Genomic DNA, 113089 nt, shown 5'->3' on the forward strand with positions numbered 1-113089 from the left:
CCGCGCAGCCGAACAGCGCCGCCTCGTGCAGCGGCAGATCGGCATCGACCTTCACCAGCGACCGGCGCGCAACGACCGCATGGCTGGCAAAGGCCGAACAGCCGAGATGATGATGTACCGCGCCTGCCGCCGCATCCATGGCCGGATCGTGCAGCCGCACCGCGCCGGAGAGCAGGGTTCCCGCCCCGTTCGCCGCCGCGCCCGGCTCGCACAGCGCCGGCCGCCCCTCGGCGCAGGGCAGACAATGGCCGCAGCTGGGCATGAAGACCATGACGACATGGTTGCCCACCGCAAGATCGCCGACATCCGCGCCCAGCGCCTCGACCACGCCGGCCGCCTCGTGCCCCAGCGCCATCGGTACCGGGCGCGGCCGGCTGCCGTCGATCACCGACAGGTCCGAATGGCACAGGCCCGCCGCGGCGATCCGCACCAGCACCTCGCCCTGGCCCGGCGGGTCGAGTTCCAGCGTCTCGATCGCCAGCGGCCGGCTCTCGGCATAGGGTCGCGGCGCGCCGCGCCGGCGCAGAACGGCAGCCTCGATCTTCATGCCCGGTCGATCCTCTTCCTCGTCCGCCCCATGGTGGAGCGCCGCGATCGGCGCGACAACCCGCCTGCGCGGCGCAGCCGATGGTTGACGCGCGCGCGCCGTGCGCCTTCGATCGCGCCATGACCGACGAGACGACGCGCGCGCCGCTGCATCCCCGTACCGCCTATCGCTGGTGGCAACCGATCGTCACGCGGTGGAGCGACAACGACGCCTATGGCCATGTCAACAACGCGATCTACTATCATTGGTTCGACACGGCGGTGAATGCATGGCTGATCGCACAGGGCCTGCTCGACGTCGAGCGCGGCGATCCGATCGGCCTGGTGGTGGAGACGCGCTGCCGCTACGCCCGGCCGCTCGCCTATCCCGAGCCCGTCGAGATCGGCCTCGCAGTCGAACGGCTCGGCCGGTCGAGCGTCACCTACCGGCTCGGCGCCTTCGCGACGGGCGAGGCGGATCCCGCCGCCCAGGCCCTCTTCACCCATGTCTATGTCGACCGCCCCACGCGTCGCCCGGTGCCGTTGCCGGACGCCTGGCGCGAGCGGCTGGAGACGCTCCAGACCGGCTTGTAAATAGAAGCGTTTCCGGACACGATGGTGCTGGCGGCACGACGCCGCGAAGGGGTGATCCGGCCATGCTAGCCACCGTCCTCGCTCTGGCGCTCCAGGCTGCGCCGTCGGCCCCCGCCCCGCGGGGACTGGCGGGCGACTGGACGGTCGATCTGTCGACCCGGCCGGGCCAGCCCTATACGCAGCCGATGCAGCTGACGCTCCAGCCGGACGGTACGGTCACCGGCTCGTTCTACCAGAGCACGATCGAGAAGGGGCGCTGGAAGACGGACCGTGGCCGGACCTGCGCCAGCTTCCGGACGTCGGACGGCAAGGGACCCTATCACACATCCGTCTGTCTCCGCGGCGACCGCGCCGAAGGACAGACCTGGGCCGAAGCCCGGAACTTCCTGTTCAACTGGTTCGCCGAGCGGGCCAGGTAGAAGCGGAAGGCGCCCCTCCTACCCCGACCGCCGCGACGACAGTCGCAGCAGCCGGCCGCCGCTGCCATCCTCCAGCAGCCACAGCGCGCCGTCGGGGCCGGTCAGGACGAAGCGGGTGCGCGCGTCCATGTCCCAGCGGGCGATCTCGCGCGGATGGTCGCCGTCGAAGCCCAGCTGGACGAGCGTGCTCGATCCCAGCCCGCCGACAAAGGCGGTTCCGCGCCACTCCGGGAACATCGCGCCCTTGTAGAAGGTGAAGCCGGCCGGCGCGATGACCGGGTTCCAGTAGAGTTCGGGCTGCCGGAACTCGGGCCGGGTGGCGGGCCTGGGGATCGGCTTGCCGTCGTAATTGTCGCCATAGGAAACGAGCGGCCAGCCATAGTTCGCACCGGCTTCGATCAGGTTCAGCTCGTCGCCGCCCTTGGGACCCATCTCGGTCTCCCAGAGCCGCCCCTGGTCGTCGAAGGCGAGGCCGTAGGGATTGCGCAATCCGCTGACCCAGGTCTCTGCCGGGGTCAGGTTCGGCCCGGGCATAGCGACCGTCCGCACCTTCGCGCCCGCCGCCGCCTGCGTGTCCTCGGGCGGATCGATCAAGCCGATCCGCGTCGCGCCCTGCCGGCCTGCGCCCGGATTGCCCGGCGCCGGCGCCCCGTCGAGCGTCAGCCGCAGGATCTTGCCGAGCGCCTGATCGGGATCCTGCGCCGGGGTGAAGCGCTGCCGCTCGCCGACCGTCAGGAACAGGAAGCGTTGATCGGGCGAGAACGCGATATAGCCGCCGAACTGCCCGCCCGCCCCGCGGGGAAGCTGCCGCCAGAGGACCTCGACACCGGTCAGTGCGGCGGTATCTCCCCGGTCGACCAGCGTCGCCCGCGCGAGCGCGAGGCCGTCGCCTCCCTCGCCCGGCTCGGCATAGGTCAGATAGATGCGATGGTCCTGCGCGAAATGCGGCGAGGCGATCACGAACAGCAGGCCGCCCTGCCCTTCATAATGGACCCTCGGCACGCCGCTGACCGGTATCTTGCGGCCGGCCTTGGTGACGATCCACAAGGCGCCGGGCTTCTCCGTGACCAGCATCCGGTCGTCGGCTATGAAGGTCAGCGCCCAGGGGTCCTCGAAGCTGGCGATCGCTTCGGTGCGGAAGGGCTTCGTCGCCATCGGCCGGGCCGAGCCATAGTTTACGGGCTCGGCAGGTTCGGCCGCCGATCGCGCCGGCTGCTGCGTCCGGCCGCACCCCGCCAGCAGGGCGGCTCCGGCCATGAGCAGCGCGAGGCGACGATGACGGGGGCGGTGGCGCATGCGATGGGTCCTGGCGGCGAAGGGTCAAGTGGGGAACGCCATCGATCCGCTCTGCGGATCAAGCGTTTCCACCCGGGCGCTCATATCCTCGCAGGCCTGTCCCGTCGACGCTAAGGACCCGATTTACCATCCGAAATGTTTCGGCCTCCATGGATGGCGACAGGCGGAGCGGACATTGAGCCAGGTTGATGCAGCCGGGCGTGCAGGCGACGCCGGCGAGGGCCAGAGCGTTGGCACGCCGGCGGAGGGGAGCATGGACGTCGGCGCGCGGGAGCCGATCGGATCGCCGGGCATGCATCATTGGCAGGAGGCGACCGTCACCGAGCCCGGGCTCGACGAACGCGGCAACGTCTTCTTCGCCGCGATCGGGATGACGCGCATGCCGATGGTGATCACCGATCCGCATCAGGACGACAATCCCATCGTCTTCGCCAACAACGCCTTTCTCGACCTCACGCTCTACGAGAAGGAAGAGGTGCTGGGCCGCAACTGCCGGTTTCTCCAGGGCGCGCAGACCGATCGCGACCAGGTCGCGAAGCTGCGCGCGACGATCGAGCGGGAGGAGTCGATCGCCCTCGAGTTGCTCAACTACAAGCGCGACGGCACGCCCTTCTGGAACGCGGTGTTCATCGGTCCCATCCATGACGCATCCGGCAAGCTGCTCTACTTCTTCGCCAGCCAGATCGACGTCACCCGCCGTCGCGAAAGCGAGAGGACGTTGCTGCAGACCCAGAAGATGGAAGCCGTCGGCCAGCTGACGGCGGGGCTGGCGCACGACTTCAACAACCTGCTCCAGGTCGTGAACGGCAATCTCGAGCTCGCCGCCGCCCGCGTCGAGGACGACCGCATGCGCCGCTATATCGAGAGCGCACGCACGGCCGCCGAAAAGGGCGCCAAGCTGACCGGACAACTGCTCGCCTTCGCCCGCAAGACGCGGCTCGATCCGCGCCCCGTCGACATCAACGCCACCATCACCAGCTTCTGCGACGTGCTCGAAAGCTCGCTCGGCAAGCAGGCCGAGCTCCAGTTGACGTTGCGTCGCGGCCTGCCCCGGGCCATCCTCGATCCCGAGCAGTTCGAAATGGCGGTGCTCAACATCGCCATCAACGCCCGCGACGCGATGCCGAACGGCGGCCTGATCGAGATCGTCACGAGCAAGCTTTCGCTCGACGGGGACGCGCCGGCCCGTTCGCTTTCCCCGGGCGACTATGTGGTGGTGGAGATACGCGACGAGGGACAGGGCATGCCGCCGCACGTCGCGGAGCGCGCGACGGAGCCCTTCTTCACGACCAAGGGCACCGGCAAGGGCACGGGGCTCGGCCTCGCCATGGCCTCCGGCTTCGTCCAGCAGTCGCGCGGGCGGCTCGAGATCGACAGCAAGCCCGGCCGGGGCACGACGATCCGGATGCTCTTCCCCTCCGCGGTCGGCGAGCAGCCCGACCGGCCCCAACCCCTCCACCACAGTGCCCCCGCCCCGTCGGGCGACAATAGGTCCGGCGCTCATATCCTCGTGGTCGAGGACAGCAGCGAGGTGCTCGCGCTCGCACGCGAGATACTGGAAGGCGTCGGCTACCGGGTGTCGACCGCGGAGACCGGCGAGGCCGCGCTCGCGCTGTTCGAGACCCTGCCGGCCGGCACGGTCGACCTGCTCTTCACCGACCTGATCATGCCGGGCGGGATCAACGGCATCGTGCTGGCCGCCGAGATCGCGCGGCGCGCGCCCGACCTGCCCGTCCTGATGACGACGGGGTATAACGAGGAACTCGTGGCGGAAGGGCCGACGCGCGCCGGGCTCGACGTCCTGGGCAAGCCCTATCGGCGAAGCGACCTGCTCGACCGCGTACGGCAGGCGCTCAACCGCCGCGGCAGCACCGTCGGCGAGACCGGTCGCACCCCGACCTGACCAGGCCCGGCTGCCATCGGGCGGCCCGCCGCCCGGACCACGTCCGCGCCACGATCAGGGGTGCGGCTTGGCCACGGCACCGGCGGGGTCGATCAAGCCGGCGACGAAGGCGCATTTGACGACGTCGGCCAGGTTGGTGACCCCCAGCTTCTCCATCATGGTCGCGCGATGCGCCTCGACGGTGCGCGGGCTCAGGTCCAGGCGATGCGCGATCACCTTGTTCGGCAGGCCTTCAACCATGCCCAGCAGCACCTCACGCTCCCGCGGCGAGAGGCGCGCGATCCGTTCCAGCGCGTCCGCTTCGCGCCGCTGCGCTTCCTCGGCATTCCTCAGATGGTGGAAGCCGCTCCTCAGCGCCGCGGACAGCTCCGGCCAGCCGACCGGCTTTTCCAGGAAGTTCAGGGCACCGGCCTGCATCGCCGCGACCGCGGCCGACACATTGCCCTCGCCGGTCAGGACGATGACCTGATGGACGGTGCGGGCCTGCACCATGCGGCGCAGGACATCGAGCCCGTTGGCGCCCGGCAGGTGAAGGTCGAGGATCACGCAACCCGGCTTGCCGCGCGGGGCGTAGGCCAGCCAGGCCTCGCCGCTCGGAAAGGAGCGCGTATGCCAGTCGCCCCGCGTCTCGATCAGATCCTCGAGCGAATAGCGCAGGTCGTCGTCGTCATCGACGATATAGACCCATCCGGCGTCAGACATGCTCCTGTTCCCGATGTTCCGGAAGCGCGAAACTGAACTGCGCACCGCCGAGCGCGCCGCGTCGATATTTCAGCTCGGACCCGTGCGCCTCGACGATGCGACGGCTGATGGACAGGCCGACGCCCAATCCCTCGTCGGACTTCGCGGTCGAGAATCGGGAGAACAGCAGGGGCTCCAAAGTGTCGGGCACTCCGGGCCCGTTATCCTCGACGCTGAACAGCAGGTCGCCGCCACGCCGCTCGACCAGCACGGACAGCAGGCATTCCGTTTGGCCGGAGCGATTAAGGGCTTCGATGGCATTGCGCATCAGATTGACGAGCACCTGCTGGATCTGGATCCGATCGGCGAAGACCCTGGCATGGCCTCCCGGCAGACGGACCTGGAGCTGGATGCCGCGCTGCCTCGCAAGGGTGGAAAGGAGCGAGATCGCCTCGCCGACGATCCGGTCGATGGGCTCGGGGGCCGGATCCCCCTCTCCGCGCTGCACGAAGGCACGCAGGCGCTTCACGATCTCGCCGGTCCGCAACGCCTGCTGGCTGGCATTGTCGACGCTCTTGCGAACGCTTTCGGCCGCCTTGCCTGCAAGGGACTCAAGATGGAATTCGGCGACCGACAGGTGGTTGACCATGGCGGCCAGCGGCTGGTTGAGTTCATGCGCCAGGGCGAGGCTCAGCTCTCCCATCGCGCTGACCCGCGAGGCGTGGACCAGATCGTGCTGGAGCGTCTGAAGCTTGGCCTCGGTCTCGAACCGCGCCGTCTGGTCGCGGACGAAGGCGGTGGTCAGTCGCTCTCCGTCCACCGTCGCCTCGCCCATCCACACCTCCGCGGGAAAGGCGCTGCCGTCGCTGCGCATGGCATAGACGTGGCGGGACAGACCCAGCATGTGTGGCATGCCCGACCGCAACAGGCCGACCAGCCCTTCGCGCGCGGCGTCTTCCGGGGCGTGCTCCGGTGCGAGGATGTCGACCGGCGCGCCGAGGGCCTGCTCGCTCGTCAGGCCGAACATTTGCTCCGCCGTGGCGCTGAACGCCTGGATGGCGCCGCCGTCGTCGACCACGATCATCGCGCTCGGCACCGTCCGCAGCGTCGCCGCCAGCTCGGCGTGGTTGCGCGTTTCGTTCGTGCGATCCGCGACCGCCGCGATGACGCGAGCCGGCTTCGTCGACAAGCGGCACAGCGAGATGAGCAGGTGACACTTTTGGCCGGCCGCCGTTCGACGGAGCGCGGTCAGCATGGTCCGCTCCGGTCCTCCGCCCGACAGGATTAGCCGGATCTCGACCCTGTCCAGCGACAGGCTTTCCAGCCCGAGCTGTCGCAGGCCCCGCAACGGCACGGCGTGTCCCGCAAGCTCCGGACGATCGAAGATCTGCGCGGCGCGCGCGTCGAAGCGGACGGTCCGGCTGCTTCCGTCCCATTCGACGAAGCCGGCCGCGCTCAGGGCGCAGGCGGCCGCTGCCGCCGCCTGCCAGCGATCCCGCCCTCCCGACTCATCGTTCACTGCGTCATCGACCCCACTATCGGAGCATGGCCGCCCGCTTGGTAGAATTACTCACTCAAAGCGCTGCTTAGTCAAGAGCTTAGAGGAAAACCGGCGGTCGGGCACCGGCCCCGCCTAGGTAGAATCACGATGATCAAAGGCTTGTTAACCGGACGGCGTGCGGATCGCCCCGGTGCAAGGAGCCACCCGGATGCCGTCTACTCGAACCAACGCTGTCGTGCGCACCATGGGGGTGATCGACCGCGACGCCGTCGCGCTGCTGATCCCCGAACTGCGCGAAGCGGTCGCCGCCGGGGCGGTGCGCGTGGACGGCGCGGCCATCGAGCAGATCGGACAGGCCGGGCTCCAGCTGTTGCTGAGTGCCCGTCGATCGGCGGATGCCGTCGCCGCCGCCTTCGAGATCGTCGCGCCCTCGCGGTCGCTGTGCCGGGCCGCCATGATCGCGGGCCTGTCTGAGGCGCTGTCCCTCCCGGACGCCGACTGAGGCCGCGCGCGATGACCGGGGACGAAATCCAGCAGATCTTCTTTCAGGAATGCGACGAGGGCCTGTCCGCCGCCGAGGCCGGGCTGCTCCTCTGCCAGGCCGGCGCGCAGGACGAGGAGACGATCAACACCATCTTCCGCGCCGTCCATTCCATCAAGGGCGGGGCCGGCGCCTTCGGCTTCGCGGCGCTCCAGTCCTTCACCCACCATTTCGAGACCGTCCTCGACCGTGTCCGTTCGGACGAGCTCGCGCTCACGCCGGCGGTGCTGGCGACGCTGCTCGCGGCGTTCGATACGCTGGCGGACCATGTCACGGCCATTCGCGGGCAGGACGCGGCGCCCGACGACGCGGCGATCCTCGCCCGGCTCCAGTCGCTCGCCCGCGCTCGGGACGCATCGCCGGCGGACACGGCCGCGCCCATCCCCCCTGCGCCGGCGACGATGCCGGATGCGGGCTTCGACCTCGATGCGCTGCTCGCAGGCCTGAACGCCGCCGCTCTGCCTGGACGGCCGCCTTGGCGCGTCATCGTGCGGCCGGAAGCGGCGGCGCTGGCCGGCGGGTCGGAGCCCCTGCTGCTGCTGCGGGAACTCAAGGCGATCGGCGGCCGCATCGTCGACGTCGACACCGGCGCCGTTCCCGATCTCGACCGGTTCGACGCCGACGGGGCCTATCTCGCCTGGACCTTCGAGGTGCCGGGCGCCGCGGAAAAGGCCGCCATCGCCGAGATCTTCGACTTCATCGCCGACGACTGCGCCGTGTCGATCACGGCTGCCGACGAGGATATGGACGGGGTCTGCCCGTCCGACGCCGACACCGCCGACGCCGTGTCCGGTGCGGCGGCCCTGCCTGCGCCGGCCCTGGACGAGGTCGCCGCAGCCGCCGTCGAGACCGTGCCCCCCGCCCCGCCGACGGGCCTCGTCGCCGAGCGGCGCGGGGCCGAACGCCGCGCGCAGGATGCGCAGACGATCCGGGTCGACCTCGACAAGCTCGATCGTCTCGTCAACCTCGTCGGCGAGCTCGTCATCACCCAGTCGATGCTGTCCCAGCGACTGCTGATGCGGGGCCTCGGCAGCATCGACGAGCTGGGCGATCTCGACCATCTGACCCGCGAACTGCAGGACAGCGCCATGTCGATCCGGGCGCAGCCCGTGCGATGGGTGTTCAGCCGCGTTCCCCGCATCGTCCGCGAGCTGGAGGCGAGCACCGGCAAGCGGGTCCGCCTTGAGGTCGAGGGCGAGGCGACCGAACTCGACAAGACCGTCATCGAGCGGATCGGCGAGCCGCTGACCCACCTGATCCGGAACGCGGTCGATCATGGCATCGAGGATCCTGCGCGGCGCATCGCCGCGGGCAAGCCGGCCGAGGGACGGCTGCGGCTCTCCGCCGAGCATCGCGGCGGGCGGATCCTGATCATCGTCAGCGACGATGGGGCCGGCATCGATCGGACCCGCGTCCTCGCCAAGGCCGTCGAGAAGGGCATCGTGGCGCCGGATGCGCGCCTGTCCGACGAGGAGATCGACCACCTGATCTTCGCGCCCGGCTTCTCGACCGCGCAGCAGGTCTCGAACATCTCGGGACGCGGCGTCGGCATGGACGTGGTGAAGCAGAACGTCCTGGCGCTCGGCGGCCGGATCTCGATCCAGTCGGTGCCGGGACGGGGCTCCACCTTCACCCTGGCCCTGCCGCTGACCCTCGCGATCCTCGACGGGATGATCGTCTCGGTCGCGGACCAGACCTACATCATCCCGCTGACGCACATCGTGGAAAGCCTGCGGCCCGCGGCGGGTGCGGTGAAGAGCATGGGCAACGGCCAACATGTGCTGAACGTGCGGGGCACCTATCTTCCCGTCCTCGCCGTCGCCGAGCAGCTGGCGATCGGCGCATCCAGTCCCGATCCCTCCAGCGCGGTGCTGATCGTGGTCGAGACGGAGGTCCACGGCCAGGCCGTGCTGATGGTGGATGCGATCAACGATCAGCGGCAGGTCGTCATCAAGAGCCTGGAGACCCATTACCGCCAGATCGACGGCGTGGCGGGAGCGACCATCCTGGGCGATGGCCGCGTCGCGCTGATCCTCGATGTCGAGAGCCTCGTCGCGCACCGCGCCGCGGGCGCCGATCGGATCGCCGCGTGACCGCGATGCTCGCCACCGGGCCGGTCGAGGGCTCCCCGCGCGACCTGCGGTCGATCGCCGCCCTGGTCCATGCGCATGCCGGCATCGTCCTTCCCGATGCCAAGTCGACCCTCGTCTTCTCGCGCCTGAGCGGTCCGTTCCGGCGCTCGGGCCTGCCCCGCTTCGCCGACTATGTCGCGCGGCTGGAGACCGACGAGGCCGCCCGCCGCGAGGCGATCGAGGCGCTCACCACCAACCATACCGGCCTCTTCCGCGAAGCCCATCATTTCGACCACGTCGCGGCGGACCTCCGCCCTGCGCTGATGGCGAAGCTGCGCGCCGGCGGCCGCGTGCGCCTCTGGTCGGCAGGCTCGTCCTCCGGCGAGGAGGTCCATTCGCTCGCCGTCACCGTGCTTGGCGGCGATCCCGCCGAAGGCCGGCTGATCGCCGGCAGCGACATCGCGCTGCTCGCCACCGACATCAACACCAAGGTGCTGGCGGTGGGCGAGGCCGGCACCTATGCCGCGGCCGGCATCGACGCCATTCCCGCGCCGCTGCGGATCTGGACCGAGGCGCAGGGCGACGAGCTCCGCTTCCGCGCGGAGGTGCGGCGGCTGATCCGCTTCCGCCAGCTCAACCTGCTCGCCGCCTGGCCGATCCGGACCGGCTTCGATGCGATCTTCTGCCGCAACACGATGATCTATTTCGACGAGCCGACCAAGGCGCGTCTGATCGCGCGGCTCTGCGACCAGCTGCTGCCCGGCGGCTATCTCTATATCGGCCATTCCGAACGGGTCACCGGCCCCGCCACTGCGATGCTGGAGCCGATCGGCCAGACCATCTACCGCAAGAGGCCGGCATGACGGTCCGCACCCTGATCGTCGACGATTCCGCGACGATGCGGGCGCTGATCAGCGCGCTGCTGCGCCGCGATCCGGCGATCGAGATCGTCGGCGTCGCAGCCTCGGCCGAGGCCGCCCGCACCCTGATCCGGGAAACCGATCCGGACGTGATCACTCTCGACGTCGAGATGCCGGGGATGGACGGGCTCAGCTTCCTCGAGAAGATCATGCGGCTGCGCCCGACCCCCGTCGTCATGGTATCGGGGCGGACCCGGGCGGGCGCCGAGGCGACCCTGCGTGCGCTCGAGCTCGGCGCGGTCGGCTGCTATGCCAAGCCGCGCGGCCGGGCCGACGACCTGCTCCTCGCCGATGACGGCCAGCTCGCCGCCATGGTCCACGAGGCCGCCGCGGCGAAAGGCCGCCTGCACGGCGCCCGCACCGCCAGCCCGCACGCGCCGCGGCCCGGAGCATTCGCCTGGAACGGCAAGCTGTTGGCGATCGCCGCCTCGACGGGCGGGGTCGAGACGCTCGGCCTGTTGCTGGACGGGTTCCCCGCCCTCTGCCCGCCTACCCTGATCGTCCAGCACATGCCGGAAAGCTTCACGCGGCTGTTCGCCGCGCGTCTCGACGCGCGGGTCGCGCCGCGGGTGGTCGAGGCCGAGGACGGCCAGTCGATCGAGCCGGGCACCGTCTATATTGCGCCCGGCGGCCACCGCCACATGATCGCGCGGGCCGGCAGCGCGCCCTATATCCGGCTGGTGCCGGGCGACCCCGTCAGCGGACATCGTCCGTCGGGCGACGTCCTCTTCCGCTCCGTGGCGCAGGGCTGGAAGGCCGAGGCCGTCGGGCTCATCCTGACGGGCATGGGCGCGGACGGGGCGCGCGGCCTGCTGGAGATGCGCCGGGCCGGGGCGGCGACGCTCGGCCAGAGCCAGGCCAGCGCCCTCATCTACGGCATGCCCCGCGCCGCGCACGAATTGGGCGCGGTCGGCGAGCAGCTTGCGGTCGAAGCCGTTCCGGCCAGGGTCATGCAGCTGTGCGGACGCTGACCGCAGCCGCCGACGACGCCCGGCCGCGGCGTCTCACCATCGTCCAGGGCGAGGCGGTGGCGTCGGCCGATCGCGCGCTGACGCTGACGACGATCCTCGGCAGCTGCGTCGCCTGCTGCCTCTATGACGGCGGTGCCGGCATCGGCGGCATGAACCATTTCCTGCTCGGCGACCCGCCCCCCGGCGTCACGCCCGGCTCGGCGGACGCCGAGCGCTACGGCCTTTTCGCGATGGAGAAGCTGGTCAACGAGATGCTGAAGCTCGGCGCCTCGCGCTTCGGGCTGCGCGCGCATCTCTACGGGGGCGGCAACCTCCACCGCGGCATGCGCGCGATCGGCGACGAGAACAGCCGCTTCGCCCGGCGCTTCCTGGCGCAGGACGGCATCGCGCTGGTCCGCGAGGACCTGGGCGGATTCGCCGCACGCCGGGTGGACTTCCAGCCCGGCCTCGGCCGCGCCCGTTCGCGCCGGGTGTCCGATGCGCCGTTCGCCGACGCCATGCCCGCCGCCATCCCCGCCCATACGGGCGAGGTCGAACTCTTTTGAGCATAAGGAACCCAAGCGTGACCAGTATTTTGGCCGTCGACGATTCGCCTAGCATGCGCATGCTGCTGCGAAGCGCGCTCGTGTCGCAGGGCTTCGTCGTCAGCGAGGCGGAGGACGGCGTGGCGGCGCTCGCATGGCTGGAGAACAACGCACCGACGCTGCTGATCACCGACATCAACATGCCGCGCCTCGACGGCTTCGGCCTGATCGAGGCGGTGCGCGCGCAGCCGCGGTTCCGCGACATGCCGATTCTGGTGCTGAGCACCGAAAGCAGCGCCGAGAAGAAGGCGATCGCCCGCCGGGCCGGCGCCACGGGCTGGATCGTCAAGCCGTTCGACACCGAAAAGCTCGCGGCCGCCGTGCGCCGCGTCACCCACTGAGCCGGGACCACCGCATTATGCTGCGCCAACTCATCACCTTCCAGATCGGCGAACAATATCTGGGCGTCGACATCATGGCGATCCGCGAGATCCGCGCCTGGACGCCGACCACCCTGCTGCCGCACAGCCCGGCCTTTCTGCGCGGCGTCGTGAACCTGCGGGGCACCGTGCTGCCGGTCATCGACCTGAGCGCGCGCCTCGGCTGGGGTCTGGCCGAGCCGACCCAGCGCCACGTCATCATCGTGGTCCAGATCGCGTCGCAGCTGAACGGCCTCATCGTCGATGCGGTCAACGACATCGTGTCGATCGACGGCGCCAGCCTCCAGCCGCCGCCCGAGCTCGGGGCCGACGCGTCGATCCGCTTCCTGGAAGGCCTGGTGCCGGTCGAGGACCGGATGGTGATGATCCTCAGCCTCGACCGGCTCGCCGCCGAAATGGCGTCCGCGCCCCTCCCCGAAGCCGCCTGAGCCCGCCCTAGGAGATATCGGCATGGCCGACATTCGCGTTCTTGTCGTCGACGATTCCACCACCATGCGGGCGCTGTTCTGCGGCATGTTCGACAATGCCAAGGGCATCCAGGTCCTGGATCATGCCGCCAGCGCCGCCGAGGCGCGCGAGGTGATGAGGCGGGCCCGGCCCGACGTCGTCACGCTCGACATCGAGATGCCCGGCATGAACGGCCTCGACTTCCTCGAGGAGATCATGCGCGAGCGGCCGCTCCCGGTGATCATGCTCTCCACCCTGACCCAGAAGGGCGCGGCGTCGTCGATCAGGGCCATGGAACTGGGCGCCTTCGACTGCTTCCCCAAGCCGACTATCGCCACCCGCGACGAGTTCGAGCGGATCACGCCCAAGCTGGTGGCGCTGGTCAAGGCGGCGGCGAGCGGCAAGACCACCGCCGCCAGGAAGAAGGTGGGCCAGGCCGCCGAGGACGGCTTCCGCCCCAACGGACGGGTCGTGGCGCTCAGCGCCTCGTCCGGCGGGGTCGCCGCGCTGATGCAGATCGTGCCGGCCTTTCCGGCGGCATGCCCGCCGACCATCATCACCATCCCGCTCGAACCCGGCATGGGCGATTCCCTCATCGGCCGGCTCGACGCCGCCGCCCGCCCCCGCATCCGCCCCGCGAGCGACGGGCAGAGGCTGGAGCCCGGCAACGTCTACATCGCGGCGGACCAGAGCGTCCACGTCATCGTCGACGGCGCGGCCGCCGCCGAGATCAAGACGACGCCGGCGGATCCGGTCAATGGCGCCCGCCCCTCCGCGAGCCTGTTGTTCGCTACTCTCGCCAAGACCGCGGGCGCGTCCGTCGTCGCCGGCGTCCTGACTGGCACCGGCACCGACGGCTGCGCCGGGCTGCAGGCGCTGAAGCTGGCCGGCGCCACCACCTTCGCCCAGTCCATCGATACCGCAGCGGCGGGCGAGGCGCCTGCCGCCGCCCTGGCGACGGGTGCGGCCCAGCGGCCGGTGCCGCTGGGCGAGATCGCGAAGTTCGTCCTCGACCAGTGCAGGGACGTCGCGCATGCGGCCTGATCTGCGCCACCTGCTCGACGGCGTCGCCGCCGTGCTCGAGGCCGCCCGCGACGATTTGGAGCGCCTTGCGGGGACGCTGTGCGCGGATGCCGACATCGCCCTGCGCCACATGGCCGCGTTGCAGACCCTCGACCGCGTCGGGCAGTGCCAGGCCGAAGTCGCCTCGATGCTGCGGGCCGAGGATCCGACCGCCGCGGCGGACGCGATCGGCGTCGAAGGGCTGCGCGCCCGGCTGATCGCACGCGGGCGCTGCTGAAATGATCGCCCTTCCCCCGCCGCCCCGCGCCGGTCCGCAGACCCTGCCCGGACCCGGTGGCGGATCGTCGCCGTGACCGTCCCCCTGCCCGCCCATTCCGCAGAATTGAGTTTTGGAGAACGTCCATGAAGTGGTTTCGAGAAGTCGCCCCGATCCGCCAGAAGCTCCTGATATCCTTCGGCCTCTATACCGTGCTGCTGGCCGGGCTGACCGGCCTTGCCTGGTGGAGCTTCGCCCTTTCTGCCGGCGCGCCGCCGGTGCTGGCAGAGAGCCTCGAGTTCCTGTTCTTCGCCAGCCTCGGCGTCACGGCCTTCTCGGTCGTCGCGGGCTTCGTCATGCGCAAGGCGATCGCGGACCCCTATGTCGCGACCGTGCTCAACATGGAGGCGCTGGCAGCCGGCGACATCGATCGCCCGATCGAGCGCGCCGAATACCGGGATTGCGTCGGCCGGCTCGCCCGCGCCATGTCGAAGTTCCGCGAGGATGCCGTCGCGCGGCGCGAGGCCGAGCGCAAGGCGGCGGACGCGCAGACCCAGAAGGCGATGGTCCACACGCTGGGGACCGGCCTCCAGATGCTGAGCGAGGGCAATCTGACCTTCCGCATCGAACAGGCCTTCCCGGCCGAGTTCGAGCAGCTGCGGCTGAACTTCAACGCCGCGATGGAAGAGATGCAGGACCTGCTGGGCTCCGTGTCGCATACCGCAGGCGGCATCCGCACCGGCTCCGCCGAGATCAGCCAGGCGTCGGACGACCTGTCGCGACGGACCGAACAGCAGGCCGCCTCGCTCGAGGAGACGGCCGCATCGGTGGATCAGGTGACCGAGGCGGTCCGCCAGATCGCGAAGAGCGCGGTGCACGTCAACGAGACTGTCAGCAACGCGCATGCCAATGCGACGAAGGGCGGGAAGATCGTCGAGGAAGCGGTCGGCGCGATGGCCGATATCGAGCGATCGGCGCAGGAGATCGCCCAGATCATCAACGTGATCGACGGCATCGCCTTCCAGACGAACCTGCTGGCGCTCAACGCCGGTGTCGAAGCGGCACGGGCCGGCGACGCGGGCAAGGGCTTCGCCGTGGTCGCGAACGAGGTGCGGGCGCTCGCCCAGCGCTCCGCAGACGCCGCCAAGGACATCAAGGGCCTGATCGAGCGCTCGACCAAGCAGGTCGGCAACGGCGTGCAGCTCGTCGGCGAGAGCGGGCAGGCGCTCGGCCGCATCGTCGAGCAGGTCGCCGAGGTTTCGGCGCTGATCACCCAGATCACCGGCTCGACCGAGGCCCAGGCCAATAACCTGCAGCAGGTGAATTCGGCCGTCAGCCAGATGGACAAGATGACCCAGCAGAATGCGTCGATGGTCGAGCAGTCGACCGCAGCCGCACGGGGCCTGGCCAACGAGGCCGACCATCTGACCGGACTGGTCTCGCGCTTCTCGCTCGGCCAGGGCCCGAAGCCGGTGGCCAGCGCGGCCCGACCGGCACCCCGGCCGCGCAATCCGGCGCCGCAGCGGGCGGCGATCCCGGCCGTCCACGGCAACCTCGCCCTGGTGGCGGAAGCGTTCGACCAGGACTGGGCCGAATTCTGATGGATGTGCAGGGCGGGCTACGGCTCGCCCTGCACAGCCGGTCGCCTGACGCCGGCACATGTTGATGGGGGAAGAATGTTACAGCATCTTCGGGCGCTGCACGTCGAAATCTTGAGGCGGCTCGACCAGCTCGACCGGCTGACGCAGCAGGCCGAACCGCCGATAGCCGAATTGCCGGCCGCGCGCCTCGCCCTGAGCCGTGCGAGCCGCGCGCGAACCCTGTTCATCGAGCAGAACCTTCCCGAGATCATCGGGTCCGCACCGCCATCGCGGCTGGTGCGTATTCGGGCCCTCCAGCACGACACCGCCCTGCAGATGGATCGCTCCGCCAACCATGTCAGCACCTGGAGCTTGCAGGCGATCGCAAGCGACTGGCCGGCCTATCGCCGGGCCTCTGCCGAGATCAGGGACGCCATGCGGCTGCGGATCAAGGAAGAGGCGGCGCTGCTCTATCCCATATTGTCGGCGCTGCCGCTGCAACGGTTGACCGGCTGACGTGCCGGCCGGCCGATCGGTCGCCGGACGGGCGCCAGCCGCACGGCGCGGCGCTCACTCCGCCGCCAGGACCGCTTCCACCGCCTCGACCGTGATCCCGAAAGCCGCCGCCAGTCCCGTATGCGAGGCACCGCGACGCGCGAGTATACGGATCCGGTCGTGATCGACCGTCGTCGCATAGTGGCGCGTGTCGCGCTGCTCGCGCACCACGTCCTTGCGGCCAGACGTGCGGATGCGGCGCGCAGCGGCGGAATGGGGGTCGCGCTCGGCCGCCGCGCGCTGTGCATCGCGGCGCTCCGTCCGCGCCGCCTCGCGGGCCTGCGCCGCCGCCTCGCGGGCTGCCGCGCGCTGGTCGAGCCGCGTAGCGATCGCGCCGGCGCGCGCCTCCGTTCGCGCCGACCGCGCTTCGGCGCGCTGCTCCGCGCGATCGGCCGCGCCGAGGTTGCTGCGCACTCGAAAGGCGTCGCCGCCCACCCCCCAGCTCTTGTCGACCATATGCGCCTCCCTCGTTCCGCCCGCCTCGATACCGACCCATCCCACCCGAAGGGCCGTGGTCCCGGTAAGGCCCGGAGCCGTTCGATGATAGCCCGAGGGCGAAGCCGCCTTTAGACCATGATCCATCCAGACCGAATCGGACGTCATCCCAGCGAAAGCTGGGATCTCTTGATCATGGCACAAGGCAAGAGCCGCAGAAGGCCCCATCCTGCGCTGGGGCGACGATGCTCGCCATGTGGATCAAGCTCCCGGCTCCGGCCGGCGCCGGGGTGTCGGTTCGAATTAGGAGCGTCCACCCCAGATCCCGGCGCATCAAGCGGCAAGGTCGCGGCGGACGCTACTCGCGCAGGTCAGGAAAGGCATAGGCGGACGGTTCGTCCTTGGCGGTGCCTCGCGCGAACACCGCCACGTCGCCCGGCATCACCTCCTGGCGCGCCCAGCGGTCCCAGCCGATATGGATGAAGTCGGGCACGCCGAAGATGCGGATGGCACGGCCATATTCGTCGCCGCGAAAGCCGATGAAGTGCAGCGCCATCCGTCGTGGTTCAGCGTGCGCCTTCGCGCCGGGCGCCCGTGATCATCCGGCGCGCGATGGTGCGCACCGCCTCGTCGTCCTTGTCCGGGCCGTCGGCCGGGTCGCCGAGATGGTCCAGGCTGTCCTCCAGCATGTCGAGCAGGCCGGGATGCCGCGCCTCGACATATTCGATCAGCTTGAACAGCAGATGTTCGGTGGCGATCTCGCGGCGACGGGTCTGGACATCTGGGTCGGTCATCTCGGCGCTTTCTCCTGAGGGTTAGAAACCGGCAAACGCATCGCGCGGGCGATAGGACCTCGGATCATGTAGACTACACTTGTAATCGTGTTCCCGACGTGTATTGTTACGCTATAACAGCTTCGGGATAAGACGATGATGATGGGGGGAATATTGGCGGTGCTGGCGCAGTTGGCCGGGCCGCCGCCAGCGACGGACTCTGCTCCGCCCCCCGCCGCCGATCCCGCCGCGACGCGCAGCGACCGGGCCGCGCCCTCCGCCGAGCCGACCGACACCGTCACCGCGCCGGCCGGCGATGCGATCGCGACGCCGACCCAGCCCGCCGCCAATGCCGCGACCCCGGGCGCGACCGGTGCGAGCGACGGGCGGCTCGTCTACGATACCGCCTTCTTCCGCACCTTCTCTCCCGCCAGCGCGCTGGAGATCGTGCAGAGGACGCCGGGTTTCCAGCTCGATATCGGCGATCAGGAGGTGCGCGGCTTCGGCCAGGCCGCGGGCAACGTCGTGATCAACGGCCAGCGGCCCTCGTCCAAGTCGGACACGATCAACACGATCCTCCAGCGGATCCCCGCCAACCGGGTGCTTCGCGTCGAAGTCGGGCGCGGCGATCTGTTCGGGGCCGAGTTCGCCGGGCGACCGCAGGTGCTCAACCTCGTCCTGACCCAGGGCGGCGGGATCGCTGGCACGGTCGAGGGGACGGTGATGCGCGACTATACCGGGCGCCTCTACCCGGCGGGCAGCGCGTCCACGCTGATCCGGCGGGGCAGCTCGAGCCTCAATCTGGCGCTGGGCGTCACCAACGACCGCTCGACCGAGGAGGGGTTCGACCGGGTGGTCACCCTGCCCGCGCGAGTGGAGACGGAATATCGCCGCAAGATCAACCGGATCGAAGAGCCGACCGGCTATGTCTCGGGCGCCTACGAATATAATGGCGGGGCCAATCGCACCGCGCATCTGAACGGCCGCCTCTCGCTCGACCGCACCATCCTGACGCAGAGCAACGCCGTTACGCCCGCAAGCGGGCCGGAGCGTAACGACCGGCTGACCCAGCGGTACAAGCTGACCGGCTTCGAGCTGGGCGGCGACTATACCGTGCCCTTTCTCGACGGTGGTTTGAAGCTGATCGGCCTGGCGACCCGCAAGGATCGCGACGACCGCGACCGCTCGCTGCTCCGGATCGACAGCGCGGTGATCGGCGGCTTCTCGCAGTCGGTCGTGGCGGCGCGCGACGAGACGGTCGTCCGCGTCATCTGGAACCGCAGCGACCTGAAGGGCTGGAGCGTCGAAACCGGGGTCGAGGGTGCGCTCAACATACTCGACAGCGACGTGAACCTGTTCGACCTGGACGGGGGCGTGCCGCAGCGGATCGACCTGCCGGTCGACCAGGCGAAGGTGAAGGAATATCGCGGCGAGCTCTTCGTCAATCTGGGTCGCCCGCTGTCGAAGACGCTGCGCCTCGACCTCGGCGCGACCTATGAGGCGTCGGACCTGCGCGTGACGGGGGATGCCCGGGCCCAGCGCGTGCTGACCTTCCTCAAGCCGCGCGCGACGCTCGACTGGCGGCCGGGCGGCAAATGGCATGCGCAGGCCTCGATCAAGCGCACCGTCGCGCAACTCCAGTTCGAGGACTTCATCAGCATCGCCGAGCTGACCAACGAGCGGGTCAATGGCGGCAACGCCAATCTGCAGCCGCAACGCGCCTGGGAGCTGCTGACCTTCGTCGAGCGGCCGATCCTGGGCGACGGGCTGGTGCGGCTGGAGGCGGGATACAACCGCATCGCGCTGGTGCAGGACCGGGTGCCGACCCCCGAAGGGTTCGACGCCCCGGGCAATCTGGGCAATGGCGACGTCTATGTGCTGCGCGGACGGATCGACGCGCCGCTAACCCGGCTGGGCGTGAAGGGCGGGCGCGCGACCGTCTATCTCTCCTATATCGGCACGCGGGTGGAGGATCCCTATACCGGCCGGGACCGACCCTTCTCCGGCACCTCGCCGCTGGTCGCCACCGCCAGCTTCCGCCAGGACCGCGCCAAGTTCGCCTGGGGCATCGACCTGGAGGCGGTGATGCCGACCCGCTACTACCGGCTCAACGAGGTCGACGAGCCGTTCTCGCGCGCGCCCTATGCCAAGATCTTCGCCGAATATCGTCCGACGACCAAGTCGACGATCGCGGTGGGGCTGGACAATGCGACGGGGGTCCCCGCCTTTCGCCGGCGCACCTTCTACCAGCCCGACCGACGGACGCCCCTGCCCTTTCTCGAGGAATTCCGGCAGCGCAACCGGCACATCCTGCCCTATATCACGGTCAAGCATCAGTTCGGCTGAACCGTCCGGTCACGTCGCGGACGCTACGGAATCGGTGCTACGGCCTGTGTCGAAACGGGATCGGGAGCGCCCCGATTATACCGTCACACCCGTTTGCGATCTGATAGGGGTTGCCGCCGTAAGGGTGGCGAGACCGGACGGCATCGTCGCCCGCCACTATAGGGGGGAACCCAATGCGCATTACTCTGCTCGCTTCGGCGTGCCTGATCGGGTCGCTGCTGGCGACCGGCGCCCAGGCCGCGTCCTATGTCACCGGCAGCGGTTCGGTCTCGCTCGACCGTACCGACGATTTCAGCTGGACCGCCAAGCTGGCGGCCACCGCCGGCAGCGGTACGGACGGCACGACCGGGACGATCACGTACAACTTCCTGTCGGCAAACAGCGCCGGCACGGTGTGGAACTTCTCCTACTCGGTCGACAATACCTCCGTCGCACCGAGCGCGAAGTCGGAACTGGCGTCGTTCGGATTCAACAGCTCGGTCGCGATCGCCAGCGCGGCGGCGACGGGGACCTTCAAGGCCGGGATCGACACCGGCAACTTCAACGGTCTCGGCAGCGCGGATGTGTGCCTCTATGCGGGATCGAACTGCAACGGCGGCGCAAGCAACGGCATCACCTCGGCGGCGAGCCCCGCCACCGGCACCTTCTCGCTGACGCTGAAGAGCGGCGCGAACGTGCTGATCCTGGGCGATTTCGTCGGCCGCTGGCAGTCGACCGGCGCCTCGGGCAACGGTTCGGCATCGGGCCGCGGCACGGTGGTGACCGCGGTGCCGGAACCGGCAAGCTGGGCGATGATGCTGATCGGCTTCGGTCTGGTCGGCGGTGCCGCGCGCTATCGTCGGCGCAGCCACCGGGTGGCGTTCGGCTGACACGCCTGCCCGCGTGACCGACGGGGCGTCGGGGCCGATGGCTCCGGCGCCCCTTTTCGTTGTCCGACCGTGACCTGCCGCTGATTCGCGCCGCCAGCAGCATCATTCGTCGAGCATGCCGGCCAGGCTTTGATCCACGGGAGCCGAAACGATCGTCATCCCGGTGAAGGCGAGCCCTTTGCACAAGCGCCGTCATTCTCGCAAGGGTCACCCGTCATGCCGGACCTGTTCCGGCATCCACCGCGCGGCAATCGCACACGCTGTTGTTCTTGCGGATCGGTGGATCCCGGAACACGTCCGGAATGACGAGTGGAGGGGGTTGACGTTGCGGCCGTCGCAGAGGTCCCGTGTGGGGATGACGGGAAATAGGCTTCCACGCATGGTACGCGTAGGCTGGGATCTGCCGCTCATCGCCTGAGGCCCAGAGCTTTCGCTGGAGCGACGATACAGGATGGCTGGATCGGACCTCGGCGACGGTGGCCGCCTTGGAACGGCCTTCGAGGGATCAACCTGGAATGTTCCACGTGGAACATTCGTGCAACGCGGGAGGAACTGATGCTCTCTCCTGCAGCGGCGTCGATGCTTGATCGCCCGCAAACATCTTGTGCATCATCCTCTTGCCGATATGAAGCTTTCCGTGCGATACGGCCTGCCATAAGCTTCAATCGACAGCAGGGGCGCTTTCATGAATTCAGTCGTCAGCCAGATCGGCGATTTGGCCGATGCCGGCGAGCGCATGATCGAGCGTCTGCGGCGCAAGGCCTTTCTGCCCGATAGCCGCAAGGGGCTCAACGTGCGGATCGGAATCGCCGAGGCGGCGGCGCTGCTCGGCTGTTCGACCAACCGCATCCGCATGGCCGAGGAGGACGGGCGGCTCCCCCCTGCCCCCGCATCGGAGACGGGGCGGCGGCTCGGCTACACGGTGGAGGAGCTGCTCCACATGCGCGAGGTGCTGGGCGCCTCGCCGCGCCGCGCGCCGCTCGACGTCCCCGCGATCATCGCGGTGCAGAACTTCAAGGGCGGCGTGGGCAAGTCCACCGTCACCACGCATCTGGCGCACTATCTCGCCGTGCAGGGGTATCGCGTGCTGGTGGTCGATTGCGACAGCCAGGCGACGACCACGACGCTGTTCGGATTCAATCCGCATTTCAACATCAAGCGCGACGAGACGCTGTACCCCTATCTGTCGATCGATCCGACCCAGGCGGACCTGCTCTATGCGGTCAAACGGACGCCCTGGCCCAATGTCGATCTGATCCCCTCGAACCTCGAGCTGTTCGACGTCGAATATGAGCTGGCAGCGGCGGGCAGCGATGGCGGCTCGGTGCTGGCGGCGCGGTTCCGCAAGCTGAAGCGCGGCCTGTCGGACCTGGCCCGCGACTATGACATCGTACTGCTCGACCCGCCGCCCGCGCTGGGCACGATCAGCCTGGCGGTGATGCAGGCGGCCAATGCGCTGCTGGTGCCGCTCGCGGCGACCACGCCCGATTTCTGTTCCACCGTCCAGTTCCTGTCGATGATGGATCAGGTGCTCCACCAGCTGACCGGTGCGGGGATCGAGGTCGACTATCAGTTCGTGCGGCTGATCTGCTCGAAGTTCGACGGCAACGATCCCAGCCACGCGATGGTGCGCGCGATCATGGAGATGAGCTTCGGCGCGGCGCTGCTGCCCGTCCCCATCCTCGAATCGGCCGAGATCAGCCATGCGGCGATGCGGATGATGACGATCTACGAGCTGGAGAAGCCGATCGGCACCCCCAAGACGCACAAGCGCTGCCGCGCCAACCTCGACGAGGCGCTCCGCCAGGTCGAGCAGCTGGTGACCCAGGGCTGGGGGCGGGTGCAGCCGCTGAGCGAGGAAGAGGTGATCCATGCCGCGGCGTGACGGAGTATGGCCCCCTTTGCTGACCAAGCGTCGGGGAGCGCGCCGACAGCCCTTGCGGCTCTCCGCGTCATCGTTCTTGATATGTTCCATGCAGGAGCTGTCGCATGGCGCGTAAGCAATCCGAATATCTGTCTGCCCTGCTGGCCGACGAGGGCGAGGCGGCCGTAGCGCCGATGCGGGAGGCGCCGCCGGAGCGCGCCCGGGCGACGACCCTGCTGGGCCGCGAATCTGCCCTGGCGCGGGTCGCCAGCGGCGAGGTACGGCAGGTCACACAGCTGTTGCTCGACCCGGCGCGGGTTCGAATCTGGCCGGGCAATGCCCGGTCCTATGCGCATCTGACCGAAGACAATTGTCGAGAGCTGATCGACTCGATCATCGCCGAGGGCGGCCAGAAGGTGCCCGCCGTGGTTCGCCGCGTCGAGGGCGACCCGGACTTCGATTATGAGGTGATCGCCGGTACGCGTCGGCATTGGTCGATCAGCTGGCTGCGCGTGCACAGCTACCCCGATCTGCACTTCGTGGCGCAGGTCGCGCAGCTCGACGACGAGGCGGCGTTCCGGCTCGCCGATCTGGAGAATCGCGCCCGCGCCGATGTGTCCGATCTGGAGCGGGCGCGCAATTATCTGGATGCGCTGAAGGCGCATTACGGCAACCACCAGACGCGCATGGCCGAGCGGTTGAAGCTGTCCAAGGGCTGGCTGTCGAAGATGCTCAAGGTGGCGACCCTGCCCGACCCGGTGGTCGCGGCCTTCGCCTCGCCCTTCGATGTCCAGCTCAAGCCCGGCTATGCGCTGGCGCAGGCGCTCGACGATCGCACGGCCAAGCCCGCGATCCTCGCCGAGGCGCAGGTGCTGGCGGCGATGCAGGCCGAGGCGCGAGAGCGCGGCGCACCGACGATGCCGGCGGCGGACGTGATGCGTCGCTTGCTCGCCGCGCCGAAGACCCAGAGCGAGCCGGTCCAGCCGATCGTTCTGACCACGCCTTATGGTCGCGAGATGCTGACGGTCCAGTTGGTCAACCGGCAGGGCGTGACCCTGCGCCTCCATGCCGGCGCAGGGCTCGGCATCGACGACTATATCGTCGCGGTGCGCAACGCGCTCGAGATGCTCGAACAACAGAACCGGGGCATCCAACGGTGAGCGGGGCCGACGTTTCCCCGGGGAAACCGGCCTCCCCTTCCCCGCCGCTGGCCGACCTGGACGACGCTGTTTCCCCGGGGAAACGTGCCGACCGACCCGCCCACCCGGTGCGCGGCCGGCGCGAGGCCGCGTCCGATCAGTTCGAGCTGTTCCTCCCCTATCTGGCCGATCTGCCGCTGCGCGACCAGCGCGAGATGATGGAGCGTCCCTTCTTCAGCCTCGCCAAGTCCAAGCGGGTCAAGCCGATCGATTATCGCTCGCCCGACGGCAAGCTGTGGGTCCATGTCTCGGCCAATCCCGACTATGGTATGGCGACGATCTGGGACGCCGATATCCTGATCTATTGCGCCTCGATGCTGGCCGACATGGCCCGGCGCGGGATCAACGACGTGCCGCGCAAGCTGCACCTCATGCCCTATGACCTGCTCCGCGCGATCGGCCGCCAGCCGACCGGGCGTGCCTATGAGCTTCTGGGGCAGGCGCTCGACCGGCTCGTCGCGACCACGGTCAAGACCAACATCCGTGCCGATGCCGGCGCGCCCTCCCCTGCCCGCGGTCGCCGCGAGGCGACGTTCAGCTGGCTCGACGGCTGGACCCAGCTGGTGGACGAGAAGACCGAGCGGTCACGCGGCATGACGATCGAACTGTCGAACTGGTTCTATGACGGGGTCATGATGACCGGCGGGGTCCTGTCGATCGACCGGGCCTATTTCGACATCTCCGGCGGACGCGAGCGCTGGCTCTACAAGGTCGCCCGCAAACATGCCGGTGGCGCGGGCGAGGCCGGGTTCGCGATCTCGATGCCGACGCTGTTCGAGAAATCGGGCGCGGAGGGCCAGTATCGCCGCTTCAAGTTCGAGATCGCCAAGATCGCCGAGCGCGACGAGCTGCCCGGCTATGCGCTGACGCTCGAACAGGCCGAGGGGAAGCGCGAACCGATGCTGCGGATGCGCCGCCGGGCCGAGCACGAGATGAAGACGGGTGCGAAGCCCGGCGAGGTGCCGTCCGGCGCGACCGCCTCGCTCCCGGCGAGCGAGGCCCCTGCCCCACCGGTCGACGGCGCAGCCGCGAGCGAAGCGGCCGCATTGATCCGGCGCAGCGTGAAGGGTCTGGCCGGACGGGCGCAGTTCGGCGAGGTGACGGACGCGACGCTTGCGCTGCTGCGGGCGGAATGTCCCGGCTGGGACTATCAGACCCTCCACGCCGAGTTCCGCGCCTGGATCGACGCGGATCCGGCCCGGACCCCCGCCAGCTATCAGAATGCCTTTATCGGCTATGTTCGTCGGTTCGACGCCAAGAACCGCCACACGCTGCGCTAGGACGCCAGCCGGGCAAGGCCGTCCGCCCTCCCCCGCTGATCCTTGCATCCCGGCGGGGCTTTTCCACCGACCTGATATGGCCGTTGATATGGCAAGGATCGCTTTCGCGGGTCCCCGCGCGAGGCAGGTCTGCCGCTATCGCAGCCGTCGCGCAGAAGATGTTGCCGCTCGGGTGCAGCGAGCCAAGAGTGACGAGAAAGGCGGCAGGCGGGGTGACCATGCGGCCGGATCCCTCTCGGTCCGGGCAAGTCGGAATGAACCAACGCCCAAGCCCCCTGCCACCCGTTCCCGAAGTATCGGGCCACTCCGGCTTCGCACGGCCCGGGTTTCCTTGCGCCCTTCCGAGGATGTCGGGATTGAACGTCGCCCGTCGCATGCCTCTGCAAACTGATTCAATCTGCCCCGAAAATCTCAGCCGTGACCGGACCATCGGCACATCGGGAACGCGATACGGTACTTCGGGAACGGCCATTCGACATTTCGGGAACGGCAGTGTCGATCCTTCGGGAACGCTTCCACGATATTCCGGGAACATACCCCCGATCGCGAATCGCGCGAATCTGCCGCGTCCGCAGCCATCGCGGACCGCTTAACCGCTTAACTTTTCTATAAACCGTCTAACCGGCGCGGGGATTTTTGATTTCTTGTTCTTGGAGAAGAAGAGCGGCGCAGCTTCAGCGCGACGCCAACCACCGTTGTAGGCGCGGGCGGACCAATAGGAACGCAAGATAGCCGCGTTCGAGCATGGCGAGGCACCAGGGGTTCCGCGCCAGAAGACCCAAAGGACGCAGCAGCGGGATTGCGCGCCACATGGCTGCGAAGGCGGCCGCGCCGGACAACAACTGTCCGTCCTCCATCGCATGGAAGCGTGCGAGGATCGCCTGCCGGTCGAGCGGACAGCTGGAGTGGGGATCGGTCGCGTCGACGAAGCGGATCGCGCCACGCCGGTCGAGCCGCCGCATCAACGCGATCTCGCGCGCGCAGAGCGGGCAGCCGCCGTCATGCCAGACGGTGATGCGGGGATGGGGAGTGGCCGGCATGGTCGGAGAGCGCGTGATGGGGGAGGGGGGTTCCTCTTAGCTTCGGAACGCCTGGAGGTCGATGGTTCGGCCGACGCGCCGCCCGGGCCCGGACCGGAGCGGCGCGCGTGGGACGGGAAGGGCAGGGCCCTTGCTCCGTCCGCCTCCTCACACCTGCGCGAGGCCTCCATCGACGAAGATTTCGCCACCGGTCATGTAGCTGCTGTCGTCCGAGGCCAGGAAGGCCGCGGCGGCAGCGACTTCGGCGGGATCGCCGAGGCGACCGAGCGGGGTCGAGCTGCCGAGCGCTTCGAACGCCTCGGCGCCGACCACCTTGAGCGCGAGGTCGGTGCGGGTCGGCCCGGGCGAGAGCACGTTGACGCGAATGCCCGTGCCGCGCAGATCCTGCGCCCAGCTGCGGGCGAAGTTGCGGACGGCCGCCTTGGTCGCACTGTAGATGCTGAACTGCGGCGTCCCCATCTCGCCGGTGGTGGAACCGGTCAGGATGATCGATCCGCCGGCGCTCATCAGCGGCAGGCCCTTCTGCACGGTGAAGACGAGCCCCTTCACATTGACGTCGAAGGTCGCCTGATAGTCTTCGGGCGTGATCGTGCCGAGCGCGGCGAACGCGCCGGTCCCGGCATTGGCCATGACGATGTCGGCGCGGCCATGCCCGTCGCGCACCGCGGCATAGAGCCGGTCGAGATCGTCAAGGTCGCTGACCGAGCCGGCAACCGCACGGGCGTGGTCGCCCAGTTCCTGCACCGCCGCGTCGAGGGCCGCCTGGCGTCGCCCGAACAGATAGACGAAGGCACCCTCCGCCACGAACCGCCGCGCCGAGGCAAGTCCGATGCCGCTGCCGCCGCCGGTGATAATCGCGACCTTGTTCTTCAACCTGTCCATTGTCTTCGCTCCTGTATCGTTGAGGAGCGCGCTAGCTGGCGCGGCACAAACCTGTGGACAAGTATGCACCTTTTGGTAAGTACCCTATATGACCCGTCCGCCAGCTTCGCTCGACACCGATGCCGCGCCGGTCCCGACCGGCTTCAGCTGCGGGCTCGACGCGACCTTGCGGATCATCGCGGGCAAGTGGAAGCCGTTGATCGTCTACTTCCTGGCGCAGGGACCCAACCGCTACGGCGCCCTGCGCCGCGCGGTGTGGGGCGTCAGCGACAAGATGCTGATCCAGCATCTGAAGGAGCTGGAGGCGGACGGCATCGTGCGACGGACCGACCATCACGAGGTGCCGCCCCGCGTCGACTACAGCCTCACCCCGCTCGGCCATAGTCTGGCGGCTGCGCTGGCGCCGCTCTGCGTCTGGGGCTCCGAGAACATGGCAACGGTGGCGCAGGTGCTCGCTGAGCGGGAAGACTGGCCGAAGCCGCGCCAAGCGACCGCAGACGGCGCCTGAGCGCCGAAACCGCATATGGTGAGGGTGGAGTAGCGGAGAGGACCTTTTTCGCCTCCAGCGGCCGTTATCGGCGCCGTGAAGGCGGGGATGGGCACGCGAGTTCCGATAAAGTTTCGCGACGCCGGCTGCCGAACGCCGAGGGGCTGTCGCCTCCGTGTCGCTCAAGCTATGGATCGGTTGCGATGACCGGGCGGGAACCGGCAGGGGAGGGGACGGCATGAGGGCAAGGTTCGGCGCGCTCGCGCTGGTCGCGGCGACGATCGGCTCCGCAGTATCGGCGCAGCAGGCTCCGGTGTCGGTGACAATCGACGCGGCCGCGAGCGGTCCGCGCATCGATCGCAACATCTTCGGCCAGTTCGCGGAGAATCTCGGCACCGGCATCTATGGCGGCGTGTGGGTGGGGGAGGGGTCGCCGATCCCGAACGTACGCGGCATCCGGACCGACGTGACCTCGGCGCTCCGGGCGCTGAAGATCCCCAGCGTCCGCTGGCCGGGCGGCTGCTTCGCCGACGAATATCACTGGCGCGACGGCATCGGCCCGAGCCGGCAGCGTGCGGTCACCGTGAATGGCAGCTGGGGCAATGCGCTGGAGAAGAACGACTTCGGCACCGACGAGTTCTTCGACTTTCTCGATCAGATCGGCTCCGACGCCTATATCTCGATCAACATGGGTTCGGGCAGCGTCAAGGAGGCGGCCGACTGGCTGGCCTATATGACCGCCGATCCCGGCACCACCGCGGGAGCCGAGCGCGCCGCGAACGGCCATCCCAAACCCTATCGCGTCCGTTTCCTGGGGCTCGGCAACGAGAGCTGGAGCTGCGGCGGCGCCTATCGCCCCGACTATTATGTCGACGAGATGAAACGCTATGCCCGCTTCGTCCGCAACCTGAACCTCGAACAGCAGGGCACGGACAATCCTGCCGGCGGATCGGTCGCCGGCAGCGCCCCGATGCAGCGGATCGCGGTAGGTCCGGGCACGCCGGACACCGACTATACCGAAGCGGTGATGAAGGCGTGGAAGGCGCATGACTGGAGCTGGAGCATCGAGGGCCTGTCGATGCACAACTACACATGGGTCCGCTGGCCGCCCGCCTATGCCAGTACCGGGTTCGGCGAGCGCGAATATGCGACGCTGATCCAGGACACGCTGAAGATGGAGGACATGATCCGCATCCACTCGGCGGTGATGGACAAGTACGATCCCGACAAGAAGGTCCCGCTGGTGATCGACGAATGGGGCGTCTGGCTCGCCAAGCTGCCGGGCAGCCGCGACGGCTTCCTGCACCAGCAGAACTCGATCCGGGACGCGATCATCGCGTCGATCAACCTCAACATGTTCGCCCGCCATGCGGACCGCGTGCGGATGACGGCGATCGCGCAGATGGTGAACGTGCTGCAGGCGATGATCCTGACCGATGGGCCGAAGATGGTGCTGACGCCCACCTATCACCTGTTCAGGATGTACGTGCCCTTCCAGGATGCGACGCGGCTGCCCATCGCCTTCGATGCCGGGACCTATCGCTTCGGCACGGTGGCGATCCCGCGGGTCGACGCGATCGCAGCGCGGGCGCAGGATGGCAAGCTGTGGGTGGCATTGACCAATGTCGATCCCGGCACGCCGGTGCGGATCGACGCGCGGATCGACGGCCTTGCGGCGCGGACGGTGACGGGGACGGTGCTGACGGCCGATCGCGTGGATGCGATCAACAGCTACGACAGGCCCGATGCGGTCATGCCACGGCCGATCGCGGCCTCGGTGAGGGGCGGGCGCATCGCGGTGACGCTGCCGCCCAAATCGGTGGCGGTGCTGTCGGTCAGTCCCTGATCGGGGCTAGGGCAGGGGGGCGGGAGCGGGCAGGCGGCGCGACCGATCTGCCGCGCCGCCCCCTCTAATCCTTACTTCTCGCCGTTGTCCTTGACGCCGACGACCGGCACCGAGATCGATTCCTTCTCGGTCTTCACCTTCGGCACCGCGACCTGGGTCTCCTTGGTGCCGACGACGACCGCCTTCGAGTCGAGATCGACCTTGGGAAGCGAGCCGCCCTTGGCGCTGACGTCGACATCGGGGAGCGATCCGCCCTTCACATCGGCCTTCCAGAAGCCGGTGGCGAAGAGGAAGGCGACGATCAGCGCGACGATGATGACCACGGCGGCGAGCACCTTGCCCGATCCGCCCCGGCGCACGACGACGCGATCGGGCTCGTTCCTGTATTCGACCATGTTCATCCTCCTCCTAAACCCTGGTTGGTTGCCCCGACAGCGTCGCCCGGGAGTTCGCGGCGACGCTGTCGGTGCTACGCAAGCGGCCTACATCGCCGCATCTCGTGACAGCCCGTCATTCTCCGGCCACTGGGGCGGCAGGACACGGGCCATGCTGATCTCGCCATCGTCCGGCGGCGCGGGCCGATCGAACGACGGCCCGAGGCGATAGACGCCGGGGATGTCGCGCGTGGCATCCAGGCCGGCAAAGGCGCCGAGGCCGGCGGACAGGGCGACGCCGGTCGCCACTGCCGTCAGCCTCACCGCCGATACTGCCCGATATGCGCCCGTGCGATCCATGCAGCGGAGACGCCGCGCCGCACGCCATCGTTCCGGCTGAGCAACAAGGTTACCGATTTGTATCCTTTTCGGGTAAGGCTTTGGCGGCGATTGGCGGCATCCAGGGCGATCGCGCGGTGGGGAGAGACGAGCATCGTCGAGCAGGCCGGAAGCGTAGCCCGATCGCGCTGGCGACAGAGCGCCGCGCTGCGCGTCGCGGTGCTGACTGCGGGGCTGTTGTTCGCGGCGATGCTGCTGCTGGGCGGCTCGGCGGTGCTGGCGGTCTATGCCGGCATGGTCCACCGCCTCGACAGCTCGATCATCCGGGCCGCCGACGATCTGATGGCCCTGCGCGCGCGACGGGGGCCCGCCGCGCTAGTCGAAGCGATCCGTCAGCGGGAGCATGTCGCATCCGACAGTCTGGACGTCGCGCTCTATGATCGCGCCGGCCGGTTGCTCGCCGGCCGGCCCGGCATCGTGCCGCCGCCCGAGGGGTGGCACGACATGGTCTTCCCCGATCCCGTCGAGGGTGGCGACCCGACGCGGGTGCTGGTGACGCCGACCGAGGCGGGCGGGCGGCTGATGATCGCCGGCAACCGGCGGCCGCTGCTGGTCGCGCGGTCGGTGATCGGCTGGCTGTTCGTCGTCGCGTCGATCATCATCCTGCTGCTCTGCACGCTGATGGGCGCGCTGCTGATCCGGTTTCTCGACCGTCGGCTTGATCCCATCACCCGCACCGCCAATGCGGTGCTGGCCGGGGACCTGGGGCAGCGCGTTCCGGAGAGCGGGGCCGGCGACGAGTTCGACCGGGCGGCCCGCTCGCTCAACCTGATGCTCGACCGGATCGCCGGGCTGGTCGACAATCTGCGCCAGGTCAGCAGCGATCTTGCGCACGACCTGCGTACGCCGCTGACCCGGATCCGGGTCGGGCTGGAACGTGCACCGGCGCCGGGGTCGGGGGGAACGGCGGAGGCGATACAGGCAGCCATCGCGCAGATCGACGACGTCGTACTGCTGTTCGAGGCCATATTGCGCATCGCCGAGATCGACGGTTCGGCCGGCCGCACCATGACGACGCTCGATCTCGACGTCATCGCGCGCGACATCGTCGAGACGATGGCGCCGGCCTTTGCCGACCAGGCGATCGACCTCGTCTATCGCAGCGGCGGCGCCTGTCCGATCCGCGGCGACCGGATGCAGATCGCCGCGCTGCTGATCAACCTCCTGGAGAATGTCCTGCGCCACGCACCGGGCAGCTATCGGACCGAGGTGGGAACGATGCGAGGCGGCGCGCAGGTGACCCTCACCGTGCGCGATACCGGGCCGGGCGTACCGGACGGGCAGCTGGAGCGGATCTTCGACCGGTTCGTGCGGCTTGACCGGTCGCGCTCGACCGCGGGCCACGGACTGGGCCTCAGCATGGTGCGCTCGGTCGCGCAGGCGCATGGCGCGGGCGTCGAGGCGATCAACGACGATGGACTGCGGGTGACCCTGCGCTTCCCCCTTGCGGCGGACGGATGACGAACCGCGGCTGAACCGGGGATTCAGTCGATGTTCGCAATTGCCGGGCTAATGCTTTCCAATACCGGACGATTTGCCTGGAGATCTTTGTGCCGAACGCGCGTGTGGGAGATGCCGCCGACAGCGTCGCCGCCCATCCGGCGCCGCTCCATCTGCTCGTCATCGAGGATGACCGGCAGATCAGTGCGCAGATCGACGATTATCTGACCGAGGCGGGCATGATCGTGACGCTGGCCGACAATGGCGAGGCGGGGCTTCGCCGGGCGCTGGAGGATCCGTTCGACGCGGTGATCCTGGACCGGATGCTGCCGGGACTGGACGGGATGGAGGTGCTGCACCGGCTCCGCGCGCGCGATGCGGCGACGCCGGTGCTGATGCTGACCGCGCGCGCGGGCGTGCCCGATCGCGTCGAGGGCCTGGAGGCGGGAGCGAGCGACTATCTGACCAAGCCCTTCGCGCTCGCCGAGCTGCTCGCGCGGGTGCGGGCGCTGGTGCGCAGCCGCTCGCACGCGGTGCCCGACACGGTGCTGCGCGCAGGGCCGCTGATGATCGACGTGGCGCGCCACAGCGTGCGGCGCGATGGCGTGACCGTGACCCTCCAGCCGCGCGAGTTTCGCTGCCTGCTCGAACTGGCGCGGGAGCCGGGCACGGTGGTGTCGCGCGCGCTGCTGCTCGAGCGGGTGTGGGAATACCGGTTCGACCCGCACACCAAGATCCTCGAGACGCATATGAGCCGGCTGCGTGCGAAGCTGAACGCCGGCGGCAAGCCCGACCTGATCGAGACGGTGCGCAGCGCCGGCTATCGCCTGGCGGTCTGAGCGGTATCGTACCGGGCGCCGGATTAACAAATATTCATACATCGTTCCCGGCATGTCGGTCGTTGCAGCCGCCGTTGGCGTTCGTTCGCCTTCCGCGATGCCTGGCCGGGCACCGCGCTTCCGCCCGGAAAGGACCGTTCATGCGCCCGATCGCCGCCGCCCTGTCTGTCATCCTGATCCTCGCGTCCCCGGCGCTGGGGCAGACGGCGTCGCCCGGCGCGACCGGCACCTTTCCGACCAACAGCGTGTCGGATCGCGAGCATGGCGGGCCACAGGGCCGGGCGCAGCAGGCGTCGATCGCCGCGCTACAGCAGACGCTGACCGAGCTTCAGCAATTGCAGCTCCAGACCAAGCAGGCGCACTGGAACGTGTCGGGTACGCTCTTCTATCCGCTGCATGAACTGCTGCAGGACCATTATGAGGGCGTCGCCAAATATGCCGACGAAGTGGCCGAACGCCTGCTCGCGATCGGCGTCTCGTCGGACGGACGCGCCAACACAATCGTGCGGACCAGCCGGATCCCCGAATATCCGGGCGGCTTCGTCGACGACGCGCAGGTGATCGCGACCTTCGCACGCAACTACCGGATCGTCAGCGACGAGGTGGGGCAGGGGATCAAGGCGACTGAGGACGGCGATCCCACCACCTCGAACCTGTTGCAGGAGGTGCAGCATGCGATCGACAAATATCAGTGGCAGATGCGCGCCATGGTCCAGCCGACGCCCACCGACCCCAATAGCGGCGCGGACCTCAACGGCGGCCGGCCGATCGCCATGCCGGCGGGCTCGCGCGACGGCTGAGGCAAGGCGATGAACCCGCCCGCCGCCATCCCGCCGGAACATCATCTGGTTCATCGCACGGGATGGCTGCGCGCGGCGGTGCTGGGCGCGAACGACGGCATCATCTCGGTCTCGAGCCTGCTGGTCGGGGTCGCGGCCGCCCCGAGCGCGACGCATGGCGGCGTGCTGCTGGCCGGGTCGGCGGCGCTGGTCGGCGGAGCCTTGTCGATGGCGGCGGGCGAATATGTCTCGGTCAGCTCGCAGTCGGATACCGAACATGCCGATCTGGCGCGCGAGCGGCGCGAACTGGAGCGCGCGCCCGAGCAGGAAACGGCGGAGCTCGCCGCCATCTATGTCAGCCGCGGCGTCGATCCCGCCATCGCGCGGCAGGTCGCCGAGCAGATGATGGCGCATGACGCGCTCGCCGCGCATGCCCGCGACGAACTCGGCCTGTCGGATGATCTTGCGGCACGGCCGATCCAGGCCACGCTGTCCTCCGCGGCGGCGTTTACCGCCGGGGCGGTGGGGCCGGTCGCAATCGCCGCGCTGGCGCCGCGCAGCGTGGTCGCGATCGCCGTGACGGGAGCGGCACTGCTGCTGCTCGCCCTCCTCGGTGCACTGGGCGCGAGACTGGGTGGCGCGCGGCCGTTACCGGCCATCGCCCGCGTCACCTTCTGGGGCGCGATCGCGATGGGCGTGACCGGCGCGATCGGTCATCTGCTCGGCACCGCGGTGTAGGGCGGTCAGGCGGCGGCCGGCTCCACGACCGTCGCGATCGGCCGCGTGTCGAGGGCGGCGAGGCTTGCCGCCAGTTCCTCGTTGCGGAAGGGCTTGCTCAGGCGCGCGATGTCGGGATCGATCCCGTCCGTCTCGGCATAGCCCGAGACGATCAGCGCCTTGAGTGCGGGCAGACGGGCGCACAGCTCGCCGACCAGCTCCGCGCCGGTCGCGCCCGGCATCAGATGGTCGGTGACGAGGAAGTCGGGCGCCAGGCCCGCATCGACGCGGTCGATCGCCTCGGCGGCCGAGCCCGCCTCGACCACCCGATAGCCGAGATCGGCGAGCATGTCGGCGGTGCTGAGCCTCACCAGCTCCTCGTCGTCGACCAGCAACACCGTGCCCACCCCCTGCGATCCGTCGGGCCGCGCCACGGGCGGCCGGGTCGCGGCGACGTCGCGATCGCTGAGCGGCAGCCACAGGGCGATGTGCGTGCCTTCGCCCGGCGTGCTGTCGATCGTCAGGCCGCCGCCGAGCTGCGCGGCGAGGCCGTGGACCATCGACAGGCCGAGCCCCGTCCCCTTGCCGACCCCCTTGGTCGAGAAGAAGGGCTCGATCGCGCGCCGGCGCGTCGCCTCGTCCATGCCGATGCCGCTATCGGCGACGCCGAGACAGATATAGTTGCCCGCGGGCACGTCCTTCGCCTCGTGCGGCTCGACGACGCAATGCTTGACCGAGATGGTGAGCGCGCCGCCCGCCGGCATCGCATCGCGCGCGTTCACGGCCAGGTTGAGGAGCGCCATTTCGAGCTGGTTGGCGTCGGCGCGCGCGGGCGGCAGGTCGCTCTCGACATCCACCGCCAACGCGATGTTCGGCCCCACGGTCGCGCCGATCAGGTCGACCATGCCATGGACCAGCAGCGGCAGGTCGACCGCGATCGGTTGCAGCGGCTGGCGGCGGGCGAAGGCGAGCAGGCGCTGGACGAGCGTCTTGGCGCGCTCCGCCGATTGCAGCGCGCCGTCGATCAGCCGCCGTTCGCGCGCATTGCCGATCTCCTTGCGCATCAGCATGTCGAGCGAGCCGATGATCGGCGTGAGGAGATTGTTGAAGTCGTGCGCGACGCCCCCGGTCAGGCTGCCCATCGCCTCCACCTTCTGGCTCTGGCGGAGCGCTTCCTGGGCGATCTCCAGCTCCGCACGGGCCGCCATTGCGCCGGTCACGTTGGTCGCCTGGTGAAAGGCGCCGATGACCCTGCCGCCATCGTCGCGCAACGGGGTATAGGACAGCTCCCAGGTCGGCATGTCGCCCTCCGACCGGCCGAAGATTGCGGTGACGGTGAAGCTCTCCCCGGTCAGCGCACGGCGCATCAGCGCCAGCATGGTGTTGCGCTGCTCGCCGCTGAACTGGTCGGGAAAATAGTCGCCGATCCGCGTCTCGGTGCCCATGACCCGCAGATATTCGCTCTGGTGCGCGCGGTTGAAGGCGAGCAGCCGATAGCCGGTGTCGAAGGCGCAGATCGGAGAGGAGATCGCCTCTACGATCGCGTGATAGCGGCGCAGCTCGGCGGTCCGCTCCACCACCTGCTGTTCGAGCGTGTTCTGCAGCTCGCGCAGCGCGATCTCCGCGCGGGTACGTTCGATGGCGGCCTTGACCCGCTCGCCGACCTCCTGGGCGAGGCCCTCTTCGGCCGGGCTCCAGTTGCGGGCCGTGGCGTTCTGGACGGCGAGCAGCCCGACCCACTCGTCTTCCTGGAACAGCACCACGTCGATGAAGGCGCTGACCTCGCGCGCCTGCAAGCCGGCGCGGGCGCCATCGCTCAGCCGCGTGTCGCCGGCCACGTCGCGCACGACCACCGGGGCGCCGTGGCGATAGGCGGCGAGAAGGTCGGGACCGAAGCTTTCGAGCGAATGCCGGCCGACGATCGAGCCGACGCCGCGGGCATGGTCGTGCTCGACCGTCATCCAGCCCTGCCGCGTGATCTCCGCATAGAAGACGCGGCTCACGGCCATCTTCTCGCCGAGGCGCTCGGCGGCGAGCGCCATGATCGCCGCGGGGGTGGCGACCGCGCGCAGGTCGTCGGCGAGCTGGAGCAGGAAGGCGGCGCGGCGGGCGGCGGCGACGCGATCGGTCGTTTCCGCCACGACGCAGATCACGCCCGTCCGGACCCCGGCGTCGTCGACGAGGGGCGAATAGTCGCAGTCGAACCACGCGCTCTCGGACCGGCCGTTGCGGATAAGCGTCCGCTCGCGGTCGCGATACCGGGGGCAGCGGCCGGACCGGCACAGGGCGACCGCCTCCTCGTCAAAGGCGATGTCGCCGGCCAGGCCGGATCCGATCGGCTCGCCCAGCCGGTGGAGGTCCCCATGTCCCGCCATGGCGGCATAGGCGTCGTTGTGGAACAGGACGGGCGCCTCGCCCCACAGCATCGCCATCGGCACGGGCGAGCGGAGCAGGGTGGCCAGCAGGGTGCGCAGCCCGACCGGCCAGTCGCCCACCGGACCAAGCGCCGTGGCGGACCAGTCGCGGCCGAGGATCCGTTCGGCGCTGCGGCCGCCGTCGCGCAGGAAGGGCGGTACCACGGCGTCGCCCGTCTCCGCATCCGGGCCAGCCGCGACCGGGCCGCTCGATGCGCCTATGTCCGATCTTGGGGCTGGGGGCATCAGGGGCATCTACTCCATCCGGGACCTTGCGGTAAGTCAAATAACGGACGTGTCGTGTCCCGTTCGCGCACTCCGGACGCGGGTCACCGCCACGGCGGCAGCCTTCGCCCGGGATACGGGACCATGGCCCGGGGGTTGTCACCTTCGCATTAACCGACGATCGGCGGCGGTTCGCCAGGGCTGGACGGGGCAAGCCCGTCCGGCCGGCAACGCCGTCGGCAACCCGGACATCCGTTCGACAAGGAGCCTGTGATGAAGACACGCGCACTCGGCAGCCAGGGGTTCGAAACCTCTGCCCTCGGCCTCGGCTGCATGGGGATGAGCGACTTCTATGCCGGCCGCGACGAAGCCGAGTCGATCGCGACGATCGAACGGGCACTCGATCGCGGGGTGACGCTGCTCGACACCGCCGACATGTATGGCGACGGTGCCAACGAGGAGCTGGTCGGCCGGGTCGTGCGCAGCCGCGACCAGTGGGTGCAGGTCGCCACCAAGTTCGGCATCACCCGGGGGCCGGACGGCAGCCGCGGCGTGAACGGCCGCCCCGACTATGTCCGCCAGGCCTGCGACGCGAGCCTGAAGCGCACCGGGCTGGAGGTAATCGACCTCTACTACCAGCACCGCGTCGACCCCGACGTGCCGATCGAGGAGACGGTGGGCGCGATGGCGGAGCTGGTGACGGCGGGCAAGGTGCGCTTCCTCGGCCTGTCGGAAGCCGCGCCGGCGACGATCCGGCGCGCCCATGCCGTTCATCCGATCACCGCGGTCCAGACCGAATATTCGCTTTGGACCCGCGATCCGGAGGCGGAGGTGCTGCCGACGGTCCGCGCGCTCGGCATCGGCTTCGTGCCCTATAGCCCGCTCGGCCGCGGCTTCCTGACCGGGCAGTTCCGCACGCCCGACGATATCCCGGCGGACGACTATCGCCGGAACTCACCCCGCTTCCAGGGCGAGGCCTTCGCCGCCAATCTGCGTCTGGTCGAGGCCGTCGAGGCTCTGGCCGCCGAAAAGGGCTGCACCACCGCGCAGCTCGCCCTCGCCTGGGTGCTGGCGCAGGGAGACGAAATCGTTCCGATCCCCGGGACCAAGCGGCGCACCTATCTGGACGACAATCTGGGCGCGCTCGACGTCGCACTGACCGCAGACGATCTGGCGAGGATCGCGGCGATCGTGCCGCCGGGCGCCGCGCAGGGCGAACGCTATCCGGCGGCGACGATGGGAAGCGTGAACCGGTAGCGCCGATCGGCGTGACCGCACGGGCGGTTGATTCCGCCCGTGCGGCGAGTAGGTTGCGCGGAATAGAGGGGGGTCCTCCATTATGCGCCGTCTGCTGCTCGCGACTCTTTGCGCCGTCCTGTCCGTCACCGCCGGCGCCGCACCGACGCCGAAGGAACAGCTGCTCGCGCCGCCCGGCGACGCCCGCCACTATACGATCAGCTCCGACGCCGGGAAGCATGGCGACATCTGGTCGTGGACGCTGCCCGACGGGCGCGTCGCCTATCGCATGTCGATGTCGATGCGCGGCTGGGTGACCGAGACCGACGAGGTGCAGACGATCGGGCGAGACGGCCGGCCGGTCCGGATCGCGATCCGCGGCTTCACCGATTCAGGCGATGCGACCGAGGACTTCGCGGTCGACGCCGACGGCACGGCGCGCTGGAAGACCGCGGTCGATGCCGGCAGCGCGCCCTTCGGCACGCGGCGCTACAACAGCTATGGCGGCCCGGCGCTGGCTGCGGAGAGCGACATCAACGCCATGGTCGCGGCCGGCGCGAAGGGTGTCGACCTGCTCCCGACGGGCCATGCCACCGTGACGAAGGGGCCGACGGCGCAGGTCACCGGTCCGAAGGGCGCGCAGACGGTGCGGCTCGCCTTCATCAACGGACTGGGCTTTTCGCCCTGGCCGGTCTGGCTGGACGCGAACGACCGCTTCTTCGGCGTCGCCGGCATCGTGTCGATCCTGCTGGCAGGCTTCGAAGCGAACGGGTCCAAGCTCAAGGCGCTGCAGGACAAGGCGACGGCGGACATGGTGCGCGGCGTCGCCACGCGCTTCCTCAGCCCCGCCAACCGCACGCCGACGCTGGTCGACCATGTCCTGCTGTTCGATGCGGAAGCGGGCGCCTATCGCCCCGACCGCGCGGTGCTGATCGCGGACGGCAAGGTTGCGGCGGTCGGGGCCGGCGGCTCGATCCGGGCGCCGAGGGGCGCGACGGTGATCGACGGGCGCGGCAAGACGCTGACGCCGGGTCTGTGGGATTCGCACCAGCATGTCGGCGACGACTGGAATCTTCTCCAGAACGTCGCGACCGGCATCACCAACTATCGCAGCCCCGGTTCGATGATCGAGGATGCCACCAGCATCTATCGGCGGCGCGCGGCCGGGCAGCTGCTCGCGCCGGACGGCAAGGTCTCCGTCATCATCGATCGCAAGGGACCGGCCTCGGCGCAGATCGCCCTGACCGTCACCTCGCTCGACGAGACGCTGGCCGCGGTGCGGCGGATCAAGGAGGCGGGGCTGTGGGGCGTCAAGTTCTACGGCACGATGGAGCCCCGATGGATCGCGCCGGCCGCGGCGGAGGCGCATCGGCTCGGCCTGCACGTCCACGGCCATGTGCCGCAGGGAATGCGGCCGCTGGATGCCGTGCGCGCGGGCTATGACGAGGTCACCCACATCAACTTCATCATGATGCAGGCGATGCCCCAGGAGGTGGTCGACAAGTCGAATACCGCCGCGCGGCTGGAGGGGCCGGCCAAATACGGCAAGGACGTCGACCTGCGCTCGCCTGCCATGACCGCCTTCTACGGCGAACTGGCGAAGCGCGGCACGATCATCGACCCGACGCTGACCGTGTGGGAGCCGCTGATGACCTCGGACGGCAGCGCGATCTCGCCCGAATATGCACCGTTCGAGACGATCAGCCCGCCCGCGGTGGTGCGCGGGTGGAAGATCAGCGGCTATCCGCTGTTCGACGGGCTGACCCGCGACGATTTCCGCCAGAGCTTTGCCAAGATGGTCGGGCTGGTCGGCGAGCTGCACCGTGCAGGCGTGCGGATCGTGGCCGGGACCGACGGCTATGGCCTGGAGCTGGTGCGGGAACTGGAGCTCTACCAGCAGGCGGGGTTGAGCAATGCGGAGGCGCTGCAGACCGCGACGATCGTGCCTGCGCGGATGACCGGGATGGCCGACCGCACCGGGACGATCGCGGCGGGGAAGACCGCCGATATCATTCTGGTCGACGGCGACGTGTCGCGGGACCTGGGGAACCTGCGGCATGTGCGCACGGTGTTTCTGGATGGGTATCGACTGGATGGCGATGCGCTGCGCCGGGCGAGCGGGTTGAGCGGGATGCCTCGGTGACAGGCCTATCCCGGCCCGACCTTCAAAACCGTTCGTGCTGAGCTTGTCGAAGCACTGTTCTTCTCCTCTCCCCGTGCGCATTTGGAGGCGAAGAAAGGCAGTGCTTCGACAAGCTCAGCACGAACGGTGAGGGTGGGGCACGAACGGTAAGTGTGGACCAAGGGAGCTGAGCCTCCCCGGCGTTGCCCGCACCCGCCCCGCGCGTTAGGCCAAACACCTCGACGGGAGGCGTGGCATGGAGACAATCGGGCGCGATCTGAGGGAGATGCAGCGCATCCCGCTGGCGGCTTCGCATGTCGAGGCGCTGAAGCGGGCGGGGACGCGCCGGCGCTATCCGGCCGGCGCCCTGCTGGCGGAGGTCGGCGCGCCGGTCGACCGGTTCGTCTATGTCGAGACCGGCGAGGTGGAGGTGGTGAACCCCTTCACCGGCGAGCGGCTGGTGCCCTCCACGCTCGGCCCGGGCCAGTTCATGGCGGAGATCGCGCTGCTGTCGGGCGGGCGCTGGTCGTTGCCGATGCGTGCCGCGCGCGAGACCGAGGTGGTCGAGGTGCCGCGCGAGGCGATGCTGCGGCTGATGGCGGCGATCCCGGAGATGTCGGACATCGTGATCACCGTGCTGGCGGCGCGGCGGCGGCGGCAGCTCGAATCGCGCGACGGCATGCTCGTGCTGGTCGGCGAGGACGAGGACAAGGCGATCCGCGCCATCGCCGATTTCTGCGCGCGCAACCGCGTGCCCTATCGCTCCTATCCGCTGGGCAGTGCGGAGGCGGCGACGGTCGCGGCGAGCTGCGGCACCGGTGCGGGCGCGCCCGTCGTCGTGTTCGGGCGCGACGTGGTGGTGGACCCGCCGACGCCCGAGAAGGTCGCGCGGCTGCTCGGCCTCGACCAGGAGCTGCCCGAAGAGGATGCGTTCGACGTGCTGATCGTCGGCGCCGGCCCGGCCGGTGTGGCGGCGGGCGTCTATGCCGGGGCGGAGGGGCTGCGCGCGCTGGTGGTCGACGACACCGCGATCGGCGGGCAGGCCGGCACGTCGAGCCGGATCGAGAACTATATGGGCTTCCCCACCGGCATCTCGGGCGGCGACCTCGTCTGGCGGGGCGAGGTGCAGGCGATGAAGTTCGGCACGCGCTTCGTCGTGCCGCGCCGCGTCGCCGGGCTGGAGCAGCTGGAGGACGGGGCGTTCTGCGCGACCTTCGCCGGCGGCGAGCGGGTGCGCGCCGGATCGGTGGTGGTGGCGACCGGCGTCCAGTATCGCCGCCTGCCGCTCGCCCGCCTCGCCGATCTGGAAGGGACGGGCATCTATTATGCCGCGACCGAGAACGAGGCGCGCTTCTGCCGCGAGGGAGAGGTGGTGGTGATCGGCGGCGGCAATTCGGCGGGGCAGGCGGCGATGTTCCTCAGCCGGGTCGCGCGGCACGTGCGGCTGCTGGTGCGCGGCCCGTCGCTCGCCACCTCCATGTCGCATTATCTGTCGAGCCGGCTGGAGGCGGATCCGGCGATAACGATCGAGTATAATGCGCAAGTGGCGGCGCTGCACGGCGACGCGGCGCTCGAGGCGGTGACGATCCGCGACGCGGCGGGAGAGCGGACGATGCCGACCTGCGCGATGTTCGTGATGGTCGGCGCCGCTCCCAATACCGGATGGCTGTCGGGCCTCGTCGCGCTGGACGAGAAGGGCTTCGTGCTCACCGGGGAGGCGGCGGGGGCGGCGTCCCCCTATGCGACCTCGCGCCCGGGAATTTACGCGGTGGGCGATGTGCGCGCCGGGTCGGTCAAGCGGGTCGCCTCGTCGGTGGGGGAGGGATCGGTGGTGATCTCCAAGGTGTGGGAACATGTGCGGGGATAAGGCGCGCGCACGCTGGGCGTCATTGCGCCGGGGTTGCGATGACGATTAGTCGTGCGCCGTCTCGTGAGAGCGAACGGATCATTTACGGGTCAGACCCCGCCCACACCTTCCGTCATCCTCGCGCAGGCGGGGATCCATATTCTCGAACCCTTGTGGGTAATGCGGAAGGCTCCCGCGCGTCTGGATCCCCGCCTTCGCGAGGATGACGGAGGAAAAGTGGGCGTGGTTGAGAGATGAGGACGCCGCCCCCCCTCCTATCGATAGAGCCGCGCCGCGTCGGCCTTGAAGGCGGCGCCGCTGTCGTTGCGGCTGTAGAACATGTGCCCGCCCGGATAGACGCGCAGCTGCACGCGCTCGGCCACGCCGAAGGACGGCATCTGGTCGACGATCAGCCGCGAGGCGAAATAGGGGCAGGACAGGTCGTCCCAGCCGTGGACGATCAGCACCTTCATCTTGGGATCGTTGGCGATCGCCTTGCGCAGGTCGGAGACCGGCGTGTCGGCGGGCTTGCCGCGATCCCAGGCCGCGTTCACCGCATAGGAGAGGGCGTTGTAGCGCGCGTCGGTCTTCCAGCCGACCTCACGCGTGACGAAATCGACCATCGCGCTGGTCGTCGGCGCGATCAGCGCGTCGAGGATCGGGTCGTTCGATTCCTGGCGCGGCGACCAGGGGAAGGGGTCGAAGGCGGTGACGTTGCTGTCGTAGATGCTGCCGATCGTGCCGTCCTGCCGGTGGATCTCGCGCAGATAGGTGCGGCTGTCGACCCGGCCGCCCATGCGCTGGACCAGCGCCGGATCGAGCCCGGTGAGGCGCGTGACGTTGTCGACGATCCGCTTCACCGCCTCCGCATCGGCGCGGCCACGCAGCAGGTCGCGGGTATAGTCGCCGCGGGTATAGGCCTCCACCTCCGCCATCGCGGCGGGGGTCAGCCGGCCCTGCCGCTCCAGATTGGCGGCGGCCATGGAGGGCAGGTCGATCATCCAGGGCAGCGGCGAGAGCGCGGTGGCGTCGTCGCCCGAGGCGGGATCGAGATAGGGCGAGACGAGGATCAGGCCGTTGACCCCGACGCCGATCTGCGACTGGAGTTCATAGGCGATGCGCGGCACGCGATAGCCGCCATAGCTTTCGCCCATGATATATTTGGGCGAGCGCAGCCGCTCCTCGCGGACCAGCCAGTCATAGACGACCTTGGACAGGTAGCGAATATCGGGATCGTTGGCGTAGAACGCCTTCTTCGTCTCGTCGGCATCGACCAGGCTGCGGCTGAAGCCGGTGCCGATCGGATCGATGAAGACGAGGTCGGTGAATTCCAGCCAGCTGTTCGGATTGTCGCGCGCGATCGGCGCGTCGGACGGCGCATCGCCCTGTGCGCCGAACTGGACGCGCTTCGGCCCGACCGCGCCCAGGTTGAGATAGACCGAGGCCGCGCCCGGCCCGCCGTTGAAGGCGAAGGTGACCGGACGCGAAGGGTCCCGGCCGGGCACGGTATAGGCGGTGTAGACGACCTGCCCGATCTCCTTGCCCTTGTCGTCGCGGACCGCGATCTTGCCGACGGTGGCGCGATAGCCGAGGGTGCGGCCGCCGATCGTGGCCGTCTGGGTGATCGACCGGTCGGCCGGCAGCGGAACCGGCTTCTGCGTGTCGTCCTCCTTCTTCTGCTCGACGGTGGTGGTGGTCTTGGCGGTCTGCGCCTCGACGGCGGCGCCGGTGCAGAGGAAGAGAGCGGCAGGCAGGAGCGCGCGGGCAGAAACGGGCAAGGCGATGTTCCACGGATCGGCGACCCGGCGGGATGCCGGGCGGACGGTCCGGATGCTACAACATGCGCCGCCCCGCGCAACGGTTCCGCTCAGCGCGTCGCCAGCAGCCGGTCGAGCGAGACCGGCGCGAAGCCCTGTGCGTCGACGCCCACGTCGAATTGCCGCGGCATCGGCTTCAGCCGGCCGTGGCTGTGGCCGTGAAGATCGATCGCGCCCTTATGCTGACCGTTCCAGCTGCGGAAGGGATAGTGGCACAGGACGAGCGCGCGGCCGTCGACCGTGATCTCCGCATAGTCGCCGGTGCTCGCCCAGCCGGCCGCGGCGACGGTGGCCTCGGGGTCGTTGTTGCCGCGGATCAGGTGCTTGGTGCCGTTCAGCGCGGCGAGCAGCGCCGGTACGTCGGCCGGCCGCCGGGCGACGTCGCCGAGATGCCAGACCGTGTCGCCCGGTGCGACCACCGCATTCCAGCGGGCGATCAGCGCGGCATCCATCGTCCGGGTGTCCGCGAAGGGGCGCTGCTGGATGTTGATGGTGCGATGATCGCCGAAATGGGTGTCGGCGGTGAAGAAGACCGTCATGTCCAGTAGAGGATGCGCGCGGCGGGGAGCGCGGCGGCGATCCGTTCCTCGAAGAAGTCGCGTAAGGCCCGCATCGTGGCGGCGTCATAGACCTGCTTCTCGCTGCCGAACTTGGTGCGCTTGGTGGTGCGGTTCGCGCCGGTCATGTCGAGCGCCGAGCCGGGATACCAGCTGTCGAGCACCGCCTTCGATCCAGGCGCGTAGCGGTGGGTGATGAGCTCGACCGTCAGGTCCAGGCCGGAAATGTCCGCCAGCGCCGCCGCGGCGTCTTCGATCAGGCCGCCATAGGCTTCGCGCCAGCCTTCCGCGGCGATGATCGGCGCGATCGTCAGCCCGACCGGATAGCCCCCCTGCGCCATCGCGCGCAGCGCCGCCAGCCGCGCCGCGACCGGCGCGGTGCCGCCCTCGAACCGGGCGAAGGCGCGCGGGTTGATCGAGGCGCGCATCCGGGTGCGGCCCTGATGGTCGAGCCCGAGCAGCGGCGCGACATCGGCGAACTTGCTGGTGAATCGCAGCTGTGTGGACGCCTGCCAGCGGCCGAACCAGGCGATCGCGGCCGAGAGCGAGCCGGTGATCGGCTCGAGCGCCAGTGGATCGGTGTAGCAGGATGCCTCGAAGGTGGTGCCCTCGCCGGCACGGTCGCGGCTGCGCGAGGTGATCGTGCCCTGGCCGAGATAGGCGGGCAGGCCGTCGAGGATCTCGTCGAGGTTGGCGTAGACGCGGGTGATCGGCGGCCCCTTCAGCGAGCCCGCCAGATAGCAGTAGCTGCAATGAGCCGGGCAGCCCTCGGCGAGGTCGACGCGCCAGTCCGCGCTGGGCGCGATCGGCTGGAGCCGGCGCTTGGACGGCGGCGCGACGGTGACGGCAAGGGTCGCCTTTGCATCGGCATAGGCGCGGCGCGGATCCTCCGGCAGGTCGAGCGCGAGGCGGTCGCCGGAGAGTGCCACGACCTCGACGCCCATTGCGGCCGCACGCTCGGCGATGGCGCGGCCATGCGCGAAGCCCATCGCCGCGCGGGTGACGAGCATCCGGCGCGGTCGCCACCTGGCGCGGTCCGCGCGCGGTCGGTCGGGATGGGTCGCCATCACCACCCAACGTTCCGTCGCGGCGGACGGTCCGCCGGATCGTCGGCCGCCGCCGCGGGTTGGAGCGGTCGATGCTCTAGGAGATGGTGATGCTGCGTTCCTTCCTGATCGGCCTGGTCGCGGGCCAGCGCGCGATGACCCCCTTGTCCGCGCTCGCCGGTGCCGCGCAGCGCGGCACCCTGCCGCACGACAATGCGCCCGCAAGGCTGATGGCGTCGCCGCTGATCTCCGCCGGCGGGGTCGCGCTCGCGGCGCTGGAGATGGTGGGGGACAAGATGAAGACCGCGCCGGACCGGACCGTGCTGCCCGGGCTGCTCGCGCGGTCGATCACCGGTGGCTTTGCAGGGGCGACGCTGGCGCCGGCCCGACGGGCCTGGGCGGGAGCGGCGCTGGGAATCGGCGGGGCGATCGCCTCCTCCTATGCGGGGCTCGCCGCGCGCAAATGGGCGATGCGCCGCTGGGGCCAGACCGCGACCGGGTTCGGCGAGGATGCCCTCGTCCTCGCGGCGGCCAATGCGATCAGCCAGGCCCGGCCTGCCGCGCGCTAGACTGGAATCCGCCCAAACGGCACCGATCGTCATCCCAGCCTAGGCGAAACCTCTGCGAAGGTTCGACTATTCAACAACCCTCGTCCACCCCGGCGACGGCCGGGGTGGACGGAGAAGATTTGCAGAGTTCGCGCATGGTCTGGGATCTTCCAGTGATGGCGCGACACAGTGTCTTCCAATCGTCATGCCGGACGTGTTCCGGCATCCACAGTTTCGCATAGTCAACGGCGTGTGCGCTTGTTGCACGGTGGATGCCGGAACATGTCCGGCATGACGAGGTGAATTTCGCGACGGTCTTGCGTTCGCGGGGATGAAGACGGTTCCGTCTGGACGGACCACAGTCTGTTCCCTCGCTCCACCTGGAGCGAAATGGCTCATTGTTGCCGGGCGACGTCGAAGCACGGTCGAGGCTCGGGCCCGTCGCAAAGGTACGATGCCGGGGCTGGCAGAGCAGTGGCAATTAGGTAAGGTGCTGCGACCTGATCCGGAGAATTGGTTTGTCGTTCAAGCCCCTGTCCCTCGCCATCCTGCTGGGCGCCACGTCGCTCGCCGTCCCCGCCGCGCGGCTGATCGCCCAGTCCACCCCGCCCGCCGCGCCGCCGGCCGCGCCAGCGGCCGCGCCCGCGGACGCCGCGGCGAGCTATGGCAGCTGGGGCTTCGACCTCACCGGCATGGACCGCAGCGTGCGGCCGGGCGACGACTGGTTCCGCTTCGTCAACGGCGCCTGGGCGGCACGCACCCAGATCCCGTCGGATCGCTCGTCCTACGGCGCCTTCGCGGTGTTGCGCGACGTATCCGAGCAGCGGCTGCGCAGCCTGATCGGCGGTTATAGCGCGACCGACACCGCGCATCCCGACCGGATGAAGGCAGCGATCCTCTACGCCGACTTCATGGACAGCGCGACCGCGGACCGGCTGGACGCAGCGCCGCTGGGCGAGCGGCTCAAGGCCGTCCGCGCCGCGACCTCGAAGGACGATATCGCCCGGCTGATGGGTCGATCGCTCGGTGGCTTCGGCGCCAGCTTCTTCGCGCCCGGCGTCAACGACGATGCCAAGCAGCCCGACGTCTATGCGCTGTACCTGCGCCAGTCGGGGCTGGGACTGGGCGATCGCGACCTGTACCTCGATGCCAAATTCGCCCCGCAGGTGGCGCGCTATCGCCAGTATGTCGCGCAGATGCTGGGCTTTGCCGATTGGCCGGACGCCGAGGCGGCCGCCGATGCCGTGGTGGCCATGGAGACGAAGCTCGCCGCCGCGCACTGGACCCGTGCGCAGAGCCGCGATCGCGACAAGACCTACAACCCCGCCACGCCCGCCCAGCTCGCCGCGCAGGCGCCCGGCTTCCCCTGGCCGACCTTCTTCCAGGCCGCGGGCATCGATGCGGCGAACCGGGCGATCGTGGCGCAGAACACCGCCTTCCCGGGCATCGCCAAGGTCTTTGCCGACACCGACCTCGCCACGCTGAAGGCGTGGGAGGCGTTCCGGATCGCCGACGACATGGCGCCGCTCCTGTCGCAGCGCTTCGTCGACGCGCAGTTCAACTTCCGCTCGAAGTTCCTCAACGGTCAGCCGCAGCAGCGCGAGCGGTGGAAGCGGGCGGTCGCCTTCACCGAGAGCGGCATCGGCGAGGGGATCGGCCGCGACTATGTCGCACTGTACTTCCCGCCCGCGTCCAAGGCCAAGATGGACCAGCTGGTCGGCAATCTGCGCGTCGCGCTGGCGGGCCGGATCCGCAACCTGACCTGGATGGGTCCCGCCACCAAGCAGCAGGCGCTCGACAAGCTGCAGGGCTTCACCGTCAAGATCGGCTATCCCGACAAGTGGCGCGACTATGGCGCCCTGCAGGTCAGGAAGGGCGACCTGGTCGGCAATGCCGAGGCGGCGATGCGCTTCGAATGGGACTATCGCCGTCGTCGTATCGGCATCCCCGTCGACAAGGCGGAGTGGGGAATGACCCCGCAGACGGTCAACGCCTATTATAATTCGGTCAAGAACGAGATCGTCTTCCCCGCCGCGATCCTCCAGCCGCCCTTCTTCGATCCCAAGGCCGACGATGCGATCAACTATGGCGGGATCGGCGGGGTGATCGGGCACGAGATCAGCCACGGCTTCGACGATCAGGGCCGCAAGTCGGACGGGCGCGGCGTGCTGCGCGACTGGTGGACCGCGGAGGACGCGACCAAGTTCGAGGCGCAGGCGACGCGGCTCGGCGCGCAGTACGAGGCGTACAGCTTCGAGGGGCTGCCGGGGCTGCACATCAATGGCCGCGCCTCGATGGGCGAGAATATCGGCGATCTGGGCGGCGTGCTGATCGCGCTCGATGCCTATCACGCCTCGCTCGGCGGCAAGCCGGCGAAGGTGATCGACGGCTTCAGCGGCGACCAGCGCTTCTTCCTGGGCTGGGGCCAGGTGTGGCGCACGCTGTTCCGCAACGAGGCGCTGCGCCAGCAACTGGTCAGCGATCCCCATTCGCCGGGGCAGATCCGCGCGGTCAATCCGCTGCGCAACGTCGATGCCTGGTACGCGGCCTGGAAGATCGATCCGAGCCAGAAGCAATATCTCGCCCCGGCCGACCGCGTTCGGATCTGGTAGGAAGACGGCGCCGCCACGCTCATCCCGCGGCGGCGTTGGCACCCTCGTCGACGTCCGCGGCGGCGTCCGCATCGACGCCGCGGTCCAGCCGGGCTTCGTCGGCGGCGAGCGCTTCGGCATCCCGGTCGGTGATGCCGAAGCGGGCCGCGACGTCTGGGGCGAAGCGCAGCAGATCGGGGCGCAGCCGCAACAGGCTGAGATCCTTCGACTTACCCTCCATCATCACGTCGAATTCCAATCCTTCCGCCATGCGCATGAAGGTCGCGAACTCGAACGGGTTGGTGAAGTCGGCATGACCCGTCCAGATGGGCGGACGCAGCACCGTCTTGATGCGGGCGGTCGCCTTGACCGGGGCCTTGAGCAACTCCCCCTTCTTCGCACGGGCGGTGCCCGCCTTGGCGGCGGCGCGCGCCTTGGGCGTGATCTTCTGCTTGATCTCGCGCAGCTCGGTGCGGGGCGAGGAGAAATGGATCTTCGGCCGGACGCCGGCCGGCCAGGTCGCCAGGAAGCGCTCGAGCGTCTCGCGCATGTCGAGCCGCTCCGGATTGAGGCACCAGAAATGCTGATAGTCGAAGATCAGCCGCACGCCGGTGCGTTCGTGGATCCATAGCACGTCCGCCGCCGAGAAGCGGATATCGTCATTCTCCAGCACCAGCCGGCGGCGGACGTGATCGGGGCATTGCTCCCAACCCTCGATCCAGCGGGCGCGGCTCGCCTCGTGATCGTCGTAGACGCCGCCGACATGGGTGATCATCACCGCCTCGTCGTCCAGCTCCATCCGGTCGAGCATCTCGGCCTGGCTCGACAGGTCCCAGATGCTCTTGGCGGTGAGATCAGGATTGGGCGCGTTGAGCAGCACATATTGCGACGGGTGGAAGGACAGGCGGATGTCGTATGCCTTCGCCTTGGCACCGAAGGCGCGCAACTCCGCATCGCTGTCGGCGACCATCGAATGGAATTGCGGCATGTCGGGATGGGTGGCGTAGGGCGCGATGTCCGACGACAGCCGGTACATGTCGAGCTTCTCGGACCTGAGATAGTCGAGCACCTGATCGAGCAGCTCGAGCGAGCATTTCAGATGCGGGTTCTTCTGCCACCGGCGGGTGTCCTGGCTCTTCAGGCCGGGACGGCCCATCACCTTGACCGGGAAGCCGAGGCGCAAGGGACGATCGCTGCGGGTCATGCTTCCACCTGTGCCTGGGGCAGGCCGAGACCCGCGACGAATGCGTTCCAGCCCGAAGCCGGCAGGGCGCCGCCCGTGGCCTGTGCGTGGCCGTTGCCATAGCGCCCGTCGGCCCCGGCCGGGCGGTGTTCGGCGAGGAAGGCGATCAGGTCCCGCCCGCTCGCAGAGCGCGCGGCGAAATGGACCCAGCCCGGCCGATAGCCGCGATTGGCCGCGATCACGATCTTGTCGCGGAGCCGGCCGCGCCATTGCTGCGCGATCAACGGATGGATCTGGCAGGGCGTGTCGAGGCGGATCAGCGCGACATCGCCCGCGACGAGCGGCGCCACCCGCTTGCCGACCTCCATCGCCTCCCGCACTTCCGCCCGCGCGGCGTGGAGCGCGCGGGTGTCGGGATCGTCGCCTCGAGTGATCGCCTTGGGACCGTCCGCGCGCAGCAGCAGGCGCAGGGCGGGCCCGGCGTCCGCCAGCGCCGTTCGCCGCGGTGCGTTGATCAGCGTGGTCGCGTCGCGCAGCGCCGTCTTGCCCCAGCGGGCCTGCGCCGCCGCGAGTTCCGGAAAGCCGAGCCCGTCGGCCATGTCGCCGATCAGGCCGATCGCGGCGAGCCATAGCAGGTCGTCCTGATCGCCGAGCGCGCCGGCGGACCACCAGGCGAGCAGCGCCGATGTCGGCTCGGGATCGAGGCCGTTGCCGCTGATCGTCACGGCATGCTGCGGCGTTCCGGTCGGCACGTGATGGTCGATGACGAGTGTCGGACAGCCCGGCAGCACCGGCTCGGGCCGGGTGCCGAGATCGGCGACGATCAGGCCGGCCGGTCCGAAGGCGGCGATCCGACTGGCGGTGTCGCCGTCCCAGGGCGAACCTGTCTTGCCGATCACCAGCGGTTCGGCCTGGCGGCCCGCCGTGCGAAGGGCGCGGACCAGGATCGCGGCGGCGGCGAGCCCATCGGCATCGAAATGGCTGAGGACGACCACCGGCCCCTCGCCGGCGAAGCCATCCAGTGCCTCCGCCATGGCGAGCCGCGCCGCCTCGCGCACATCAACTGCTTGGAAAAGCCTGCCAATCATCCGCTGCCAACGCAGCACCGGGCGCTCGGCTCCGCCGCCGTTACAGTCCGTCGCTCAGCCGGCGCACTTCGGTCTCGATGGCGGCGAGGAGCGCGACCATGCCGGCATCGTCGCCGCAGGTCAGCCGCCAGTGCTCGACATAGGCGGGGCCGCCGGGGCCGAAACAGCGATGGATGCGGCGCGCCTCGTCTGCGACGTCGACCCCATACAGGGGGGCAGCAGGTGGCGGCTGATCCATCAGCCTTGATTATCATCACCTTATCGGCTGCTCGACTCTGAATGAGTCCTGCTAAGGGACAGGAACGGCTCCCGACATCTCGAAGCGGATGGATGAAGAACGGGCCGCCGGATCGCTCCGGCGGCCCGTGCTACGACCGATCAGGGAGTATCAGGCGTAGGTGGCGGCGACGTTGCGGCGACGATAGCGGGCAGCGCCCGCGACCATGCCGAAGCCGACGAACATCAGCGCCCAGGTCGTCGGCTCGGGAACGGCCGTGACCGCGAAGTTGGCGACTTCGAACGCGTCGATCGCCTGGCTGTTCGAGAAGCTGACGCTGGTGATCGTCTCGCCGGCGGTGGCGGCGAAGTTCACATATTGCGACACGTTCTGGTTGCCGTCGGTGGTCGTGAAGCCAAGCGACTGGGCGGTATAGGTGATGCTGCGCTGGTTGGTGACGAGCGTCAGCGAATTGTAGGTGTCGGGCGAGCCCCAGAGGAAGCCGAGGTTCGTCACCGCCTGCAGGAAGGTCAGCGTCGCCGGCTGGCCCGCGGTGGGGCCGGCCGCCAGGAAGTTGCCGCCGAACACGCCGCCCTTGGGGATGTCCGCGAACGGCTGGTCGGAATTGTAGATCCGGCCACCGGTGAGAGTGGCGACCTGGCCATTGGCGCCGCTGAGGCCGGTGGCGCTGAGGGTCAGGTAGTTGCCCGACGCACCGCCGAGGGTCGGGGTGACGGCGGCGCTGGCGTGCGACGAGACGAAGACGGCCGCAGTGGCATAGAGTGCGAGGCGCAGCTGGCGCATGTGACGCATGAGACTCTCCCTGATGGGCTTAGTGGCCCGGGCTCAGGTCGAGCCGGGCATCATCGGAATGTCTCGCAAGACCAATGGTTTCGCTGTCGGGACGCCCTGATTTCGACTGTCCCGCATTGGTACGGATGCGGCACGCAGATCCGGCGGCGGACGCGCGCTTCAACAGATTCAAACGGGAGCGCCCCGGCAGAACGGAAATGGGCCGCCGGATCGCTCCGACGGCCCATCCTACGGCTGCTCAGGGAGAGTCAGGCGTAAACCGAGGTCACGCTGCGGCGGCGATAGCGGGCGGCGCCCGCAACCATGCCGAAGCCGACGAACATCAGCGCCCAGGTCGCGGGTTCCGGCACCGCCGTCACGGCGAAGTTGGCCGTCTCGAACGCGTCGAAGGCGGGATTGTTGGTGAACGACACGCTGTTGATGGTCTCACCGGCGCTCGCGGCGAAGTTCACATATTGCGAGACGTTCTGGTTGCCGTCGGTGGTGGTGAAGCCCAGCGACTGCGCGGTATAGGTGATGGTGCGCTGGTTGGTGACCAGCGTCAGGATGTTGTAGGTGTCCGGCGAACCCCAGAGGAAGCCGAGGTTGCTGACCGCCTGCAGGAAGGTCAGCGTCGCGGGCTGGCCGGCAAGCGGACCGGCCGCGAGGAAGGTGCCCCCGGCGATGCCGCCCTTGGGGATGTCGGCGAAGGGCTGGTCGGACGTATAGACGGTGCCGCCGGTCAGCGTCGCCACCTGGGTGCCGCCATTCGACAGGCCCGACGAGTTGAGGGTCAGGTAATTGCCCGAGGCGCCGCCAAGGGTCGGGGTGACGGTGGCGCTCGCTGCCGTGGCGGCAAACACGCTCGCGGTCGCGCAGAGCGCGAGATAGGTCTTACGCATTACACTCTCCCTGAGAGATCAAGATTTGCCGGAACCCGAATGGGTTGGGCCCTGCCGGAATGACTCAGAGGTCGAATGGTTCACGGCGCGTTAGGTAAATTTTTGTTTATCCCGGAACGATACAGCGTCTTAATTCAGGGCATTGGGCCGTTGCAGCTCGCCGATGTTGAGGGCGACGGTGCACAGATAGGCATAGCGTTCCGAACCGGCATCCTGCGCCTCTGCAAAGATCAGCCGCGCGACGAAGTCGAATGCGTCGCTGCCGAACGCCTCGATTGCAGCGAAGGCATCCGCCCAGCTGCTTCGACTGGTCATGGTCACAGCTCGATCGGCGCGGCCACCACGGGGGTGCAGAGCCGCTGGCGGATCTCGTCGGCGATCTGGACGATCGAGGAGCGCGCATCGTCGAACGTCAGCGTCGCCGACTGCGCCCAGCCGTCGACCACCGACAGGGCTTCGATGCCGTGGAGCTGGATCAGGCGCGTCGCCTCGCCGACCATTTCATCATGCGACATTGGCGAGGGCTCTCGATAGCGTTGGCGTCGGCGTGCGAGGCTTGGGTCGAAGGGCGTCAGGCGTTGCTGCCGGACGACGGCGACCGCCATCGAACGGGGCTCCAACCCCGGCTGGTCGCGAACGTTCCGGCCGGCCTGAACAAAGCGTTGAAAATCAGTGAACGTCGCGGTGCGGCCGGTGCTATCCAGGATGACGGGCGGGCGCGGCGCTGCCGTCGAGCCAACCGCCATCGGCCAGCCAGTCCGCCAGCCGGTCGGGCCAGTGTAGGATGGAGATGCGATTGGATTCATCGAGATTGAAGGCGTGGTCCGCCTCTGCATACATGTGCAGCTCGGCCGAGACATGCGCCTCGCGCAGCTGCTGGTAGAGCGCGACCGAGGGCGCGGCGCAGCACTGGTCGAGCGAGCCCGCGGTGATGAAGGCCGGCGGCGCGTGCGCGACGTCCTTGGCCGGCAGTCCGGCGGGGCCGGGAAAGACGAGGATCTGGAAATCGGGCCGCGCACTGATCCGATCGATCGCATCGGTGACCGGCCTGCCCGCGGGTTCGGGATTGTCCGCGATGAGCGACACCAATTCGCCGCCGGCGGAGAACCCCATTACGCCGATGCGCGCCGGATCGATGCCATAGTCGGCGGCATGGGCGCGCACCCAGCGCACGGCGCGGCGGGCGTCGTCTGCCGCATCGCCCGCCACGGTGTAGATCGAGCCCGGCTCGTTCGCGAGACGGTATTTGAGGACGAAGGCGGTGACCCCCATGCGGTTCAGCGCGGTCGCCACCTTGGTGCCCTCGTTGGTCCAGACCAGCAGGCGGTGACCGCCGCCGGGGATGACGATGACCGCGGCGCCGCTGCGGTGCTTCGGATCGGCCGGGAAGGCGAGCAGCGCGGGATCGTGGATGTTGCGCACCCAATAGTCGCGGCCGATCTCCGCCTCTCCACGCCGTGCCTTCACGCCGGGCGCGCCGTTCGGCCAGAGCGGGATGCGCTTGAGGGCAGGCTGTTCGACGGGGGCGGGGTCGGACGCGGCAGGCGCGGGCGGGGCGGCCCGCAAAGGGGCGGCAAGTGCCAGCGCCAGTGCCACGCATGCCCGATACCGCATCATCGCCGATCCTCTACCGCCATCACCATCGATGGCAGCGAAGCAGATAATCTATCGGTTTTTCAAGGCTCTTTGCTGGATCGACCGCAAGGCGCCCAAAGGTCAGCCCTGCATGCGACCTGCGAGAAGTCGGCTCAGCCGCTCGCGATCGTCGTCGGATACGGGATTGTACACGATCATGCCAAGCTCCGGGCGCCCCTCGACCGCGAAGGAAGCGAATTCCATCGCCAGCAGCCCGGCTTCGGGATGGTGGATGCGCTTGACGCCCTCGCCATGCGAGACGACATCGTTGTCCTGCCAGAGCTGGCGGAAGTCCGCGCTGATCCCGCAGAGTTCGTCGACCAGCGCTGCGGCCGCGGCGCTGTTGGCGGCGCCGGCGCGCGTCACATCGGCGCGGAAGGCGCCGACGACGAAGCGGGCGATCGTCTCCCAGTCGGCGTTGCGGGTGCGGACATGGTCGCTGCCGAACATCATGCGGAGGATGTTGCGCTCCTCGCGCGGCAGACGGGCATAGTCGGTCAGAAGTAGCGTCGCGGCGCGATTCCAGCCGACCACGTCCCACATCGCGGTCTTGATGATCGCCGGGCTGAGCGGCATCGCATCGAGGACCCGTTGCAGGCGCGGCGAGATGCCGTCGACCGGCCGATAGTGCGCTTCGGGCGGGCGACCGAGGGCCAGCATGTAGATATGCTCGCGCTCCGGATCGGTCAGCATCAGCCCTCTGGCGATGCGGTCGAGCACGTCGGCCGAAGGCGCACCGCCGCGACCCTGTTCGAGCCAGGTATACCAGGTCGGGCTGATGTTCGCACGGCTCGCCACCTCTTCGCGGCGCAGACCGGGGGTCCGCCGCCGCCCGCCGGCGAGCCCGAAGGCCGCCGGGTCCAGGCGGCTGCGCCGGTCGCGCAGATAGGTGCCGAGTGCATTGGGCAGGTCGCGGGGCATATCGATCCTGTTGCCGGCTATACCATGATAAGGTCACGTATTTAACAGGTTGCGCCGCAGCCCGATACCGGGTTCTCCAACGATCGGAGAGCGTCCATGCGTGTGTTCCTGACTGGTGCGACCGGCTTCATCGGCTCGCACGTCATCCCCGAGCTGCAAGAGCGCGGCCACCACGTGATCGGCCTGACCCGCTCGGACGAGGGCGCGCGACGGCTGGAGGCGGCGGGGGTCGAGGCGTGTCGTGGCGATCTCGAAGACCCTGCCTCGCTCTCCCGCGGTGCGACGCTAGCCGATGCGGTGATCCATTGCGCCTTTGACCATGATTTCGCGAGATTCGTCGAGAACACGCAGAAGGACGCGCGGAACATCGCGGCGATGGGCGATGCGCTGGAGGGGACGGGCAGGCCGATCCTGATCACCTCCGGGGTCGGGATCGGAACGCCGCGCCATGGCGGCCCGGCCACCGAGGATGTGCTGAACCCGCATCATGCCAATCCGCGCATCGCCACGGAGCTCGCCGCGGCCGGCCTGACCGCGCGGCGCATCGACGTGCGCACGATCCGCCTGCCGCAGGTCCACGACACCCATAAGGCAGGCCTGATCACGCCGCTGATCGGCGAGGCGCGCCGGGCCGGCGCGGTCGCCTATATCGGCGAGGGCGGGTCGCGCTGGGCGGCGGCACATGTCGGCGACGTGGCACGGCTCTACGCACTGGCGCTGGAACGGGGCGAGCCGGGCGCACGCTACCATGCATCGGCCGAAGAGGGCATCGCCATGAAGGCGATCGCGGAGGCGATCGGCGCGGGTGCGGGGCTGCCGGTCCGGTCGATCGCGACGGAGGAGGCCGAACGCTATTTCGGCTGGATGGCGGGCTTCGCGACGCTCGACATGACGGCGTCGAGCAGCTGGACGCGGGCGCGGCTCGGCTGGGAGCCGGTCGGGCCGGACCTGCTGTCCGACCTTGCCGCCATGGACTTCGCGCACGCCTGAGGCGCAACGAGCCACCGGCGGCACGCCCTTCAAGGCAAGCCGCCGGCGCCGCGTCAGGCGGTCAGCCCGCCATCGATGTTGAGCGTGGTGCCGGTGATGTAGCTGGCATCCGGTCCGGCGAGGAAGGCGACGGCGCCGGCGATCTCCTCGACCCGGCCGTAGCGGCCGAGCGGGACGAGTGTCGTCGCCTGCTGCGCGAACTCGCTGTCGGCGGGGTTCATGTCGGTGTCGATCGGGCCCGGCTGGACGGTGTTGACCAGGATGCCGCGCGCCGCGAGATCCTTCGCCCAGCCGCGCGCCAGCGCCGCAACCGCGGCCTTGGTCGCGCTGTAGACCGAGGTGGCGGGGAAAGCGAGCTCGCCCGAGACGCTGCCGATCAGGATGATGCGGCCCCCGTCGGCGAGATGCGGCAGGGCGGCACGGGTGCCGACATGCAGGCCCTTCACATTGACGCCGAACTGGCGGTCGTAGGTCGCATCGCTGTCCTCGGCGACCGTCGAGAATTCGGCGACGCCGGCATTGTGGACGAGGATGTCGATCCCGCCCAGCGCCGCGGCGGCCTGTTCGACTCCCGCCCGCTGCGAGGCGGGATCGGCGGCATCGGCCTGGAAGGCGAAGGCGGTGCCACCCGCAGCCTCAATCGCCGCCACCGTGGCGTCCGCCGCCGTCTTGTTGCCGGCATAGGTGATGGCGACGGTGGCGCCGTCGGCCGCCAGTCGTTTTGCGATGGCTGCGCCGATCCCGCGCGATCCACCGGTGACGAGCGCCTTCTTGCCCTGGACTGACATGTGTTTTCTCCGAATTTTTCCGCCCGCGATCACGGCCTCGTGCGCTGTCGGCAGGCGGGAAGATGGCGCGCCGCTTCAACAGTTCAATATTCCCGAACTATTAAATTTGCGGGTCGTGCCTATATCCGGTCCATGGCCCGCTTCACCCATCCGCGGCTGGAGGATGTTCCGCTCGATCTGGCGTTGCACGCGCTGGCGGACCCGAATCGGCTGGGCATGGTCGCGCGCCTCGCCGCCACCGAGCGGCTGAGCTGCACCGATGCCGCGCCCTGCGACACGATTCCCAAAAGCACGCTGTCCAACCATCTGAAGCTGCTGCGCGCGGCGGGGCTGATCGAAACGACGCAGGCCGGGCGCGAGATGATCAACACGCTGCGCCGTGCGGACTTCGACCGCCGCTTTCCGGGGCTGCTCGACGCGGTGCTCGCCAACCGGATCGACTGACCGGGCAGACGGGATCAGAGCATGCGCGGGGTCGTGCCGAACAGCCGCGCACGGGCGAAGGCGGTCATGCCGCGAAGCTTGTGGCGGAGGCAGAAGGCGCGAAAATGCGCGATCCCCCTATGGGTTGCGACCGGACGGACGACGTCCTGCCAGAGCGCCGCCAGATCCTGCCAGAGGAAGGTGAGGATCCGGCGGTCGCGGAAGACGTGCTTGGCGTAGAGCGCCCCGTCGCCGAAGCTGTAGCCGGCGAGCAGCCTCGTCTCGTCGGCCACGGCGCGGCGGCCGTGGTGATGGTCGACCGCGAAGCGCGGATCGTAGCGGACCGGGATGCCGAGGCCGAGCGCACGGAACAGGAAGTCGGTGTCCTCCGCCGCCACGAACGGCGCGCCCGCACCGAACCGCTCGTCGAAACGGCCGACGCGCGCGATCACCTCGCGGCTCATGGCGAGGTTCGCGCCCATGATGAAGCCGCCCGGAAAGGCACCGGGCGGCGCGACCATGGGATGATCCTCGAGCTTCAGCGTCACCGGCAGGTCGCGGGCATCGCCGGGCAGGATCCGGCCGCCGACGATCGCCGGCCCGTCGGCTTCGGCGAAGCTTTGGACGAGGCCTTCGAAATAATCGGGGTGGAGGACGCAGTCGTCGTCGGTCATCGCGACGATCGCGCCGCGAACCGCGGCCAACCCGCAATTACGGGCGCGGGCGAGGCCGGGATTCGCCTCGTCCAGCACGCGGACCGGAAAGGTCTGCGCCGCCTGCCAAGCCCGCAGCACCTGCGGGGTCGCGTCGCTCGAACCGTTGTCGACGAGGACGATCTCGATCGCGTGCGATGCGCCGCGTTCGACCGCGCGGGCGATCGAGGCGAGCAGCGCGGGCAGCGGCCCGGCGCGGTCGCGCGTACAGACCAGCAGACTGATCGCGACCGGCAGCGTCACGCCGCCACGCGGCGCACGAGCGGCGAACCGCCCGTCCAGCTGTCCAGATAGGCAGCGAGCTTGCCGTAGCTGTTGTCGAGCACGTGATGCGGGATGCCGAGCAGCAGCGCGAGGATATGGGCGTGCAATCGATCGGTCACGATCCGCTCGCCGCGCGAGAGCAGTTTCAGGCCGCGGGCGAGCCGCGCGGCGGCGCGGGCGTTGCGGTCGTCGGGCAAGGGCTCCTCGTCCTCCAGCCAGTCCACCGGTTGCACGCCGTGCGGTATGTCCCGATCGCCCATCCGCTCCGCGTCGGTCCGGAGCAGTGCGAGCAGCGGCTGGTCGGCCGTGCCGCGGGGCTGCGGGCCGATTGCGAAGGCGGAATCGGGCGCGAGCAGGGCCCGCCCGCCGACGAAGCCGCGCGCGGCGGCGAGGCTCGGCCGGTCGCGGACGAGAAGCGTGAAGTCCGGATGCGCGACGGCGATCCGGGCGAAGCGGGCGGCGGCTGCGGGATCGCCGAAATGGATCGACTGTGGCAGCTGGACGATGCGCCGGTCCGTCAGCCGCGCCAGCACCGCCTCGCGCAGCCGCTGGTGATGCGGCCAGATATCGCCGAGATTGCCGCCGCCATGGAGAAGGACCACGCCGTCCGGGCAGGCGCGGCGGAACGCGGCTTCGTCGAAATCATGCCAGGTGCAGACATAGTCCGGATCGCGGCCCGTGACCGCGCGCAACAGTGCGATCTCGCCAAGCCAGATCGCGCTGTCGCCGACATTCGGGTGGTCGGGAAAGTCGAGCAGCGCGTAGCGGTCTCCCGCGCCGACGAAGCCGCGATAGGCGGTGTCGAGCGCCGCCTGCTGGCCGGCGATGACGTCGCTCACGCCGCGAGCATCGCATCGCCCGCGGCGACCTCTGCGTAGAGACGCTCGCAACGGTCGAGCCATAGCTCCTGGGTGAACAGGCGCTGCACCCGTGCGCGCGGCACGGACGGCGGAATGGCGCGCGCGGCCTCGATCGCACGGGCCAGCGCCGCCACGTCTCCTGCCGGCGCGAAGGCCCCCGCGTCGCCGATCACCTCGCGCGCGGCGCCCATGTCGAAGGCGGCGACCGGCAGACCGCAGGCCATCGCCTCGGCCGCGACGAGGCCGAACGGCTCGTCCCAGCAGGGCGTGAAGACGAACAGCGAAGCGCCGCCGAGCGCCTCCGCCAGCGCCGCGCCGTCCAGATGGCCGCCATAGGCGATTTCGGGGCCGAGCAGCGGTGCCACCTCCGCCCGCCAATAGTCGGGATCCTCGATCGCGCCGAACAGCGTCAGCCGCACGCCCGCCGCCCGGGCCGCGCGGGCGGCGAGATGCGGCCCCTTGTTCGGGGTGATCCGCCCGCACCATACCGCCTCGCCATTGCCGCCGGGCCGATAGGGCCAGCGTTCGACCGCGATGCCGTTGTGCAGCACCGAGGCCTGGGGCGGGGCGCCTTCGGGCCACCAGGCGGCGAGCTGCCGCGCGGAGGTGACCGTCAGCCGGTGGCGGGCGGCCGGGCTGGCGGCGACGAACCAGCGGAGCGCGTCATAGGGCGGGACGTGGAGCGACGTGACCGTCGGCACCCGGCCGGTGCGCCGCGGCTCGAGCGGGAAGCGGTGGAGGCTGTTGTTGTGGACGACGTCGAAGCCGCCGGCGGCGATCCGGTCGCAGGCGGCGTCATAGCCGCTATCGAGATGCGCGATCAGCGGCGCTGAGCCGCGATGCTCCGCCCAGGGGAAGGTGCGCTCATAATGTTCGGCGATCACCGGATCGATGACGAAGCGCGGGTCGCTGTCGCCCGAGGCGAAGAGCACGACGTCGTGGCCGCGATCCTGCAACCCGGCGGCGAGCGCCCAGCAATGCGCTTCCATCCCGCCGGCAAAAGGCTGGGCGATGCGCTGGCGGACATGGGCGAGGATCGCGATCCTCATGCCGCGACGGAGTCGCGCGGCGTTGCCGCAGCGGCGGCGGCCGCCAGCTGGCGCAGCACGCGCGCGGTGTTCGCATAGGGCTGATGGCTCTGCTGGCCGGTCAGCGCCAGATCGTGCGCATCGGGGCGGCGGAGGATCCGGATCGGACGACCCGGCGCGTCGTCGATCAGCCCCATCAGCCGAAAGGCGTGGAGCCAGTGGCCCATGGTGCGATATCCCCATTTCGCCTCGAACAGCTGCGCGTTGCGCACGACGCTGTCGACATGGTGCACCGGCGGCATGTGATGGGGATGATATTGGTGATAGGCGAGGCCGCCCTTGATCCAGGCGATCGGCACCCCCGCCATGTCGAGCGTCTTGCCGAAATCGGTATCCTCGCCGCCATAGCCGCTGTACCGCTCGTCGAAGCCGCCGACCGAGAGGAAGGTCGCGCGTCGCATCGCGAAGTTGAGCGACCAGAAGCAGCGATAGTCGGAACAGGCCTCCCAGCCGCGCGGCGGCGGGCCGCGCCGGTCCGAATGCTTCTCCGCCACCGCGGCGAAGCCCTCATAGTCCCAGTCCCCCGCGGTCGCGCCGCCCGGCAGGTACATCACCTCGCCCATCAGCAGTGCGTCGATCTCGCTCGCGAAGCCGGCATAGTCGGCGATCAGCCCGGGTGTCGGGATGCAATCCATGTCCAGGAAGACGAGCAGCTCGCCGCTGGCGGCGCGCGCGGCGGCGTTGCGCGCGGCGGCGAGCGGCAGCGCGTCCGCCGTCACCGACATCTGGCGGATCGGGAAGGGAGCGTTCGGCAGCACGTAGAGTTCGTCCTGCATCACCGCGACGATCAGCTCGACCGGCGGCTGCGTCTGGCGCGACAGGCCGCGGACGACATTGGCCAGGTGATCGGCGCGGCCCTTCGCCAGCGTGACGACGGAAACGGTGGTCATGGACGGCGGGTCTCCAGAGGGGGGAGGGTCATGGGGGTGGGGACCGGCGTCCACAGCCGGTGGGCGAGCGCCTCCAGCCACAGGGCGACGCGATCCGCCGGTGCATCGTCGATCATCGCGCGCTGACGATCCGGGCAATGCCCGCCCCGTGCCTCGGCCAGGGCGGCGGTCCAGCCCTGCGCCGAGGACGGAAGGTGCGGGCGCACGCAGGCGACGCCGGCGGCGGCCAGCGCCTCCGCCTTGCGGTGCTGCTCGTCGAAATAGCGCCATTCCGGCACCGCCAGCCAGGGTCGGCCCGCGGCCAGGATCTGCTGGCAGCTGGTGTTGCCGGTCGAGGCGACGACGAGATTGGCGGCGGCGATATGGTCGGCTGCATCCTCCACCCAGCCGCGATGTTCGATATTGGCGGGCTCGGTCGCGTGCCAGTCGCGCTGGACCTTGCCGATCGTGATCCAGCGTGCGCCCGGCCGCGCGCGTGCACCGACGCCGAGCGGCGCCTGCGCGAAGCCCTCGCCGCCGCCGCCGGAGAGGACGAGGATCACCTCCTCGTCCACGGCGACGCCGATCCGCTGGCGTGCGACCTCGCGCTCGGGCATGCGCACATCGACGCCGAGCCCGCCCGCGAAACACGTCTTGGCGCGCATCGCCGCGTCCCATTCGGGCTGGGCGAGCGCGGCATGATAGGGAGCGAGCAGCCCGGCGGCGCCGTCATAGGCGGCGCGGTGGCCCGGGTCGTCGCGGTCGCCATGCTGGAGGATCTTGACGTGGGGCACCGAGCAGATCCGCGCGAGCTGCGCCACTTCCGCCGAGACGTCGCAGATCATCAGCGCGGGGTTGGCGCTGTCGAACCAGGCGGCGAGGGTCGCCATGGCGCGGCGGATGCCGGGCCAGCCGAGCGGCGCGCAATGCAGGGTCTGCGGCGTCGGCACCCAGTCCATCGTCTGCGGCTCGTCGCCACACGGCTCGAACAGCGAGGGCAGGCGGACGATCTCGACATGCCCGGGCAGGGCCGGAAAGATGTCGTCGCGCGCGCTGAAGATGGTCAGCGGCCGGGACGGGGGCAGGGCGTGCGCGATCGCGGCGCACCGCTCCGCATGGCCGCGACCCTGGTGGTGGACGAAATAGCCGAAGGGCTGCGTCATGCCGCTACCGCCGCGGCATCGACGGGGGCGAGACCGAGCAGGGCCAGCCCTTCGAGCACGCCGGCGGCGTGATGCGCCGCGACGCGGTGCAGGCCCGGACGCACGGGAAGCTGCGCCAGCTCGCCGCTCGCATTGCCGACGACGATCGCATGGCCGCACGCCGCCAGCATGTCCGCATCGTTGCCGCTGTCGCCCGCGGCGACGCAGTCGGCGAGCGTCCAGCCATGCAGCGCGGCATAGGCGGCGATCGCGCTGGCCTTGCCGCCGCCGGGCGCCAGAACGTCGATCAGCTGGTCGTGCGAGAAGACGATGCGGGCCTGAAGCTTCGCCGCGTCCAGGGCGGCGCGGATCCGACTGGCATCGGCGGCGCTGCCATAGAAGCTGATCTTGTGCGGGCCGGCCGTCGCGGCGGGTTGCGCCGCAAGCCCGAGCGGCGCGAGCGCGTCGATGACGGCCGGGCGATCCCAATTCTCGTCCAGACGCCGCGCATAGTCGTCGCAGGCCCGCCATCCGCCGATGCCATGGGGCAGCATGATGCGCGTCCCGACATCGACGATGAAGGCGTCGGGGGAGGGCAGGCGCCAGCGGCGCAGGATCATCCGCGCCGCGTCGAAGCTGCGCCCGGTCGCCACCACGAAGGGCAGCGACGCGCGCTGCCGCCATCGTGCGAACTCGGCGGCGGCGGGGAGGCAGCCGGTCAGCGTGTTGTCGATATCGCTGGCGAGGAGCTTCGGCGTCGCCAGTCGACCATAGAGCGTGCGCGTCGCGGCGGCATAGCGATGCCAGCAATATCGGTCCGCGCCGCGCATGCCGGCGGCGGCGCAGTGCGCGTGGCGCGCCGGATCGCCGACGATCGCCCGGATCGCCGCGGCGATCGCCCCGGTATCGCGGGGATCGACGACCAAGCCGTGGCCGAGCGTCTCGACGATCTCCGCCGGACCGCCGTTGCGGGTCGCGACCACCGGCACGCCCGCCGCGGCGGCCTCGATCAGCGTCAGTCCGAACGGTTCGTGCAACGCCGGATTAACGAATATGCCGCCCCGCGCGGCGCGGGCATACAGCGCGGCCACGTCGTCCGCATCGTGTTGCGGCGGCAGGGCGATGCGACCCTTCAGCCCGGGATCGGCCGCCAGGATGTGCAGTTCGTCCAGCACCGTGCGCTCGTCCTCCGAGGCGTGATCGTGCCGCCCGGCGAGGATGACGAGGTTGGCCGTCCCGCGCAGTGTGGCATCGCCGGCATAGGCGCGGACCAGCGCCGCGAGGTTCTTCTTGGCGACGGGCCGCGCAACGGCGAGGATGATCGGCCGCTCCGGCCGATCGAGCCATTCGCCCAGCCGGTCCGCCAGGGTCGGCCGCGTCGGCAACAGGTCGCGGCGCGGTACCCCCGGCGCGATGGCATGCACCCGCGCGCCGAGCGCCACGCCATAGCCGCCGAGCTGCTCCGTCGCCTCTTCCCGCGTCGAGACGACGATCGCCGCGGCGGCTGCGATCGCGGCGCCCTCCGCCGCGATCCGCGTCTCGAGCCCGGCACAGGCGATCCGTTGCGCGCGCTTGTCGATGCCGAGCGCGTGCGGCGTGTAGACGAACGGGATGCCGAAGCGGCGCTGCGCCGCCATCGCCACCGCGGCGGCGTCGGCGAAATGCGCATGGATCACGTCGGGTCGGCGCGGCATCCCGGCGAGATGCTCGAGAAAGGCGGCGGTGAAGGCGGGGAGATCGGCGCCGAGCGCTTCCTTCTCGAGGTAGCGCCGATCGCCCGTGGCGATGCGCGCGATCGTCAGTCCCGGCGCGACCGTCTCTTCGGGCTGCGCATAGGCAGAGCCGAGCCGGGCATCCTCGAACAGGCGGGTGGCGATGATCACCCGATCGACGTCCGGCAGCCGCGCCTGATGCGCCGCGGCGTCGAGCACATAGGCGATGTGCCCGCCCGTATCAGCCGTGATGCCGAAGTCCGTGGGAGGCGCCTTGAGACAACCGCCGAGCGCCAGATGAAGGATGATCACGAGCGCCCCTTTTCATTGCTGGAGCGTAACGTGGCTTCGGCAATTTTGCTCCGAAGTATCTATCTAGATTAGTTTTTACGCTCTGGTGTGCCGTGTCGGGACAGGGCGGAGCAGGCCGAAAGGGCGCGTTCGGCGACCACTTTGCGCTTTGGTAAGACACGGCATGCAAGGCTGCCGCATGATCCGGGAGCATCCTGCACCGTCGACGCCCGATCGACGGATCGCGCTGCTGATAGACGCCGACAATGTCGCGCCTTCGAAGATCGATGCGATCGTCGCGCAGCTATCGGCCTTCGGCATCGCCAACGTCCGCCGCGCCTATGGCGACTGGACGAGCGAGACGCTGAAGGGATGGAAGGAGAAGCTGCACCTGTTCGCCATCCGGCCGATGCAACAGTTCAGCTACTCGACCGGCAAGAACGCCACCGACATGGCGCTCGTCATCGACGCGATGGAACTGCTCTATACCCAGCGGCTGGACGGCTTCTGCATCGTCTCCAGCGATGCGGACTTCACGCCCCTGGTGATGCAGCTCAAGGCCAATGGCCGCGACGTCCACGGCTTTGGTGAGCGGAAGACGCCCAAACCATTCGTCAACGCCTGTACGAGCTTCCTGTACCTCGATGGCGGCGGGGACGGCACCGCCATTGCCGGGAACGGCGCCGGCGGCCCGCAAACCGGTCCGGCGACCGTGGACGACATTGCCGTCCGTCTCGCGACGCCGGTCCGGAACCTGGCAGGCGACACGAAATTGATCATTGCCCTGCGCAGCGGGGTCGAAGCCTGCGCCCGGCAGGACGGATGGGCGCCGATCGCGGCCGTGGGCTGCGAGACCAAGCGCCAGGCCGCCATCGACCCGCGCGCCTATGGCGCGAAAAGCTTTACCGACCTATTCGAGAAGACCAGGCTGTTCGACATCGTCAGATCCGCGAGCGGCCATGCCTATGTGGCGGACAAGCGAAACAAGGCCCGGGCGCCATCGCCGGAAATCTAGATCGGGGAGCATAGGGTCGTTCGGTCCGCGCCGAGCGACACCGAAGCATCGGTGACATCTTGTTGTGGCGTGAGGCCACGCAGCGCGGTCCTCACGATCTGCAATAGCGATCGACATAGTCGGCATGGGCGGGCAGGCCCGACACGGTTCGCTTCATCCGTTCGCGCATCGATCCGAGCATCCGGTCGAGTTCGTCGTCGCGCAGCTTGCCGGCGACCGGATGCCATGCCCGCGGCAGCAGGCCCTGTCCCATCATCACCTGGACCCAGCTGTTCTCGGCGAACAACTCCTCATTCCGGCGGAAGACGCGGCCTGTATCGCGGAACAACCCGATCTTCTGCTCGAGCGTATCGGGGATCGGCATGGCCGCGCAATAGCGCCAGAAGGCGCTGTCGCGCCGATCCGTGACCTTGTAGTGGAGGATCAGGAAGTCGCGGATCTGGACCATGTCAATCGACTGCTGGTCGTTGAACTCCGCACGGTCGCGCTCGCTGATCCCGCCCTGCGTGGGGAACAGCCGCAGCAGGCGCAGAATGGCCCGCTGGATCAGGTGGATGCTCGTGGATTCGAGCGGTTCCATAAAGCCGCCGGACAGGCCGATCGCCACGCAGTTGCGGTGCCACTGCCTGCGCCGGGCGCCGGTGCCGAAGCGCAGCATGTTCGGCTCTGATAGGCGTGCACCCTCGATATTGCCCATCAGGCGGTCGCGCGCGCGCTCATGATCGAGATAGCGCGAGCAGTAGACGATGCCGTTGCCGGCGCGATGCTGAAGCGGGATGCGCCACTGCCAGCCGGCATCATGGGCCATGGCTCGGGTATAGGGGACGGGCGGTCCCACGCTCTGCGTCTGCACCGCGATGGCGGCATCGCAGGGAAGCCAGTGCGACCAGTCGTCGAAGCCGGCATGCAGCGCCTGCTCGATCAGGAGCGCGCGGAACCCCGTACAGTCGATGAACAAATCGCCCTCGATCCGAGCGCCGGATTCGAGCATCAGCGCGGCGATATCGCCGCTCTCGCCGTCGAGCTCGACCTGCGCGATCCGCCCTTCGACCCGGGTGGCCCCGTCCGTCTCCGCCATGCCGCGGAGAAACTGTCCGTAGCGCGTCGCGTCGAGCTGATAGGCGTAGTTCAGCGGATCTTCGGGAAGATGGGCGAAGCGCCCGTCTAGGGCGGCCCGCAGCTCGAGACAGTAATCGTCATAGCTTTGTGGATGGCCGCGTCGGCGCGCCTCCAGCCAGAAATGCTGGAAGCCGGCGGCCCAATGATCCTTGCCGGTTAATCCGAAGGAGTGGAAGTAGCTGCTTTCCGGATCCTTCCAGCCTTTGAACAGGATGCCGAGCTTGAAGGTCGCCTGGGTCGCGCGCATGAACGCGGCCTCGTCGATGCCGAGCAGCCGGTTGTAGGTGACGAGCGGCGGGATCGTCGATTCACCCACGCCGACCGTGCCGATCGCATCGGACTCGATCAGGGTGACTCGGACCATGCGACCCATGATGCGGGCGATCGCCGCGGCGGCCATCCAGCCGGCCGTGCCGCCGCCGGCGATGACGACATGAACGATGCGGTCGTCGTTCATCGGCCCAGCGCCCGCAGCAAAAAGGCTCGCAGCCGTCCCGCGGCCTCCGCGGTCAGGGGCGACAGGATACTGCGTGCCTGTTCGGGGATATGGCCGACCGTGTCGGGACCGTTTTCGAACACGTAATGGTCGAACATGGCGCGCCAATAGGCTTTCTGCCCCGCCGGCAGGTCACGGACGCTGAGGATCGCGTGGTTGAGCGCGTCCTGGGGCTGGCCGAGCCAGCGCGGCGTCTCGCGCCACCAATAGTTGACGAGGACGTTGAAGGCGTCGAGCCCTTCGACATGATGCCACCACAGGGCGGGAATATGGAGGGCGTCGCCCGCCTCCAGCTCCGCGACGAGACCGTGGCCCAGCGCCGTGCAGAAACGCGGATGGGCGGCGAAGTCCGGTCGGTGGAAATCGACCATGCTGATCGCGCGGCCGGCCGGTGTATGGTCGATCGGGCCGAGATAGAGGTTGGCGAACTGATCGGGTGGGAACAGGGTGAAGCGACGTCGGCCGACGGCGACGCAGGCGAGATTGTCGGGAACGTCGTTATGCGCCGCGATCCGCGACCGGGTGCCGATCCAGATGCTCGCGATGGGGGTGCGGTCGCCCAGATCGAGGGCGTTGGCATCCTGCAAACCGCAGAAGGGGGTCTTCATGTCGACCGCGCCGATATAGACGGGGCGGCTGGTCGCCGTCCCCTCTTCCTGCGCCGCGATCTGCGCGAAGATGTCGGGAAGCCGCGACTGCACGGTGGCGAAGTTCAGCGCCATCCCCGCGTCGTAGAACAGGCGGCCGTCGCTGTCGGGGGTGCCGATCGAGACCGTGAACGGGATGTCGCGACGCAGAGCGAGGAGATAGTCGCGCGCCGCCTGCGCGGAGCGGCGGCCGGCGCGGACCAGCGGCCAGTCCGCGACCAGGCCCCTCACGATGAAGGGGCGCGTCGCGGCGCGCAGCCGAGCATCGAGATCTGCGGCGTCGGCGACCGTCACCACCTCTACCCTGGACAGGGCGGCGAAAATCCCCGCGTCCATCTCAGCCATGCGTCAGCTCCGCATTCTTGCGGGCGATCAGGGCGGGCAGGTTGCTCTGCGACGCGAGGGCCATGAAGATAGGCATCAGATGCCCATCACGATGAAGATCGTCGAGGGCGCTGCCGTCCAGATCGATCAGTCGGTCTTCGTCGATGACCTGGAAGCCGACGAGCTGGTTCACCGAACCGTCGGCGAGCGCGACCTCCAAGGTCAGCGGCTCGAGCAGGTCGTGCCGTCGGAGTGCGGCGAAGAACTCCTCGCTGGCCCGATAACTCGTGTCGAGCGCCCCGAGCTTCTCGATCACTCCTTCCAGATAGGGTGTCGGCTGGCCATCGACATCGAACAGGAGCGTCCCTTCGGTGTCGCTCAGGCGGGGGCTGTCCATGTCGATATGGACCTGGCCACCCGCCACATCCGGCGCGAAGCGCCCGATCAGGAAGGGCTGCACGTCCATGACGAGCGGGATGTAGCGCGCATCCCAGCGGCCGTCCTTGAGATAGAGGTTCTCGCCGGTCTCGAACCCGAGAAGAACGACAGCGTCGGTGCGATCCCGGGCGATGTCGCGGCGGAAGAGGATGAGATATTCGTGCTGGGCGCGGCGGAATTCATCCGGGACGACGAGGCAGCTCGTCAGTCCGTCGCCCATCGCGACGCTGCGTTCAGGGACGATGCGCGTCGTCGCATGGGTGGCGGGGGTGAGGATCGCATGCTGGGCCATGTCAACGAAGTCCCGAAGAGGATGCAGGGCCTTGGGCCGCCGCGCGGCGCAGACCGTCAAAATAGGCCCGCTGGGTGGGCAAGCTGGCCGCGAGCGCCCGCGTCCGCTGGCGCAGCAGCGTCAACGGTTCGGCCAGGGCTTCGCCGGTCGCGGGCGGTATCGCCGGGGCCGGATGGTCCATGCCGTACAGGACATAGTGATAGCTGGCGGGCGGGAAGATCTCGTCCACATGGGGCAGGTCGGCCTGCGACGGCGGCTGCTCGCGCCAGACCATGAGCTGTTCGGCCAGTCGCGGCGGGATCGTGTCCGGGTCGCGCTGGGCGCGCCAGTAAGGCTCGTCACGCCGGCTGAGGACGTAGTGAAGCTTGAGAAACTCGACGATCCGATCCCAGCGATAGTGGAACAGCCGGTCGAAGCGGCGCGCCTGCACGTCCATCGCGGTGCGATCCTGCGGGAAGTTGGCGAGCAGCGCATCGAGAGACAGCTCGATCAGGACGATGGCGGAGGCCTCGAGCGGCTCGCAAAAGCCGGCGGACAGTCCGACCGCCAGGCAGTTGCGAACCCAGAACCGTTCGCGATGCCCGGAGCGGAAGCGGAGCTGCCGGACCGGCACCGTCCCGTAGTCGATGCCCGGCGCCGCGCGCGACAGATAGCGGCGCAGCACCGCGGCGGCGCCATCGTCGTCCATGAAGCGCGAAGCGTATACGCAGCCGATGCCACGCCGGCTCTGCAGGCCGATGTCCCACAGCCATCCCGCCTCGTGCGCGGTCGATATGGTCTGCGCCGCGATCGGCGTGGTGGGCCCGACCGGCACCTGCACCGCCAGCGCGCGATCGTTGCACAGGGTGGCGGAGCGGTCGACGAAGCCGCTGCCGAGCGCGCCGCCGATCAACAATGAAGCATGACCGGTGCAATCGAGAAAGAGATCGCCGGCGATGGCGCCGTGATCGCGGGTCGACACCGCGGCGATGTCGCCGGTGGCGGATCGCACGATAGCGACGACATGATCGCGGACATGACGAACGCCAAGACGGCCCGCGCCATGCCGCGCGAGCAACGCCGCGAACTTGCCGGCATCGAGATGATAGGCGTAATTGAGCGCGCCCGCATAGCCGGGCATGTCTCGCTGACGGGGGGCGAGATCGAGGGCGGCGATCGCAGGCTGCGGGCTGACCGCATCGGCAAAGGCCCGGCCGCCGCCATGGCGCTGCCAGCCGGCGACGAGCGCGCGTGAGTCCACTGCGGGTGGCGGCACGAACGGGTGCCAGTAGCGATCGTCCGCCGCGCCGGTGCGCCATCCGTCGAAGCGCGAGCCCTGCTTGAACGCCGCGTCGCATTCGAGGAGGAAAGCCGCTTCGTCGAGGCCGATCTGCCGGAGCGTGCAGCGCATCGTCGGCCAGGTGCCCTCGCCCACGCCGACCGTCGGAACATCGGGGGACTCGACGAGCGTGATGTCGACCGGGTGGGTTGCGACCTCGCCGATCCGCGCGGCGAGGACGCAGGCGGACAGCCAGCCGGCAGTGCCGCCGCCGACGATCACGATGCTTCGGGTTTCGGTCCCGTCCGCCACCTGCCTTGTCGCATCCTTGTTCGAACTGGCCCCGCCGCCTCGCCGGTGGGGGCCGGGCACGTCCACTTTCCATTGCGGAACTGGCCGTGCCCGATGATCGGATTGCGGGCCGATCAGAAGTTGAAGCGCAGCCCCGCCGAATAGCGCGCATCCTGCTTGGCCACGAAGGTCACCGCCTTTGCAGAACGGACATGGCCGCTGCGATCGGCGCCCGTCAGGTTGATCGCCTCTGCGAACACCGTCACACCCGGTATGAACTCCCAACTGGCACTCGCATCGAGCTGCCCGTAGCTGTTGATATAGTAGGGATTGGTGCCGCCACTCGCCAGAAACTCCGCGCGATAGTTGTACGATGCTCGGACCTGGATGCCGTTCTTGTCGTAATACAGGCTGGCATTGGCGCTGTCGGACAGTCCATTGATCGAGAATTGAGAGACGCTGGCCGGCAGATTGTTGTTATAGGGCCGGTTGCCGTTCACGATCGTGTAGTTCAGCTGCGTGCCGAAGCCGGTGTCCCAGAAACTGTGCTGGAGCGCGAATTCGAAGCCGTTGATGGTCGCATTGTCGTCGCTGTTGAACGGCTGCGAGATCACGAAGGTCACTGGGCCGTCCTCGGGCGCGCTGAGGATCGCACCGTTGACGACGGAGCCCGGATAATTGGCCGAGAAGTAGTTGCGGATGTTGGTGAAGGTCAGATCCTGTCCGGCGGCGGTCAGCGCCGCCGTGGCGGCGCGGTAGCGGGGACCGTTGGCCGGATCGCGCAGGCCGAAGGCATTCTGCCGGACCTGCGTCTGTCCGATATAGTTCGACACGTTCTTCCGGAAGTATCTGACCGAGAAGTAGCTTTCGGGCGAGTAATACCATTCCGCCGACAGGTCGATGTTCTTCGACTTATAGGGTTGCAGATTGGGGTTGCCCTGCGCGCCCGTGCCGTTGCCGCCGGCGCGGAACAGCGTGTCCACGGTCAGCCCGCCCTGGAGCGAGGTGTAGTCCGCACGGGTGATCGTATGGCTGTACGAGGCGCGCAGCTTCACGTTACGGATCGGCTGGATGTCGAGATCGATCGCCGGCAGCCACTCGTGGTACGCGCCCGAGAAGGTCGTGAAGCTGGTCTGGCCGGAGTAGATGACGTTGAATTCGTTGGGCGAGTTCTGGCGCGTCCCGGTGGGGACGGGCACCAGCGCCGAGGACTTGATCGTGGTGCTTTCGTAGCGCAGTCCGCCGACTAGGTGCGCGGGGTGCGAGAAGAGATCGAACCGCGTGTTGATCTGCAGATAGGGCGCCATCGTCTTTTCGCGGATGCGCCGGTCGGTCGTGTAGGGGACGAGGCAGTTGCCGTCGCCGCCACAGACGCCGTACGCCTGGTCGATCCGCGACAGGACGTCTTCGAACCGGTATCCGTAGAAGCTCTGGACCAGCGACGCGGACTTCGCCCCGTCGATCCCCTTGAACGCCTTGGGCACGCTGATCGGCGAGAAGATCGAGTCTGGAATCACCGCGGCCGCGGCGTTGCGGGCCGTTGCGCTGTCCCCGCCGACGCCGCCCCAGGTGTCGTTCTGGAGCAGGCCGAAGGCCGAGCGGACCTTGTTGTCGGTATAGGCGAAGCCCCAGTCGATCGAGTCGAGGAAGCCGCCGTCATGGTCGTAATGCGCCTTGAATTGCGCCTGGTTGATCCGGTCGCGGAAGTAGGAGTTGCTGTAGCGGTTGCCCGATGGGGTGAGTAGCGCCGCGTTGAGGGGATCGATGCCCGGCTGCATGGTGAACGAGGCGACCGGCAGCTTGTCCTCGAAGTTGATCGTCTGGCTGGCGACGCCGAAGATCGCGGTCGCCAGCGAATTGACGTTGCCATATTTGTTGGTCGGCTTCGACTCCGCGGTCGAATGATGCGCGTCGAGTTCGATGGTGACGCCGCCGGGCGCCTTCCAGTTCAGGTTGCCGCCCAGCGACTTGTTCTCGGTCCGGCCGGCCGTGTAGCCGCTGGAGTAGAGGAGGTCCTTGGTCTCGCCCGCGGTGAAGCGCTCGGTATAGAAGATCGGCGCGGCGATCGGCCCGTCGGTCCAGGATGACGACGTGTCGTTGTGGTTGAACCAGATACCCAGGTTGTTGTTGCGGGTCTTCACTTCGTTGCGCGAATAGGTGAAGTCGGCGGTCGCGGTCAGGGTATCGCTGGGCCGGGCCTGAAGCACCAGCTGGCCGTTGATGCGCTCGCGCTGGATGTCGTTCAGATCGTAGCTGAGGTTCTGCGGGACCTGATAGACCGTGTTGCCGCTCGGCCGGTTCGTAATGTTCGCCGCACGCGGATCGCCGGGCTGGGCGAGCGAGCCCCAGTTGTTCTCGGTGCCGAGCGTCCCGTCGCGCCAGCCCACATTGGCCTGGTTCACCGAGGCACGCCGCTTCTGGTACACGCCGTTGACCAGGATGCCGATGCGGTCGTCCGCCAGCGTGGTCGAGAAGATTCCCGAGACTTCGGGCGTGATGTCCTTCTTGCCGTTCTGCGAGGTGTCGATCACACCGCGCGCCGCGAGCGAACCGCGGGTGCCCGGACGGTCGAGCGGGCGAGGCGTGCGGATGTTGATCGTCGCGCCGATGCCGCCCGAGGGGATCGTGGCGCGGCCCGACTTGTAGACTTCGAGCGCGGCGATGCCTTCGGAGGCGAGATTGGCGAAGTCGAAGGCGCGCGAGCCGTTCGCCCCGTCGCCCAGGATCGAGGTCGGCAGCTGACGCCCGTTGAGGATCACCAGATTTTAGTCCGGGCCGAGGCCGCGCACCGTGACGAACGAGCCCTCGCCGTTGGAGCGGTCGATCGACACGCCGGTGATGCGCTGAAGCGATTCGGCGAGGTTCGTGTCCGGGAACTTGCCGATATCCTCCGCCGAGATCGCGTCGACCACGCCCAGCGCGTCGCGCTTGATGTCCGCAGAGGCGCGCAGCGAGGCGCGGATACCCGTGACGACGATGTCCTGGTCGGACGGGGTGCCGGACGGATCGGCCACGGACGCCGCGCCGGGTTGGGGATCGATCTGCGACGGGTCGCTATTCCCCATCGTCGCAGCGGCATCCTGCGCCAGGGCCGGCGCGCCGATCAGCGCGATCGCCGACGTACCAAGGACCAGCTTCGAAATCGAACGCGCCGAAAAGCCTCGCATCTTCATCCCCCCCATAGCTTCCGCGGCACCTGCAATGGTGCCGGGCGCCCCGATGCCGCCGCTTGTGGCGGTCTTCGGGACTGTTGTTGCGCCGTCGTGGAGCCGACCTGCATGCGCCCATCCCCAGGAGACGGTGCGCGCAGGCATTCTCGCAACGACTGAGATTACCGGTAACATCAACCATCAGACCTTGTAAATGGCCTTCGAAATCGGGCCCCAAGAATTTCAGCGCGTTCGGTCGGTCGGCCAGTCGGCGAGCCGGTCTCGGGAATCACGCGATGGAGAGGAATGCGGTCACCGTCAGGCGTCCCCGCGCCGGGTCGGCGGACAGAATGGCATCGGCTGCGATCGCGCCGCTGTGCAGCGACGTCGATCGGTAGAGCAGCGCCCGATTGTAGCGCGCATCGATGCGGTCGATGCAGTCGAACAGATCCGTATCGCCATTGATGTAGCCAGAGCCCCGAAAGGATGGCGAATCGAGTTCCGCCTGGAGGCGGCTCTGATAGGTTTCGGCGCGCTCGGTTCCGATGGACTCGAAGCCGGTGGCGCGATGGCGGAAAAAGGCGGTGCCGCTCGTGTCGTCCGGAGAGAGATAGTGGATCAGGGCGACCCGATCCTCCCCATAGCCGTCGACATGCGGCAGACGTTGCTGCACCGACAGCGCCGCCGCGGGCGTCGTGACGATGGAGAAGCTCGCGTCGATGACCGCGATGCGGCGGATCGTTCTGAAGGCACGGCCGAGGGCGCGCGCGATCACGGGCAGGGCGCCGGGCATATAGCCGTCGGGCAGGGGGCCCCGGATGCCGGGATAGTGATGATCCGCCGGGTGGAAGGGGGTGGCGATGGCCGCGGCGCGCAGCGGTTCCGGATCGGCGGAGAAGGTGTCGATCGTGACGAGCGGCTGGCGTTCGGTGCCGATGCGGGCGTGACAGATCGCCGGTCGATGGGTCATCGGCGCGAGGCCGAAAGGGGCAGGAGTTCGTTCGGTCGCGGAGCCATGCGCATCGGGCGTTGCGGCGTCACGACGTGTGCCGGGCGTCAATCATAGAAGGCATAGGGCCCGATGATCGTCCCGACGAATCCGCCGGCAGCCTCGGTGCTGAGGAAGCGCGCGTCGATGCCGGACGCGAGGACCGTCTCCTGACCGTTCTCGGAATAGGCGAAGGATAGGGTTCCGCCGTTCTGCCGCATGGTGAGCGTGAGGGGGGCTGGCCCATGATGGGGGCGGGAGGCCACGAGCCGCTCGGTGCCGCCCTGGCTGATGTAGAGGGCGACGACCGGCGTGCCGGCTTCGCGTGCGATGCCGACAAAGGCATAATTGCGATCGCTCTGATAGGCAGCCAGCCCGGCGCGATCCTCTTCGTGTTCGGGCGTGAAACGCAGCGTGGTGCTGACCGTCACGACATGATGCTGCTGCCGACGGCCGATGAACGACGGCGTTCCAAGCTGCACGCCGAGCTTCGCGCCGCGCCCCAGGATGAGGTCCCCGCCCGCCAGTCGCCAAAAGGGCTGACGGGGGATGCGGATACCTGTCCAGGCCGGACCCAGCGTGCTGCCGTCGAAGTCCTCCTGATACGAAAAGTCGCCGGTGGTCGGCGCATCCGGGGCGTGGCCGGCTGGAAGGCGCGGGGCGGCCACCGCGAACGGCACCCGCTTGCCGTGCGGCAGGATCACCGGCCAGTCGTCCTGCCAGGTGACCGGCAGCAGGAAGGTCTCGCGGCCGATGTTGAAGCTGTTGCCGGCATAGGGCCGCACGCCCAGAAAGGTCGCCCACCATTCGCCGTTCTGGGTCTGGACCAGCTTGGCGTGGCCGGTCGAGGTGACCGGGTCTGGCCGGGCGGGGTCGAGATCGCGCTGGGTCAGGATCGGATTGCCCGCCCAGGGCGTGAACGGCCCGCGAAGGCTTTTCGCACGGAAGATCACCTCGCTATGGTTCACTTCGGTGCCGCCCTCGGCCGCCATCAGGTAATAATAGTCGCCGCGGCGGAACAGATGCGGCCCTTCGACCCAGATCGGCTTCTTCGCCAGATCGGTGCCGCCATCCACCAGTTCGGTGCTCTCGCCGCGCATCGTGCCGGTGCGCCAGTCGAACTCCTGCACCCAGATCGCACGATGCCCGTTATAGCGCGCCGGCTGGGCGGGCATCCGATTGTTGACGATATAGGCCCGGTCGCCCTCCCAATAGATCGAGGGGTCGATGCCGTCGAACGGCAGCCAGATCGGGTCCGACCAGGGGCCGGCCGGGTCCTTGGCCGTGATGACGAAGTTGCCGCCGCAGTCGACGCATGTGTTGACGATGTAGAAGAGGCCGTCGTGATAGGAGATGTCGGGCGCAAACACCCCGGTGGCGGTTGTCCGGTCGAGAAAGCTCAACTGGGTGGGGCGATCGATGGCGTTGCCGATCTGGCGCCAGTGGACGAGGTCGCGGGAATGCCAGACGGGGATCCCGGGAAAGCTGATGAAGCTGGAATTGGCGAGGTAATAGTCCTCGCCCACCCGGACGACCAACGGGTCGGGATAATAGCCGCTCAGAATCGGGTTGCGATATTCGCCCGGCCCGACGGCGACCCGCTCCTGCGATTGGCCGGAATAAGTAAACCGCTCGAAGTGCGGTTCTCCCGCGAGCGCCGCAGTCCCGATTGCGAGGGCCGACAGGGCCAGCATCGACTTCCAGGCCATGACCAGCGCTCTCCCGTACGATGTCCCGCCCGTTTGAGGCTCGGTGACCGACTATGTGTTACCGGTAAATTTAAAGTGGCGCAAGATCGCTACCGTACGGAGGAAAAAGTCGGGTCCAGGTTGCTGCCGGGCATGTCGACGAGGCGAGGGATCGTGCGCGCGGCCGGAAATCCGTGCTAAGATGTTGCATCTCCGGGCTTCTTCGGCTTCGTCGCGCGCTAGGATTGGCCGTGTCGACAATCGTGGATGCGGGAAGGGCGAGGACGTGAGGATGACACTAGGCACTTCCACCGGTCGGTGGCTCGGGGACGCGGTCGTTGCGGCGGCGCTGATGACGGCAAGCGCGGCCTGGAGCGCGTCGGTGCCCCGGGATCTGGTCGCCTGTGGCGAGATCGGGGGTGCGGCCGAGCGGCTCGCCTGTTTCGACCGCTATCTGGCCGCGGCGCGGACGCGCGGTGTCGAGACGGCCCAGGAGACGTCCCGCAACCCGGCCCGGCCGGCTCGCCCGGCGACGGCGCGCGAGGTCGTGTCGACGGTCGGCAGCGTCCAGCCGTCCGGTCAGGGCCGGTGGATGCTCGTGCTCGCCGATCGCAGCGTCTGGCAGAGCTACGATGCCGGCGCGCCCGCGCCCCGGGTCGGCCAGCCGGTCCATATCCGGAAGGGGACGTTCGGCAGCTATCTGGCGGATATCGGCGGCGCACGAGGGGTGGTGCTCAAGCGACTTCGCTAGGGTATCGCCCGCCGCGGTCAGGGAGCGGCGCGACGACCAATGAACGGCGGATCGTCTCGTCCGACTAAGCGCTTGTCGTCTCTCCGCAATCTTGGCATGATAGCGCTAATACGACACGGCCGGCATCGGATCCGGCCCGTGCGGACAGGGGAGGATAGGCGATGCGGATCACGCTTGCGGCCGTTCTGGCGACCATGATTTCGGCGCAACCCGGCACGGCGCAGACCGCGCCGCCCGCACCTCCCGCCGCACCGGCGGTGATCGAAGACTTCCGGCCTTCCTCGCTCAACCAGCCGGGCCAGCAATATCCGCAGGTCAACTCGCAGGGCTATGCCCGCTTCCGCATCGTCGCGCCCGAGGCCAAGGCGGTGAAAGCGACGCTGGGGCTCGGCGGGCGGGGCGGCACCGTGCTGACCAAGGCACCGGACGGGGCGTGGGTCGGCACGTCGGAAGGTCCGCTCGACGAGGGCTTTCACTATTATCACCTGACCGTCGACGGCGGGACCTTCAACGATCCGGGCACGCTCAACTTCTATGGCTCGACCCGGTGGGAAAGCGGGATCGAGATACCGGCGCACGATGCCGACTTCTATGCGCTGAAGGACGTGCCGCACGGCCGCGTCGAGCAGATCCTGTTCGCCTCGCCCAGCACTGGCAGCCAGCGCCGCGCCTTCGTCTACACGCCGCCCGGCTATGACAAGAATGCGCGCGAGCGCTATCCGGTCCTCTACCTCCAGCATGGCTGGGGCGAGGATGAGACCGCCTGGTCGAACCAGGGCCATGCCAACCTGATCATGGACAATCTGATCGCGGCCGGAAAGACGCGGCCGTTCATCATCGTCATGACCTATGGCATGACCAACGATGTCCGCCCGGGTAGCCCCGGCGGGCTGGCGAGCTTCGACATCAAGCCGTTCGAGACGGTGATGGTCAACGAGCTGGTGCCCTATGTCGACGGGCATTTCCGCACCCTGGCCGACCAGCGCCACCGGGCGATGGCGGGCCTGTCGATGGGCGGCTTCGAGACCAAGCTGATCGCGCCCAAGCATCTCGACACCTTCGGCTATATCGGGTTGCTGAGCGGCGGGACGGTGTCGCTCGACGACGTCAACGCGACGCCGGGCTATCGCGACAAGGTGCGGCTGACCTTCGTCAGCTTCGGCAGCCGCGAATTGGAAGGCGGCCGGGCCATGGGGCCGCCGGGCACCCCGCGCCAGGACCCGCGTGCCAATGCGGAGGCGCTGAGCAAGGCCGGGATCAAGAGCGCCTTCTACGTCTCGCCGAACACCGGTCACGAATTCCAGACATGGCGGCGGAGCCTGCTGACCATGGCGCCGATGTTGTTCCGAGACTGAGATGGCCTGCGGCGGAGGGCGGTGCCGTCAGCGCGGCAGCGGCACGCGCATCTCCAGGATCTGCCCGCCCGCCCGGTCGATACCGTAGAGCGTGCCGGGTGCCGCTTCGTCCCAGTCGATCGCCTGACCGGCGGCCTCGATCGGTATGGTCGCGACATGGTCGAGGACCGCGCCGCCGGCGGGCAGGGTGACGGCATAGAGTTCGGGCCGGTCGTGGCCGGTGAGATAGAGCCGGCCGTCCGGGCCCCAGCCGCCGCCCGAAATGCTCATCGGCGCGATCCGTTCGAGGATCGAGGCGGGCAGCCGCCAGCTCTGCGTGGCGCGCCAGTCGTCGTCGTAGCGGACGAGCATGGTGTAGCGATGGTCGCGGCCGGGTTCGCCGCCCTTGCCGTCGTAATTGGCGAACATCGCCCACCAGGCGCCGGCATGCCGGTCGACCCAGGTCAGCGAGCCGGGGGCTCCCGCCAGCGCGACGGTGCGGCGATGCGCCAGCGTGACCGGATCGAAGATCTCGACCGCGCTCCATTGCGGCACGGCCGGGAAGCTGGAGGCCGCGCAGACCAGGTCGCGCGCGATCACGGCGCAGCTGTTGATGTGCGGGAAGCGACCCTTGTCGCCCTCCCAGGCCGCGCGCCGCGCACCGGTCCGCATGTCGTAGCGGGCGATCCGGTAATTGGCGATGGCATAGAGATCGCGCGGCCCCGCCGCGACGCCCTGCCGCGCCTCGGGCGCGGGCAGGCGGCGGACGGTTTCGGCCGGCGTTCCGGCGACGACGGCGGCGGCGAGGAGGAGCAGCGTGCGCATCAGAAGCTCGCCGTTACACCGATCCAGAAGGTGCGGCCATATTCCGCCGACTCCTGGAGATAGGTGCGGCCCGGCCCGGTCAGCTCGCGCCGCCCGGCATCGGACAGGTTCTGCCCCTCGGCATAGATGGTGAAGCGTGGCGTCAGGCGATAGCTGATGTTCGCGTCGAAGGTGGAGCGGTCCTTCCAATACTGGTCGGCGTTGGGAATGGTGTCGTTGATCGTCTCCAGGAAGCCGCCGATATAGTTCCACGACACCCGACCTTCGAATTTGCCGCGCTGGTAGAAGAGGGTGGCGTTGGCGGTGGTGTCCGGCTGAAGGAACAGTCCGGTCACGCGCGGACCCGCGCTGGTCAGGAAGGTGAAGTGCGTGTCGAGGAAGGTGGCGTTCGCCGCGACGCTCAGGCCCGACAACGCGCCGGGCAGGAAGGTGAGCGCCTGCTGGACGTTGAGCTCGACGCCGCGGATCGTCGCGTCGTTGGCGTTGCGCGGCGTGGTGACGATCACGGACTCCGGCCCGCGGCCCACGTCCAGCGTCTCGACCCCGGTCAGCGTGAAGATCTCGTCGCTGATGTCCTTCGAGAACAGGCCGATCGAGACCACGCCGTCGCGGGGATACCATTCGAGCGAGCCGTCGACGCCGCGGCTCTTTCGCGGGCGCAGGTCGGGATTGCCGCGCGACAGGGTGGGCTGGCTTCCGTCGAAGGACAGGTTTTCCGATGCCGCGAGCGACGCATAGTCGGGACGCCCGATCGTGTTGGTATAGGCGGCGCGGAAGACCACGTCCGGCATGATGTCCCAGCGCAGGTGGACGCCCGGCAGCCAGTTGCCGTAGCCGCCGCCATTCTCGACCGGGCTCAGCACGCCGCGCAGCGTCCGCGCCGCCTGCGATTCGACCTCGGTCCGCTCGTAGCGCAGCCCGGCCAGCAGCGTCAGGGTGCCGATCCGGTAGCTGCCCTGCACATAGCCGGCATAGACATCCTCCCGCAGCCGATAGTCGCCGGTTGGCGGCGAGACGGACGTCACGAAGCGGCTGCGGTTGGCGTCGAAGAACGCCATGGCCTGCGCGACGTCGATCCGTGGCGTGAGCCGATAGCGGTCCCGGATCAGCGCCGACGGACCGGCCGTATCGACCTCGGCGAGCGTGTAGGTGAAGCCGTTGCCGGCGGTGTAGTTGACCTGCCGGTTGGCGAAATTGCGCCGGGTCGTCCGCGCGACGCCGCCGACCTTCAGCTTGAGCGCGTCGCCATCGTCATAGGCGGCGTTGAGCCGCAGCTGGCCGCTCTTCTCGAAGCTGCGCACCGCGGCGTCGCGCTGCTGCTGCAGGTAGAAGTTGGCCGGATCGCGGTTGGCGGCATAGTTGGCGGGGATGAAGAGCGGGTAGAAGCCGCTGGTGTCGTAGGTGAAGGCGTAGTTGGCGCCCTGCGCATCGCGGGTGCGGAATTCGACGGAGACGTTGGGCGTGTAGAGCCGCCCCTGCGAATAGATGGCGTCACCGTCCACCGCCCAGCGCTCTCCCGCCTTCCAGTCGAAGCCGGTTCGCGCGACCACGATCTCGCGGTTGGTGATCGGCTGGTTCAGCTGCACGATGTTGCGGCCGCGCGCGAAGCTGCCGGTGGTGGGGGTCTGGTTGCTGACGTTGCCGAGCGGCTCGGTGCGGAATTCGATTCGCTCCTCGTCGTCCTGCGTCTTCGCGTAGATGCCGCTCAGCTCCCAATGGAAGCCGTCGCCGACGCGATATTCGAGCTTGGCATTGCCGCCGTACCGCTTCTTGGAATTGTTGTACCAGAAGAGGCGGACCTGCGTGGGTACCTGGATGCCGTTGCCGCGTCCGCTGCCGGAATCGACCGGCACCCCGGCGGCCGTATATTCGCGGATCGAGGGTGCGGCGGACTCGACCTGCGGGATGTCGTAGTCGAGCTGCTCGTAGCTGCCGCCGATCACGAGGCCCCATTCGTCGGCGGCGCCGAAGGTGCGGCCGGCGGCGAAAGCCGCGCGCAGCGACGGCTGGTCGTGCCGTACCCCGCCATGCTGCTCGTAGACGCCATAGGAGGCGAGGGCGTTGAAGAAGGGGCGCCCGGCATCGAAGGCGCTGCGGGTCTTGATGTTGATGACGCCGCCGATCGCATTGGCGTCGTTCTCCGGTGTCACCGTCTTGATCACCTCGACCCGGCCGGCCATCACCGACGGGACGATGTCGAGCGGCACGGTGCGCCCGCCCTCGTCGACCGCGGACACGATCGCGCCGTCGACGGTGGTGCGGTTATAGGTCGATTGCAGCCCGCGCAGGACCGGGAAGCGCGGTTCGCCCTGATCCTCCTGTACCGAGACGCCGGGGATGCGGCGCAGGGCGGCGGCGGTGTTGTGATCGGGCAGCTTGCCGATATCGTCCGCCGAGATGGCGTCGACCACGGCAAAGGCCTCGCGCTTGGCGGCGATCGACTCGCGCTGGGCGCGGCGCTGCCCGGTGACGACGATGTCGCTGGTCGCGGGGGTATCGTCTTGCACCCCCGGCACGGCATCGCGCGCCGCCGCGTCCTGCGCCATGGCGGGGGAGGCGAGCATCGTGCCCGCGAGAAGAACAAGGCTGAAGGCGCGCGGACGACTGGCAGGCATGGCGGATCCCCCCGGATGGAGCGGCGCGCTTAGGCAGGGCGGATGACGTCGGGATTGCCGCGCAGGGTCAGTTCGATGACGGCCGACCCGCAAGGTTGCGCGAGACGACGGCCGGGCAGGCTGCTACCGCGGTGCTATGATGATGCTGACGGGAGCGACCTGGGGGATCTGCGCGGCGGCGACCGCGGGGGTGATCGCGCGGCCGTTCCGATGGCCGGAGGCGGTCTGGGCACTCGCCGGCGCGGCGCTGCTCCTGATCTTCGGCCTGATCCCGCCCGGGGCGGCGTTGACTGCGATCGGCAAGGGCACCGACGTCTATCTGTTCCTGATCGGCATGATGCTGCTCAGCGAGACCGCGCGCGAACAGGGGCTGTTCGACTGGGTCGCCGCCGCCGCCGCCCACCGCGCAGCCGGCTCGCCCAAACGGCTGTTCGCGCTGGTCTATGCGACCGGCATCGTCACCACGACCTTCCTGTCGAACGATGCGACGGCGGTGGTGCTGACGCCGGCCGTCTACGCCGCCGCGCGCAAGGCGAAGGCGGAGCCGCTGCCGCTGCTCTTCGCCTGCGCGCTGATCGCCAATGCCGCGAGCTTCGTGCTGCCGATCTCGAACCCCGCCAATCTGGTCCTCTACGGCGGGACGATGCCGCCGCTCGGCCAATGGTTCGCATCCTTCGCGCTGCCGTCGGTCGCGGCGATCGGCGTCACCTTCCTGATGCTGCGCCGGGTGGAGCGGGCGCGCCTGGCGGGAAGCCTCGCGGTCGATATCGAGCCTGTGCCGCTCGGCGGCGGCGGCCGGGCGGCGCTGCTCGGCATCGCCGCGACGGCGCTGGTCCTGATCGTCGTGTCCGCACTGGACGTCCCGCTCGGCCTCCCGACGGCGATCGCGGGCATCGCGACGACCGCCGTCGTCTGCGCACTGACCCGTCATTCGCCGATCGCGCTGGCCCGCCAGATCTCGTGGAGCGTCCTGCCGCTCGTCGCGGGACTGTTCGTGCTGGTCGAGGCGCTCGACCGGACCGGCGTGATCGCCTGGGTCGCAGCCGGACTGCGCGGCCTGGCGGCCGACCCGCTGCGCGGCGCGGCGACCTCCGGCACGATCCTGGCCCTTGCATCCAACCTGATGAACAACCTGCCTGCCGGTCTCGTCGCCAGCACCGCGGTGGCGCAGGCGCAGCCGCCGCGCGTCATGATCGACGCGCTGCTGATCGGCGTAGACCTGGGTCCCAACCTGTCGATCACGGGCAGCCTCGCGACGATCCTGTGGCTCCAGGCGATCCGGCGCGAGGGGGAGGATGTCGGCTTCTGGGCGTTCCTGAGGGTCGGCGCGCTGACGATGATCCCGGCGCTCGCCGCGGCACTCGGCACGCGACTGCTGATCGGCTGACGCGGGCGCGTTGCGACGCCGGCGGGCGATTTGGGGCAGCAAAGCTGATCCATGTTGCCGGGGCGGCGAATAGCAGGGCCGGTGATCACCGCCTCTTAATCATTCGACTCGCATAGCCGCCCGTGTCGCGAGGGAGTTGTCATGGCGGTCGTAGCGAAGCAGATTGTCGACGACGCGCTCGATCACGAGCAGCTCGGTCTCCCCTCCTGCTCGCGCATCGGATCGCTCTATCTCACCGCCGACCGGCCCGGCTGCAACTGGGGCGTCCGCTACGAGGCCGGCAGCGATCATGTCGACGCCCAGGTCCGCCGGATGATCAGCGACCTGCAGGACCGCTATCCGCTGATCAATCCCTTCGATTTCTTCTGCCAGACGGTGTGAGCCGATCGCCACGGCCCGGCCAGATCGGCCGGACGCCGGCGCCGCTTCCCCGGCGGGGGATCGGATCCTAGAGATCGGACGATTGTCGTATCCGAAGGAAGCGCGATGAAGATCGGTCCGCTCTGGCTCAAGGTGCAGATCGCCTGCGGCGACGCGCTCGCCATGGGCCCCGGCAAGGCCGACCTGCTCGAGGCGATCATCGCCGAAGGCTCGATCAGCGGCGCGGGCCGTGCGCTCGGCATGAGCTATCGCCGCGCCTGGGTGCTGGTGGACGAGATGAACCGCTGCTTTGATCCCCCGCTGGTCGAGACGCTCAAGGGCGGGGGCCGCGAACGGGGCGCGAAGGTCACTGCCACCGGAGCGGCGGTGCTGCAGGCCTATCGGACCATGGAACGCGATGCCGCCGCCGCGCTCGATGGCGCTGCCTATGCGCTGCTGCGCGCCAACTTGCGCAGCGAACCCGCCGGACAGGGCTGATTGCCAGCACACTCTATATACGACCGGATATATCAGCGATATACCGCCGGATATAGAGCGGCCTCCGCCGCCATATGCAGGGATGGTAGTCGATGGCGAAGCGGTACGCGGTCCTTGTCTGTGCGGCGGTGATGCCGGTCCTGTGCCCGGCCGCCGCCGCTGCACAGGAGCGCACGACGTCGCCGGCCGCCGCGGACGGCGACGACGACACGCTGGAAGCAGTGATCGTCACTGCCCGCCGCCGGTCCGAAGACGCGCAGACCGTTCCTGCGGCGCTTTCGGTGGTCGGCGGCGCACTGCTCGACCGCAGCTACACGATCAACACGCAGGGACTGACCACGCTGATCCCCTCGCTCAACTACAGCTCGGCCAATCCGCGCAACACCGCCTTCACCATTCGCGGCCTCGGCTCCAGCGTGGTCGCGGTGAGCCAGGCGAATGACGGACTGGAGCCCGGGGTGGGCGTCTATATCGACCAGGTCTATCATGCGCGGCCGGCCACCGCCGCCTTTGACTTCGCCGATATCGAGCAGGTCGAGGAGCTGCGCGGACCGCAGGGAACGCTGTTCGGCAAGAACACCACCGCCGGGGCGCTCAACATCAGCAGCCGTGCGCCGAGCTTCACGCACGAGGGATTCGCCGAGCTTTCCTACGGCGATTTCGATTTCGTCCAGGCGCGCGGCTGGGTCTCGGGACCGGTCAGCGATACCGTCGCCTATCGCCTGTCCGGCGTCTCGACGCGGCGCGATGGCGTGCTCGACAATGTCCGGACCGGCCGCGCCGCCAATACGCTGGGGACGCAGGCGGTGCGCGGGCAGCTGCTGATCCGCCCCGACGACAGCATCCAGATGCGGCTGATCGCCGACTTCACCAACTTCCAGGCCTATTGCTGCACACAAGTCTATCTGCGCACCGGCACCTCGCTGCGGGCCGCCGGCCGCCAGTTCGGCGGCCCCGCCGGGCTTGCCGCGCAGTTCGGCTATGCCCCCGCCAGCACGGACCCGTACGATCGCAGGACCGATATCGACGGGCCGCTCGGCGTCGACACGAACGAGGGCGGGGTGAGTGCGATCACCGACTGGAATCTGGGTCCGGCGACGCTGACCTCGGTCACGGCCTGGCGCTTCTGGAACTGGGATGCGGAGAACGACCGCGACTATACCGGCATTCCCGTCCAGCGATCGCAGCACATCCCCTCGCGCCAAGACCAGTACAGCCAGGAGCTGCGGCTTGCCTCCAACGGCACGGGGCCGCTCTCCTATGTCGTCGGCCTCTACGGCTTCCGCCAGCGGCTGACCGGTCGGCCGATCAGCATCTACGGCCCCGCCGCCGCGCGCTATCTGATCGGCACCGTCACGGGGACCGCCAGCACGCCCGTCCCGTCCAACCTGCTCGACGGCTATGGGCAGGATGGGCGCACCGACTTTCGTAGCCTCAGCTATGCCGCTTTCGGCGAGGCCAATCTTCGCCTCCTGCCGCGACTGACCGCGACGCTGGGCCTGCGCTACACGCAGGAGGACAAGGATGGCTATTATGCGACCACCGTGTCCGGCGGCCCCGCCACGACCAATGCCGCACTGATCGCCGCGCGCCTCGGCGTGCTCCGCCCGCAAGGCTACGAGGCGCACGATCGGGACGGCAGCCTGTCGGGCCGGGGCAATATCGCCTGGCAGCTGAGCGAGGGCAGCATGGCCTATGCGAGCTATGCGCGCGGCTTCAAGTCGGGCGGGATCAACATGTCGGGCCTGCCGCTCGACAATGCCAACCAGCCGGTGCTGGCGACCGCGGTGGTCCGGCCCGAGCGCAACGAGACCTATGAGGTCGGCGTCAAGAACACGGTGTTCGACCGGCGGCTGATCCTCAACATCGACGGCTTCTACACGCGCGTCCGCGACTTCCAGGCGACGGTGGTCGAGAATTCGCTGACCCAGACGGTGCAGTTGCGCGGCTATCTGTCGAACATCCCGCGGGTGACGGTGAAGGGGATCGAGGCGGATCTCACCGCACTTCTGCTGCCGGGGCTGAGCGTGCGCTCGGGCTTCGCCTATAGCGACGGCCGCTACAGCGACTATCCCGCCGGGCCGTGCCCGCTCGAGGTGCAGACCGCATCCACCACGCGATGCAGCCTGACCGGACGACGCCTGGCCTCGCTGCCGCGCTTCGCGCTGACCGCGGGGTTCGACTATGTCCGCCCGGTCGGCACCGGCGCGCTGACGCTGCATCTCGACACCGCCTCGCGCAGCGGCTTCAACGGCGATCCAGGCCTGTCGCGCTTCACCTATGTCCGCGGCTACAACCTGACCAACGCCAACATCGGCTATCGCTTCGCCAGCGGGCTGGAGCTGCTGGTCTGGGCGCGCAACCTGTTCGACGCGGACTATATCCAGAACCTGACGATCCAGGCCGGCAACTCCGGCCTGATCGTCGGCACGCCGAGCGATCCGCGCACCGTCGGCGGAACGCTCCGGTTCCGGATCTGACGGCGCGCTACAGCAACCGGTCGAGCGTGATCGGCAGGTCGCGCACCCGCGTACCGGTCGCGTTGTAGATCGCGTTGGCGACCGCGGCGGCGACGCCGGTGATGCCGATCTCGCCCACGCCATGCGCGCCCATCGGGGTGTGGGGATCGGGGATGTCGGTCCAGATCACGTCGATCTCCGGCACGTCGAGATGCACCGGAACGTGATATTCGGCGAGGCTGGGATTCATGATCCGCCCGTTGCGCTCGTCGAACTGGGTTTCCTCCATCAGCGCCATGCCCAGGCCCATGATGATGCCGCCGCGGAACTGGCTGGCGGCGGTCTTGGCGTTGAGGATGCGACCGCAGTCGAACGACCCCAGGAACCGGCTGACCCGTGTTTCGCCGGTCACCGCATTGACCCGCACCTCGCAGAACAGCGCGCTGTGCGAATGCATCGACCAGTGCATCAGCTCGAGTGGAGGGGAGCCCGGCCTGGTCGCACTGACGCTGTCGCGCTGCGCCCGGGCGAGGATCGAGGCATAGCTTTCGCGCCGCGCCGGTTCGTCCAGTTTCGCCAGACCGCCCGCGTCGCAGCCGACCTCGTCCACCGACAGGCCGGCGAGCGGCGAGTCGTTGCCGGCGAGCTTGAGCAGTTCGGCGACCAGCGCGCCCTGCGCGGCGATCACCGCCGCGCCGATCGCCGCGGTCTGCTGCGATCCGCCCGCCATGATCGCGCCCGGTATGGCGGAGTCGCCATAGCCCACCTCGACCCAATCGAGCGGCAGGCCGAGCCGCTCGGCGGCGACGATCGCGGTGGTGGTCGAGGTGCCCATCCCCATTTCCGCCGCCGCCACCTCGACCAGCGCGCGCACGCCGTCGCCGTCGCGGGTCAGGGTGATCCGCGCCTCCGCGCCCGGCATGCGGTAATAGGGGTAGGTGCCGGTCGCGCAGCCCATGCCGATCCGCCACTCGCCCTCCTGCCGCATGGCCGGGGCGGGGGCGCGCGAGTCCCAGCCGAACCGCGCCGCGCCCTGCCGCCAGGCCTCGACGATATGCCGCGACGAGAAGGGCAGGCCGCTGATCGGGTCCTTGTCGGGCTCGTTGCGGATGCGCAGCTCGACCGGGTCGATGCCCAGTTCGGTCGCCAGTTCGTCGATCGCGGATTCGAGCGCAAAGGTGCCCACCGCCTCGCCCGGCGCGCGCATGAAGGTGTTGGCGAGCATGTTCATCCGCGCCACTTCCACCTTCAGCAGGATGTTGGGCGCGGCATAGGTGGCGCGGCTGCCGAGGATGAAGGGCTCCGGCATCGCGTTATGCGGGGTCATCACCGCCAGGCCGGTATGGATCAGCGACTGGAAACGCCCGTCCGCATCGGCGCCGATCGCCACCCGCTGCTCGGTCAGCGTGCGCCCGCCGACGGTGCGGTAGACACCCTCGCGCGACAGGGCGATGCGCACCGGCCGGCCGGACAGCTTCGCCGCGGCGGCGGCGATCACCTGATGGTCCCACAGGCCCTTGCTGCCGAAGCCGCCGCCGACATAGGGGGAGGTGAGGCGCACCTGCTCGGCCTTCAGCCCGAACACGTCGGCCATGGTCTGCGCCTGTTGCGACACCATCTGGCTGGCGTCGTGGATCACCAGCTCGTCGCCGATCCAGGCGAGCGTCGCGGCGTGCGGCTCGATCGGATTGTGGCTGTGGCGCGGGGTGCGATAGACCTGGTCGACGCGATAGGGCGCGGCGGCCAGCGCACCCTCGGGATCGCCGATCTCGTTGAGCAGCTTCTGGCCCATGAACAGTGCCTGCTCGATCCCGTTCGCCTTGGCGCCAGTCAGCGAAGTGGTCGAAGGCTCCTCGGCATAGGTGATCGCGATCAGCGCCGCGGCATGATCGGCCTGTTCCTGCGTCTCGGCGAGCACGCAGGCGATGGGCTGGCCGTTCCAGTGGATGCGGTCGTCCTGCAAGATCGGCAGGTCGGCCGGTCCCACGCCGCCGGGCGACGAGCCGAAGGCGGGGGGCGGCGCCATCCGGGGTGCGTTGCGGTAGGTCATCACCAGCACCACGCCCGGCGCCGCCTCCGCCGCGGCCGTTTCGAGCGCTGCGATCCGCCCGCGCGCGATCGTGGCATAGGTCAGCGCCGCATAGACCATGTTATCGAACCGGTATTCGGCGGCGAAGGGGGCGGCGCCCGTGACCTTGAGCCGTCCGTCGAGCCGCGAGACCGGGCTGCCGATCAGCCCGTGCTTGCGTGCGATGAGGGGGTCGGGAACGCCGCCGGGGATCCAGCTGTCGGGGGCGAGCGGCACCAGCTTCTCGAGCGCGCCCTGCATCAGGCCCTGCGCGGTCTGCTTCGCGGTGTCGACGATGCTCATGCTGCCTCTCCCGTCGTCAGTTCGCTCAACACCGCCGCCAGCGTCCGCGTCGCGAGCGCCGGCTTGAACCCGTTGTCGCGCAAGGGCCGCGCGTCGGCGAACTCGGCCGCGGCGGCATCGCGAAAAGCCTGTGCGGACGCCGTCGCGCCCCGCAAGGCTGCCTCTGCCCTGGTCGCGCGCCACGGCTTGTGCGCCACCCCGCCAAAGGCGATCCGCAGATCGGCGATGCGGTCGCCGTCCATCTCGACCGCCGCCGCGACCGAGACGAGCGCGAAGGCGTAGCTCGCCCGGTCGCGCACCTTGCGATAGGTGGAGCGGGCGGCGAGCGGCAGCGGCGGCAGCTCGACCGCGGTGATCAGCTCGCCGGGCGCCAGCACCGTGTCGCGGTCGGGCGCGTCGCCGGGCAGCCGATGGAGCTCGCCGAATGGCAGCGTACGCGCGCCGCCCGGGCCCTCGACATGGACGATCGCGTCCAGCGCCGCGAGCGCGACGCACATGTCGGACGGATGGGTCGCCACGCATGCCTCAGAGGCGCCGAGCACCGCATGGATGCGGTTGAAGCCGTCGCGCGCGTCGCAGCCCGACCCCGGTGCGCGCTTGTTGCAGCGCGAGCCCTCGACGTCGTAGAAATAGGTGCAGCGGGTGCGCTGGAGCAGGTTGCCGCCGACCGTCGCCATGTTGCGGATCTGCGCGGACGCGCCCGCCAGGATCGCGCGGGACAGCATCGGATACCGCGCGCGGACCGCCGCATGCTCGGCGAGGGCGGTGTTGCGCACCGCCGCCCCGATCATCAGCCCGCCGCCTTCGCTGTCCTCAATCGCGCCGGGCAACAGGCTGACGTCGATGACCCGCGCCGGGCTCGCCACCCGCTCCCGCATCAGATCGACCAGATTGGTGCCGCCGCCCAGAAAGGCGATGTTCGTCGCCGCGCCCTGGCGCAGCGCGTCCGCCCGGTCGGTCGCACGGGCATAGTCGAAGGGGGTCATGCGCCGACCTCCGCCGCGACGGTGCCGCGGATCGCGTCGATGATCCCGTTATGGGCGCCGCAGCGACACAGATTGCCGCTCATCCGCTCCTGGATCTCCTCGCGGCTCAGCCGCACCTCGGCGGTCAGGTCGGGACTGATATGGCTCGGCACGCCGCGCTTCGCCTCCGCGACCATGCCGATCGCCGAGCAGATCTGGCCGGGCGTGCAATAGCCGCACTGAAAGCCGTCATGCTCGATGAACGCCGCCTGGAGCGGGTGGAGCGCATCGCCGTCCGCCAGCCCTTCGATCGTGGTGATCCGGCGACCGTCATACTGCACCGCCAGCGCCAGGCAGGACAGGATCCGCTCGCCGTCGACCAGCACGGTACAGGCGCCGCAGGCGCCCTGATTGCAGCCTTTCTTGGTGCCGGTGAGATGCATCCCCTCGCGCAGGTGATCCAGCAGCGACACCCGGGCGTCGGCGGGCGCCGGCACCTCCAACCCGTTGACGATGAGCGACATGCGCGACTCCCCGGCGATCCTTGTTCCGCCGTAACGAAGAGATCAGCTCATGGTGCCGCCGTCCAGCTATATTGCATCGTCAGATACTTAAGCCGGGGGTGGCCGGGTCAGCCGCCACCCGCCTGCCGCTGCTGCGCCGCGCGCTCGGTCAGCGTCTTCAGCGTCTCGTCGAAGCGGTTCTCCCGCTCCGCGTTGCGCAGGAACAGCACCTCGTCGACCAGGATCTCGGGCGGGGTCGGCACCTGCGCGAAGCGGGCGGCAACCGCGTCGGCGAAGGCGTCGAGCGGCATATAGCCCGGCCGGTTCGCCTGGCCCGGCGTCAGGTCGGTCTGGACGCCGGGGGGCGCCAGCTCGATCACCTCGACCTTGCCGGCGAGCAGCGTGCGCAGCGACGCCGTATAGGAATGGATCGCTGCCTTGGTCGCCGAATAGGTCGGCGCCATCACCAGCGGCACATAGGCCAGGCCCGAGGTGACGTTGACGACCGCGGCGTCGGGCTGGGCCGCCAGATGGTCGATCAGCGCGTTGGTCAGCCGGATCGGACCGAGCAGGTTGATCGCCACCGTCGCCTCCGCATCCGCGAGGTCGCGCCGCGCAGTCGGATCTTCATACTTCATGATGCCGGCATTGTTGAACAGGACGTTGAGCGCCGGGAAGTCGGCGACGACCTGCCGCGCGAATGCGTCGACCGCCGCGGCATCCTCGACATCGACCGTCACCACATGGATCCGCTCGCGCCCCTCGGCCGCCTTCTCCAGCGCCTCGCGACGGCGACCGGCGACGATCACCGTGTCGCCGCGATCGTGGAAGCGATGCGCCAGCGCCTCACCGATGCCGCTGCCGCCGCCGGTCATGAGAATGGTGTTGCCGCTCGTCTTCATCCGTCCGTCCTGTGCCCGATCGCTACCGTGTACGATTATTCCGACGCGACCCCGCGTCCCGCCACCTTCTCATAGGCCGATAGCTCGTCGCCGATCGCCACCTTGGCGGCGAGATCGTCGGCGCGGGCCTGGTCCTTGGCGGCCTGTTTGGGGTTGTCCGGGTCGCCGTCGGGATCGGCTGCGCCGACATTGGGGCTGTCGGGAATATAGAGTACGGGCTCTTCACCCTCGTCCTTGGCCATGTCCAACTCCTCGTAATCACGGGCTAAACGAAGCCGGCGGCGCCGGGTTCACTCGAACCGTGTCAGATGGCGAAGCCATTGATCTGCCCGCCGCGCGGGTGCATCAGGCGCGCCATACACCGTTTGATGGAGCATCCATGCGTCCGCTCGTTACCGCTGCCACGATCCTGCTGATGTCCACCACCGCCCTGGCCCAGACCGCGAAGACTCCCGCCAAGACGCCCGCGCCGGCGACGGCCGCGCTGCCCGCGACCAATCCCTTCGCCCAGGCGAGCTCCCTGCCGTTCCAGGCGCCGCCGTTCGACCGGATCAAGAGCAGCGATTATGCGCCCGCCCTTCGCGCCGGCATGGCGGCGCAGCGGCAGGAGATCAACGCGATCACCCGTGCGCGCAGCGCCCCGACGTTCGAGAACACGATCGCGGCCATGGAGCGCTCCGGCCGCCTGCTCGAGCGCGCCGCCATGGCCTTTTACGGCGTGGTCGGGGCCAATACCGACGACACGCTGCAAAAGACCCAGGCCGATCTCGCCCCCGCCTTCGCGGCGCATCAGGACGCGATCAATCTCGACCCGGCGCTCTTCGCCCGCGTTAAGACGCTCTACGACCAGCGCCAGTCGCTCGGCCTGACGGCGGAGCAGCTGCAGGTGCTCACGCTCACCTACGAGAACATGGTCCGCGCCGGTGCGCTGCTCTCGCCCGCCGACAAGGTGACGCTGAGCCGGTACAATGCGCAGCTGTCGACGCTGGAGACCGCGTTCCAGCAGAAGCTGCTCGCCGCCGCGAAGGCGGGCGCGCTGGTCGTCGACGACAAGGCGAAGCTCGCCGGCCTGTCCGAGGGCGAGATCGCCGCGGCGGCCGCTGCCGCCAAGGCGCGCGGCCTGTCCGGCAAATATGTCCTGACCCTCCAGAACACGACGCAGCAGCCGGCGCTCGCCAGCCTGACCGATCGGGCGACGCGCGAGGCGCTGTTCAACGCCAGCTGGACCCGCGCCGCCAAGGGCGACGCGAACGATACCCGCGACACGATCGCGCAGATCGCGCTGCTCCGCGCGCAGAAGGCCAAGCTGCTCGGCTTCCCGACCTGGGCCGATTACGTGCTGCAGGACCAGATGGCCAAGACGCCGAAGACCGCGCTCGGCTTCATGCAGCAGCTCGGCACCCCGGTGGCGGCGGAGCAGCGGCGCGAGGCGGCCGAACTGCAGGCGCAGATCAAGGCGACCGGCGGCGAATTCACGCTCAAGCCCTGGGATTGGGATTTCTATTCCGAACAGGTGCGCAAGGCGAAGTACGACCTCAACCAGGACGAGCTGAAGCCCTATTTCGAGATCAACAAGGTGCTGAACGACGGCGTCTTCTACGCCGCCAACCAGCTCTACGGCCTCACCTTCAAGCGCCGTACCGACATCCCCGTCTACCAGCCGGACGTCATGGTCTATGAGGTGGACGAGGCGAACGGCACGCCCGTCGGCCTGATGTATTTCGACTATTGGAAGCGCGACAACAAGAACGGCGGCGCCTGGATGTCGAACTTCGTCAACCAGTCGAAGCTGATCGGGACGAAGCCGGTCATCTACAACGTCGCCAACTTCACCAAGCCGGCCGCCGGCCAGCCCGCGCTGATCAGCTTCGACGACGTGACGACGATGTTCCACGAATTCGGCCATGCGCTGCACGGCCTGTTCGCGAACCAGACCTATCCGAGCGTCTCGGGCACCAACACCGCCCGCGACTTCGTGGAGTTCCCCTCGCAGTTCAACGAGCATTGGGCGCTCGATCCCAAGGTGCTGCCGCACTATGCGGTCAACTACAGGGACGGCAGCGTCATCCCGCAGGCGCTGGTCGACAAGATCAAGCGCGCCGGCACCTTCAACTCGGGCTATTCCTTCGGCGAGGCGCTCGCCGCGGCCGAGATGGACATGAGCTGGCACTCGCTGACCGCGGCGGACGGCAAGCAGAATGCCGACGCCTTCGAGACCAAGGCGCTGGCCGCCACCGGGCTCGACGTCGCCGACGTGCCGCCGCGTTATCGCTCGACCTATTTCCTCCACATCTGGGGCAATGGCTATTCGGCGGGCTATTACGCCTATAGCTGGACCAAGATGCTGAGCGCGAACGCGTTCAACTGGTTCGAGCAGCATGGCGGCATGACCCGCGAGAACGGCCAGCGCTTCCGCGACATGATCCTGTCCAAGGGCCATACGGAGGATTACGCGCCGATGTTCCGCGCCTTCAACGGCGCCGACCCGCAGGTCGGCCCGCTGCTGAAGGATTTGGGGCTGAACGCGGACGGCTCGCGCATCGCGCCGGATGCGGGCGCGACGCCGGTCAATGACGGCCCCGTCACCACGGCCCCCACCGCCAAGCCGGCGGCGGGCAAGACGAAGGGGTAGGGATCGCTTCCGCCTCCCATCGTTCACCCTGAGCGCAGTCGAAGGGCCTGCGGTCCGGCTTTGCTTCGACTGCCCGCAGCACGAACGGGACGAGGTGGAGTGATCCCGGGCTGTCACCGGGAAAGCCCAGCCTTCGCGAGGGGCCGTTCGTCATGCCGGACTTGTTCCGGCATCCACGGCACCGCAAACGCTCCACGCGTTGATCTCGCGGAACGGTGGATCCCGGACACGTCCGGGATGACGAGGAAACGAGGGCACCGTCGCGGCTTCCGCCAAGGGATCGACTCCGCCGGAACGACGGCCAATTACGTTGGGGTGGATCGATGTCTAGGATCGATCCAGGCCATCCAGCGTCGGCGTCGATCGGAAGCTGGCCGGGCCCTCCCGTCAATCGCCCAAGGGCTCCAGGCCGAGGCGGCGGAGCGGATGGCCGATCGTGCCGCTGACCATCGCGGCCTGGATCAGCGTCGCCGGCCACAGCTTCGACAGCGGCCCCACCAGCCGATCGCGCAGGAAGGGCAGGGCGCGGCTGTCGGACTGGTAGACCGGGGTGAACAGCGCGGTCAGCGCCTGGTAGAGGCGGACGTGCCCGCGTCGCCGCGCGATCGTGCCGGCGAGCGCGGCCGGTACGTCCGCCGCCTTCCGCAGCGCCAGCGCCAGCGCATAGGCGTCGAGCAGCGCCATGTTCGCGCCCTGGCCGAGTTGCGGGCTCGCCGAATGCCAGGCGTCGCCGAGATGGATCAACCCCGGCTCGGCAGGCTGTGGCAAGGTGCGGTGCGCGTAGCGGGCGAAGGTCAGCTGGTCGGGCGACTCGATCTGGTCGAGCAGCGGTTCGGTCGCCGGCCAGAGAGTGCGCACCTCCGCCTTCCACGCCGCCAGTCCCGCTGCCTTCCAAGCCTCCAGCCGGTCGGCGCGCAGCGACCAGAAAAACGCCGCCTGCGCCCGCTCTTCACCCGGAGGCCGGCCGATCGGCAGCACCCCGACCATCACGCTGGCGCGGCGATAGCGCTGCTCGAGCGCGGCGGGATCGAAGCCCCCATCCGCCGGCCAGTCGAGCGTGCCCCAGAGCGCGCCATAGGCGAGTGCGCGACCGCAGGGCGGGGCCAGCGGGGTCCGGGTGCCGAGCGCGTCGACGACGAGATCGAACGGCCCCTCGCTGCGCCCGCCGTCCAGCAATAGGCGCCGCCGGCCATTGCCAAGCAACGCGCTGCCGGTGACTGCGCAGCCCGTCTCGATTGCGATCCGTTCGCCCGTCACCGCGCCGTGGAGCAGCGCGAACAGTGTCGCGCGGTGCACGCCGACGCCGAATCCCGCCCGCTTGCCGAGCGCCGCGTAGCGCACCGCCAGTACGACCCGGCCGCTGCTCCCCGCCTCGCCATGCAGCCGCGCGATCCGGGCGCCATGGTCGAGCAGCGCCTCCGCAAGGCCCAGTTGGCCGAGCACCGCGAGCCCGGTGGGCTGGATCATCAGCCCCGATCCGACCGGCCGCGGCGCCTCGAATCGGTCGAACAGCGTGACGCGATGCCCGTCGCGGTGGAGCAGCAGCGCCGCCGCCAGCCCGGCCGGGCCGCATCCCGCAATAGCGATCTCCAGCCGCTGCATGGCGCTGCCCTACCCGGCTTTGGCCGGCGCGTCAGCCCTCCCGCAGCGGTGCCTCACGCCGCCCAGGCGGCGAGATCGGGCTCCGCGCCGATCAGTGCCAGTCCGTGCGCGATCGAGGTCAGCTCGCCCCCGGTCGCGATCCGCTCCGCGCCGAAGCGCCGGTCGAACAGGGCCCGGATCGCGGGGATCAGCGACGTGCCCCCGGTCAGGAAGACGCGGTCGACCGCCGCGGGTACGATGCCGGCCCGGTTCAACGCCGCGTCCATCGCCCCTTCGATCCGCTGAAGATCCGGCGCGATCCAGGCCTCGAAGTCGGCGCGGCTTACCTCCGCCTCGATCGTCACGCCGCCCCCTTCGAAGCGGAACTGCGCCGCAGTGTCGACCGACAGCGCCCGCTTCACGCGGCCGACCGCGTCATAGAGGGGAAAGCCCTGTTCATGCTCGATCAGCGCGATCATCCGCCCGACGGGTACGGGATCGAGCGCGGTGCGCTGCAGCCGTCCCAGCTCCTCCAGCGTCCGCCGGTTGCGCATCAGCGCCAGCCGCGACCAGTCGGCGAAGTCGGTGAACCAGCCCCCGGGTATGTCGAGCGTCTTTCCCATCGACCGGTAGCGGCCGCCCTTGCCGAGCAGCGGCAGCACCAGCCGGTCGAGGATGTGGCGGTCGAACCGGTCGCCGGCGATCCCGATCCCCGACGAGGCGAGGGGGACGCAGCGCCGTGCCGCCCCCGGCTCCGCCACGCGCACGATCGAGAAGTCGGTGGTGCCGCCGCCGAAATCGGCCACCAGCACCGTCGCCGGCTCGGTCAGGCGGGCGGCATAGCTATAGGCGGCGCCGAGCGGCTCGTAGACATAGTGGATCTCGGTGCCGAACTCGCGCAGCATCTGGTCGTAGCGCTGGCGGGCCAGTGCGGGGTCCGGTCGCGCGCCGGCATATTCGACCGGGCAGCCTACGATCACCCGCGCCGGCCGCGCATCGAGCCGTCCGCCCGCATGCGCCACCAGCCGCTGGAGGAACAGCCGCCCGAAATCCTCGAAGCGGTAGGGTTTGCCGAAGATCAGCGCCCGCTCGAAGCTGGCGCTCGCCGCGACGGTCTTGAACGACTGGACGAAGCGGCTGTCGACCGGCGATTGCAGATATTCCTCGATCGCCCAGGGTCCGGCCTCGCAGGCGACGCCGTTCCACGCGCGCTCCTCCTCCCAGAAGCACAGGGCGGAGCGGAATACCGCGCCGGTCGCCGCCGCACCGGCGAATTCCACCAGCTCCGACCTGCCCCGTGCGCCGGCCAGGGCGACCACGCTGTTGGTGGTGCCGAAATCGAGCCCGAGCGCGCCCGCGACTGCTGCCCTGTCGTTCACGCGTGACGCTCCCATCGCTGCCGCCGGCCCCGCGGCCCGACTGGAGCTGACGGTGGCTGACGGCGGGCCGCGCCCTATGGCAGAGGGCGCAGCGGCGGGGAAGGGCGCCTACTCGACAACCGGCTGCGCGGTCGGCCAGCCGTCGCTGCCCCAGCGCAGCGTCGCGATCCGCAGGACCGGCGCACCGCGCCGTTCGCGGTCATAGGCGTGATAGACCAGATAGTCGGTGCCGTCGGCGTCGCGGAAATGACCGGCATGACCCGGACCGCGGAAGCGCTGCTTCTCCTGCAGATCGGCGCGCAGCAGGATGGTGCCGCCGCCCGCGAGCATCGTGCTGCCGTCCTTGCCCAGATAGGGGCCCTCGGGCGTGCGCGACCGTGCGATCACGGTATAGTAGGTGCTGTTCACCCCCTTGCAGCAATAATCGTAGGAGGCGAGCAGCCAGTAATAGCCACCGTGGCGGAAGAGGAAGGGCGCCTCGACAATCGAGGGCGCGCCCGCCGGGACGGGGCGCCGCGCGATCGCGCGCGGCGGCGCGCCGGGACGGAGCAGCTTGCCGGTCGCGGGATCGAGCGCGAAGAGCTTCAGACCGGTCCAGAAACTGCCGAGGGCGAGCCACTGCCGGCCATCGGCGTCGGCGAGAAAGGCGGGATCGATGGCGTTGAAATCGTCCTGAGGCGCGGAGGCGACCACCAGCCCCTCGTCGCGCCAGCCATAGCCCGGCGCATCGGGATCGAGCGTCGGGCTCGTGGCGAGTCCGATCGCCGACCGGTTCGATCCGAAGGTCGAGACCGAATAGTAGAGCCGGTAGCGGCCGTCGACGTAGTGGATGTCGGGCGCCCAGATATTGGTCGCGCCCGGCACCGCCCGTCTGGCCCAGTCGGGCAGGCGATCGAAGGGTGCCGCCCCCTTCTGCCAGGTGACGAGATCGCGCGAGGTGCGGTGGGCGATCAGCCCCTGCGGGCCGTCGCCGAGCCCGGTCGAGAAGACGTGCCAGAGGCCGCGTTCGCGCGTGATGACCGGATCGTGGACCGGGGTGATGTCGCCCTGCATCGCAGGCACGGAGACCGGCGCCTGCGCGCGGGCCGCCAGGGCTCCGATCGCGAGCAGCAGCGCAGTACCGGCACGGGCCGATGTCCGGATGCTTATCATCGTTGAAGGTCCATGATGTTAGCGCTAATACTCCGACCAAACATAGGCACGATTATGCGTCTGTGACCGTTACCTTCTGTGGCATTTCCGACGCACGTGCGCTCGGATAGCGAGGCGGGTAGGTGGCCCGGTCACCCGCTTTCCGCTTCGGGGTCCCTCGGCGCTGCGCCTCCGGGACGACCCGGCGCGCCGCCGTCGATGCCGGAACGAAGCCGGCATCGCGGAGACGCCCGCCCTCCTAGCGCCGCCGCCGCGCCGGCGGCGCCGCAACCTCCGCCGTCGGAACCACTCCCTTGGGCGCGGCGCTCAGGCGGCGGATCAGGTCGGTCTCGGCCCGGCGATAGGGGGTGCCGTCATTGTGGAACACCTCGTGGAACCAGATGGTCGGTTCGGCCAGGACATAGGGTTTCTGCCAGCTGTCCCAGGGCAGGCGGGTCTGCGTCTTTCCGTCGACGAAGCCCCAGTTCATCATGCCGACCTGCATCCGCTTGCCGATCGGCAACGACCCGTCGAAGGTCGAGCCGTTGCCGCGCGCCATATATTCGGTGCAGATGATCGGCCGGCCATAGGGCATCAGCTGCCGCACCCGCGCCTCGAACGTCTCCGGCCAGCTATAGTCGTGGAAGGTGATGACGTCCGACTGGCCGAGCTGCAGCTTCTCCATCGGCGTCAGCTTGCCGCCGGTCGGCGTCCAGTCGTCGTGCCACCACACGCCCGAGGTGACCGGCTGGCTGGGATCGGCGTCGCGCGCCCAGTCGAACACCTGCGCCAGCAGCGCGCGGACCAGCGGTTCCTTCCCCTCCTGGCCCTTATACTGGTCGGCGCCGTTGTCGGGCTCGTTCCACAGGTCCCAGCCGAGCACGCGATCATCCTTGGCGAAGGCGCCGATCACGCCCTGCACATAGGCCTTGTAGGCGGGATAGCGGCTGCGGTCGCGCAGGCCCGGCAGCCCCGGCCCCTGCACCCAGCCCGAATTGTGGACGCCGGGGATCGGCGGGTGCTGCGGCCCGAGCCTGGGATCGGGATCCCAGCAGCTGTCGAACAGCACGAAGAGCGGCTTGATGCCGTGGCGCTGCGCGATCGTCAGGAACTCGTCGATGCGGCGCTTGAAGCCCTCGGCGTCCTGTACCCAGAGCTGATCGTGGAGGAAGACGCGCATCGTGTTCATGCCGATGCCCTGCGCCAGGCCCAGCTCGTAATCGATCCGCTTCGGATCCCAGGTCTCGGCCTGCCACATCTCCAGCTGGTTGATCGCGCTTGCCGGGGTGTAGTTGGCGCCGATCAGCCAGGGCTGGCCGGCATACCAGGCCTTGGCCTGCGCCTCGGTCCAGCGCGGCCGTGCATCGGCCGCCGAGGCCGCCAGCAGCGCCGCCATGCCCGCCGCCAGTGCCGCAACGCGGCCGCCCGGGCGGGTCGCCCGCAATAGATATGCCCTGACCACATCGTCTCCCATGTCGTGCCCCGTCCGTGTCGCACCCCGGGGAGGGGGTTCGGCGGGTCATGTGCGACTTTTCTACCACAACCCGCTGGAACAGCAACATAACCGCGCGATAACTCTAACAAATATTCTTGCTGAAGCGCGCGCTCGGGCGTAGCGGAGGCTCAGAGTTGCGAAAAATCGGTAGTAGAAACAGGAGAGGGGAGCCATGATTCAGGCTAAGGGAATGCTCTATGCATCGGTTGCGGCGTTCGCGCTGATCGCCACCGCGCCGGCCCATGCGCAGGCGGGGGTGGCGCAGGAATCACCGAAGCCGGAGGTCGCATCGGACCAGAGCGTCAGCCCGACCGCGCCCGCGGATGCGGTGCAGAACGCGCCGGCCGAAGACGGCAGCGAGATCGTCGTCACCGGCCTGCGCCGCAGCCTCGAATCGGCCCAGGCGATCAAGCGTACCTCGGACGGGATCGTCGACGCGGTCGTCGCGCAGGATATCGGCAAGCTTCCCGACACCTTCGCCTCGTCCGCGCTCCAGCGCGTCGCGGGTGTCGCCGTGACGCGTGGCGGCGGCGAAGCGGCGGGCGTGACCGTGCGCGGCCTGCCCGATCTCACCACCACCTATAACGGGCGCCAGATCTTCACCGCCGAAGGGCGCTACGTGCAGATCCAGGACTTCCCCGCCGGCACCGTCGCGGCGCTGGAGGTCTACAAATCGGGCCTCGCCAACATGATCGAGGGCGGCATCGCCGGATCGATCAACGTGCGCGGCCGCAAGCCGTTCGACTTCAACGGCTTCGAATTGTCCGGCTCGCTCAACGCGGTGCTGTCGCAACAGTCGAAAAACATCGCGCCCAACGGCAACCTCCTGATCAGCGACCGCTGGCAGACCGGCATCGGCGAGATGGGCCTGCTGCTCAACGCCTCCTATGTCGGCATCAACTTCCTGGATTCCACGCGCGAGCAGTCGCTGGTGATCGCGACCACCACCGCCGCCAATGCGCCCGCGGCCGGTCCGGGCCTGCGCTATCCCGACGCGCAGGGCATCTTCCTCGGCTATGGCGCGCGCTATCGCCCCTCGGCCAATGCGGCCTTCCAGTGGCGCCCGACGCCGGAGCTGGAGATCTATGCCGACGGCCTCTACCAGGGCTTCCGGTCGAAGGACTATAACCGCTACCTGTTCATGCCGATCTTCGGCGACATCCGCCTGTCGAACGTCACGACCATCCCCAACACCAACCAGATCCTGTCGGCGACGGTGACGGGTGCGGTGCGCCCGGACGGTTATACCGGCTCGTTCAACGGCAAGACCGACACCTATCAGGGCGGCGTCGGCGCGGTGTGGAAGAAGGACCGTCTGCAGATCTCGGCCGACGTCGCCTATACCAACAGCAAGTATCGCGCCGACCTCGTCAACGTAGACTATGCCTTTGCCAGCTCGCCGGTGCGCGACGTCGTGTTCGAGGAGCCGCATGACGGCGGCCCGACCCAGACCTTCGTCAATTTCGACATCACCAATCCCGCCAACTTCATCAGCCGCGGCCTGTACCAGGAACTGCTGGAGGTCGGCGGCAAGGACTGGCAGTCGCGCGCCGATCTGCAATATGACTTCGACGAGGGCTTCCTCAAGCGGATCCAGGTCGGCATCCGCTACTCGGACCGCGACGCGAACCGCGACTTCGGCAATTTCTACGTCAACAACGAGGGGTCGGGCATCCCGCTCACCTCGCTGCCCGGCGCGGTGGTCAGGACGAGCCAGCCCGGCTTCGCCTATAACGACGCCAACCGGAACCGCGCCTATGCGGCGCTGACCCGCGACAGCATCCGCGACAATCTGGTCGCGCTGCGCCAGTTCTTCGGCACGCCGGCGGGCCTGCCGGCCTTCAACCCGACCGACAATTTCCGTGCCAACGAAAAGTCCTACACCGCCTATGGTCAGGTGAAATACGGCTTCGACCTCGGCAGCACGGTGATCGACGGGCTGGTCGGCCTGCGCGCCATCAAGACCAAGACGCGGATCAGCGGCTTCTCGCGCGTCGAGGATACGGGCGGGGCGGTCACCTTCCCCGCGATCGAGGCGCGGAACGAGCAGACCGACTATCTGCCCAATGCCAGCGCCCGCGTCGCCTTTACCGACAAGCTCCAGCTGCGCCTGGCCTATACGCAGACGCGTACCCGGCCCAATTTCTTCGACCTGCGCCCGAACACCACGCTGTTCCAGCCGCCGATCCTCGCGCCCGGCGACCCGTGCCTGACCAATCCGTCGACCGCCGATTGCGTCGAGCGGCTGCGGCGCGGCGGTTCGGCCGGCAATCCGAACCTGCGTTCGCTGACCTCGGACAATTACGACGCCAGCCTCGAATGGTATTTCTCGCGCACCGGGTCGTTCACCGCGGCGGTCTTCCGCCACGATGCCAACGGCTTCCTCGCGACGGTCGACGACCGGTCGGCGGCGGGGCTGCGCATCGCGCGCCCGGTCAACCTCGGCAACACGCGCTTGCAGGGCGCGGAGCTGCAGTTCACCAGCTTCCTCGACATCGACGGGCTGCCTGAATGGGCCAAGGGTTTCGGCCTGCAGGCGAACGGCACCTATATCGATGCCAAGGGCGACCTTCAGCCCAACTTCGCCGCGACCCTCAACAACGAGCAGCAGCCCTTCCCCGGCGTCTCGCGCTGGGCGTACAACCTCATCGCGCTGTACGAACGGCCGGTCTTCTCGGCCCGGCTCGCCTACAACTACCGCTCGAAGTTCGTGAACTATTACAGCCTGGAAGCCTTCGATCCGATCGCGCACCCGATCACCGAGCGGGGTCGCGGCCAGCTCGACTTCTCGACCAGCGTCACGCCGGTGCCGAACATCACGATCGCCTTCGATATCGTGAACCTGCTCGGCAATCCGCTGCAGCGCTATCGCCCCTATGACACGGGCGACATCTATACCCGCCAGATCCTGTACCTGGAGCGCAGCTACTCGCTGGGCATCCGGTTCCGGTTCTGACGGGAGGCGACGACGATGACGCTCCGCCTTCTCGCCGCCGCCCTCGCCCTCGTCGTCCCCGCCGTCACGGCCTCCCCCGTGACGGCGCAGGCCGCCGACCGCATCATCAACGATCCGCGGGTCGCCTCGCTGACGCCCTATGGCCTCAACCTGCCGCCGCAGGTCCGCTCCGACAAGGACGTCCAGTTCGGCAAGGCGCTGCGCATCCCCCTGTCCGGCCATAGCGACTTCTGGCGGATCGGCGTCATCACCCCGACGCTGAAGCCGGTGCGCAAGGGCGATACGATCGTCATCGCCTTCTGGGCGCGCGCGACCGGGACCGAGGCCGGCAAGCCGGGGCGGATCGGCCGGGTCCAGCTGGAAGCGACGCCGGTCGTTCGGGCGATCTTCGAACAGGCGTTCGAGATCGGACCGGAATGGAAGATGTATCAGCTGAAGGGTGTCGCCGATCAGGATTACGCCCCCGGCGCGCTCAACGCCGCGCTTCACATCGATGCGGCCAGGCAGGTGCTCGATCTCGGCCCGGTCTTCATCCTCGATTACGGACAGGCCCAATGAGATACCGCCTCCTTCTCGCCGCCACCCTCGCGCTCGCCACCGCGGCCGGGGCCCGCAACCCGGTCTTCCAGGGCGCCGACCCGCAGGCGATCTTCGTCGGCAAGGACTTGTGGATCTTCCCCACCGGCGGCCCCGGCGGCAGCTGGAGCGCGGACCGGTTCGGCGCCTTTTCGTCGAGCGACCTCGATACATGGCGTCCGCGCGGCGTCCTGATCCGCCGCGACGATATCCCCTGGATCAAGGATGACGGCGCGCCGGAACACTTTCTCTGGGCGCCCGGCGTCGCGACCGCGAACGGCAAATACTATCTCTACTATTCGGTCGGCCCGCAGATCCCGACCCCGAGCCGGATCGGCGTGGCGGTCGCCGACCGGCCGGAGGGTCCCTATCGCGACAGCGGCAAGCCGCTCGTCACCGGCGAGCTGGTGCGCGACGGCAAGGGGTTCGAGGCGATCGACCCGATGGTGTTCGTGGATGCGCGCTCGGGCAAGCGCTACCTCTATGCGGGCGGCAGCGCGGGCGCGACCCTGCGCGTCTGGGAGCTCGCACCCGACATGGTCTCAATCCTGCGCGAGGTACCGGTCGAGACGCCGCCGCAGTTCACCGAAGGCGCCTTCATGCACGAGCGCGCCGGCACCTATTATCTCTCCTACAGCCATGGCCGGTGGAACGGTCTCGACTATTCGGTCCATTATGCCACCGCCCCGAGCCCGATCGGACCGTGGCGCTATCGTGGCGCGATCCTGACCAGCGACGCGCGGCATCAGGGGCCGGGCCATCACAGCTTCGTGCGTGCGCCCGATGGACAGTGGCTGATCGTCTATCACCGCTGGGAACAGCCCGCCGGCACTGCGCCGCTGAAGGGCGAGCGCCAGGTCGCGATCGATCGCGTCAGCTACGCGCCGGACGGGACGATCCGCCCCATCAGGATGACCGACGGCGCGGCCGCCCCGCGGCTGGGCGGGCGGCGCTGACCGGCGTTCGGGAGCGCGTGGCGCCGGCTCAGCGGGTCTCCGCCGCGCGCTGATCGCGCCAGATCCAGCGCAGCACGTCGGGCAGGATCGCGCCGCCATCGGCGTCCGAATGGCCGCCACCGGTCCAGCGATGGGCGATGTCGTAGCGCGGCCCGCCGCGCCCTTCGGCATCGGCATGGGCATTGGCCCATTCGAGGCTCTTGAGCATCTGCTGGTTGGCGAGGAACCAGTTGCCATGCTCGTTGTCGAGATCGCCGGTCCCGTCCTGCAGGAAGATGCGCAGCGAGCGGATCGGGCTCTTGCGGATCAGCCCGGGATAGGTGTCGCCGCCCGGCGTGCGCGGCAGTCCGTCGGGCCCGATGGTCAGTCCGATCGAGGTATAGCTGCCGATGAAGCTGAGGACGTTGCCGAACGCCTCCGGGTGCCGCCACGCCACCGTCCAGGCGGCGATCGCACCGCTCGACGTGCCGCCGATCGCCCGCCGCGCGGGCTCGGCGGCGAAGCGCCAGCCGCGCGCCACCGCGGGGAGCAGCTCGTCCAGCGTCATCCGCGCATAATCGTCGGACAGCGCGTCATATTCCGCGACGCGATGGTCCGGATTGTCGAGGCCGAGAGTCTCGGGATAATGGGCGGAGCGATTGCCGGGCGTGACGAACACGCCCAGGGTCACCGGGATCGCGCCGTCGGCGATCAGCCGGTCCAGCACCGCGGGCAGCTGCAACGGCCCGCGCGGATTGATCGCGCGTTGTCCGTCGTGGAACAGCAGCAGATTGGGCGGGCGGTTCCGGTCATAGCCGGCCGGCACATAGACCCAATAGCGCCGCACGGTGCCGGGATAGATGCGCGAGTGAAGCTCGAACGGTCCTTGCAGCATGCCCTTGCGCGGCGCAGGCTCTGCGACCGGGCGCTTCGCCGCGACCGGCGGCGTCACGATCGCCAGCAACGCCGCAACGAGCAGGGCGCGCATCATTCCTCCTCCATGTCGCGATCCACCTCGTCCATGAAGTCGCGGGCCGCCTCGCGATCGGCCTCGTCCTTGAACGCGACCTCCAGGTCGGGCGCGACGCCGAGCATATAGGCGAGGCACCACAAGGCGAAGCGCCGGCCGCTGTCGCGCTCCAGCCCGAACTGGACCTGGAGCCTGTCGATGCCCGCGGCGAGCTGTTGCGGCGGGAGGTCGCCGATATCCTCGGTGCCGAAGAAGTGGACGAGCAGCTGGTCGAAATCCATGCCCGGTTCTAGCCGGGCCGCCGCGATCCGCCAAAGGCCTTTCGGATCAGCTTCTTGCGCCAGGATCGGCGGCATGGCGCGCCTGGAACAGCCGGCCGCCCTCGATCACGAGGACCACCGCCAGCACGCCGATGCCGATCGCGAGATAGCCGATCGCCAGCGGCCAGGTCGTGCCGTTATAGGCCTGGCCGATCGCGGAGCCGACGATCACCGCCCCGACGCTGGTGATGAAGCCCTGGATCGACGAGGCGGTGCCGGCGATATGGCCGACCGGCTCCATCGCCATGGCGCCGAAATTCGAGCCGCACAGGCCGATGCAGGTCATGCTGAGCGCCTGGAACAGCATATAGGTGACGAGCGACTCCCGCCCCAGTCCGATCACGCCGAGGTGCAGGATCGACAGCGCGATGAGGCCCAGCACCGCGCTCTGCGAGATCAGCCGCGTCCCCAGCCGCTCGACCAGCCGGCTGTTGGCGAAGGACGCGCAGCCCATCGAAAAGGCGCACAGCGCGAACAGGATCGTGAAGCGCTCGCCCGCGTGGAACTCGTCGACGAAGATCTGCTGGGCGGACGAGACGAAGGCGATCACTCCGCCGAACGTCATTGACGCCGCCAGCGCATAGCCCGCGGAGAAGCGGTTGGTCAGCGTCAGCCGATAGGCGCTGCCCAGCGCCGCCAGCGAGAGGGGCGAGCGCCGCTCGACCGGCAGCGACTCGCGCAGACGCAGCGCCGACCAAGCGAGGACGAAGGCGGCGAAACCCGCCAGCGCATAGAAGATGAAACGCCACGGCCCGAAGGCGAGCAGCACCTGGCCAAGGCTTGGCGCCATGATCGGCACGAGAAAGAAGATCATCTGCGCCAGCGACAGGGTGCGCGCCATCTGGCGCCCGGAAAAGCGGTCGCGCACGATCGCCACCGCGAGCACGCGGGTGGAGGCCGACATCAGCCCCTGCAACATCCGCGCGCCGAGCAACGCGGCGAAGGTCTGCGAACTGGCGGCGAAGATGCTCGCGCCGACGAAGCCGACCAGCGTCGCCAGCAGGATCGGCCGACGGCCATAGCGATCGGCGAGCGGCCCGTAGAGCAGCTGGCCCGCCCCAAAGCCGAGCATATAGGCGGTGATGATCCACTGTCGGTGATTGGCCGTGGTGATCGCCAGCTGATGGCCGATATCGGCAAGCGCGGGCAGCATCAGGTCGACGCCCAGCGCGTTGACCGCCATCAGCGCGGCGATGAAGGCAATGAATTCGCCGGTCCCCATGGCCGGGCGTCGGTGATCGCTCATCGCGCTCATCTAGGTCGCCGATCCCTCGGTGACCATTGGAGAAAGTTTGACGATCAGCGCCGGGTGCCGGCCGCCGCCGCGACCGAGCTTCGATCCGTGTGAAAGAGACTCGACGCCGATCCGGGAAGGCGGGACCTTTGGGGGAAGCCACGGCGTCATCCCGGAACATGTCCGGGATGACGCGCGGCCCCAGGCGGGTGATCTAGGCAAGCACTACTACCCGATCCACCGGAGCCAGGCCGGCCGTCAGAAGGCGGGCAGCACGGCGCCCTGATATTTCTGCTCGATGAAGGCGCGGGTCTGCGGGCTGCGTAGCGCCGCGACCAGCTTCTTCACGCGCGGGTCGTCCTGTGCACCCGGGCGACCGACGACGAAATTGACATAGGGCGAATCCTTGCCCTCGATCGCCAGTGCATCGCGGACCGGGTTGAGCTTGGCGTCGAGCGCATAGTTGGTGTTGATCAGCGCCAGATCGACCTCACCCAAAACCCGCGGCAGCGTCGCCGCTTCGAGCTCGCGGAATCGCAGCGATTTGGGATTGGCTGCGATGTCGCGCAGCGTCGCGAGCGGGTCGGCGGGATCCTTCAGCCGGATCAGCCCTGCCTTCTGCAACAGCTGGAGCGCCCGCCCGCCATTGCTCGGCTCGTTGGGGATCGCGACGCTCGCCCCGGCGGGCAGCGCGGCAAGGCTCTTCCACTTGCGCGAATAGGCGCCGAGCGGCTCGACATGGATCCCGGCGACGGTCACCAGCCTGGTGCCGCGCTCCTTGTTGAATTGATCGAGGTACGGCTTCGTCTCGAAGTAGTTGACGTCGATCTGGCCCTGATCGACCTGAAGGTTGGGCTGGACATAGTCGTTGAAGACGCGGACCTCGAGCGCGACGCCCTCCTTGGCCAGCAGCGGCTTGGCCTGTTCCAGGATCTCGGCATGCGGCACCGCGGTCGCGGCGACGGTCAGCCGGTTCGGATCGCCGGCGTCCTTGCCGCCGCACCCGGCGAGCAGCAGGGCAGGGACGAGCGACAGGATCAGGCGGCGATGGGGCATGATGGTCCTCAACGATGGTCGAGCCGGCGGGCGATGCGGTCGCCGGCGAACTGGATGAGCTGGACGAGTACGACCATCAGCGCGACCGTAACCAGCATCACGTCGGTCTGGAACCGCTGATAACCGTAGCGGATGGCGAGGTCGCCCAGGCCGCCGGCGCCGACCACGCCGGCCATGGCGGTGAAGGAGACGAGCGCGACCGCGGTCACCGTCGCGCCGGATACGAGGCCCGGCAGCGCCTCGAGCAGCAGCGCGCGCGTCACGATCTGCCAGCGGCTCGCCCCCATCGCCTGCGCCGCCTCGATCGTGGCGCGCGGCACGTCGCGCAGCGCCTGCTCGACGAGGCGGGCGTAGAAGGGGGCCGCGCCGACGACCAACGGCGGGATCGCGCCCGCCACGCCCAGCGAGGTGCCGACGAGCGCCAGCGTCAGCGGGATCATCACGATCAGCAGGATGACGAAGGGCACCGATCGCAAGATGTTGACGATCACGCCCGCCGTCCGGTTGAGCCAGGGCCGCGCCGCCAGCTGGCCGCGATCGGTCAGGAACAGCAGCACGCCGAGCGGAATCCCCAGCGCGACGGTGAGCGCCAGCGAGGCGCCGAGCATCACCAGCGTGTCGCGGGTCGCGATCGCGATGTCGCTCCACACCACATTGCCGAACCAGCCGCTCATGCCCCGGTTCCGACCAGCGCGAGCGTCGCGGCATGGCCCGCCTCGCCGCCGAACACCGTGTCGACCGGTCCGCTCTCCACCACCCGGCCCCGGTCCAGCACCGCGACCCGGTCGCACACCGCGCGCACGACCGACATCTCGTGGGTGATCAGCACGATCGTCAGACCCAATTCGCGGTTGAGCGCGCCGAGCAGGTCGAGCACCGCGCGCGTCGTCTCGGGATCGAGCGCGCTCGTCGCCTCGTCGCACAGCAAGATGTCGGGCCGCGTCGCCAGCGCGCGGGCGATGCCGACCCGCTGGCGCTGCCCGCCCGACAGGCGCGCCGGATAGCTGTCCGCCTTGTCGCCCAGTCCGACCCGGTCGAGCAGCGCGGCGACCCGCGCCGCCCGCTCCGGTCGCGACATGCCCGCCAGTTCGAGCGGCAGCGCGACGTTGCCCGCGACGGTGCGGTTGGCGAGCAGCCCGAAGGACTGGAAGATCATGCCGACCCGCCGCCGCAGCGCGCGCACCTCCAGCTCGCGCGCCGTCTCCAGCGCGGTGCCGTCGACTTGCACGCGGCCGGCGCTCGGCCGCTCCAGGCCGTTGATCAACCGCAACAGCGTCGACTTGCCCGCGCCCGAGCGGCCGATGATCCCGAACACCGACCCGCGCGGAACCTCGAGCGTGATCTCGTCCAGCGCGAGCGTGCCGTCCGGGAAGCGCTTCGACACCTGGTCGAGCGCGATCATGCGGTGCCCATCACCTGCGCCGCGAACCGCTCCATCTCCTCCGCCTGCGGGCTCAACTGAAGGAGGAGCAGGTCGAGGCCCGCGCCCTCGTAATCGGCGATGCGCTGCTTCAACTGCTCGGGCGTGCCGACCAGATTGGGCCGCAGGCCGCGATTGGACACGGAATATTCCTGCACCTTCAGCTCGCGCTCGAGCTGGGTGCCCGACAGCCACTGGTCGAAATTGGCGTATCCGGCGGGCAGTTCGGACACCGTGGTTATCCGCTCCAGCTCGCGCCGCGCCTCCGCCTCGCTGTCGCGCACGATGGCATAGGCGGCCATGCCGAACTGCATCGGCGCACCGCCCGCGGCGTCGCGCCGTGCGCGCATGTCGGCGATCTTGGGCGCGATCGCCCCGACCGGGTCGCCGTGCATGACATAGGCGTCGCACTGGGTCGCGATCATCGTCTTCGCCGCCTCGCTCTCGCCGCCGGCATAGACGACCGGCTTCGCCGCCGGCTTGGGCGCGCAGATCGCCTCCTCGGTACGGTAGAAGCGGCCGTCGAAGCTGAACCGCTCCTCCGTCCACAGCCCCTCGACCACGGTCAGCCATTCGCCGGTGCGCGCATAGCGATCGTCGTGCTGATCGAATTGCAGCCCGTATTGCCGCGCCTCGTCCGCCCACCAGCTGGACACGACGTTGAGCGACAGCCGGCCCCCGGCGATCCGGTCGATATTGGCCGCGGCCTTGGCGAACAGGGCCGGATGATGGAAGTTCGGCCGCACCGCGACCATCAGCTCGATCCGCTCGGTCACCGCGGCCAGCGCCGCGGCGGTCGACCAGGCATCGAGCGCGGGCTGTTCGACGCCCTTGATGTCGTTGAGATTCAGCTCGGCGATCAGCGTCAGGTCATAGCCCCAGCGCTCCGCCGCCAGCGTCAGGCGCTTCGCATAGTCCCAGCTCGCCTCCATCCCCTCGTCGGGCACGTTGCGCAGCCAGCCGCCGAACACCGGCATCCAGAACCCGTATCTCACCGCTTCGTCTCCGCAATCTGTCCGGCCAGCCAATCGACCAGCCGGTCGTGCGGATCCCAGCCCAATATGTCGAGCGGGCTGGCGACGAAGTTCGACAGCGCGTTGATGTCGTAGAAACGGGGCGTGCCGTCGCGATCGTCGATCAGCACTTCCACTCCGCCGACATCGATCCCCGCCGCGGCGACGATGGCTTCGGCGGCGGCGATGAGCGCCGGATCGGGATCGACCCGCGTCATGGTGATGGCGGGGCGGCCCGGCAGCGCGCAGGCATCGGCGGGGCACAGATCGAAGCTGCCGCCGCCGTCGACCGCGATGGCGTAGAGGAAGCGGCCGGCCAGCGTCTCGATCCGGGTGATCGTGCCGCCGCGCGCGGGCACATATTCCTGCACCATCAGCACCCGGTCGATACTGTCGGGCACGGTGCCTGCCGCCGCCGCCGCTGCCAGCTCCTCGGCGGAATCATAGCGGACGATGCCCGCGCCCGAGCCGCCGATATTCGCCTTGATCACCACCGGAAAGCGCAGGTCGGCCGCGGCGGCGGGCAGATCCGCCGCACGATGCGCCACGCGGGTCGCCGGGATGGCAAGGCCCAGCCCGGCGATCAGCGACAGCTGACGCGCCTTGGACGCATCGATCGCCAGTGCCGCAGGTCCGTTGAGCACCCGCGCGCCACGCGCCTGCCAGTGCGCCAGGGCGGACGATGCGAAGAAGATCGGATGGTCCGGCGCGCGCAGGAAGCTCGACATGGCGATGCGGTTGAACACCAAGGGCGCAGGCGGCGCATTGCCGGCGGGATCGAAGGCGAGCCCGTCGGCATGGATCGCCCGATAGGCAATGTCCGCGCGGTCGAGTGCGGCAAACAGCTGCCGGAACCATTGCGGATGTTCGTAGAGGATGGCGAGGTCGGTCATGCGGGTCCTGGAATGAGCGGTTAAGGCTAACCGCTGTGCGCCTGCGACGGGACACAGATCGGCTTGCCAGACGGTTAGCCAAGCTTGAGCGTTCCGCCGTTACCCATTGACCCAGATCAGTCCGCGCGCGACACGGCGTGTCCACCTCATTCCCACGGGATCGCAACGGCATGCGAACGCAACTCTCGTCGCTGTCGCTACTTCTCCTGCCGTTTGTCCTCCTCGCCGGCTGCCAGCGCAATGCCGGACAGCCGGCGCGCGCGAACGATGCGATCGCGGTCCGGCCCGCCCCCTCGGTCCTCGCGGTGCCGGTCGAAGTGCGCATGGGCGACCTGTCGCGTCTGCTCGAACGCGAGCTGCCGCGGGTGATGTGGCGGATCGACAAACCCGGCCAGACCTGCGCGGCCAGTCGCAGGATCGACCTCGGCATCGCCAAGGTGAAGACGCCGACGATCAAGTGTCGCATCATCGGCACCGTGACCCGCGGCGCGATCCGCATCGCCGGGGCTGGCAAGACGATCCGGGCGACCATCCCGCTGCGGGCGACCGTCCGCGCGCAGGACATTGGCGGGCTGCTGCACGAAACGGCCGAGGCCCGCGCCATCGCGCATGCGGTGATCGCACTGACGCTCGCCCGCGACTGGACGCCGCGTGGCACGATCCGCCTCGACTATGACTGGACCGATGCGCCGCATGTCGACCTGCTCGGCCAGCGTATCGACCTGACCGAGCCGGCCGACCGCAAGCTGGCACCGGTGATCGCCAGGCTGGAGCGCGCGCTGCCCGGCGAGCTTGGCCGGCTCGGGGTGCGACAGGCCGTCGAGCAGGCCTGGGCAAGCGCCTTCGCCACCGTTTCGCTCAATGCGCGGGATCCTGCCGTCTGGATGCGGATCACGCCGCGCGCGCTGCAGTTCGGCGGCTATGAGGTCGCCGGCGAGACGCTGCGTCTCCGGCTCGGCATGCGCGGCCTGACCGAGACGCATATCGGCCGTCGCCCGGCCCCGCCGCCGCCGACCCCGCTGCCGCCGCTCGAGCCGCTCGCGGAGACGCCGGGCGACCTGTCCTTCTTCGTCTCCGTCTTCGCCGACTATGCCGTGCTCCAGCCGGTCCTGCTCCGGGCGCTGCGCAAGCGCGAGGCACGGCCGTTCGACGTGCCGGGCCTCGACCCCGTGCGGGCGCATTTCGAACGGGCGATGATCTATGGCACGACAGGCGGCCGGATCGCGGTGGGACTGACTTTCACCGCGGCCGAGCAGGGCGGCGGCAAGCCGGCGCGCGGGACGGTGTGGATGACAGGCAAGCCGGTGACCGCACCCAACTCCCGCCGCGTCGGCTTCCGCGATTTCGCGGTCAGCGGCACCACCGACATGGAGGGCGGCTCGCTCGTCCTGAAGCTCGCCAACGCCCCCGGCGTCGCACCGATGATCGCCGGGCTGCTCGTCCAGAACTTCGAGCGCGACTATGTGGAGCTGATCGGCAAGATCGACCGCGCCATCGCCGAAAAGCGTACCGGCCGGCTCCTCATCCGCGCCGATCTGCGCGAAGCCCGCACCGGCCAGCTCCAGGCGGCCGGCGCGGGACTGTACCTGCCGGTCTGGGCGAAGGGAACGGCGTCGATCCTGGTTCGGCCTCAATAAGGCGGCGCCCTGCGACGGCGCTGCTCGCGGGCGGCTTCGGTCCACCAGGCGAGGTCGTCGGCAAAGCGGGGGAAGGCGCGGGTGAGGGCGGTGCCGCCGTCGCCGGTCGGTTCTCCCTGCTCGTTCAGCGCATGGCCGATGCCGCCGACGGTCAGCGTGCTGGAGATTACCACCATGCCATCTCGGTTAGCGTGCCGTGCCAGGCGACGCTGGCATGCGCACCCGCCAGGCGCCCGGCGGAATAGCTGGCGATCGCGGCGGGACGCCAGAACCACTCCTCGAGGAAATGGTCGGTCAGGTTCTTCAGCCCGGGCTGTTGGCCCCAATTATACTCGCCGGTAACGAAGACGAAGGCGTCCGCCGCACGGATCTTGCCGGCCAGTTCCTCCAGCGCCGCGGGTGCGGTGCCCGCGGGATATTCCTTGTACATCCGGTCCAGCATCGGCAGCCCGATCGCCTTGGCGTCGATCAGCTCGGCCGTCGCGCCGCGGTCCGCGAACGCCCGCACCAGATAGTCGGCCAGCCGGATGCCCTGACGGTCGGAGCGGTAGGAGCCGTAGAGGACGAGGACGTGGTCGGGCATGGCGATCTCGCGCGGACGATAGGGTGGCACGCCTCCTATCGCCCGAAAAGCGACGCGGCGACAATGTCGGTTATCGGATCGGCGTGGGCGCACCTGAACAGGTTACCGGTCCGTGCGTTGTCGGTGCCTAACCCACGGGAGGCGTCATGCAATTCACGGTCAACGGGCAACGCCGAGAGGTGGATGTCGATATCCGCACCAGCCTGCTCGACCTACTGCGCGAGCATCTGGCGCTGACCGGCAGCAAGAAAGGCTGCGACCACGGCCAGTGCGGCGCGTGCACGGTGCTGGTCAACGGGCGCCGCATCAACAGCTGCCTGTCGCTCGCGGTGATGCACCAGGACGACGAGATCGTGACGGTGGAGGGGCTGGGCGATCCCGAGCGTCTGCACCCGATGCAGGCCGCCTTCGTCGCGCATGACGGCTATCAGTGCGGCTATTGCACGCCCGGCCAGATCTGTTCGGCCGTCGGCATGCTGGGCGAGGTGGCGGCGGGCTGGGGCAGC

101 protein-coding genes and 2 pseudogenes (2 of these 103 only partly in view) are annotated in these 113089 nt (G+C 69.0%); 45 read left to right on the plus strand and 58 right to left on the minus strand.

Annotated elements, in window-relative coordinates; genetic code table 11:
• A protein-coding gene (locus IEX18_RS16290; protein ID WP_188660278.1) for a zinc-dependent alcohol dehydrogenase family protein crosses the window boundary here: on the minus strand, nucleotides 1-547 show its beginning. It extends 596 nt beyond the left edge of the window; the window shows 547 of its 1143 coding nt (coding positions 1-547); it begins with the start codon at nucleotides 545-547; its stop codon lies off the left edge, out of view.
• An 80-nt stretch (nucleotides 548-627) separates the two neighbouring features.
• On the opposite strand from IEX18_RS16290, the gene IEX18_RS16295 reads away from it, so the two are divergent.
• A complete protein-coding gene (locus IEX18_RS16295; protein WP_229664656.1) occupies nucleotides 628-1119 on the plus strand; it encodes an acyl-CoA thioesterase in 492 nt (163 codons plus the stop codon).
• 62 nt (nucleotides 1120-1181) lie between these two features.
• On the plus strand, nucleotides 1182-1538 hold the full coding sequence (locus IEX18_RS16300; RefSeq protein WP_188660281.1) for a lipocalin-like domain-containing protein: 357 nt from the start codon (nucleotides 1182-1184) through the stop codon (nucleotides 1536-1538).
• Nucleotides 1539-1556: 18 nt separating this feature from the next.
• Here the strand turns inward: IEX18_RS16300 and IEX18_RS16305 are convergent, their stop codons facing one another.
• Nucleotides 1557-2834 carry a PQQ-dependent sugar dehydrogenase gene (locus tag IEX18_RS16305; protein WP_229664657.1) on the minus strand — a complete coding sequence of 426 codons (1278 nt, stop codon included), beginning with the start codon at nucleotides 2832-2834 and terminating at the stop codon, nucleotides 1557-1559.
• A gap of 175 nt (nucleotides 2835-3009) precedes the next feature.
• On the opposite strand from IEX18_RS16305, the gene IEX18_RS16310 reads away from it, so the two are divergent.
• On the plus strand, nucleotides 3010-4737 hold the full coding sequence (locus tag IEX18_RS16310) for a PAS domain-containing protein (RefSeq protein WP_308419356.1): 1728 nt from the start codon (nucleotides 3010-3012) through the stop codon (nucleotides 4735-4737).
• Between the two features lie 54 nt (nucleotides 4738-4791).
• On the opposite strand, the gene IEX18_RS16315 is transcribed toward IEX18_RS16310, so the two are convergent.
• The gene (locus IEX18_RS16315) at nucleotides 4792-5439 is read right to left on the minus strand and encodes a response regulator transcription factor (protein WP_188660284.1); all 648 of its coding nucleotides are present in this window, start codon (nucleotides 5437-5439) and stop codon (nucleotides 4792-4794) included.
• A complete protein-coding gene (locus tag IEX18_RS16320; protein ID WP_188660287.1) occupies nucleotides 5432-6937 on the minus strand; it encodes a sensor histidine kinase in 1506 nt (501 codons plus the stop codon). The genes IEX18_RS16315 and IEX18_RS16320 overlap by 8 nt, the downstream gene beginning before the upstream one ends.
• A 190-nt stretch (nucleotides 6938-7127) precedes the next feature.
• Between IEX18_RS16320 and IEX18_RS16325 the strand changes: the two genes are divergently transcribed.
• The 11 genes from IEX18_RS16325 to IEX18_RS16375 all read left to right on the plus strand — a co-directional run bounded on the left by IEX18_RS16325 (nucleotide 7128) and on the right by IEX18_RS16375 (nucleotide 16209).
• Nucleotides 7128-7421, plus strand: a complete 294-nt coding sequence (locus IEX18_RS16325; RefSeq protein ID WP_188660290.1) for an STAS domain-containing protein — start codon at nucleotides 7128-7130, stop codon at nucleotides 7419-7421.
• 11 nt (nucleotides 7422-7432) lie between these two features.
• The gene (locus IEX18_RS16330; protein ID WP_188660293.1) at nucleotides 7433-9553 is read left to right on the plus strand and encodes a chemotaxis protein CheA; all 2121 of its coding nucleotides are present in this window, start codon (nucleotides 7433-7435) and stop codon (nucleotides 9551-9553) included.
• Between the two features lie 5 nt (nucleotides 9554-9558).
• Nucleotides 9559-10395: a CheR family methyltransferase gene (locus tag IEX18_RS16335; protein ID WP_188660813.1), complete on the plus strand. Its 837-nt coding sequence runs from the start codon at nucleotides 9559-9561 to the stop codon at nucleotides 10393-10395.
• On the plus strand, nucleotides 10392-11423 hold the full coding sequence (locus IEX18_RS16340) for a protein-glutamate methylesterase/protein-glutamine glutaminase (protein WP_188660296.1): 1032 nt from the start codon (nucleotides 10392-10394) through the stop codon (nucleotides 11421-11423). Before IEX18_RS16335 ends, IEX18_RS16340 begins: the two co-directional genes overlap by 4 nt.
• On the plus strand, nucleotides 11411-11968 hold the full coding sequence (locus tag IEX18_RS16345; RefSeq protein ID WP_229664658.1) for a chemotaxis protein CheD: 558 nt from the start codon (nucleotides 11411-11413) through the stop codon (nucleotides 11966-11968). The genes IEX18_RS16340 and IEX18_RS16345 overlap by 13 nt, the downstream gene beginning before the upstream one ends.
• Nucleotides 11969-11985: 17 nt before the next feature.
• Nucleotides 11986-12348: a response regulator gene (locus IEX18_RS16350; RefSeq protein WP_268234957.1), complete on the plus strand. Its 363-nt coding sequence runs from the start codon at nucleotides 11986-11988 to the stop codon at nucleotides 12346-12348.
• 17 nt (nucleotides 12349-12365) lie between these two features.
• Nucleotides 12366-12815 (plus strand): chemotaxis protein CheW, encoded by a 450-nt coding sequence (locus tag IEX18_RS16355; RefSeq protein ID WP_188660301.1) that lies wholly within the window; start codon nucleotides 12366-12368, stop codon nucleotides 12813-12815.
• A gap of 22 nt (nucleotides 12816-12837) precedes the next feature.
• A complete protein-coding gene (locus IEX18_RS16360) occupies nucleotides 12838-13878 on the plus strand; it encodes a chemotaxis protein CheB (protein WP_188660304.1) in 1041 nt (346 codons plus the stop codon).
• Nucleotides 13868-14134, plus strand: coding sequence for a hypothetical protein (locus IEX18_RS16365; RefSeq protein WP_188660307.1), 267 nt, complete (start codon nucleotides 13868-13870; stop codon nucleotides 14132-14134). Before IEX18_RS16360 ends, IEX18_RS16365 begins: the two co-directional genes overlap by 11 nt.
• Nucleotides 14135-14259: 125 nt before the next feature.
• A complete protein-coding gene (locus IEX18_RS16370) occupies nucleotides 14260-15714 on the plus strand; it encodes a methyl-accepting chemotaxis protein (RefSeq protein WP_188660311.1) in 1455 nt (484 codons plus the stop codon).
• A gap of 75 nt (nucleotides 15715-15789) precedes the next feature.
• Complete coding sequence (locus tag IEX18_RS16375) at nucleotides 15790-16209, plus strand: hypothetical protein (RefSeq protein ID WP_188660314.1); 420 nt, start codon at nucleotides 15790-15792, stop codon at nucleotides 16207-16209.
• Nucleotides 16210-16263: 54 nt separating this feature from the next.
• Here IEX18_RS16375 and IEX18_RS16380 read toward each other — a convergent pair whose 3' ends face one another.
• From IEX18_RS16380 to IEX18_RS16390, 3 genes are all read right to left on the minus strand, one after another.
• Nucleotides 16264-16704, minus strand: a complete 441-nt coding sequence (locus tag IEX18_RS16380) for a hypothetical protein (protein WP_188660317.1) — start codon at nucleotides 16702-16704, stop codon at nucleotides 16264-16266.
• 337 nt (nucleotides 16705-17041) lie between these two features.
• A complete protein-coding gene (locus IEX18_RS16385) occupies nucleotides 17042-17239 on the minus strand; it encodes a hypothetical protein (protein WP_188660320.1) in 198 nt (65 codons plus the stop codon).
• A gap of 10 nt (nucleotides 17240-17249) precedes the next feature.
• A complete protein-coding gene (locus tag IEX18_RS16390; protein WP_188660323.1) occupies nucleotides 17250-17477 on the minus strand; it encodes a hypothetical protein in 228 nt (75 codons plus the stop codon).
• A 135-nt stretch (nucleotides 17478-17612) separates the two neighbouring features.
• Here IEX18_RS16390 and IEX18_RS16395 point away from each other — a divergent pair, with 135 nt between their 5' ends.
• The 5 genes from IEX18_RS16395 (at nucleotide 17613) to IEX18_RS16415 (ending at nucleotide 25014) form a co-directional block, all read left to right on the plus strand.
• Nucleotides 17613-19802 (plus strand): TonB-dependent receptor domain-containing protein, encoded by a 2190-nt coding sequence (locus tag IEX18_RS16395; protein WP_188660326.1) that lies wholly within the window; start codon nucleotides 17613-17615, stop codon nucleotides 19800-19802.
• Nucleotides 19803-19975: 173 nt separating this feature from the next.
• Complete coding sequence (locus IEX18_RS16400; protein ID WP_188660329.1) at nucleotides 19976-20671, plus strand: cistern family PEP-CTERM protein; 696 nt, start codon at nucleotides 19976-19978, stop codon at nucleotides 20669-20671.
• A gap of 685 nt (nucleotides 20672-21356) precedes the next feature.
• Nucleotides 21357-22556: an AAA family ATPase gene (locus tag IEX18_RS16405; protein ID WP_188660332.1), complete on the plus strand. Its 1200-nt coding sequence runs from the start codon at nucleotides 21357-21359 to the stop codon at nucleotides 22554-22556.
• Between the two features lie 104 nt (nucleotides 22557-22660).
• A complete protein-coding gene (locus IEX18_RS16410) occupies nucleotides 22661-23695 on the plus strand; it encodes a ParB/RepB/Spo0J family partition protein (protein ID WP_188660335.1) in 1035 nt (344 codons plus the stop codon).
• A gap of 107 nt (nucleotides 23696-23802) precedes the next feature.
• Entirely contained in the window at nucleotides 23803-25014 is a 1212-nt protein-coding gene (locus IEX18_RS16415; protein WP_188660339.1) for a replication initiator protein A, read from the plus strand.
• Nucleotides 25015-25688: 674 nt separating this feature from the next.
• On the opposite strand, the gene IEX18_RS16420 is transcribed toward IEX18_RS16415, so the two are convergent.
• Both IEX18_RS16420 and IEX18_RS16425 read right to left on the minus strand, forming a co-directional pair.
• On the minus strand, nucleotides 25689-26054 hold the full coding sequence (locus IEX18_RS16420) for a thiol-disulfide oxidoreductase DCC family protein (RefSeq protein WP_188660342.1): 366 nt from the start codon (nucleotides 26052-26054) through the stop codon (nucleotides 25689-25691).
• Between the two features lie 147 nt (nucleotides 26055-26201).
• Nucleotides 26202-26936, minus strand: a complete 735-nt coding sequence (locus IEX18_RS16425) for an SDR family NAD(P)-dependent oxidoreductase (protein WP_188660346.1) — start codon at nucleotides 26934-26936, stop codon at nucleotides 26202-26204.
• Nucleotides 26937-27024: 88 nt separating this feature from the next.
• Between IEX18_RS16425 and IEX18_RS16430 the strand changes: the two genes are divergently transcribed.
• Both IEX18_RS16430 and IEX18_RS16435 read left to right on the plus strand, forming a co-directional pair.
• Nucleotides 27025-27444 carry a winged helix-turn-helix transcriptional regulator gene (locus tag IEX18_RS16430; protein WP_188660349.1) on the plus strand — a complete coding sequence of 140 codons (420 nt, stop codon included), beginning with the start codon at nucleotides 27025-27027 and terminating at the stop codon, nucleotides 27442-27444.
• A 217-nt stretch (nucleotides 27445-27661) separates the two neighbouring features.
• Nucleotides 27662-29269, plus strand: a complete 1608-nt coding sequence (locus IEX18_RS16435; RefSeq protein WP_188660352.1) for an alpha-N-arabinofuranosidase — start codon at nucleotides 27662-27664, stop codon at nucleotides 29267-29269.
• A 71-nt stretch (nucleotides 29270-29340) separates the two neighbouring features.
• Here the strand turns inward: IEX18_RS16435 and IEX18_RS16440 are convergent, their stop codons facing one another.
• Both IEX18_RS16440 and IEX18_RS16445 read right to left on the minus strand, forming a co-directional pair.
• The gene (locus IEX18_RS16440) at nucleotides 29341-29664 is read right to left on the minus strand and encodes a hypothetical protein (RefSeq protein WP_188660355.1); all 324 of its coding nucleotides are present in this window, start codon (nucleotides 29662-29664) and stop codon (nucleotides 29341-29343) included.
• Nucleotides 29665-29751: 87 nt separating this feature from the next.
• The gene (locus IEX18_RS16445) at nucleotides 29752-29967 is read right to left on the minus strand and encodes a hypothetical protein (protein WP_188660358.1); all 216 of its coding nucleotides are present in this window, start codon (nucleotides 29965-29967) and stop codon (nucleotides 29752-29754) included.
• A gap of 126 nt (nucleotides 29968-30093) precedes the next feature.
• Here IEX18_RS16445 and IEX18_RS16450 point away from each other — a divergent pair, with 126 nt between their 5' ends.
• The 4 genes from IEX18_RS16450 (at nucleotide 30094) to IEX18_RS16465 (ending at nucleotide 33838) form a co-directional block, all read left to right on the plus strand.
• A complete protein-coding gene (locus tag IEX18_RS16450) occupies nucleotides 30094-31503 on the plus strand; it encodes a sensor histidine kinase (protein ID WP_188660361.1) in 1410 nt (469 codons plus the stop codon).
• A gap of 89 nt (nucleotides 31504-31592) precedes the next feature.
• Nucleotides 31593-32321, plus strand: a complete 729-nt coding sequence (locus IEX18_RS16455; RefSeq protein WP_229664659.1) for a response regulator transcription factor — start codon at nucleotides 31593-31595, stop codon at nucleotides 32319-32321.
• Between the two features lie 140 nt (nucleotides 32322-32461).
• Complete coding sequence (locus tag IEX18_RS16460) at nucleotides 32462-33121, plus strand: Dps family protein (protein ID WP_188660364.1); 660 nt, start codon at nucleotides 32462-32464, stop codon at nucleotides 33119-33121.
• A 9-nt stretch (nucleotides 33122-33130) separates the two neighbouring features.
• Nucleotides 33131-33838 carry a VIT1/CCC1 transporter family protein gene (locus tag IEX18_RS16465; protein WP_188660367.1) on the plus strand — a complete coding sequence of 236 codons (708 nt, stop codon included), beginning with the start codon at nucleotides 33131-33133 and terminating at the stop codon, nucleotides 33836-33838.
• Nucleotides 33839-33843: 5 nt separating this feature from the next.
• Here IEX18_RS16465 and IEX18_RS16470 read toward each other — a convergent pair whose 3' ends face one another.
• Complete coding sequence (locus IEX18_RS16470) at nucleotides 33844-36396, minus strand: GAF domain-containing hybrid sensor histidine kinase/response regulator (protein WP_229664660.1); 2553 nt, start codon at nucleotides 36394-36396, stop codon at nucleotides 33844-33846.
• A gap of 333 nt (nucleotides 36397-36729) precedes the next feature.
• Here IEX18_RS16470 and IEX18_RS16475 point away from each other — a divergent pair, with 333 nt between their 5' ends.
• The 3 genes from IEX18_RS16475 to IEX18_RS16485 all read left to right on the plus strand — a co-directional run bounded on the left by IEX18_RS16475 (nucleotide 36730) and on the right by IEX18_RS16485 (nucleotide 41681).
• Complete coding sequence (locus tag IEX18_RS16475; protein ID WP_188660373.1) at nucleotides 36730-37713, plus strand: aldo/keto reductase; 984 nt, start codon at nucleotides 36730-36732, stop codon at nucleotides 37711-37713.
• Nucleotides 37714-37795: 82 nt separating this feature from the next.
• The gene (locus tag IEX18_RS16480; protein WP_188660385.1) at nucleotides 37796-39835 is read left to right on the plus strand and encodes an amidohydrolase family protein; all 2040 of its coding nucleotides are present in this window, start codon (nucleotides 37796-37798) and stop codon (nucleotides 39833-39835) included.
• Between the two features lie 235 nt (nucleotides 39836-40070).
• A complete protein-coding gene (locus IEX18_RS16485) occupies nucleotides 40071-41681 on the plus strand; it encodes an FAD-dependent oxidoreductase (protein WP_188660391.1) in 1611 nt (536 codons plus the stop codon).
• A 254-nt stretch (nucleotides 41682-41935) separates the two neighbouring features.
• Here IEX18_RS16485 and IEX18_RS16490 read toward each other — a convergent pair whose 3' ends face one another.
• From IEX18_RS16490 to IEX18_RS16500, 3 genes are all read right to left on the minus strand, one after another.
• The gene (locus IEX18_RS16490; RefSeq protein ID WP_229664661.1) at nucleotides 41936-43438 is read right to left on the minus strand and encodes a S10 family peptidase; all 1503 of its coding nucleotides are present in this window, start codon (nucleotides 43436-43438) and stop codon (nucleotides 41936-41938) included.
• 89 nt (nucleotides 43439-43527) lie between these two features.
• Entirely contained in the window at nucleotides 43528-44016 is a 489-nt protein-coding gene (locus IEX18_RS16495; RefSeq protein ID WP_188660394.1) for a metallophosphoesterase family protein, read from the minus strand.
• On the minus strand, nucleotides 44013-45101 hold the full coding sequence (locus IEX18_RS16500; protein ID WP_188660397.1) for an SPL family radical SAM protein: 1089 nt from the start codon (nucleotides 45099-45101) through the stop codon (nucleotides 44013-44015). The genes IEX18_RS16495 and IEX18_RS16500 overlap by 4 nt, the downstream gene beginning before the upstream one ends.
• Before the next feature lie 89 nt (nucleotides 45102-45190).
• Here IEX18_RS16500 and IEX18_RS16505 point away from each other — a divergent pair, with 89 nt between their 5' ends.
• On the plus strand, nucleotides 45191-45649 hold the full coding sequence (locus tag IEX18_RS16505; protein ID WP_229664662.1) for a DUF4126 domain-containing protein: 459 nt from the start codon (nucleotides 45191-45193) through the stop codon (nucleotides 45647-45649).
• A 497-nt stretch (nucleotides 45650-46146) separates the two neighbouring features.
• Nucleotides 46147-48240, plus strand: a complete 2094-nt coding sequence (locus tag IEX18_RS16510) for a M13 family metallopeptidase (protein ID WP_229664663.1) — start codon at nucleotides 46147-46149, stop codon at nucleotides 48238-48240.
• 19 nt (nucleotides 48241-48259) lie between these two features.
• Here IEX18_RS16510 and uvsE read toward each other — a convergent pair whose 3' ends face one another.
• From uvsE to IEX18_RS16555, 9 genes are all read right to left on the minus strand, one after another.
• Nucleotides 48260-49423 (minus strand): UV DNA damage repair endonuclease UvsE, encoded by a 1164-nt coding sequence (uvsE, locus tag IEX18_RS16515; RefSeq protein ID WP_188660404.1) that lies wholly within the window; start codon nucleotides 49421-49423, stop codon nucleotides 48260-48262.
• Complete coding sequence (locus IEX18_RS16520; protein ID WP_229664664.1) at nucleotides 49420-50460, minus strand: single-stranded-DNA-specific exonuclease RecJ; 1041 nt, start codon at nucleotides 50458-50460, stop codon at nucleotides 49420-49422. The genes uvsE and IEX18_RS16520 overlap by 4 nt, the downstream gene beginning before the upstream one ends.
• A 70-nt stretch (nucleotides 50461-50530) precedes the next feature.
• A complete protein-coding gene (locus IEX18_RS16525) occupies nucleotides 50531-50728 on the minus strand; it encodes a hypothetical protein (protein WP_188660409.1) in 198 nt (65 codons plus the stop codon).
• 150 nt (nucleotides 50729-50878) lie between these two features.
• The gene (locus IEX18_RS16530) at nucleotides 50879-51520 is read right to left on the minus strand and encodes an Npun_F0296 family exosortase-dependent surface protein (protein ID WP_188660412.1); all 642 of its coding nucleotides are present in this window, start codon (nucleotides 51518-51520) and stop codon (nucleotides 50879-50881) included.
• Nucleotides 51521-51768: 248 nt separating this feature from the next.
• Nucleotides 51769-52401, minus strand: a complete 633-nt coding sequence (locus IEX18_RS16535; protein WP_188660415.1) for an Npun_F0296 family exosortase-dependent surface protein — start codon at nucleotides 52399-52401, stop codon at nucleotides 51769-51771.
• A gap of 129 nt (nucleotides 52402-52530) precedes the next feature.
• Nucleotides 52531-52716 carry a hypothetical protein gene (locus IEX18_RS16540; RefSeq protein ID WP_188660418.1) on the minus strand — a complete coding sequence of 62 codons (186 nt, stop codon included), beginning with the start codon at nucleotides 52714-52716 and terminating at the stop codon, nucleotides 52531-52533.
• Between the two features lie 2 nt (nucleotides 52717-52718).
• Nucleotides 52719-52916, minus strand: coding sequence for a hypothetical protein (locus IEX18_RS16545; RefSeq protein ID WP_188660422.1), 198 nt, complete (start codon nucleotides 52914-52916; stop codon nucleotides 52719-52721).
• A gap of 181 nt (nucleotides 52917-53097) precedes the next feature.
• Nucleotides 53098-53997, minus strand: coding sequence for an alpha/beta hydrolase (locus tag IEX18_RS16550; RefSeq protein WP_229664665.1), 900 nt, complete (start codon nucleotides 53995-53997; stop codon nucleotides 53098-53100).
• A 120-nt stretch (nucleotides 53998-54117) separates the two neighbouring features.
• Nucleotides 54118-54957, minus strand: a complete 840-nt coding sequence (locus IEX18_RS16555; RefSeq protein ID WP_188660426.1) for a helix-turn-helix transcriptional regulator — start codon at nucleotides 54955-54957, stop codon at nucleotides 54118-54120.
• Nucleotides 54958-55053: 96 nt separating this feature from the next.
• On the opposite strand from IEX18_RS16555, the gene IEX18_RS16560 reads away from it, so the two are divergent.
• A complete protein-coding gene (locus IEX18_RS16560) occupies nucleotides 55054-55947 on the plus strand; it encodes an SDR family oxidoreductase (RefSeq protein WP_188660429.1) in 894 nt (297 codons plus the stop codon).
• Between the two features lie 53 nt (nucleotides 55948-56000).
• On the opposite strand, the gene IEX18_RS16565 is transcribed toward IEX18_RS16560, so the two are convergent.
• On the minus strand, nucleotides 56001-56735 hold the full coding sequence (locus IEX18_RS16565) for an SDR family oxidoreductase (protein WP_188660432.1): 735 nt from the start codon (nucleotides 56733-56735) through the stop codon (nucleotides 56001-56003).
• A gap of 132 nt (nucleotides 56736-56867) precedes the next feature.
• Here IEX18_RS16565 and IEX18_RS16570 point away from each other — a divergent pair, with 132 nt between their 5' ends.
• Complete coding sequence (locus IEX18_RS16570; RefSeq protein ID WP_188660435.1) at nucleotides 56868-57179, plus strand: ArsR/SmtB family transcription factor; 312 nt, start codon at nucleotides 56868-56870, stop codon at nucleotides 57177-57179.
• A 14-nt stretch (nucleotides 57180-57193) separates the two neighbouring features.
• Here the strand turns inward: IEX18_RS16570 and IEX18_RS16575 are convergent, their stop codons facing one another.
• From IEX18_RS16575 to IEX18_RS16600, 6 genes are read right to left on the minus strand one after another with little or no spacing between them, the layout of a single operon-like run.
• Entirely contained in the window at nucleotides 57194-58114 is a 921-nt protein-coding gene (locus tag IEX18_RS16575) for a glycosyltransferase family 2 protein (protein WP_188660438.1), read from the minus strand.
• Complete coding sequence (locus IEX18_RS16580; protein WP_229664666.1) at nucleotides 58111-58974, minus strand: polysaccharide pyruvyl transferase family protein; 864 nt, start codon at nucleotides 58972-58974, stop codon at nucleotides 58111-58113. The genes IEX18_RS16575 and IEX18_RS16580 overlap by 4 nt, the downstream gene beginning before the upstream one ends.
• On the minus strand, nucleotides 58971-60044 hold the full coding sequence (locus IEX18_RS16585) for a glycosyltransferase (protein ID WP_188660444.1): 1074 nt from the start codon (nucleotides 60042-60044) through the stop codon (nucleotides 58971-58973). Before IEX18_RS16585 ends, IEX18_RS16580 begins: the two co-directional genes overlap by 4 nt.
• Nucleotides 60041-60973, minus strand: coding sequence for a galactosyltransferase-related protein (locus tag IEX18_RS16590; protein WP_188660447.1), 933 nt, complete (start codon nucleotides 60971-60973; stop codon nucleotides 60041-60043). Before IEX18_RS16590 ends, IEX18_RS16585 begins: the two co-directional genes overlap by 4 nt.
• Nucleotides 60970-62115: a glycosyltransferase gene (locus tag IEX18_RS16595; RefSeq protein ID WP_188660451.1), complete on the minus strand. Its 1146-nt coding sequence runs from the start codon at nucleotides 62113-62115 to the stop codon at nucleotides 60970-60972. Before IEX18_RS16595 ends, IEX18_RS16590 begins: the two co-directional genes overlap by 4 nt.
• Nucleotides 62112-64118: an HAD family hydrolase gene (locus IEX18_RS16600; protein WP_188660454.1), complete on the minus strand. Its 2007-nt coding sequence runs from the start codon at nucleotides 64116-64118 to the stop codon at nucleotides 62112-62114. Before IEX18_RS16600 ends, IEX18_RS16595 begins: the two co-directional genes overlap by 4 nt.
• Before the next feature lie 178 nt (nucleotides 64119-64296).
• Between IEX18_RS16600 and IEX18_RS16605 the strand changes: the two genes are divergently transcribed.
• Nucleotides 64297-65112 carry an NYN domain-containing protein gene (locus IEX18_RS16605; protein ID WP_188660458.1) on the plus strand — a complete coding sequence of 272 codons (816 nt, stop codon included), beginning with the start codon at nucleotides 64297-64299 and terminating at the stop codon, nucleotides 65110-65112.
• 91 nt (nucleotides 65113-65203) lie between these two features.
• Here the strand turns inward: IEX18_RS16605 and IEX18_RS16610 are convergent, their stop codons facing one another.
• The 7 genes and pseudogenes from IEX18_RS16610 to IEX18_RS16640 all read right to left on the minus strand — a co-directional run bounded on the left by IEX18_RS16610 (nucleotide 65204) and on the right by IEX18_RS16640 (nucleotide 75823).
• On the minus strand, nucleotides 65204-66688 hold the full coding sequence (locus tag IEX18_RS16610; protein WP_188660462.1) for a tryptophan halogenase family protein: 1485 nt from the start codon (nucleotides 66686-66688) through the stop codon (nucleotides 65204-65206).
• On the minus strand, nucleotides 66685-67719 hold the full coding sequence (locus IEX18_RS16615; protein ID WP_188660464.1) for a cupin-like domain-containing protein: 1035 nt from the start codon (nucleotides 67717-67719) through the stop codon (nucleotides 66685-66687). Before IEX18_RS16615 ends, IEX18_RS16610 begins: the two co-directional genes overlap by 4 nt.
• Nucleotides 67712-68428, minus strand: coding sequence for a SapC family protein (locus tag IEX18_RS16620; RefSeq protein ID WP_188660466.1), 717 nt, complete (start codon nucleotides 68426-68428; stop codon nucleotides 67712-67714). The genes IEX18_RS16615 and IEX18_RS16620 overlap by 8 nt, the downstream gene beginning before the upstream one ends.
• Nucleotide 68429: 1 nt before the next feature.
• On the minus strand, nucleotides 68430-69998 hold the full coding sequence (locus IEX18_RS16625) for a tryptophan halogenase family protein (RefSeq protein ID WP_229664667.1): 1569 nt from the start codon (nucleotides 69996-69998) through the stop codon (nucleotides 68430-68432).
• Nucleotides 69999-70111: 113 nt separating this feature from the next.
• Nucleotides 70112-73144, minus strand: a pseudogene (locus IEX18_RS16630) (TonB-dependent receptor).
• Between the two features lie 271 nt (nucleotides 73145-73415).
• Nucleotides 73416-74096, minus strand: a complete 681-nt coding sequence (locus IEX18_RS16635; RefSeq protein ID WP_188660468.1) for a DUF6445 family protein — start codon at nucleotides 74094-74096, stop codon at nucleotides 73416-73418.
• 86 nt (nucleotides 74097-74182) lie between these two features.
• Entirely contained in the window at nucleotides 74183-75823 is a 1641-nt protein-coding gene (locus tag IEX18_RS16640) for a glycoside hydrolase family 43 protein (protein ID WP_188660471.1), read from the minus strand.
• Between the two features lie 271 nt (nucleotides 75824-76094).
• Here IEX18_RS16640 and IEX18_RS16645 point away from each other — a divergent pair, with 271 nt between their 5' ends.
• Both IEX18_RS16645 and IEX18_RS16650 read left to right on the plus strand, forming a co-directional pair.
• Nucleotides 76095-76553: a hypothetical protein gene (locus IEX18_RS16645; RefSeq protein ID WP_188660472.1), complete on the plus strand. Its 459-nt coding sequence runs from the start codon at nucleotides 76095-76097 to the stop codon at nucleotides 76551-76553.
• 161 nt (nucleotides 76554-76714) lie between these two features.
• The gene (locus IEX18_RS16650) at nucleotides 76715-77908 is read left to right on the plus strand and encodes an alpha/beta hydrolase (protein WP_188660475.1); all 1194 of its coding nucleotides are present in this window, start codon (nucleotides 76715-76717) and stop codon (nucleotides 77906-77908) included.
• Between the two features lie 27 nt (nucleotides 77909-77935).
• On the opposite strand, the gene IEX18_RS16655 is transcribed toward IEX18_RS16650, so the two are convergent.
• Together IEX18_RS16655 and IEX18_RS16660 are read right to left on the minus strand one after the other, a co-directional pair.
• Entirely contained in the window at nucleotides 77936-78712 is a 777-nt protein-coding gene (locus IEX18_RS16655; RefSeq protein ID WP_188660478.1) for a hypothetical protein, read from the minus strand.
• Entirely contained in the window at nucleotides 78712-81327 is a 2616-nt protein-coding gene (locus tag IEX18_RS16660; protein ID WP_188660482.1) for a TonB-dependent receptor, read from the minus strand. The genes IEX18_RS16655 and IEX18_RS16660 overlap by 1 nt, the downstream gene beginning before the upstream one ends.
• A gap of 136 nt (nucleotides 81328-81463) precedes the next feature.
• Here IEX18_RS16660 and IEX18_RS16665 point away from each other — a divergent pair, with 136 nt between their 5' ends.
• The 4 genes from IEX18_RS16665 (at nucleotide 81464) to IEX18_RS16680 (ending at nucleotide 86052) form a co-directional block, all read left to right on the plus strand.
• On the plus strand, nucleotides 81464-82714 hold the full coding sequence (locus tag IEX18_RS16665; RefSeq protein ID WP_188660485.1) for an arsenic transporter: 1251 nt from the start codon (nucleotides 81464-81466) through the stop codon (nucleotides 82712-82714).
• 141 nt (nucleotides 82715-82855) lie between these two features.
• A complete protein-coding gene (locus IEX18_RS16670) occupies nucleotides 82856-83095 on the plus strand; it encodes a hypothetical protein (RefSeq protein ID WP_188660489.1) in 240 nt (79 codons plus the stop codon).
• 105 nt (nucleotides 83096-83200) lie between these two features.
• The gene (locus tag IEX18_RS16675; RefSeq protein WP_188660491.1) at nucleotides 83201-83572 is read left to right on the plus strand and encodes a winged helix-turn-helix domain-containing protein; all 372 of its coding nucleotides are present in this window, start codon (nucleotides 83201-83203) and stop codon (nucleotides 83570-83572) included.
• Between the two features lie 92 nt (nucleotides 83573-83664).
• Complete coding sequence (locus IEX18_RS16680) at nucleotides 83665-86052, plus strand: TonB-dependent receptor (protein ID WP_188660494.1); 2388 nt, start codon at nucleotides 83665-83667, stop codon at nucleotides 86050-86052.
• 7 nt (nucleotides 86053-86059) lie between these two features.
• On the opposite strand, the gene IEX18_RS16685 is transcribed toward IEX18_RS16680, so the two are convergent.
• The 5 genes from IEX18_RS16685 to IEX18_RS16705 all read right to left on the minus strand — a co-directional run bounded on the left by IEX18_RS16685 (nucleotide 86060) and on the right by IEX18_RS16705 (nucleotide 91014).
• Complete coding sequence (locus IEX18_RS16685; RefSeq protein WP_188660498.1) at nucleotides 86060-88402, minus strand: xanthine dehydrogenase family protein molybdopterin-binding subunit; 2343 nt, start codon at nucleotides 88400-88402, stop codon at nucleotides 86060-86062.
• Entirely contained in the window at nucleotides 88399-89388 is a 990-nt protein-coding gene (locus IEX18_RS16690; protein ID WP_188660501.1) for an FAD binding domain-containing protein, read from the minus strand. The genes IEX18_RS16685 and IEX18_RS16690 overlap by 4 nt, the downstream gene beginning before the upstream one ends.
• Nucleotides 89385-89891 carry a 2Fe-2S iron-sulfur cluster-binding protein gene (locus IEX18_RS16695; RefSeq protein WP_188660504.1) on the minus strand — a complete coding sequence of 169 codons (507 nt, stop codon included), beginning with the start codon at nucleotides 89889-89891 and terminating at the stop codon, nucleotides 89385-89387. Before IEX18_RS16695 ends, IEX18_RS16690 begins: the two co-directional genes overlap by 4 nt.
• A gap of 107 nt (nucleotides 89892-89998) precedes the next feature.
• Nucleotides 89999-90772, minus strand: a complete 774-nt coding sequence (locus IEX18_RS16700) for an SDR family oxidoreductase (RefSeq protein ID WP_188660508.1) — start codon at nucleotides 90770-90772, stop codon at nucleotides 89999-90001.
• A 35-nt stretch (nucleotides 90773-90807) separates the two neighbouring features.
• On the minus strand, nucleotides 90808-91014 hold the full coding sequence (locus IEX18_RS16705; RefSeq protein ID WP_188660511.1) for a hypothetical protein: 207 nt from the start codon (nucleotides 91012-91014) through the stop codon (nucleotides 90808-90810).
• A gap of 137 nt (nucleotides 91015-91151) precedes the next feature.
• Between IEX18_RS16705 and IEX18_RS16710 the strand changes: the two genes are divergently transcribed.
• The gene (locus tag IEX18_RS16710) at nucleotides 91152-93404 is read left to right on the plus strand and encodes a M3 family metallopeptidase (RefSeq protein WP_188660514.1); all 2253 of its coding nucleotides are present in this window, start codon (nucleotides 91152-91154) and stop codon (nucleotides 93402-93404) included.
• A 387-nt stretch (nucleotides 93405-93791) separates the two neighbouring features.
• Here IEX18_RS16710 and IEX18_RS16715 read toward each other — a convergent pair whose 3' ends face one another.
• The 4 genes from IEX18_RS16715 to IEX18_RS16730 form a co-directional block, all read right to left on the minus strand.
• Nucleotides 93792-95006, minus strand: a complete 1215-nt coding sequence (locus tag IEX18_RS16715; protein ID WP_188660517.1) for an FAD-dependent oxidoreductase — start codon at nucleotides 95004-95006, stop codon at nucleotides 93792-93794.
• 53 nt (nucleotides 95007-95059) lie between these two features.
• Nucleotides 95060-96364: an Hsp70 family protein gene (locus IEX18_RS16720; protein ID WP_229664668.1), complete on the minus strand. Its 1305-nt coding sequence runs from the start codon at nucleotides 96362-96364 to the stop codon at nucleotides 95060-95062.
• Nucleotides 96365-96472: 108 nt separating this feature from the next.
• Nucleotides 96473-97516, minus strand: a complete 1044-nt coding sequence (locus IEX18_RS16725; RefSeq protein ID WP_188660523.1) for an arabinan endo-1,5-alpha-L-arabinosidase — start codon at nucleotides 97514-97516, stop codon at nucleotides 96473-96475.
• 238 nt (nucleotides 97517-97754) lie between these two features.
• Nucleotides 97755-98891: a cellulase family glycosylhydrolase gene (locus tag IEX18_RS16730; protein WP_188660836.1), complete on the minus strand. Its 1137-nt coding sequence runs from the start codon at nucleotides 98889-98891 to the stop codon at nucleotides 97755-97757.
• 271 nt (nucleotides 98892-99162) lie between these two features.
• Between IEX18_RS16730 and IEX18_RS16735 the strand changes: the two genes are divergently transcribed.
• From IEX18_RS16735 to IEX18_RS16745, 3 genes are read left to right on the plus strand one after another with little or no spacing between them, the layout of a single operon-like run.
• Nucleotides 99163-101946: a TonB-dependent receptor gene (locus IEX18_RS16735; RefSeq protein WP_188660526.1), complete on the plus strand. Its 2784-nt coding sequence runs from the start codon at nucleotides 99163-99165 to the stop codon at nucleotides 101944-101946.
• A gap of 15 nt (nucleotides 101947-101961) precedes the next feature.
• The gene (locus tag IEX18_RS16740) at nucleotides 101962-102504 is read left to right on the plus strand and encodes a hypothetical protein (RefSeq protein ID WP_188660528.1); all 543 of its coding nucleotides are present in this window, start codon (nucleotides 101962-101964) and stop codon (nucleotides 102502-102504) included.
• Nucleotides 102501-103478 carry a family 43 glycosylhydrolase gene (locus IEX18_RS16745; protein ID WP_188660533.1) on the plus strand — a complete coding sequence of 326 codons (978 nt, stop codon included), beginning with the start codon at nucleotides 102501-102503 and terminating at the stop codon, nucleotides 103476-103478. The genes IEX18_RS16740 and IEX18_RS16745 overlap by 4 nt, the downstream gene beginning before the upstream one ends.
• 28 nt (nucleotides 103479-103506) lie before the next feature.
• On the opposite strand, the gene IEX18_RS16750 is transcribed toward IEX18_RS16745, so the two are convergent.
• The 8 genes from IEX18_RS16750 to IEX18_RS16785 all read right to left on the minus strand — a co-directional run bounded on the left by IEX18_RS16750 (nucleotide 103507) and on the right by IEX18_RS16785 (nucleotide 110363).
• Nucleotides 103507-104448, minus strand: a complete 942-nt coding sequence (locus IEX18_RS16750) for an alpha/beta hydrolase (protein ID WP_188660535.1) — start codon at nucleotides 104446-104448, stop codon at nucleotides 103507-103509.
• Entirely contained in the window at nucleotides 104445-104708 is a 264-nt protein-coding gene (locus tag IEX18_RS16755) for a hypothetical protein (protein ID WP_188660538.1), read from the minus strand. The genes IEX18_RS16750 and IEX18_RS16755 overlap by 4 nt, the downstream gene beginning before the upstream one ends.
• 46 nt (nucleotides 104709-104754) lie before the next feature.
• Nucleotides 104755-105993: a multidrug effflux MFS transporter gene (locus IEX18_RS16760; RefSeq protein ID WP_373284592.1), complete on the minus strand. Its 1239-nt coding sequence runs from the start codon at nucleotides 105991-105993 to the stop codon at nucleotides 104755-104757.
• A gap of 246 nt (nucleotides 105994-106239) precedes the next feature.
• A complete protein-coding gene (locus tag IEX18_RS16765; RefSeq protein ID WP_188660541.1) occupies nucleotides 106240-107037 on the minus strand; it encodes a MetQ/NlpA family ABC transporter substrate-binding protein in 798 nt (265 codons plus the stop codon).
• Between the two features lie 8 nt (nucleotides 107038-107045).
• On the minus strand, nucleotides 107046-107711 hold the full coding sequence (locus IEX18_RS16770; RefSeq protein WP_188660544.1) for a methionine ABC transporter permease: 666 nt from the start codon (nucleotides 107709-107711) through the stop codon (nucleotides 107046-107048).
• The gene (locus tag IEX18_RS16775) at nucleotides 107708-108439 is read right to left on the minus strand and encodes a methionine ABC transporter ATP-binding protein (protein WP_188660556.1); all 732 of its coding nucleotides are present in this window, start codon (nucleotides 108437-108439) and stop codon (nucleotides 107708-107710) included. Before IEX18_RS16775 ends, IEX18_RS16770 begins: the two co-directional genes overlap by 4 nt.
• Nucleotides 108436-109452 (minus strand): LLM class flavin-dependent oxidoreductase, encoded by a 1017-nt coding sequence (locus IEX18_RS16780; protein ID WP_188660559.1) that lies wholly within the window; start codon nucleotides 109450-109452, stop codon nucleotides 108436-108438. The genes IEX18_RS16775 and IEX18_RS16780 overlap by 4 nt, the downstream gene beginning before the upstream one ends.
• Nucleotides 109449-110363: an ATP-grasp domain-containing protein gene (locus IEX18_RS16785; RefSeq protein WP_188660562.1), complete on the minus strand. Its 915-nt coding sequence runs from the start codon at nucleotides 110361-110363 to the stop codon at nucleotides 109449-109451. Before IEX18_RS16785 ends, IEX18_RS16780 begins: the two co-directional genes overlap by 4 nt.
• A 170-nt stretch (nucleotides 110364-110533) precedes the next feature.
• Here IEX18_RS16785 and IEX18_RS16790 point away from each other — a divergent pair, with 170 nt between their 5' ends.
• A complete protein-coding gene (locus tag IEX18_RS16790) occupies nucleotides 110534-112000 on the plus strand; it encodes a DUF4403 family protein (RefSeq protein WP_188660565.1) in 1467 nt (488 codons plus the stop codon).
• On the opposite strand, the pseudogene IEX18_RS16795 reads toward IEX18_RS16790, so the two are convergent.
• Nucleotides 111994-112583: pseudogene (locus tag IEX18_RS16795) on the minus strand (NADPH-dependent FMN reductase). The gene IEX18_RS16790 and the pseudogene IEX18_RS16795 overlap by 7 nt on opposite strands.
• Before the next feature lie 146 nt (nucleotides 112584-112729).
• Here IEX18_RS16795 and IEX18_RS16800 point away from each other — a divergent pair.
• Nucleotides 112730-113089: the 5' portion of a 2Fe-2S iron-sulfur cluster-binding protein gene (locus tag IEX18_RS16800; RefSeq protein ID WP_188660568.1), read on the plus strand. 180 nt of this gene lie beyond the right edge of the window; only the first 360 of its 540 coding nucleotides appear in the window; the start codon lies at nucleotides 112730-112732; its stop codon lies off the right edge, out of view.

The sequence above is a fragment of the Sphingomonas metalli genome (genome assembly GCF_014641735.1).
Taxonomy (GTDB): domain Bacteria; phylum Pseudomonadota; class Alphaproteobacteria; order Sphingomonadales; family Sphingomonadaceae; genus Sphingomonas; species Sphingomonas metalli.

Excerpts from the sequence above, each read along its gene's own strand:
- IEX18_RS16435 (WP_188660352.1), top strand. The coding sequence starts at position 27,662 with ATGAGGGCAAGGTTCGGCGCGCTCGCGCTGGTCGCGGCGACGATCGGC.
- IEX18_RS16750 (WP_188660535.1), bottom strand. The coding sequence starts at position 104,448 with ATGATGCGCGCCCTGCTCGTTGCGGCGTTGCTGGCGATCGTGACGCCG.
- IEX18_RS16700 (WP_188660508.1), bottom strand. The coding sequence starts at position 90,772 with ATGAAGACGAGCGGCAACACCATTCTCATGACCGGCGGCGGCAGCGGC.
- IEX18_RS16540 (WP_188660418.1), bottom strand. The coding sequence starts at position 52,716 with ATGACCAGTCGAAGCAGCTGGGCGGATGCCTTCGCTGCAATCGAGGCG.
- IEX18_RS16400 (WP_188660329.1), top strand. The coding sequence starts at position 19,976 with ATGCGCATTACTCTGCTCGCTTCGGCGTGCCTGATCGGGTCGCTGCTG.
- IEX18_RS16525 (WP_188660409.1), bottom strand. The coding sequence starts at position 50,728 with ATGGATCAGCCGCCACCTGCTGCCCCCCTGTATGGGGTCGACGTCGCA.
- IEX18_RS16595 (WP_188660451.1), bottom strand. The coding sequence starts at position 62,115 with ATGACGCAGCCCTTCGGCTATTTCGTCCACCACCAGGGTCGCGGCCAT.
- IEX18_RS16590 (WP_188660447.1), bottom strand. The coding sequence starts at position 60,973 with ATGACCACCGTTTCCGTCGTCACGCTGGCGAAGGGCCGCGCCGATCAC.
- IEX18_RS16560 (WP_188660429.1), top strand. The coding sequence starts at position 55,054 with ATGCGTGTGTTCCTGACTGGTGCGACCGGCTTCATCGGCTCGCACGTC.
- IEX18_RS16370 (WP_188660311.1), top strand. The coding sequence starts at position 14,260 with ATGAAGTGGTTTCGAGAAGTCGCCCCGATCCGCCAGAAGCTCCTGATA.
- IEX18_RS16355 (WP_188660301.1), top strand. The coding sequence starts at position 12,366 with ATGCTGCGCCAACTCATCACCTTCCAGATCGGCGAACAATATCTGGGC.
- IEX18_RS16385 (WP_188660320.1), bottom strand. The coding sequence starts at position 17,239 with ATGGCGCTGCACTTCATCGGCTTTCGCGGCGACGAATATGGCCGTGCC.
- IEX18_RS16570 (WP_188660435.1), top strand. The coding sequence starts at position 56,868 with ATGGCCCGCTTCACCCATCCGCGGCTGGAGGATGTTCCGCTCGATCTG.
- IEX18_RS16505 (WP_229664662.1), top strand. The coding sequence starts at position 45,191 with ATGCTGCGTTCCTTCCTGATCGGCCTGGTCGCGGGCCAGCGCGCGATG.
- IEX18_RS16440 (WP_188660355.1), bottom strand. The coding sequence starts at position 29,664 with ATGGTCGAATACAGGAACGAGCCCGATCGCGTCGTCGTGCGCCGGGGC.
- IEX18_RS16755 (WP_188660538.1), bottom strand. The coding sequence starts at position 104,708 with ATGGATTTCGACCAGCTGCTCGTCCACTTCTTCGGCACCGAGGATATC.
- IEX18_RS16430 (WP_188660349.1), top strand. The coding sequence starts at position 27,025 with ATGACCCGTCCGCCAGCTTCGCTCGACACCGATGCCGCGCCGGTCCCG.
- IEX18_RS16375 (WP_188660314.1), top strand. The coding sequence starts at position 15,790 with ATGTTACAGCATCTTCGGGCGCTGCACGTCGAAATCTTGAGGCGGCTC.
- IEX18_RS16670 (WP_188660489.1), top strand. The coding sequence starts at position 82,856 with ATGGCGGTCGTAGCGAAGCAGATTGTCGACGACGCGCTCGATCACGAG.
- IEX18_RS16635 (WP_188660468.1), bottom strand. The coding sequence starts at position 74,096 with ATGACCCATCGACCGGCGATCTGTCACGCCCGCATCGGCACCGAACGC.
- IEX18_RS16315 (WP_188660284.1), bottom strand. The coding sequence starts at position 5,439 with ATGTCTGACGCCGGATGGGTCTATATCGTCGATGACGACGACGACCTG.
- IEX18_RS16685 (WP_188660498.1), bottom strand. The coding sequence starts at position 88,402 with ATGAGCATCGTCGACACCGCGAAGCAGACCGCGCAGGGCCTGATGCAG.
- IEX18_RS16585 (WP_188660444.1), bottom strand. The coding sequence starts at position 60,044 with ATGAGGATCGCGATCCTCGCCCATGTCCGCCAGCGCATCGCCCAGCCT.
- IEX18_RS16655 (WP_188660478.1), bottom strand. The coding sequence starts at position 78,712 with ATGCGCACGCTGCTCCTCCTCGCCGCCGCCGTCGTCGCCGGAACGCCG.
- IEX18_RS16640 (WP_188660471.1), bottom strand. The coding sequence starts at position 75,823 with ATGGCCTGGAAGTCGATGCTGGCCCTGTCGGCCCTCGCAATCGGGACT.
- IEX18_RS16535 (WP_188660415.1), bottom strand. The coding sequence starts at position 52,401 with ATGCGTAAGACCTATCTCGCGCTCTGCGCGACCGCGAGCGTGTTTGCC.
- IEX18_RS16465 (WP_188660367.1), top strand. The coding sequence starts at position 33,131 with ATGAACCCGCCCGCCGCCATCCCGCCGGAACATCATCTGGTTCATCGC.
- IEX18_RS16500 (WP_188660397.1), bottom strand. The coding sequence starts at position 45,101 with ATGGCGACCCATCCCGACCGACCGCGCGCGGACCGCGCCAGGTGGCGA.
- IEX18_RS16690 (WP_188660501.1), bottom strand. The coding sequence starts at position 89,388 with ATGACCCCCTTCGACTATGCCCGTGCGACCGACCGGGCGGACGCGCTG.
- IEX18_RS16325 (WP_188660290.1), top strand. The coding sequence starts at position 7,128 with ATGCCGTCTACTCGAACCAACGCTGTCGTGCGCACCATGGGGGTGATC.
- IEX18_RS16300 (WP_188660281.1), top strand. The coding sequence starts at position 1,182 with ATGCTAGCCACCGTCCTCGCTCTGGCGCTCCAGGCTGCGCCGTCGGCC.
- IEX18_RS16605 (WP_188660458.1), top strand. The coding sequence starts at position 64,297 with ATGATCCGGGAGCATCCTGCACCGTCGACGCCCGATCGACGGATCGCG.
- IEX18_RS16380 (WP_188660317.1), bottom strand. The coding sequence starts at position 16,704 with ATGGTCGACAAGAGCTGGGGGGTGGGCGGCGACGCCTTTCGAGTGCGC.
- IEX18_RS16555 (WP_188660426.1), bottom strand. The coding sequence starts at position 54,957 with ATGCCCCGCGACCTGCCCAATGCACTCGGCACCTATCTGCGCGACCGG.
- IEX18_RS16420 (WP_188660342.1), bottom strand. The coding sequence starts at position 26,054 with ATGCCGGCCACTCCCCATCCCCGCATCACCGTCTGGCATGACGGCGGC.
- IEX18_RS16405 (WP_188660332.1), top strand. The coding sequence starts at position 21,357 with ATGAATTCAGTCGTCAGCCAGATCGGCGATTTGGCCGATGCCGGCGAG.
- IEX18_RS16360 (WP_188660304.1), top strand. The coding sequence starts at position 12,838 with ATGGCCGACATTCGCGTTCTTGTCGTCGACGATTCCACCACCATGCGG.
- IEX18_RS16710 (WP_188660514.1), top strand. The coding sequence starts at position 91,152 with ATGCGTCCGCTCGTTACCGCTGCCACGATCCTGCTGATGTCCACCACC.
- IEX18_RS16365 (WP_188660307.1), top strand. The coding sequence starts at position 13,868 with ATGCGGCCTGATCTGCGCCACCTGCTCGACGGCGTCGCCGCCGTGCTC.
- IEX18_RS16475 (WP_188660373.1), top strand. The coding sequence starts at position 36,730 with ATGAAGACACGCGCACTCGGCAGCCAGGGGTTCGAAACCTCTGCCCTC.
- IEX18_RS16680 (WP_188660494.1), top strand. The coding sequence starts at position 83,665 with ATGGCGAAGCGGTACGCGGTCCTTGTCTGTGCGGCGGTGATGCCGGTC.
- IEX18_RS16480 (WP_188660385.1), top strand. The coding sequence starts at position 37,796 with ATGCGCCGTCTGCTGCTCGCGACTCTTTGCGCCGTCCTGTCCGTCACC.
- IEX18_RS16675 (WP_188660491.1), top strand. The coding sequence starts at position 83,201 with ATGAAGATCGGTCCGCTCTGGCTCAAGGTGCAGATCGCCTGCGGCGAC.
- IEX18_RS16390 (WP_188660323.1), bottom strand. The coding sequence starts at position 17,477 with ATGACCGACCCAGATGTCCAGACCCGTCGCCGCGAGATCGCCACCGAA.
- IEX18_RS16725 (WP_188660523.1), bottom strand. The coding sequence starts at position 97,516 with ATGATAAGCATCCGGACATCGGCCCGTGCCGGTACTGCGCTGCTGCTC.
- IEX18_RS16785 (WP_188660562.1), bottom strand. The coding sequence starts at position 110,363 with ATGACCGACCTCGCCATCCTCTACGAACATCCGCAATGGTTCCGGCAG.
- IEX18_RS16485 (WP_188660391.1), top strand. The coding sequence starts at position 40,071 with ATGGAGACAATCGGGCGCGATCTGAGGGAGATGCAGCGCATCCCGCTG.
- IEX18_RS16330 (WP_188660293.1), top strand. The coding sequence starts at position 7,433 with ATGACCGGGGACGAAATCCAGCAGATCTTCTTTCAGGAATGCGACGAG.
- IEX18_RS16495 (WP_188660394.1), bottom strand. The coding sequence starts at position 44,016 with ATGACGGTCTTCTTCACCGCCGACACCCATTTCGGCGATCATCGCACC.
- IEX18_RS16615 (WP_188660464.1), bottom strand. The coding sequence starts at position 67,719 with ATGGCTGAGATGGACGCGGGGATTTTCGCCGCCCTGTCCAGGGTAGAG.
- IEX18_RS16730 (WP_188660836.1), bottom strand. The coding sequence starts at position 98,891 with ATGGCGGCGCTGCTGGCGGCCTCGGCGGCCGATGCACGGCCGCGCTGG.
- IEX18_RS16425 (WP_188660346.1), bottom strand. The coding sequence starts at position 26,936 with ATGGACAGGTTGAAGAACAAGGTCGCGATTATCACCGGCGGCGGCAGC.
- IEX18_RS16695 (WP_188660504.1), bottom strand. The coding sequence starts at position 89,891 with ATGTCGCTCATCGTCAACGGGTTGGAGGTGCCGGCGCCCGCCGACGCC.
- IEX18_RS16410 (WP_188660335.1), top strand. The coding sequence starts at position 22,661 with ATGGCGCGTAAGCAATCCGAATATCTGTCTGCCCTGCTGGCCGACGAG.
- IEX18_RS16395 (WP_188660326.1), top strand. The coding sequence starts at position 17,613 with ATGATGATGGGGGGAATATTGGCGGTGCTGGCGCAGTTGGCCGGGCCG.
- IEX18_RS16765 (WP_188660541.1), bottom strand. The coding sequence starts at position 107,037 with ATGCCCCATCGCCGCCTGATCCTGTCGCTCGTCCCTGCCCTGCTGCTC.
- IEX18_RS16460 (WP_188660364.1), top strand. The coding sequence starts at position 32,462 with ATGCGCCCGATCGCCGCCGCCCTGTCTGTCATCCTGATCCTCGCGTCC.
- IEX18_RS16740 (WP_188660528.1), top strand. The coding sequence starts at position 101,962 with ATGACGCTCCGCCTTCTCGCCGCCGCCCTCGCCCTCGTCGTCCCCGCC.
- IEX18_RS16770 (WP_188660544.1), bottom strand. The coding sequence starts at position 107,711 with ATGAGCGGCTGGTTCGGCAATGTGGTGTGGAGCGACATCGCGATCGCG.
- IEX18_RS16620 (WP_188660466.1), bottom strand. The coding sequence starts at position 68,428 with ATGGCCCAGCATGCGATCCTCACCCCCGCCACCCATGCGACGACGCGC.
- IEX18_RS16610 (WP_188660462.1), bottom strand. The coding sequence starts at position 66,688 with ATGAACGACGACCGCATCGTTCATGTCGTCATCGCCGGCGGCGGCACG.
- IEX18_RS16735 (WP_188660526.1), top strand. The coding sequence starts at position 99,163 with ATGATTCAGGCTAAGGGAATGCTCTATGCATCGGTTGCGGCGTTCGCG.
- IEX18_RS16335 (WP_188660813.1), top strand. The coding sequence starts at position 9,559 with ATGCTCGCCACCGGGCCGGTCGAGGGCTCCCCGCGCGACCTGCGGTCG.
- IEX18_RS16705 (WP_188660511.1), bottom strand. The coding sequence starts at position 91,014 with ATGGCCAAGGACGAGGGTGAAGAGCCCGTACTCTATATTCCCGACAGC.
- IEX18_RS16295 (WP_229664656.1), top strand. The coding sequence starts at position 628 with ATGGTTGACGCGCGCGCGCCGTGCGCCTTCGATCGCGCCATGACCGAC.
- IEX18_RS16530 (WP_188660412.1), bottom strand. The coding sequence starts at position 51,520 with ATGCGTCACATGCGCCAGCTGCGCCTCGCACTCTATGCCACTGCGGCC.
- IEX18_RS16545 (WP_188660422.1), bottom strand. The coding sequence starts at position 52,916 with ATGTCGCATGATGAAATGGTCGGCGAGGCGACGCGCCTGATCCAGCTC.
- IEX18_RS16305 (WP_229664657.1), bottom strand. The coding sequence starts at position 2,834 with ATGCGCCACCGCCCCCGTCATCGTCGCCTCGCGCTGCTCATGGCCGGA.
- IEX18_RS16760 (WP_373284592.1), bottom strand. The coding sequence starts at position 105,993 with ATGAGCGATCACCGACGCCCGGCCATGGGGACCGGCGAATTCATTGCC.
- IEX18_RS16565 (WP_188660432.1), bottom strand. The coding sequence starts at position 56,735 with ATGTCAGTCCAGGGCAAGAAGGCGCTCGTCACCGGTGGATCGCGCGGG.
- IEX18_RS16660 (WP_188660482.1), bottom strand. The coding sequence starts at position 81,327 with ATGCCTGCCAGTCGTCCGCGCGCCTTCAGCCTTGTTCTTCTCGCGGGC.
- uvsE (WP_188660404.1), bottom strand. The coding sequence starts at position 49,423 with ATGACCCGCAGCGATCGTCCCTTGCGCCTCGGCTTCCCGGTCAAGGTG.
- IEX18_RS16715 (WP_188660517.1), bottom strand. The coding sequence starts at position 95,006 with ATGCAGCGGCTGGAGATCGCTATTGCGGGATGCGGCCCGGCCGGGCTG.
- IEX18_RS16775 (WP_188660556.1), bottom strand. The coding sequence starts at position 108,439 with ATGATCGCGCTCGACCAGGTGTCGAAGCGCTTCCCGGACGGCACGCTC.
- IEX18_RS16645 (WP_188660472.1), top strand. The coding sequence starts at position 76,095 with ATGACACTAGGCACTTCCACCGGTCGGTGGCTCGGGGACGCGGTCGTT.
- IEX18_RS16340 (WP_188660296.1), top strand. The coding sequence starts at position 10,392 with ATGACGGTCCGCACCCTGATCGTCGACGATTCCGCGACGATGCGGGCG.
- IEX18_RS16650 (WP_188660475.1), top strand. The coding sequence starts at position 76,715 with ATGCGGATCACGCTTGCGGCCGTTCTGGCGACCATGATTTCGGCGCAA.
- IEX18_RS16665 (WP_188660485.1), top strand. The coding sequence starts at position 81,464 with ATGATGATGCTGACGGGAGCGACCTGGGGGATCTGCGCGGCGGCGACC.
- IEX18_RS16745 (WP_188660533.1), top strand. The coding sequence starts at position 102,501 with ATGAGATACCGCCTCCTTCTCGCCGCCACCCTCGCGCTCGCCACCGCG.
- IEX18_RS16790 (WP_188660565.1), top strand. The coding sequence starts at position 110,534 with ATGCGAACGCAACTCTCGTCGCTGTCGCTACTTCTCCTGCCGTTTGTC.